Genomic DNA, 110,577 nt, shown 5'->3' with positions numbered 1-110,577 from the left:
GGCTCGGCGACCACCCGGCCACGCCGGGCCTGGTCAGCGCCGCCATGCATGGCCTGACCCGCGCCGACACCGCCACCGCCCTCGACACCTGGCGGCGCCTGGCGCCAGGGCTGACGCTGGGCGACGAGCGCCGCCAGGGCATCGAGCGCGACCTGGCCTTCTACTCCCTGGTCCGTGAGATCGCCGCCAACCGCGCCTGGGTGGACGCGGCCCTGCCGCGGCTGGCCACCGGCGACCTGCTCGAGTTGCGGGTGCGGGTGGCCCTGGGCGAGCGGGACTGGCACGGCGTGCGCGACTGGATCGCGCTGATGCCCGACGACACCCGTGGCGACAGCCGCTGGCAATACTGGCAGGGCCGCGCCCTGGCACGGCTGGGCGATCCCCTGGGGGCGCAGGCCGCCTACGAGCGCGCCGCCGAGGGACGCAGCTTCTTCGCCTTCGCCGCCGCCGATCGCCTCGATCGCCCCTATGCCCTGAGCGAGGAGCGCCACCACTATGGCGAGGCGCAGCGCCGCGAAGTGGCGCAATGGCCGGTGGTGCGCCGCACCGAGGCGCTGCGCCGCATCGATGAGCCGGGCCTGGCCAACAGCGAGTGGCTGGGCGCGGTGGCAAGCGCCGACGGCGAGACCGCACGGCGACTGGCCGACTATGCGGCGAGCCAGGGCTGGCACGCCGAGCTGGTCCAGACCACCATCGCCGGACGGATGTGGGACGCCCTGGCGTGGCGCTTCCCCGCCGCCTACCGGGACAGCTTCCGGCGCTGGGGCGCGGAAGCCGGCGTCGACCCTTATTTGCTGATGGCCATCGCCCGCCGCGAGAGCGCCTACAATCCCCGGGCCCTCTCCCCCGCCGGCGCCCGGGGGCTGATGCAACTGATGCCGGGCACCGCCACCCTGGTCAGCCGCCGGCTGGGCCTCGCCGATCCGGGCCCCTACGGCGTGCTGGAGCCGGAGCTCAATATCCGCCTGGGCAGCGCCTATCTCGGCGAGATGCTCGAGCGCTACCGCGGCAATCGCCTGGCGGCGGCCGCGGCCTATAACGCCGGCCCCGGCCGGGTCGACCGCTGGCTGCGCGACGCGCCGCAGGAGTTCGACCTCTTCGTGGAGAGCATCCCCTTCCGCGAGACCCGCGCCTATGTGCAGGCGATCATGACCTATCGGGTCATCTTCGAGAGCCTGGCCAATGGCGGCGAGAGCCGCGGTATTGCCCTGCTCAGCGCCAGCGAAGCCAACGGCCGCTACGATACCTCGTTGCTGGCCCGGCAGTAACAGCTGGAAGCTGGAAGCTGGAAGCTGGAAGCTGGAAGCTGGAAGCTGGAAGCTGGAAGCTGGAAAAGTACCGTGATGTGAATCGCCCCCATGGCAAGCCATGGGGGCGATTTTTCTTCCAGCTCCAGGCTTCCAGAAGCGACGCGCTCCCGCTCCGGATGAACAACCTACCGAGAGATCACAGCTAGCCCGGCTGGCGCTGTAGCGCCAGCTTGATGCCGAAGGCCACCATTACCGCCCCGGTCACCCCATCCAGGCCGCGGGCCACCCAGCGCCTGGCCAGCCAGCGGCCGGCACTCCCCACCATCAGGACGATGCCGATCTGCCAGAGATTGGCGATCACGAAGTGTACCCCGGCCAAAAACAGCGACTTGGTCAGGGCCGGGTCCCCGGGGGCGATAAACTGCGGCAGGAAGGCCATATAGAAGATCACCGTCTTGGGGTTGAGCACATTGGAGAGAAAGCCTTCCCGCAACGGCTGCCAGGCCGGCACCGCCTGGGCCCGGGTCGCGCCGATACCGGCCAGCGGCAGCGGGCGACCGCGCCGGGCGCTCCGCAGGCTCTGCACCCCGAGCCAGATCAGGTAGGCGGCGCCGGCCAGCTTGAGCAGCGAGAAGGCCCAGGCCGACTGCAACAGGATCAGCGAGATCCCCAGCGCCGAGACGGCGGCATGCACGAAGAGGCCGCTGCAGATCGCCAGGCTGGTCAAGACGCCATCGCGTACGCCGCCACGGCTGGCGTTACGGATCACCAGCAGGGTATCGACCCCGGGGCTCAGGGTCAGCAGGGTGATGGCCACCAGGAAGGGCCAGAACTGTTCGTCGATCCACATGGCTCAGAGTACCCCCAGTTCGCGCAGCCGCTCCTTGAGGTAGCTGTCGGCGGTATGTCGCTCGGAGAGCACCACCTCGGGGCGCGGGTGCAGGAACAGCGGCAGCGACAGCCGCGACTGTTCCCGGGCCGGCCCGCGAGGATTGACCACCCGATGAGTCGTGGAGGGGAAATAGCCACGGGAGGCCTCCTGGAGCATGTCCCCCACATTGATCACCAGTTGGCCCGGGTCGCAGGGTACCGCCAGCCATTCCCCCTCTCGGCTGCGTACCTCCAGCCCCGGTTCGTTGGCCGCCGGCAGCACCGTGATCAGATTGATGTCCTCGTGAGCCGCGGCGCGCACCGCCCCGGGCACCTCGTCGCCACGCAGCGGCGGGTAGTGCAGCACCCGCAGCAGGGTCTGCTGGCTGCCCTCGATCATCCGCGACAGGGGCTCCCGGTAGTGGACGGCGATCTCCGCCGGGGTCTCGGCCTCGATCCAGCCCAGCAGGGTCGTCGCCAGGGCCTCGGCGCGGCGGTAGTAGTCGAGGATCTCGTCGCGCAGCGCCGGGGGGATGCGTCCCCAGGGGTAGACGTGGTAGTACTCCTTGAGGTCCTTGACGCTCTGTCCCTTGGCGGTCTCGGAGACCTCGGGAGGGAAATAGCCATCCTGATGGCGGGGATCATAGCGCCAGGCCTCGGCCTCGCCACCGGCGAAGAAGGCCAGCCAGTGACGATAGATGGAGGTCAGCAGTGACGGCGGCAGCGGATGATGACGCAGCACCGCGAAGCCGGTCTCGCGCAGCGAGGCGACGAAACGTTGACGGGCGTCATCCTGGGTAAAATCGACGTTCTGGACGCGCATGGGTTTTCCATCTACAGTGATTTCGGGGCATTCGTGCGGGGTGCCGAGTCCCTATCTTGACGCAACCCCGCCACTGATGCACCATCGATTGCGTTGGTTTGCAAGATGAAAGTCGTCAGTTGTTGATCGATCCTTCGAGACTCCCAGTGCGCCTTCTTCTTCGCGTCAGCCACGCACTACGGGGTGGGGTTCCCCAGGAAGCCACCCCAGCAACATTATTTCGCTAGTAAGGAATTCGACGATGGCAACTGGCACTGTCAAGTGGTTCAACGACACCAAAGGCTACGGCTTCATCTCTCCTGATGACGGTGGCGATGACCTCTTTGCCCACTTCTCCGAAATTCAGGCCGATGGCTTCAAGACCCTGCAGGACGGTCAGAAGGTCTCCTTCGACGTCACCCAGGGCAAGAAGGGCCTCCAGGCCTCCAACATCCGCGTCGAAGGCTAAGCCGAGACCCGGACGCCAGTTGTCGTCCCCCGCGGTACGCAAATGGCACTAACAGAAAGGTCCGCCTCGGCGGACCTTTCTGCGTTTATGGCAAGCCTCAGGGGGCCGCCGGCTCGGACGATGACTCGGTGGATTCCAGCACATCTTCGAGCAGCTCCCGGGTATCGCTGCCCGGGGCCTGACGCTCGGCCTCCTGGAACTGTTCGTCGATCTGCCGCTGGGCCTCCTCGAAGCGCCGCTCGGTCTCCTCCAGGAACTCGTCGATCTCGGCATCGGTGGTCTCACCGGGCATGGCATCCTGGCCTTCCAGGCTCTCCGGTGTCTCGCTCAACGACGCCTGCGGGTCGGGCTCGGCGACCTCGCCCGCAGCGCCCTCCTCCTCGACGGCCGGCTCGGCTTCCGGGGTCGTCGGCATCGACTCCTCCTCGGTCGCGGTCGCCGCTTCGGTCATCGTCTCCTGCGGCGTCGTGGCTGTCGCCGGCGCCTCTTCCATCTCCGCCGGGGCCTCCGCTTCCTGGGTCGAGGTCTCGGCCTCCTCACCGTTGCCGCAGCCGACCAGCAACAGGGCCGCGGCCAGGGGAATCCAGGGTCTTGCGCTCATAAGGGTCTCCAGCTTATCGATGGCGATTCAGTCGCGAGTCACCTATTCCAGCAAAGGCCGATACACCAAGCAAGTCGGCCGGCGATAGCCCGGCAGCCGGATGGCCTATTCGGCCAGGGGGGCCAGGCGGAATTCCAGCAGGCCGGTCTCGTCGCGCAGCCGCTCCACCAGGCGTCCCAGGTTCTGGCGATCATGGGTCTGCAATGTCATATGGTATTCGAAGACGCTGCCCCGCTGGGTCAGGCGGTAGCTCAGTGCCTTGATGCGAAAGCCCTGGTCGCGAATCAACCGGCGCACCTCGACCTCTCCCGGCGTCGCCTCCACCGGGAAGGCCAGCATATGATCGGCGAAATGCTGTCCCGGCATGCGCGCCTCCACCCAGCGGAACAGCGACAGGGTCATCAGGGTGATCAGGGTCACGCTGACCGCGGGAAACAAAAAGCCGATGCCGTAGAGGATGCCGAGTGCGGCGGTCATCCAGATCGAGGCGGCGGTGGTCAGGCCACGCACCGTCAGCCCCTCCTTGAAGATCACTCCGGCGCCGAGGAAGCCGATGCCGGTCATGATGCCCTGGGCCATGCGCGTCGGATCGGTGGTAATGGTCGTGGCAGGCAACAGGCCATTGACCCAATTTCCCTGATGGGTGGTGACGATCATCAGCAGCGCCGAGGCCAGGCAGACCAGGGCATGGGTGCGAAAGCCGGCGGGGCGACCATGATAGCTGCGCTCCAGGCCGATCAGGCTGCCCGCCAGCCAGGCCGCCGCCAGATAGACCAGGATCATCACTTGCTCGTGGGTCATCGCTATCCCTCCCTTGGTCCCTGGCTTCTTCCATCATGACAAGGTGTCGCCGAACCTGCCTCAACGCTGGCAGGAACGCAATGCACGAGGGCCACCCCCTGGGGAGTGGCCCTCGTCGCAACGACCGGCGATCCGGATCAGGCCAGGGCCTTCTCCACCACCTCGTAGACATTGGGCGAGAGCGCCTCGCCACGAATGCGTTCGAGCTCCGCCTTCATCAGCGCCTGGCGGGTCTCGTCGAAGCGCGCCCAGCGGGTCAGCGGGGTGATGATCCGCGCGGCGATCTCCGGATTGAGCCGGTTGAGCTCGATCACCACGTCGGCCAGGAGCTTATAGCCCTCGCCGTCGAGGCGGTGGAAGTTGACCCGGTTCTGGCCGGCGAAGGCGCCGATCAGGGCACGCACCTTGTTGGGGTTCTTCAGCGAGAAGGCCGGGTGCTGCATCAGGAACTTGACCCGATCGAGCACGTCGTCCTGGGGACGCGTGACCTGGATGGTGAACCACTGATCCATCACCAGGGGATCGTGGGCCCACTGCTCGCCGAAGGCCTTGAGGGCCGGCTCGGCCAGGTCGCCGCGCGAGCTGTGGGTGAGCAGGGTCAGGGCGGCACGCACATCGGTCATGTTGTGACCGGCCTCGAACTGCTGCCGGGCTCGTTCGATGGCGCCCTCGTCCTCGATGCTCATCAGGTAGGAGAGCGCCACGTTCTTGAGGCTGCGGCGGGCGATCTGCTCCGGCTCCGGGGCATAGGGCGCATCGCTGAGGTTGGCCTCGTAGATCGCCAGGAACTCCTCGCGCAGCGCCAGCGCCAGGCCCTGCTTGACGAAGGTGCGGGCGGCATGGATGGCGTCCACATCGACCACCGGCTGCTGCTCGGCGATATAGGCCTCGGAGGGCAGGGTCAGCATCTCGGCGAGCACCGCCTTGTCGTCGCTCTCCTCGCTGAGCAGGGTGCGGAAGGCCTCGATCACCCGCGAGTCCATGACCTTCTCGACGCCGTTGCGGTGGGCGGCGATCAGGTCATCCAGGGCCAGCATGGCCAGGCGCTGGCCGGCATCCCAGCGGTTGAAGCCGTCGGAGTCGTTGGCCAGCAGGAAGGCCAGGTCCTCGCGGCCATAGGGGAAGCGCAGCTTCACCGGCGCCGAGAAGCCGCGCAGCAGCGACGGCACCGGCGCCTCGGCGACGTCGGTGAAGACGAAATGCTGCTCCTCCTCGCGCAGATGCAGCACGGCATCGGTGCCCAGCGCCTCGCCGTCCAGGGTCAGCGGCAGGTCGCGGCCGCTCTTGGTGCCCACCAGGCCCAGGCGCACCGGGATATGCAGCGGCTGCTTGTCCGGCTGGTCCGGGGTGGCCGGGGTGCGCTGGCGCAGGGTCAGGTGATACTCCCCCTTGGCGTAGTCGTAGTGGCCGTTGGCATCGATCTCCGGGGTGCCGGCCTGGGCGTACCAGCGCATGAACTGGGAGAGATCCTGGCCCGAGACCTCGGCCATGCAGCCGACGAAGTCCTCGATGGTCACCGCCTGGCCGTCGAAGCGCGAGAAGTAGAGGTCGGCTCCGCGGCGGAAGGCCTCCCAGCCGAGCAGGTTGCGCAGCATGCGCACCACCTCGGCGCCCTTCTCGTAGATGGTCAGGGTGTAGAAGTTGCCGATCTCGATATAGTGATCCGGGCGCACCGGGTGGGCGGTGGGGCCGGCATCCTCGGCGAACTGGGCGGTGCGGAAGAAGGAGACGTCCTCGATGCGCTTGACCGGTGCCGAGTTGGTATCGGCGCTGAAACACTGGTCGCGGAACACCGTGAAGCCCTCCTTCAGGGAGAGCTGGAACCAGTCGCGGCAGGTGACCCGGTTGCCGGACCAGTTATGGAAATACTCGTGGGCGACGATGCCCTCGACCCGCTGGAAGGCGGCGTCGGTGGCGGTCTGGGGATGGGTCAGCACCGCCGCCGAGTTGAAGATATTGAGCCCCTTGTTCTCCATGGCCCCCATATTGAAGTCGTTAACCGCCACGATCATGAAGAGGTCCAGGTCGTACTCGCGACCATAGGTCTCCTCGTCCCAGCGCATGGCACGCTTCAGCGAGGCCATGGCGTGGTCGGTCTTGCCCAGGTTCTCCTCCTCGACCCAGATCTGCAGGGTCACCTCCCGGCCGCTGGCGGTGGTGAAGCGATCCTCGACCTTCTCCAGGTCGCCGGCCACCAGGGCGAACAGGTAGCTGGGCTTGGGGTGGGGGTCTTCCCAGGTGACGAAGTGGCGGCCGTTCGGCAGGCTACCCCGCTCCACCGGGTTGCCATTGGCCAGCAGCACCGGCTCCCGCTCGGCGTCGCCGATCAGGGTGGTGGTAAAGGTGGCCATCACGTCGGGGCGATCCGGGTAGAAGGTGATGCGCCGGAAGCCCTCGGCCTCGCACTGGGTGCAGAACATGCTGCCGGAGCGATAGAGCCCCTCCAGGGCGGTATTGGCGGCGGGGTCGATCACCACCTCGGTCTCCAGGGCGAAGCGCTCCGGCACCCGATGCACGGTCAGGCCGGTGTCGCCCTGGGTGTACTCATCCGGATTGAGCGCCTGGCCGTCGATGGCGATGCGCTCCAGCCGCAGGCTCTCGCCGTCCAGCTCCAGGGGCAGCGCTTCCTCGCTCCGCGCCGGGTTGCGCTCCAGCTGCAGCCGGGCGCTGACCCTGGTCGCCGAGGGGGCCAGGTCGAACTTCAGCTCGGTATGGGTCACGCGGTAGGCGGGGGGCTGGTAGTCGTGCAGGTAGGTGGACTGGGGGTCTGACATCGAGTCTGGCTCCTGTTCGCGAATTGGCCCCATTGTACGGCCCCGGGGAGGAAAGACTCAAAGGCTGCCGGTAAGGTGCCGGAGCGATCACAGTTCGCGCGCTTCTCCTATTGAGGTTCAGGGCTATCCTGGGGACAGGCACTTCGCAAAGACGCTGTAAACCCCTCCCTGGGCGCTCGACTTTTTCGTCCCTGAAAAAGACGCTTTGCTCCGACCTGCCCCCAGCGCCCCTCAGAGAGTCCAGCTGCGATAACGTCGGACCAGGCGCTAATCAACGAACCGGACTAACGCTCCAGAGGCGAGCGCGAGGCCAGGCCGCGCAGCGGGCAGCGCCCGCCCGGCTCGGGCCGGGTATGGATCCACCCCCCCAGCAGCAGCAGGCCGCCGATAATCATCACCTTGAGCCACAGCAGGCCCAGGGTGAAGAGCAGCACCAAGATGGAGACCCCCAGCATCAGCACGGCGAGGCGCTTGGCCGGACGCGGGATGGCCCGCTCCCGCTCCCAGGCCACCACCGGCGGGCCGAAACGCGGATGCGCGCGGATCCAGCCGGCGAAGCGCGGCGAGCCCCGGGAGGCCGCCCATACCGCCAGCAGCAGGAAGCAGGTGGTGGGCATCAGCGGCACGAAGACGCCGATCACGCCCAGGGCGAAGCTGATCCAGGCCACGATCAGGTAACCGGGGCGCAGCCAGCCACTCACTTCCGGGTCATCTCGCATCGCCGCCCTCCTTCGGTCGCCCGCGTTACCTAGTTAAGCCTAGCCGGCCACGGCGTTGAAATGGGTTTTTTCCATCATGGGTCTAGGCTAAGCCAATGGCGGGACCCTGTCGCGGTCTCCGTCGTTTCCTCCCAGCCAGGAGCCGAGCATGCGTGCGACCCGATATCTCCACGTCCTGCTACTCGTCGGCCTGCTGCTGCCCTTCGCCGGCCAGGCCGATACACGCCTGCACCTGGTGGCCACCACCGGCATGATCGGTGATGTGGTGGCGATCATCGGCGGCGACCGGGTCGTGGTGGAGACCCTGATGGGCCCCGGGGTCGACCCCCACCTCTACCGCCAGACGCGCCGCGATATCGTCGCCCTGACCCGCGCCGATGCGGTCTTCTGGCATGGCCTGGCCCTGGAGCTGCAGCTCGAGGAGTTCCTCGACCGCCTGAGTGGACACACCCCGGTCTATGCCGTGGGCGAGGCGGTGCCGGTGGAGGCCCGCCTGCCGGCCGGCGACTTCGCCGGCCAGTTCGACCCCCATGTGTGGATGGACCCGGGCCGCTGGCGTTATGTGGTGGGGGCGATCCGCGATGCCCTGAGCGAGCTTCACCCCGCCGGACGGGACGCCTTCGCCGCACGCACCGACGCCTATCTGGCCGAGCTCGCGGCCCTGGACGCCTATGCCCGGGAGGTGCTGGGCAGCCTGCCCGAGGGGCGGCGCCTGCTGGTCACCGCTCATGACGCCTTCGGCTACCTGGGCGAGGCCTATGACCTGGAGGTGGTGGGCATCCAGGGCATCTCCACCGAAAGCGAGGCGGGACTGGCGCGCATCGAGTCGCTGGTCCACCTGCTGGTGGAACGCCGCGTCCCGGCGATCTTCGTCGAGTCCTCGGTGGCCGAGCGCAATGTTCGTGCCCTGGTGGAGGGGGCCGAAGCCCGGGGCCGGACGGTGATCATCGGCGGCACCCTCTTCTCCGATGCCATGGGAGCGCCGGGCCGCTACGAGGGCACCTATCTGGGCATGCTCGATCATAACCTGACCACCATCGCCCGGGCCCTGGGGGGCCAGGCTCCCCCGCGGGGACGCCTGGGTCGCCTGGCGGAGGCACGCCCATGAAGGAGCCGTTCGACCCGGCCGCCAGCCCGCTGGCCATCCAGGGGCTGACGGTCAGCTATGGCGAACGCCTGGCCCTGCTGGGCGTCGACTTCGTGACGCCGCCGGGTCGATTGAGCGCCATCGTCGGCCCCAACGGCGCCGGCAAGTCGACACTGCTCAAGGCGGCCCTGGGCATCCAGCCCCGGGTCGCCGGCGAGCTGCTGGCTTATGGGCGCCCCTTGCCGCGACCGCCCCGCCATATCGCCTATGTGCCCCAGCGCTCGAGCATCGACTGGGACTTCCCCGCCACCGCCCTGGACGTCGTGCTGATGGGCCTCTACGGGCGACTGCGCTGGTGGCAACCCACCCGGCGCCGCCATCGCCACTGGGCCCGGGAGTGCCTGGCCCGGGTCGGCATGGAGGCCTTCGCCGAGACCCAGATCGGCCGCCTCTCCGGCGGCCAGCAACAGCGCATCTTCCTGGCCCGCGCCCTGGCCCAGCAGGCCGAACTGCTGCTCCTCGACGAGCCCTTCGCCGGCGTCGATGCGGCCACCGAGCGCGCCATCATCGAGCTCTTTCGCAGCTTCCGAACCCAGGGCGGCAGCGTGCTCTGCGTCCATCACGACCTGGCCACGGTACGCGACTATTTCGATCATCTGCTGCTGCTCGACGTGGAGGTCGTCGCCGCCGGACCGGTGGCCGAGGCCTTTACCGCCGCCAACCTTCAGCAGGCCTATGGGGGCCGACTGACCGCGGCCCAGCTGGCGCGGCTGCTGCCGGTATCGGAGGCCTCCCGGCCATGATGGACGCCTGGTTCGCCGCCCTGACCCTTGGCGCGGGCTACAACGCCCGGCTGGTCACGCCCCCCGAGAGAGCCGCCCTGCTCTCGTCGCCCAAGGCCCTGGCCATCGTGGGCGCCTTGCACCACGGAGGAAGCGTATGGACGCCTGGTTCGACGCCCTGACCCTTAGCGCGGGCTATAACACCCGGCTGGTTACCCTCGGCGCCCTGCTCCTGGGGGCGGCGGCGGGCATGGTGGGCAGCCATGTGCTGCTGCGCCGGCGCGCCCTGATCAGCGATGCGGTCAGCCACGCCACCCTGCCGGGGCTGGCGGCGGCCTTTATCCTGATCGCCCTGGTGCAGGGCGACGGCCGCTGGTTGCCGGGACTCTTGCTGGGGGCGGCGGCCAGCGCCGCCCTGGGGCTGGCCGCCGTCCAGGCCATGAGTCGGCATACCCGGCTGGGCGAGGACAGCGCCATCGGTGCGGTGCTCTCGGTCTTCTTCGGGCTTGGGGTAGTGCTACTCACGGTGATCCAGGCCATGCCCGTCGCCGGCCAGGCCGGGCTCTCCGGCTACCTGGTGGGTGCCACCGCCGGCATGCTGGCCAGCGAGGCCTACCTGCTGGGGGCCATGGCCCTGGGCCTGCTGGTGGCCCTGGTGATCCTGCGCCGCCCCCTTCTGCTGCTCTGCTTCGATGCCGAGCATGCCTGGACCCAGGGGGTCGATCTCCGGCGCACCGACGCCTGGCTGCTGGGCCTGCTGCTGGCGGTCACCGTGGTGGGGCTGCGGGTCACCGGCCTGATCCTGGTCGTGGCCCTGACCATCATTCCGCCGGTCACCGCCCGCTTCTGGACCGACCGCCCCCATGCCCTGGTGATGATCGCCGCCGTCGCCGGCGCCCTGGCCGGCTACCTGGGGGTGACCCTCTCCAGCGTGCACCCGCGTCTGCCCAGCGGCGCCCTGGTGGTACTGGCCGCCTTCACCCTCTTCCTGGTCTCGCTGCTGATCGCGCCCCGGCGCGGCCTGCTGGCCCACCTGATCGAGCGCTACCGCTTCGTGCGCCGGGTGCACTGCCGCCAGGGCCTGCTGGCCCTGGCCCGCAATGAGGCGATCTTCGACCCCACCACCCTGCGGATCCTGCGCCGCCTCGGGCATATCCGCCGCGACGGCCTGGCCACCGCCCAGGGACGCGCCGCGGCCCGGGATGCCCACCAGGAGGAGCGCCTGTGGATGCACTATCGCCACGCCTACCCGGAGGAGGCGGCACAGCTCGGGGCACGCCGGCTCGAGCCCATCTCCCGGCTGCTGCCCCCGGACCTGATCGATGAGCTGGAGCGCCGGCTACCACCGGACACCGTCGATAAGTGAGTTTCTGGAGGCCATCGATGGGTGAGTTCCTGATGCTGAGCCTGATGCCCCTGCTGGTCGCCGGGCTGTGCAGCCTGAGCTGTGCCCTGCTGGGCAACTTCCTGGTGCTGCGCCGTCAGGCGCTGATCGGCGACGCCATCAGCCATGTCGCCCTGCCGGGCATCGTCGCCAGCTTCCTGCTTACCGGCACCCTGGCGGCTTCCGCCATGCTGGTGGGAGCCGGCGCCGCGGCCCTGATCACCCTGGCGCTGATCGAGCTGATCCGCCGTTTGGGCCGGGTGGAATCGAGTGCCGCCATGGGGGTGGCCTTTACCACCCTCTTCGCCCTGGGGGTACTGATGCTGGAGTGGAGCGGCGCCAGCGGCGTCCACCTGGACGTGGAGCACGCCCTCTACGGCAACCTGGAGAGCCTGGTGTGGTTCGAGGGTACCCGGCCGGCGGCGCTCTGGGACCCTCAGGCCCTGGCGGGGCTGCCGCCGCAACTGGCCCGGGTGGCCTGGGTGGCCCTGCTGGTGGGCCTCTTCATGCTGCTGGCCTGGCGGCCCTTGGTGCTGGGCAGCTTCGATGCCGCCTTCGCCGCCAGCCAGGGCGCCCGCCCCGGACCGACCCAGCTACTGCTGGTGGTGATGGTGGCGGTGGCCGCCATCGCCGCCTTCGAGGCGGTGGGCTCGATCCTGGTGATCGCCATGTTTATCTGCCCGCCGGCGGCGGCCCGGCTGATGACCGACCGCCTGAGCCACCAGTTGGCCTGGAGCCAGGCCTTCGCCCTGGTCAGCGCCGTGCTGGGGGTGGTGCTGGCCGGCCATGGCCCCGGCTGGCTGGGCATCGATGCGGGCCTCAGCGCCGCCGGCATGATCAGCGTGGTGGCCGGGCTGATCCTGCTGCTGGCCTGTCGCTTCGGCCCCCGTCGCCATCGCGCCGCGCCACCCCCGGCATGACGCCGGCGGGACTCTTGCCGGGCAGGAAAGAGTCCATTCAGCCCTGCCCCCTTGGCGACGGATGCCGGCGGCGTATGCTGGAGGCCTCTCAAGGAGGTTCCCCTATGCGTCCCGTACTCTATCTCTCCCATGGCTCCCCGGACCTGGTGCTGCGCCGGCACCCGGCGCGGGATTTCCTCACCGAGCTGGGGCGGCGTCTGCCGGCGCCGCGTGGCGCCCTGGTGGTCTCGGCCCATTATGAGAGCCCGGAGATTCGCCTGGGCTCGGCTCCGGCGCCGGAGACCCTCCACGACTTCCATGGTTTTCCCGAGGCCCTCTATCGTCTGCGCTACCCCACCCCGGGGCTGCCCGAGGCGGCCGGCCGCCTGGCCGAACGCCTCCATGCCCGGGGTCTCGCGGCCCGCCTGGAGCCGAACCGCCCCCTCGATCATGGCGTCTGGTCGCCGCTCTCCCTGGTCTGGCCCGAGGCCCGGGTGCCGCTGCTGCCGGTCAGCGTGCCCATGGCGGCCGGCCGCGACGAGCTGTGCCGCTTCGCCAGGACCCTGGGGGCGTTCGCCGAGGCCGAGGGACTCTGGTTGATCGGTTCCGGGGCCGCCACCCATAACCTGGGCGATCGCAAGCCCTTCGACGCCGCCCCGGATGCCTGGGCCCGGGCGTTCCATGACTGGGTGCGCGACCGTGCCGCCGAGGGCGACCTGGAGGCGCTACTGGCCTGGGCCGAGCGGGCCCCCGCCGGACGCCATGCTCACCCCACCCCGGAGCACCTGCTGCCGCTGCTGATCTGTGCCGCCGCCCTGGAGGGCCAGCCCATGAGCGCCCTCCACGAGAGCTTCACCTTCGGCAACCTGAGCATGCTGATGCTGGCAAGCCAGCCCCTCGCCGAGGCCTGGGAGGCGGGGCGCCCGGCCTGAACGCAACAGGCCCGCCGAATGGCGGGCCCGCTGGCATCACGTTGGGAGGGGGATCTGGCGTCGCCCCCTCCTGGCCCAGAACCGCCAGGGCGTCAATCGCGGAAGTTGTTGTACTGCAGGGCCAGCTCCGGTCCCTGCTCGCCCTTGAGCAGGGCGATGACACCCTGCAGGTCGTCGCGCTTCTTGCCGGTGACGCGAACCTTGTCGCCCTGGATCTGCGCCTGCACCTTGAGCTTGGACTCCTTGATCAGCTTGACGACCTGCTTGCACTCGGCCGCCTCCAGGCCCTGCTTGAGCTTGACCTCCTGACGCGCCTTGACGCCGCCCAACTGGGGCTCCTGGGGATCCATGCAGCGGGCATCGATGCCCCGGGCGATCAAGCGATTGCGCAAGACATCGAGCATCTGCTGCAATTGGAAATCCGCCTCGGCCTCGATATGCACCACCTCGCCCTCGAGGCGGAAGCTGGCATCGACGCCGCGGAAATCGAAGCGGGTCTGGATCTCGCGGTTGGCCTGATCCACCGCGTTGGTGGCCTCGTGGCCGTCGAATTCGGAAACGATATCGAAGGAAGGCATGGACGACTCCTGGCAATAAAAGCCGCGATTCTAGCCCAGCCGCGCGGGCCTTTCATCCGTCGCCGAGTCCTCGGCGGCCAGCGCCTTGCTCATCTGCCAGGCGGCACAGCCATCGACGTAGTAGTCGTCCAACCAGCGGGTCAGGCGAAAGCCCCGGCGCCGGTAGAGGGCCAGGGCCGCCCGATTGTCGGCGCGAACCTCCAGGCTCAGGTGCTCGCAGCCCCGCTCCCGGGCCTCTCTCTCCAGTCGCTCCAGCAGGCGTCCCCCCAGGCCACCACCGCGGGCCTCCGGGGCGACGCAGAAGGAGTAGAGGCGGGCACGCCGGCTATTGCGACGCAGCAGCAGGGTGCCGTAACCGAGCAGGCTCTCGCCGTCCACCAGCAGCCAGGTAACGGCATTGGCCGGCCCCAGCAGATGCGCGAGCTGGCGACGGCTGAAACGGTCGCCGACGAAGCAGCGCTCCTCGAGGGCATGGAGGGCGGCCAGGTCCTCGATACGACCGGGCCGCAACTGGGCTTGCATCACTAGGTCCTCGACCAGGGGGTGGGGATATTGTGCAATGCAGCCGAGGCGCTGTCATCGCCCATGATGATGAAATAAATCAATTATCACGCCCGCCTTCCAGGCGGCATGCTGCGCCCATGGCCGCCACCCCGGTGGCCCGGCACGAGGCCCTCCCATGCCCGCCCTGCGTATCGTCGTCGACCGACTCGGCGACTGGACCCCCTACTACCCCAGCGACGACCTGATCGATGCCGCCACCTACCTCGCCCAGTCCCCACAGGAGGAGGAGGCGGGCATCACTCGCGTCATCAACCTGTGTACCGACCTGGAGTACCTGGGTCGCGGCTACTACGTCTCCCTGCTGGCCCAGGCTCGCGGACATCGGGTGCTGCCGTCGGTGGAGACCCTCAACCAGCTGGCGCGCAAGTCACTGGTCGACCTGGAGCTGGAAGGACTGGAGCCGCTGCTGGAGAGCCTGGCCCGCCAGGGCGCCCTGGCCGGCGAGACCCTGACCCTCAGGGTGATGTTCGGTGAGTGCGAGGTCCCCGCCCTGGCGCGGCTGGCCCGGCGGCTCTTCGAGCGCCTGCCCTGCCCGCTGCTCGAGGCTCAGGTGAGCCATCGCCAGGGCCGCTGGCGACTGGCGCGGTTGCGCCCCCTGCGCCTGAGCGCCCTCGGTGGTGACGAGCAGGACCGCTTCGCCGCAGCCCTCAATCGTCACTCGCGGCGTATCTGGCGCACGCCCCGGGCGCGCCGCCGCTATCGCTTCGACCTGGCCATGCTGGTCGATCCCCGGGAGGCGATGCCGCCCAGCAACCGCGGCGCCCTGAAGCGCTTTATCCGCGCCGGGCGTCGCCTCGGCGTGGATGTCTCGCTGATCACCCACCGCGACAGGGGCCGCCTGGCGGAATTCGATGCCCTCTTTATTCGCGAGACCACCGCCCTGGATCACCCCAGCTACCGCCTGGCCCGCCGCGCCGAGCACGAAGGCTTGGTGGTGATCGACGACAGTCGCTCCATCCTGCGCTGCACCAACAAGGTCTATCTGCATGCCCTGCTCGAGGCCAAGGGCATTCCCGCCCCGCGCGGCCACCTGCTGCAACGCCATGAGCGCCAGCGGCTGATCGAGCTGGCGGCGACTCTCGACTATCCCCGGGTCCTCAAGGTGCCGGACGGCGCCTTCTCCCGGGGCATCGTCAAGATCGATGGTGCCGAGACGCTGCTGCGGGAAGCGACCCGACTCTTCGAGAGCTCGGCGCTATTACTGCTCCAGGAGTGGCTACCCACCGACTTCGACTGGCGCATCGGCATCCTCGACGGCCAGCCGCTGTTCGCCAGCCGCTACTATATGGCCCGGGGCCACTGGCAGATCTACGATCACTCCTCGACCAAGGTCCGCAGCGGCGGCTTCTCGACCCATGCCATCGAGGAGGTGCCCGAGGCGGTGGTACGCACGGCGCTGAAGGCCACGCGACTGATCGGTGACGGTCTCTATGGGGTCGACCTCAAGCAGGTCGGCGAGCGGGTGGTGGTGATCGAGATCAACGACAATCCCAATATCGATGCCGGCATCGAGGATCGCGTGCTGGGGGCGCGTCTCTACGAGCGGATCATGGCCGTCTTCGTGGCGCGCATGGAGCATCACCGTCGACAGCTGCGCTAAGCGAGCGCCTTGATATCAAAACGTCAGGATAAGATACGGGAGTCGGCGCGCTTGGCTCCCCGAGCAGGACTCGAACCTGCGACCCAATGATTAACAGTCATTTGCTCTACCAACTGAGCTATCGGGGAACATGCGCCTAGCAAGATCTCAGATCGGAGGCTTGGCTCCTCGAGCAGGACTCGAACCTGCGACCCAGTGATTAACAGTCACTTGCTCTACCAACTGAGCTATCGAGGATTGATCTGAGCTGTGTTCGTCGCGCTGCGGTTGGCTCCCCGAGCAGGACTCGAACCTGCGACCCAATGATTAACAGTCATTTGCTCTACCAACTGAGCTATCGGGGAACAGCGTCGAACACGGGGCGTAGTATAAGGATTATTGCTTCCGGGTCAAGGGGTAAGGTGCGCTTCTACCCCCTGGAACCAAAACCGCCGCCCGATGGGCGGCGGTTGTCCTGGCGGCGCGGCTCTCAGGCCATGGCCGGAGAGGCGTAGGAGATGGGCGCCTGGGCGCTCTCCTCCTCGAAGGTGACGATCTCGAAGGCCTCCGGGGTCTCCATCAGCACCCGGCACAGCTGATTGTTCAGGGCGTGCCCGGACTTCACGCCGCGGAACTCGCCGATCAGGCTGTAGCCCAGCTGGTAGAGGTCGCCGATGGCATCCAGCACCTTGTGCTTGACGAACTCGTCCTCGTAGCGCAGCCCATCCTCGTTCATGATGCGGTAGTCATCCACCACGATGGCATTGTCGAGGCTGCCGCCGAGGGCCAGGTTGTGGGAGCGCAGGTACTCCAGGTCACGCATGAAGCCGAAGGTCCGGGCCCGGGAGACTTCCTTGACGAAGGAGGTGGTGGAGAAGTCCACCACGGCGCGCTGATCGCGCAGCTCCATCACCGGGTGATCGAAGTCGATGGCGAAGGAGACCTTGAAGCCGTCATAGGGCAGGAAGGCGGCCTCCTTGTCGCCCTCGCGCACCACCAGCTCGCGCTTGATACGGATAAACTTCTTGGCGGCCTCCTGCTCCTCGATGCCCGCGGACTGGATCAGGAACACGAAGGGGCCGGCGCTGCCATCCATGATCGGCACCTCGGGGGCGCTGACCTCGACGATGGCATTGTCGATGCCCAGGCCGGCGAAGGCGGACATCAGGTGCTCGACGGTGGCCACCTTGACGCCATCCTGGGACAGGGCGGTGCACAGGGTGGTGTCGGTGACGTTGGCCGCACGAGCGGGGATCTCCACCACCGGATCGAGGTCGGTGCGCACGAAGACGATACCGCTATTGACCGGTGCCGGCCGCAGCGTCAGGTAGACCTTCTCGCCGGAGTGCAGGCCGACGCCGGTGGCGCGAATGGTGTTGCTGAGAGTGCGTTGTCGGATCATGGGTAACCGCCAGGCATAAAGCATGTTATCAAACGGTGTTCACTATAGCAGCGAACACCCGTTTTACCAAAAAATATCTCGCCCGGCCGCGCTATACCCGTTATAGCGGGAATCAATCGGCCTGACGCCGCAGGAAGGCCGGGATATCCAGGTAATCGTCCAGCTCCTGGGAGCGACGCTTCTCGCTGCGCGCCTTGGACGCCGCCTCCTGCTCCGCCTTGGCGGCCTGCTGACGAGCCACGGCGGGCTGCTGCTGCAGCTTGCGATAGTCCGGGGAGGGCTCGCTGCGACTCACGGCGGTATCGCGCTGGACCGGCTTCTGGACGCGACCGTCGAGGCCGGCGGCGACCACGGTGACGCGCAGCTCGTCGGACATCTCCATGTCGATGGAGGTCCCCACCACGATGGTGGCGTCCTGGGAGGCGAACTCCTGGACGGTGGCCCCCACGTCGTTGAACTCGCCGATGGAGAGGTCGGGACCGGCGGTGATATTGACCAGGATGCCGCGGGCGCCATGCAGGTCGATATCCTCCAGCAGCGGGCTGCGAATCGCCTTCTCGGCGGCTTCCCGGGCGCGGTTTTCGCCGGTGGCGCCGCCGGTGCCCATCATCGCCATGCCCATCTCGGACATCACGGTGCGCACGTCGGCGAAGTCGACGTTGATGATACCGGGGCTGGTGATCAGCTCGGCGATCCCCTGCACGGCCCCCAGCAGGACGTCATTGGCGGCGCTGAAGGCGGTCAGCAGGCTGGCATTCTTGCCCAGCACCGAGAGCAGCTTCTCGTTGGGGATGGTGATCAGGGAGTCGACGTGCTCGGAGAGCTCCTTCATGCCCTCCTCGGCGGCGCGCATGCGCTTGGGCCCCTCGAAGGGGAAGGGCCGGGTCACCACCGCCACGGTGAGGATGCCCAGCTCCTTGGCCACCTGGGCCACCACGGGGGCGCCACCGGTGCCGGTACCACCGCCCATGCCGGCGGTGATAAACACCATGTCGGCACCGCCGAGCAGCTCGGCGATGCGCTCGCGATCCTCCATGGCGGCCTGGCGCCCCACCTCCGGGTTGGCACCGGCCCCGAGGCCCTTGGTGATCTCGCCACCCAGTTGCAGGACGGTCTTGGCGGCGACCCGCTTCAGGGCCTGGGCATCGGTATTGGCGCAGATAAACTCCACGCCCTCGATGCTGCTCTCCACCATATGGTTGACGGCATTACCACCGCCGCCGCCCACGCCGATCACCTTGATGACCGCGCTGCTTGAGGGCGCGTTATCTACCAACTCGAACATAAGCCCCGTCTCCTGGACCGCTCGCGGCCCTGTCAGAAATTTCCTTTGAACCAGCTCTTCAGTTTATTGAAAGCCAGCATGCCATCCTTGAGCCCACCACCAGAGGCGACCTCGCGCCTCGGCTGAGCCGGAACGGTGCGTCCCTCCCCCTGACGGCCATGCCCCTGCCGGGCTTCACGCATTCCGTAATGTAGCAAACCCACTCCGGTGGAATAAATCGGGTTGCGCACCACATCGGCGAGCCCCCGCACCATCTGCGGACAGGCGATGCGCACCGGCATGTGGAAGATCTCCTCCGCCAGTTCCACCACCCCTTCCATCCGCGAGGTTCCGCCGGTCAGGACCACCCCGGCGGCGACCAGGTCCTCGAAGCCGCTGCGCCGCAACTCGTCGCGAACCAGGGTAAAGAGCTCCTCGTAGCGCGGCTCCACCACCTCCGCCAGGGCCTGGCGGGAGAGGTCCCGGGCCGGCCGGTCGCCGACGCTGGGCACCTTGATCATTTCGTCCCCGGAGGCCAGCTGGGTCAAGGCACAGGCATACTTGACCTTGATCTCCTCGGCATGCTGGGTCGGGGTGCGCAGGGCCATGGCGATATCATTGGTGACCTGGTCGCCGGCGATGGGAATCACCGCGGTATGGCGAATGGCGCCCTCGGTAAAGACGGCGATATCGGTGGTGCCGCCGCCGATATCCACCATGCAGACGCCCAGCTCCCGCTCGTCCTCGGTGAGCACCGCCAGGCTGGAGGCGAGCTGCTCGAGGATCACCGCATCCACCTCGAGGCCGCAACGGCGCACGCACTTCTCGATGTTCTGCACCGCATTGAGCGCCGCCGTGACCAGGTGCACCCGGGCCTCCAGACGCACCCCGGACATGCCCAGCGGCTCGCGAATGCCCTCCTGGGTGTCGATGGCGAACTCCTGGGGCAACACGTGCAGCACCCGCTGCCCCTCGGAGATGGCCCGCGCCCGGGCCGAATCGATCACCCGGTCGATATCCGAGAGGGTCACCTCGCGCTCCTTGATGGCGACCACCCCGTCGGAATTCATGGAGCTGATATGGCTGCCCGCCACGCCCACATAAACGGAATGGATGTCGCAGCCGGCCATCAGCTCGGCCTCCTCGACGGCGCGCTGAATCGACTGAACGGTGGACTCGATATTGATCACCACCCCTTTCTTCATGCCATGGGAGGGGTGGGAGCCGATACCGGCGATTTCAATGCCGCCATCGTCGGTGGGTTGCCCCACGATCGCCACGACCTTGGATGTTCCGATATCCAGCCCGACTACCATATTGGAGGCATTGGGTTGTCCTGCCATAGGTCGTGATCACTCCTAGATTCTCGTCGGGGCACGTTGCCGTTTAAAACGGCCAATAAAGACTTGGCACCAATTATAGGAACAAGTGCGCACCCCGCACCAGCCTAACCGGAAAGCACAGGCCAGAATACGGAGAATTATCGTGAAAAGAAACTCCTCTGGCCCGAGAAATACGCGTAGTTTTACTCAGCCATTCGCCGGGACTTTCAGGCCCTCGGTGTCGCTTTCGCCATGCCAGGCCACGGCGATGCCGTTGGGATAACGCAGGTCAACATAACGGATATAGTCGGCCAGAGGCGCCAGTTCCCGCTCCCAGGCGGCGGCGAAACGGGCCAGGCGCGCCGGGCGGTCATTGCGCCCCAGCATCACCCAGAGGCCAGGGTCGAGCTGCAACCGCCAGGCGCCGCGCGCCTCCAGGCGCAGCTGGGTGACCTCCACGCCGAGCTCCGCCAGTGGCGCCTGCAGGCGGCGGTAATAGGCCAGTACCTCCGGGCCGCTGCCGGGCGGGCCGGCCAGGTCCGGCAGGCCCTCGGGTAACCCTTCGCCCTCGAAGTCGAAGGGCTCGCCGTCCTCGTCGAGCAGGAAATCATCATGCCAGCGGGCCACCGGACGCTGCTCGTCGAGGGAGAAGACCAGGCCATCCGGCCACTGGCGGCCGAGCCGCACCTCCGCCAGCCACCCCAGCTCCCGGGCGCGGCGGCGCAGTTCGCCGAGATCCACCGACAGCCAGCTCTCCCCGGCCACCAACGGCGCCAGCCGATCGCGCAGGTAGGCGGGACTGACATGCTGCAGCTGCCCCTCGATCACCACCCGGGTAATGGGGCGATCCAGCCACAGCCACAGCGCCCGCCCGCCGGCCACCAGCAGCACCAGCAACAGCAACAGGCCTAACAGGGATCCTCGCCGCATGCGCATGGTCGCCTAGGACGCCTCGGCGGTCGCCAGGATCGCCAGCACCAGGGCATCGAAATCGATGCCGGCATGGGCCGCGGCCTGGGGCACCAGGCTGTGATCGGTCATCCCCGGCACCGTATTGACTTCCAGCAGCCAGAAGCGCCCGTCGCCATCGCGCATCACGTCGATACGCCCCCAGCCGCGGCAGCCGATGGCCTCGAAGGCGGCGCGACACAGCGCCCCGAGCTCGGTTTCTTCCGCCGGGCTCAGGCCGCAGGGCAGGTGATAGCGGGTGTCGTTGGAGACGTACTTGGCCTCGTAGTCATAGAAGCCGCTGGGCACCTCGACACGAATCGCCGGCAGCACCCGGTCGCCGAGCAGCGAGACGGTATACTCCTCGCCGCGAATAAAGCGCTCGGCCATCACCTGGGCATCGAAACGCGCCGCTTCGTGATAGGCGGCGGCCAGGGACTCGGCGTCCTCGACGATGGTGATGCCGAGGGTCGATCCCTCGTGAACCGGCTTGACGATCAACGGCAGGCCGAGGCGGGCGCAGACCGCCTCCCAGTCCGCCCCCGCGCGCAGCAGCAGGCTCTCCGGGGTGGGCAGGTCCAGGGCCTGCCACACCTGCTTGGTGCGCTGCTTGTCCATGCCGAGCGCCGAAGCCAGCACGCCGCTGCCGGTGTAGGGAATCTTCAGCAGCTCCAGTGCCCCCTGCAGGGTGCCGTCTTCGCCGCCACGGCCGTGCAGGGCGATAAAGACCCGATCCGGGGCCAGGTGCTCCAGCCCTACCAGCCCCCCGTCGGCGGGATCATAGCCCCGGGCATCCACGCCGCTGCGGCGCAGGGCCTCGAGGACCGCCTTGCCGCTGACCAGGGAGACCTCCCGCTCGGCGGAATCGCCGCCATAGAGCACCACCACGCGACCATAGTCGCCCTGCTGCGCCTGTGTCATAGGCTCACCTCATCCAGCTGCAATCGGGCCTCGGCCAGGCGCTGGGCGATCCCGCCCACGTCGCCGGCCCCCTGGGTGATCAGAATATCGCCGGGGCGCAGCACCCGCGCCAGCAGCGCCGGCAGCTCCGCCTTGTCGGCCACGAAGAGCGGATCGACCGCGCCGCGCTGGCGGATCGACCCGGCCAGGGTCTTGCCCTCGGCCCCGGGGATCGGCGCCTCACCGGCGCCGTAGACGTCCAGCAGCAGCAGGGTATCGACCCCGGAGAGGACCCGCACGAAGTCCTCGTAGAGGTCCCGGGTACGGGTATAGCGATGGGGCTGATAGAGCATCACCAGGCGCCGCTCGGGCCAGCCCGCGCGCACCGCCCGGATCACCATCTCCACCTCCCGGGGATGGTGGCCGTAGTCGTCCACCAGCATCACCTCGCCCGCCCCCTCGGGGGCGGCGAAGTCGCCCTGTACCTGGAAGCGCCGCCCGACCCCGGCGAAGCCGGCCAGGCCGCTTACGATGGCCTGGTCGTCGACCCCGGCGTCGCTGGCCACGGCGATGGCCGCCAGGGCATTGAGGGCATTGTGCTCGCCGGGCATCGCCAGACGCACCGCCAGCGGCGCCAGGCCGTCCGGGCGCAGGGCGGTGAAGCGGATCTCGCCGGCCTCCTGGACGAAGTCGACGATGCGGTAGTCGGCGTCCTCGCTGAAGCCATAGGTGACGAACTGGCGATGCAGCCGCTCGCGCAGCTCGCGCACATTGGCGTCATCGATGCACAGCACCGCCAGCCCGTAGAAGGGCAGGTTGTGGAGAAACTCCACGAAGGTGGTCTTCAGCCGCTCGAAGTCCCCGCCATAGGTGCTCATATGGTCGGCATCGATATTGGTGACGATGGAGACCATGGGCTGCAGATGCAGGAAGGAGGCATCGGACTCGTCCGCCTCCGCCACCAGGTAGTCGCCCTCCCCCAGCCGCGCATTGGTGCCGGCGCTGGTCAGCTTGCCGCCGATCACGAAGGTGGGGTCGAGCCCGCCCTCGCCGAGCAGGGTGGCGGTCAGGCTGGTGGTGGTGGTCTTGCCATGGGTACCGGCCACGGCGATGCCATGACGGAAGCGCATCAGCTCGGCGAGCATCTCGGCGCGGCGCACCACCGGCACCCGGTGCGCCTGGGCCCAGGCGATCTCCGGGTTGCTGGCATCGATGGCGGTGGAGACCACCACCACGTCGGCGCCGGCCACATGGGCCTCGGCGTGGCCGATGGCCACCGCAATGCCACAACCACGCAAGTGGGCGACCACCGTGGATTCGCGGATATCCGAGCCACTGACCCGGTAGCCCTGATTGGCCAGCACCTCGGCGATGCCACACATGCCGGCGCCGCCGATACCGACGAAATGGATGCGGCGAATCCGGCGCATGCCCAGGCCGAGGCCCGGGCGGGGGGTGTTATTGCTCAAAACCTATCTCCATGCAGCCAGCCACCAGGCGATCGACGGCGTCCAGTTGGGCCTGGGCCCGGGCGCGGCTCGCCATGCTGGCTAGGGTAAGGGGATCCAAGAGGGCCGTGAGACGCTCGGCGAGATGCTCCGCGGTCAACTGCGCCTGGGGCGCGAGTTCCGCCGCCCCGGCCTCGACCAGGGCCCGGGCATTGGCGGTCTGGTGGTCGTCCACGGCGTGGGGAAAAGGCACGAAGAGCGCCGGCTTGGCGGCGGCGGCCAGCTCGCTGACGGTCAGGGCGCCGGCCCGGCACACCACCAGGTCGGCCCAGTCGTAGGCCGCGGCCATGTCATCGATAAAGTCGCTCACCTCGGCCTCGACGCCGGCCGCGGCGTAGGCGGCCCGGGTGGCCTCCTGCTTGTCGCGACCGGCCTGGTGACGCACCTCGGGACGACTCGCCTCGGACAGCCGCGCCAGGGCCGGGGGCAGGGTCTGGTTGAGGGCCTGGGCGCCCAGGGAGCCGCCCACCACCAGCAGGCGCAGGCGCCGCCCGACCATCGCCTCGGCGGCGCGGGGGCGCTCCCCCAGGGTGGCGATCTCGCCACGCACCGGGTTGCCGACCCGCTCGGCGCGCCCCGCCGGGAAGGCCTCGGGGAAGGCCGCATAGACCCGCCGCGCCAGCCGCGCCAGGGCCTTGTTGGTCAGCCCGGCCACGGCGTTCTGCTCGTGAATCACCAGGGGACGACGCATCAGCCAGGCGGCCAGGCCGCCGGGGCCACTGGCGAAGCCGCCGAGGCCCACCACCAGCTGAGGGTCGACCTCGGCGATCACCCGCCGGGCCTGCCAGACGGCACGCAGCAGCCGGAGCGGGGCCAGCAGCCAGCCGGCCAGGCCGTTGCCGCGCAGGCCGGCGACCTGGATACGGTGCAGGGGGACCCCCGCCTCGGGCACCAGGCGGTTCTCGATCCCTCGGGGGCTGCCCAGCCAGGCCACCTCGATGCCCCGGGCCGCCAGGCCACGGGCCAGGGAAAGGGCGGGAATCACATGGCCGCCGGTGCCGCCGGCCATGATCAGCACGCGGCGCGGGTTATCACTCACTACAGACTCCTCTTGCACTGCTCGCCGAATCTCGGGGGTCGAAGGCGTCGGCCCGGGTCATCACGGGGAGACACTCCCGGTGCGTTTCGCCGCGGGCCGCGCCGGGCGCAGGCGCCGCTGGAAACGCCGCGTCTCGAAATCGGCGCGCCAGACTAGGGCCACCATGGCGCCACACACCAGCAGGCTCGAGCCGCCATAACTGAGCAGCGGCAGGGTCAGCCCCTTGGTGGGCAGCATGCCGCTGCTGACGGCGATATTGATAAAGGCCTGGGCGCCGATTACGAAGGCGATACCGTAACTCAGATAGGCGGCGAAGGGCAGCCGCGCCAGCTCCGCCCGACGCCCCACCAGCAGGGCTCGCACCGTCAACAGCAGGAAGAGGCCGATCACCGTCAGCGCCCCCAGCAAGCCGAGCTCCTCGGCGAGCACGGCGAAGACGAAGTCGGTATGCGCCTCGGGCAGGTAGAAGAGCTTCTGGACGCTATTGCCGAGCCCCAGCCCCAGCCAGTGGCCGCGGCCGAAGGCGATCAGCGACTGGGTGAGCTGGTAGCCGCTGGCGAACTGGTCCGCCCAGGGGTCGGCGAAACTGGTCAGGCGCGCCACCCGGTACGGCTCGGCCACCGCCAGGTAGGCCCCGGCCAGGCCCACCAGCACCAGCAGCAGGCCGAAGCGCCACAGCGGCGCGCCGGCCATCAGCAGCATACCCATCATGCAGCCGCCGATCACCACCACGGCGCCGTAGTCGGGCTCGAGGATCAGCAGCCCCGCCGCCGCCAGCATGATCACCAGGGGCCGCAGGAAGGCGCCCCACTCCCGGCGCACCTGGGGCAGGAAGCGCTCCAGGTAGCCCGCCAGGTAGATGATCAGGCACAGCTTGGCCACCTCGGAGGCCTGCAGGTTGAGGGGCAGCCCGGGCAGGGCGATCCAGCGTCGACTGCCGTTGACCTCGCGGCCGATCAGCAGCACCAGCACCAGCAGGCCCAGCCCCACCACCAGCAGCAAGGGGCCATTGGCGCGCCACCAGGCCAGGGGCACGCAGGCCACCCCGGCCGATACCCCCAGCGTCAGCAGCACGAAGGCGCCGTGACGCAGGCTGAAATAGTAAGGGTTGCCGGTCAGGCTGGAGGCCACCCCGGTGGAGGCGGAGGTGACCATCACCCAACCGATCAGCAGCAGCGCCAGCGCCGCCACCAGCAGCCAGGGATCGAAGACCCGCCCCCCGCCCGGGGTCGCCGGGGCCCGTCGCCGCGGACTCATGAGGCGCCCTCCCGGTGCGCCAGGACCCAGCGCCGGAAGGCCTCGCCCCGGACCTGATAGTTGGCGAATTGGTCGAGGCTGGCGCAGGCCGGCGAGAGCAGCACGCAGTCCCCCGGCGCGGCGATGGCCGCCGCCCGCGCCAGGGCCTCCTCCAGGCCCGTCACCCGGGTCACCGGCAGATGCGCGCAGAGCGCCGCCTCGAGGCGCGCGGCATCGGCGCCGAATAGGATCGCCTCGCGGCCATGCCGCGCCAGGGGGGCGGCCAGGGGAGCGAAGTCGGCGCCCTTGCCGACGCCGCCGGCCAGCAGGATCAGGCGGCCCTCGAGGGTCGGGCCGAGCCCGGCGATGGCGGCCAGGGTCGCCCCCACATTGGTGCCCTTGGAGTCGTTGATCCAGGCCACCCCGCCCCACTCCGCCACCAGCTCGCCGCGATGGGGCAGCCCGCGGAAGGCGCGCAGGGCGGTCAGCATGGCATCCATGGGCAGGCCCAGGCGGTGCCCCATGGCCAGGGCCGCCAGGGCATTGGCCTGATTATGGCGGCCGCGCAGGCCCAGCTCGGCGCAGGGCAGCAGGGGCTCGTCGCCATGCATCAGCCAGTCGCCCGCGCCGCGGCCATCATCGTGACGGGCGATACCCCAGTCGTCGCCCTCGGGGCTCCCGGTGGTAAAGCGCGACAGGGTCGGCGGCGGCGCCTCGGGCCAGGTGGCGGAATCCTCGGCGTTGATCACCGCATGGGCGGCGCCGCGGAAGATATGCTGCTTGGCGGCGCGGTAGCCGGCCAGGTCGCCGTGGCGATCCAGGTGATCCTCGCAGAGATTGAGGAAGGCCGCCGTCTCGGCGCCGAGCCTGGGGGTGGTCTCGAGCTGGAAGCTGGAGAGCTCCAGCACGAAGAGCTCGGCGTCGGGCCGGTCGTGGAGCAGGTCCAGGGCCGGGGTGCCCAGGTTGCCGCCCACCGCTACCCGGCGCCCGGCGATGCGGGCCATCTCCCCCAGCAGGGTGGTCACGGTGGACTTGGCATTGGAACCGGTGATGGCGGCGATGGGCGCCCGGGCCTCGGCCACGAAGAGGGCGATCTCCCCCACCAGGCAGGGCTCGCCGGTGACGGGGTCGCGGCGCTCGGCGAGCCCCTCCAGGCCCGGGGTGGCGGGATCGACCCCGGGACTCAGCACCACCCGGGCCACCCGGGAGAGGTCCAGGTCGGTGAGCGGCCCGCAATGCACCGGCACCCCCGGATGGGCGGCGCGAAAGTCGTCCAGCCCCGGCGGTGCGGCGCGGGTATCGGCCATCACGAACGGCCGCCCCAGGCGGCTGAGATGGCGGGCGATGGCGCGGCCGGAAATGCCCAGCCCCACCACCAGCGTGGTTCCCGGCGCCACTTCGATCATCCACGACTCCTCGGCATCTCGCGCTCTGCTGTTATCGAATCTTCAGGGTCGCCAGACCCAGCAGCACCAGCACCACGGTGATGATCCAGAAGCGCACGATGACCCGCGGCTCCGGCCAGCCCTTGAGCTCGAAGTGGTGATGCAGGGGCGCCATGCGGAAGATGCGCCGCCCGGTGAGCTTGTAGGAGCCCACCTGGAGGATCACCGAGACGGTCTCCATGACGAAGACGCCGCCCATGATAAAGAGCACGATCTCCTGGCGCACGATCACCGCCACCACGCCCAGGGCCGCGCCCAGGGCCAGGGCCCCGACGTCGCCCATGAAGACCTGGGCCGGGTAGGTGTTGAACCACAGGAAACCGAGGCCGGCGCCGGCGATGGTGGCGCAGAAGACCGCCAGTTCCCCGGAACCGGGAATCATCGGAATCTGCAGGTACTCGGCGAACACCGTGTTACCGCTGGCGTAGGCGAACACCGCCAGGCCCATGGCCACCATCACGGTGGGCATGATCGCCAGGCCGTCGAGGCCATCGGTGAGGTTGACCGCATTGGAGCTGCCGACGATCACCAGGTAGGTGAGGACGACATAGAAGAGCCCCAGGGACAGCACCACGTCCTTGAACAGCGGCACGATCAGGCTGGTCTCGACGGGGCTGGCGGCGGTGACATAGAGCACCACGGCGGCGGTCAGGCCGATCAGCGACTGCCAGAAATACTTCCAGCGCGCCGGCAGGCCGCGGGGGTTCTTCTCCACCACCTTGCGGTAGTCGTCGACCCAGCCGATGGCGCCGAAGCCCAGGGTCACCGCCAGCACGATCCACACATAGTGGTTGCCGAGATCGGCCCACAGCAGGGTGCTGATGGCGATGGCCATCAGGATCATGGCCCCGCCCATGGTGGGGGTACCGGCCTTGGAGAGGTGGGACTGGGGGCCGTCGTCGCGCACCGCCTGCCCGATCTGGCGCTCCACCAGGCGGCGGATCATCCAGGGTCCCAGCCACAGGCACAGCAGCAGTGCCGTCAGGGTCCCCAGGATCATCCGCAGGGTCAGATAGTTAAAGACATTGAAGGCGCTGAACAGCGGCGCCAGAAGATCAGCCAGATATAGCAGCATGTGTCCTATTCACCTTGATGCCTCGCCGCGAGCGCCGTGACCAGGCGCTCCATGCCGGCACTGCGCGATCCTTTCACCAGCACGCTGGCTCCCGGCGGCAGATGGGTTTGGGCATGGCGCGCCAGCGCCTGCCAGTCGTCGAAATGCTCGCCCCCGGCACCGAAGGCCTCGGCCGCCGGGCGCGCCGCCTCGCCCAGGGTCAGCAGGCGCTGGATGCCCAGGGCCCGGGCGTGGCGCCCGACCCGGGCATGCAGCGCGGCCGAGGCCTCGCCCAGCTCGCCCATGGCGCCCAGCAGGCACCAGTGGGGGCCGGGCAGCTCGGCGAGCAGTCCCAGGGCCGCCTCCACCGCCCCGGGATTGGCGTTGTAGCTGTCATCGAGCAGCCGGCTGCCGCGGATCCCCGCCAGCGGCGTCAGGCGCCCCGCCAGGGGCCGGGCCGCCGCCAGGCGCGCCAGCAGCGTCGCCTCGTCGAGGCCCAGGGCCAGGGCCGCCGCCGCCGCGGCCAGGGCATTGGCCACGTTATGGCGGCCCAGCAGGGCCAGTTGCACCCGCCCCAGTTCGCGGCCGTCGCGGACCAGCGTGAAAGCATAGCGTCCGAGGGCATCGCAGACCAGCGCCCGGGCCTGCAGGCGGGCCGGCGACTCGCCCTCCCCCACCACGGCGAAGTCGAGGACCTCCCGGGGCCGGGCCAGGGCCCGCCACACCGGAAAGAAGCGGTCGTCGCGGTTGAGCACCGCCACCCCGTCGGCGGGCAGGGCGGCGAGGATCTCGCCCTTGGCCTGGGCGATCTGGCCGAGGCCGCCGAACTCCCCCACGTGGGCGCCGGTGACGTTGGTGATCACCGCCACCCGGGGCGCGGCCAGGGCCGCGGTCCAGGCGATCTCGCCGAGGTGATTGGCGCCCAGCTCGACCACCGCCCGGCGGTGCGCCGGGGTCAGCTCGAGCAGGGTCAGGGGGGCACCGAAGTCATTGTTGAGGTTGCCCCGGGTGGCCAGGGTGTCGGGGCCCAGCAGGGTCGCCAGCAGCTCCTTGACGCTGGTCTTGCCGCTGTTACCGGTGACCGCCACCAGGGGCCCATCCCAGGCCCGGCGCCGGGCCTGGCCGAGCAGCCCCAGGGCCAGGCGGGTATCGGCCACCGCCAGCTGCGGCAAGGGATCGTCCACGTCCCGGGAGACCACCGCCGCCACGGCCCCGGCCTCGCGCACCTGGGCCAGGAAGTCGTGGGCGTCGAAGCGCTCGCCGACCAGGGCCACGAAGAGGTCCCCCGGGGCCAGGCGACGGCTGTCGGTGACGATGCGCGCCACCGGGGTGTCGGGGGCCGCCACGCCTTCGATGCCCAGCGCCTGCGCCACCTCGCCCAGGGTCGCCAGGCCGCAGCTCGGGAGCGCGTCGCTCATGGCCGCGCCTCCAGGGCCGCCTCGGCGACCTCCCGATCGCAGAAGGGATGCCTGACGCCGGCGATCTCCTGATAGGTCTCGTGGCCTTTGCCGGCCAGCAGGATCACGTCCTCGGGGGCGGCCTGGGCGATCACCCAGGCGATGGCCTCGCCGCGCCCGGCCAGCTCATGAACGCGCTCGGCGGGGAAGTCGTCGAGGCCCTCGCGAATCGCGGCGCGGATCGCCGCCGGCGCCTCGCCACGGGGGTTATCGTCGGTAATCACCAGCCGATCGGCCCGGGCCGCGGCGGCGGCGCCCATCAGGGCGCGCTTGCCGGGGTCGCGGTCGCCGCCGCAGCCGAACAGGCACCACAGGCGCCCCTGGTCGCCCAGGTGGTCGCCCAGGGCCTGCAGGGCATTGTCCAGGGCGTCCGGGGTATGGGCATAGTCCACCACCACCCCGGGGCGGCCCGGGCGGCGCAGCAGTTGCATGCGCCCGGGCACCGGCGCCAGTTGACCGGCCGCTTCGCTCAGGGCGCTCAGCGACTCGCCCAGGCCGTGGAGCAGCGCCATGGCCTGCAGGACGTTATCGAGATTGAAGCGCCCCATCAGCGGCAGCTCCAGGACGAACTCCCCCTCGGGGCCCGCCACCAGGGCGCGCTGTCCCCGGGGATGGGGCTGCCAGTCGAGCACCCGCAGGGTGGTGGCCTCGTCGCGCCCGGTGGCCAGCACCCTCACCCCGCCCTGCTTGGGCACCCCGGCCAGCATCAGCCGCGCCAGGGGGTCGTCGGCGTTGACCACCGCCAGGGCCAGCTCGGGGCGCCGGAACAGCCGCGCCTTGGCGGCGGCATAGGCGGCCATGCTGCCGTGGTAGTCGAGGTGATCGCGGCTCAGGTTGGTAAAGGCCGCGGCCGTCACCCGGGTATCCTGGAGGCGGTCCTGCGCCAGGGCATGGGAGGAGACCTCCATCGCCACCCGCTGCGCCCCCGCCGCGACCAGCTCGCCGAGCTGCGCCTGCAGGGCCAGGGGCCCGGGGGTGGTCTGGCCGGCGTCGTGCAGGGTCCCGGGGCGGCCGTAGCCGAGGGTACCGATCATCCCGCAGGGGGTGCCCAGCGCCTCGCTGAGCAGGGCCACATAGTGGGTCACCGAGCTCTTGCCGTTGGTGCCGGTGACGCCGATCAGGGGCAGCTCGGCGGGGACATGGAACAGCGCCCGCCCCAGCTCGCCCTGCCGCGCCTTGAGGCCCGGCAGCGACACCACCCGGGGATCCTCGGGGGGCGTCATATCGGCGCCGGCCTCGGGCTGATGGCAGAGCACCAGGGCGGCCCCGGCGGCCAGCGCCGCCGGGATATGCTCGCGGCCGTCGTGCTGCACCCCGGGCAGGGCGACGAAGACATCGCCCGCGGTCAGGGCCCGGCTATCCAGCACCAGGCGGCGGGGCCCGGGGGCCAGGCTCAGGAGGCGCTCGGGCCAGAGGCGCGCCAGGCACGCCGTGAGGTGCTGACTCTCCACCTGCATAGTCTCTCCTCGTCGTGGGGCGGGGCTCATGGCTCGGCGTCCGGGGGTACGTCCAGCAGCCGCAGGGCGTTGCCGGTCACCCGGGAGAAGACCGGCGCGGCCACCGCGCCGCCATAGAAGTCACCGGCGCTGGGCTGATCGATCATCACCACGGTGACGATGCGCGGATCGGAGATCGGCGCCACCCCGGCGAAGACGCTGCGGTAGGCGTCCTCCCGATAGCCGCCGGCGCCGGTCTTGCGCACCGTGCCGGTCTTGCCACCGACCCGATAGCCCTCCACCTGGGCGCGACGCCCGCCGGAATAGGCGCCCACCGACGACTCCAGCAGCTCCAGCAGGGTATCGGCGACCTCGGGGTCGATGGCCGGCTCGCCGGCGGGGGGCTCATCCAGGCGCAGCAGCGAGGGCGGCAGGCGCACGCCGTCGTTGGCGATGGCGGTATAGGCACTGGCCAGTTGCAGGGCGGAGGTCGAGAGGCCATAGCCATAGGCCAGCGCCGCCCGCTCGCTGCGCGACCAGCGCACCGGCGCCGGCAGGCGCCCGGTGGCCTCGCCGGGGAAACCGGTCTCGGGGCTCTGCCCGAGCCCCAGGCGGCGATACTGATCGGCGATGGCCTCGGGCTCGAGCTCCAGGGCCAGCCGCGACATGCCGATATTGGAGGATTTCTCGAGGATACCGGAGAGGTCCAGCTCGCCGTAGTTGCGGATATCGCGGATGGTGAAGCGGTCGATGCGCATCCAGCCGGGGGAGGTATCCACCACGGTATCCCGGGTCACCTCGCCGCTGGAGAGTATCGCCGCCATGGCCAGGGGCTTCATCACCGAGCCCGGCTCGAAGACATCGACGATGGCCTGGTTGCGCAGCCCCCGGGGGTCGAGGCCGGCGCGATTGTTGGGGTTGTAGGAGGGCTGATTGGCCATCGCCAGCACCTCGCCGGTGCGGGCGTCGAGCATCACCAGCACGCCCCCTTGCGCCTCGTGCTCGGCCACCGCCGCCTTGAGTTCGCGATAGGCCATGTACTGCAGGCGCTGATCGATGGACAGCGCCAGGGTGCCGCCGGGGCGCTGCTCGCGCAGCAGCGCCAGGTCGCGCACCAGGCGCCCGCGGCGATCCTTGAGCACGCGGCGCTGCCCCGGGGTGCCGGTGAGGTAGCCGTTGAAGGCCAGCTCCACCCCTTCCTGCCCGTGGTCATCGACGTCGGTGACGCCGACCAGTTGCGCGGCCACCTCGCCGGCCGGGTAGTAGCGCTTGTACTCGTCGCGGCCATAGACCCCGGGCACCTCCAGGTCGAGGATGCGCTGGGCCTCGGCCGGGGTCACCTGGCGGCGCAGGTACATGAACTCGCGACTGGCGTAGCGCTCGAGGCGCTCGTCCAGGGCATCGGGTTCCCAGCCCAGGGCGCGGGCCAGGCCGAGGCGCTGGATGGGGTCCTCGGGCAGTTCCTGGGGGTTGGCCCAGAGGCTGACCACCGGGGTCGAGATGGCCAGGGGCTCGCCATGCCGGTCGGTGATCATGCCGCGGTGGGCGGGAATCGGCTCCACCCGCAGGGTGCGGGCATCGCCCTGATTCTGCAGGAAGTGGCGGTCGAGGACCTGGAGGTAGACCACGCGACCGGCCAGCAGCGCCATGGCCAGCAACACCAGCCCCAGCACCAGCAGGAAGCGCCCCCCGGCCAGGGGCTGGGACTGGGCGCGACGGCGCCGGCTGGCGGCATCCTGGGCGGCACCACTCATGGTCGGATCACCTCCGCTTCATGAACATCCGGCAGGCGCATCTCCAGACGCTCCACCGCCAGGCGTTCGATCCGCGCCGGCGACGACCAGGCGCTCTCCTCCAGCAGCAGCTGGCCCCACTCGGTCTGCAGCTGGTTATGCTCGCGCTCCAGGCGCTGCAGGCGGGCGTACTGCTCGCGGGTCAGGTGACTGGAAGCGATCACCGCCACGGCGCTGATCAGGGTGATCGCCACCAGGGCGGCCACCAACAGCAGGCCGGCACCGAGCTTCAGGCGCCTCAAGCGAACCAGCGTGATTCGTCCCTGAAGCATGCCGCCCTACCTCAGCTTGCGCGCCACCCGCATCACCGCACTGCGGGCCCGGGGGTTCTCGGCCACCTCGGCGTCGCCGGGGCGCCGGGCCTTGCCCAGGGCCTCGAGGCGACGATTGAGCTGGTCCTCGCGCAGGGGGATGCCCCGCGGCAGGTGCGTATCGCCGCGGGCCTGGTCGCGGATAAAGCGCTTGACCCGGCGATCCTCCAGGGAGTGGAAGCTGATCACCACCAGGTGCCCGCCCGGGGCCAGGGCCTCCAGGGCCGCCTCGAGGGCGGCATCGAGCTGCTCCAGCTCGCCGTTGACCTGAATACGCAGGGCCTGGAAGGCTCGGGTGGCGGGATGCTTGCCCTTTTCCCAGGCGGGATGGGCGGTCTTGATCACCTCGGCCAGGTCCTGAGTGCGGGTGAAGGGGCGTTCGCCGCGACGGGCGACGATGGCCCGAGCCAGGCGGCGGGCGTAGCGCTCCTCGCCATGGCTCTTGAAGACGCGGGCGATCTCGTCCTCCTTGACCCGCGCCAGCCACTCGGCGGCGCTTTCGCCCTGGGTCGGGTCCATGCGCATGTCCAGGGGGCCGTCGCGAAGGAAGCTGAAGCCCCGCTCGGGATCATCCAGCTGCGGCGAAGAGACGCCGATATCGAGCAGGATGCCGGCGAGGCGACCGTGCAGGCCGTGGGCCTCGGCGAACTCGCCCAGGCGGGAGAACTCGCCCGGCTGCATGGTGAAACGAGGGTCCTCGATGCGTTTCGCTTCGGCGATCGCCTGGGGGTCTCGATCCACGCCCAGCAGGCGCCCCTCCGGGGCCAGGCGCGCGAGGATCGCTCGCGAATGCCCGCCACGCCCGAAGGTTCCGTCCAGATAGGCCCCCCGGGGGTCGTGGACCAGGGCCTCGACGGCGCCATCGAGCAGGACGCTGGCGTGCTGAAAGGAGGGCGCGTGGGTCTCGGGTGAGGACATGGAATTCCGCTATGGTGCCGAGCCACGGCGAACCGCGGCGGGGGAAGAAATGGGAGGGAGTCGGCCATTAAGCCGGGTTCTGTCGTGGACAGCCATTCATCTAGGGGACGCGTCGCCACGCCCCTCAAGCAACCTACCCGAACCCAACGCGGGCCACGCCAAGGGGTTCCTATTTGGTCTTGCTCCGGGTGGGGTTTACCGTGCCACGCACTGTTACCAGGCGCGCGGTGCGCTCTTACCGCACCCTTTCACCCTTACCGGCTTCCCGAGGGAAGCTTAGGCGGTCTACTCTCTGCTGCACTAGCCGTCGGCTCGCGCCGCCCAGGCGTTACCTGGCACCCTGCCCTATGGAGCCCGGACTTTCCTCCCCCGACCCAAGGCCGGCGGCGACTGTCTTGGCCGACTCCCAAGCGGGCAAGGATACCAGCGCGCCGCCGCCCCCACAACCGGCGCCGCCCCGTCCTCGACCGCGCCGGTGGCGCGGCGGCAGGTTATCACTTCGCCGCGGGATTTCGGCTACGCCTGGGCGTCCTTGAGCGCCTGGGCCTGGGCATACCACTGCTTCTTGGCGCCCCCCAGCACCCGGGCGGTCACCGCGGCGCTCTGCTTGACGCCCACCCCCTCGGCCAGCAGCGCCGCCAGCAGCGCCTCGCCCTCGAGCGTCACCGCCTCGGCCTCCCGGGGCGGTGCCCCGGCCACCATCACCACGAACTCGCCGCGGGCCTGGTCCGGGTCCGCCGCCAGGGTCTCGAGCAGCGTCGCGGCCGAGCCTTCGAGGAAGGTCTCGAAGGTCTTGGTCAGCTCCCGGGCCAGCACCAGGTGGCGCTCGCCGAAACAGCTGGCGATATCCGCCAGGGTATCGCGGATGCGGTGGGGCGACTCATAGAAGACCAGGGTCTCGTCGCGGGCCACCAGGGAGTCCAGGCGCGCCCGTCGGGCACCGCCCTTGGCCGGCAGGAAGCCGCGGAACAGGAAGCGGTCGGTGGGCAGCCCCGCCGCGGAGAGCGCCGCCACCAGGGCACAGGGACCCGGCACCGGCACCACCCGATGCCCCAGGCGCCGCAGTTCACGCACCAGCACGAAGCCGGGGTCGCAGATCAGGGGGGTACCGGCGTCGCTGATCAGGGCCACGTCCTCGCCGGCCGCCAGGTGGGCGGCGATACGCGTGACCCGGCTCGCCTCGTTATGCTCGTGCAGCGACAGCAGGGGCCGCTCGACACCCAGGTGGCGCAGCAGGCGCCCGCTGTGACGGGTATCCTCGGCGGCCACCAGGGCCGCCTCGGCGAGCACCCGGGCGGCCCGCGGCGAGAGGTCCTCGAGGTTACCAATCGGCGTGGCGACCACGTACAATGCGCCATAAGCTGAATCCATGGTTCGGCTTCCATTAGTTCAATGATCGGACAAGGAAAAGGGTTCTATGGACACGTCGCGACGCGGCTGGCTGATCGCCGCCCTCCTCGCTCTTCTGCTGGCCGGCTGCGCGGCACCGCCGGCGATGGTGGAGCGCTTCATCGAGCGGGAGCCCGGCGAGCTGCTCGCCCGAGCCGAACAGCAGGCCCCCGACGAGGCGGCCCGCTCTCGCCTCGAGGCGGCCGACATCCTAGCACGCCGCGGCGACGCGACCCAGGCACTGGACGTGGCCTCGCGCCTCGATGACCGGCGCCTGCCCCCCGAGGCACGGGTTCGCTGGGCCCTGCTGCTCTCCTCCCTGGGCATCCAGCTGGATGACCCCAACGGCGTCCTGCAGGCGGCCCAGGCCCTGGAGGCGAACCTGCCCTTCGACCGCGAGCAGCGCCTCACCCTGCGCCGGCGCCAGGGCCAGGCCCTGGCCGACCTCGGCGAGCACGCCGCCGCCGCCGAGGCGCTGCTCGAGGTGCAGGCCGAGACCGACGATGCCGGACTCAATGACACCCTCTGGTCGCTGCTGGTACGCCTCGACGAGCCCACCCTGGCGAGGCTCGGCGAGGACCCCTTGCGGCGGGGCTGGCGGGAGCTGGTGGCCGTGCAGCGCGGCAGTGGCGGCGACATCGAGCGCCTCTTCGAACGCCTGGATGCCTGGCGAGGCCGGCATAGCGGCCACCCGGCGGCACGCAGCCTGCCCGGCGACCTGATCGCCCTGCGCGACCTGCGCGGCCGCGAGGTGAGCCATCTCGCCGTGCTGCTGCCGGAATCCGGCCCCCTGGCCAACCTGGCCCGGGAGATCCGCCGCGGCCTGGAGGTTCGCCAGCGGGAGGCGGAACGGCAGGGCATTCGCGTGCCCCGCCTGAGCTTCCTCGACAGCAGCCGCGGCGACCTGGATGCCCTCTATGCCGCCGCCACCATGGCCGGCGCCCAGGCGGTGATCGGCCCCCTGGACAAGAATCGGGTGACCCGCCTGGAGGGGCGCGACAGCGTCCCGCTGCCCACCCTGGCCCTGAACTATGGCAATAATGCCGAGAACCGCGCCGCCAACCTCTTCCAGTACGGCCTCTCCGCCGAGGACGAGGCACGCCAGGTGGCCCGCCGCGCCCATGGCGATGGCCATCGCCGCGCCGCCATGCTGTTCCCCGGCAACGAGTGGGGCCAGCGGGTCGCCCGCGCCTTCGAACGGGAGTGGCAGGCCCTCGGCGGCGAGCTCGCCCAGCGCGTCGGCTACAACCCCAACGCCCCCGCCACCGACGCCGCGCGACGCGCCGCCGCCGGTCGCCCGGACATGCTGTTCCTGCTGGCGATCCCCGGCTATGCGCGACAGGTCCCCCCCAACCTGGAATTCATCGGCGTCGACGACCTGCCCATCTACGGCACCTCCCAGCTCTACGAGGGCCGCCCCCAGCCGCGCCTCGATCACGACCTCAATGGCGTGCTCTTCGTGGAGATTCCCTGGTTGATTCCCGATGCCGCCGTGGGCGGCGAGGCGGCCCTGCCCTTCCGCGACAGCTACCAGCGGCTGCGCGAGAGCGACGACCCGGGCCTGCTGAAGCTGGGCGCCATGGGCGTGGATGCCTTCGAGCTGGGGCGTCGCCTGCCGCAACTGCAGGTGCTCGGCAGCACCGAGATCCAGGGCGCCACCGGCACCCTGCGTCCGACGACCGACGGGCGCATCCAGCGCGAGCTGCCCTGGGCGCGCTTCGAGGACGGCGTGCCCCAACTGCCACTGCTCAACCGCTTCGACGATGGCCGGGCCCGCTGACGCCCGCGCCCGTGGCGCCGCCGTCGAGGCCGCCGCCGAGGCCTGGCTGGTCGAGCGCGGCCTGACCCGGGTGGCGCGCAATCAGCACGCCAAGGGCGGCGAGCTCGACCTGGTGATGCATGACGGCGCCACCCTGGTGTTCGTCGAGGTCAAGCATCGCCGCGACTGCCGCCACGGCCACCCCCTGGAAAGCGTCACCCCCACCAAGCAGCGTCGCCTGATTCGGGCGGCGCATTTTTATCTCCAACGCAACCGGCTATCATGTCCCTGCCGCTTCGATGTGGTGGCCGTCACCGGCCAGCCTCCGCACCTGGAGTTCCACTGGGTGCGCGCCGCCTTCGAAGCGTTCTGACCGCCAAAGGACCCGGAAGATGGATTTGCAGACGCGCATTCTCGGCCACTTCAACGCCAGCATCGACACCAAGACCTACGCCAGCGAGGTGCTGCCGCCCTTTATCGAGGTGGCCAGCCAGATGATGGTGCAGTGCCTGGTCAACGAGGGGAAAATCCTGGCCTGCGGCAATGGCGGCAGCGCCGGCGATAGCCAGCACTTCTCCTCGGAACTGCTCAACCGTTTCGAACGCGAGCGCCCCAGCCTGCCCGCCCTGGCCCTGACCACCGATACCTCGACCCTGACCTCGATCGCCAATGACTACAGCTACAACGAGGTCTTCTCCAAGCAGGTACGCGCCCTGGGCCAGCCCGGCGACATCCTGCTGGCGATCTCCACCAGCGGCAACTCCGCCAACGTCATCCAGGCCATCCAGGCCGCCCACGATCGCGACATGACGGTGGTCGCCCTGACCGGCCGCGACGGCGGCGACATGGCCTCCCTGCTGGGCCAGGACGATTGCGAGATTCGCGTGCCCGCCACCTCGACCGCGCGCATCCAGGAGGTGCACCTGCTGGTGATCCACTGCCTGTGCGACCTGATCGACGAACAACTCTTCGGCAGCAGCGAGGCCTGACCATGCGCCACCCTCTCGTGACATCCCTGCTGATCGTCGCCGCCCTCGGCCTGTCCGGCTGCGCCGTCAACTCCTCGGGCGAGAACTACAGTCAGCGCACCCTGGGCGCCCAGGTGGAAGACCAGAGTATCGAGCTCAAGGTCAAGGGCGACCTGGAGCGCGCCGACGCTCGCTTCCGCGATGCCCGGGTCATGATCGATAGCTACAACGGCATCGTGTTGCTCACCGGCCAGGTGCCCAGCCAGGAACTTCAGGCCCGTGCCACCGAGATCGCCAGCCGGGTGCGTCAGGTGCGTCAGGTGCACAACGAGCTGGCGGTGGCCGCCAACCTGCCGCTCTCCCAGCGCGCCACCGATACCTGGCTGACCACCCGGGTCCGCGCCCATCTGGTGGCCGACGCCAGCATCGATGCGGCGCGCCTGAAGGTGATCACCGAGAATGCCAGCGTCTACCTGATGGGCCTGGTCACCCGCGCCGAGGCCGAGCGCATCGTCGCCTCGGTGGCCGAAGTGCCCGGCATCCAGCGCATCGTCAAGGCCTTCGAGTATCTCGACTGATTGCTCCGCAGGCACAACGATACGACAACGGCGGCCCGCAGGCCGCCGTTGTCGTTTTATCCCCTCGTCGCGAGACGCCTGGCGCTACTTGACCACCCGCAGGCTGGGGCGCCCCTTCTTGGGAGCGGGCCGCTCCTCGCTCGCCGCCTCGTCCGAGGCGTCGGCGTCGCTCTCCACCCCGCTGAGGGCGGGCCCGGCGACATCGTCATCGGATTCCTCCAGCGCGGCGCCATCGTCGAAGCCGGGCATCACCGGCTCGTGGCCGAAGACCATGCCGACGCCATTCTCGCGAGCATAGAGGGCCACCAGGGCCTCGCCGGGCACCATCACCTGCATGGGCTGACCGCCGAAGCGCGCCCCGAAGGTGATGGCTTCGTTGCCCAGCTCCAGGTCACGCACCGCCGTGGGGGCGATATTCAGCACGATCTGGCCGTTCTGCACGAACTGGGTCGGCACCACCACGCCGGGGCGCTCGGCGTCCACCACGATATAGGGAGTCTGGTCGTTATCCAGCAGCCACTCGTACAGGGCCCTGGCCAGATAGGGACGGCTCGATAGCATCTCTGCCCTCCTCGTCGTCTCGATCGCGTCGGCGGGATCACCGCCGACGCGCAAAGTGAATGGCCGAGCGCCGCCTCAGGGGCGCATCTCCTTCTCGGCCTCGGTCAGCGAGGCCTGGAAGGCGTCACGCTCGAAGACCCGCTGCATATAGCCCAGCAGCGGCTTGACCTGCTTCTCCGGCAGCTCGATGCCCAGCGCCGGCAGGCGCCACAGCAGCGGAGCCAGGCAGCAGTCCACCAGCGAGAACTCCTCGCTCATGAAGTAAGGCATGTCCTCGAAGATCGGCGAGATCCCCACCAGGCTCTCGCGCAGCTCCTTGCGCGCCTTCTCGGCATCCTTCTTGGCACCATCGAGAATCTGCTCCACCAGCGGGCACCACTCCCGCTCGATACGGTGCATCCACAGGCGACTCTGGGCCCTGGCCACCGGATAGACCGGCAGCAACGGCGGATGCGGGAAGCGCTCGTCCAGGTATTCCATCATCACCTTGGATTCGTAGAGCACCAGATCGCGATCCAGCAGGGTCGGCACGCTGTTGTAGGGGTTGAGATCCGCCAGCTCCTCGGGATGCTTCTCCTCGGAGACCTCCAGGATATCGACGGCCACCCCCTTCTCCGCCAGCACGATACGAACCCGATGACTGAAGTGATCATCGCTACCGGAATAGAAGGTCATCGACGACCGCTTGGCCACTACACCCATGAAACAATCCTCGCATCAGTTCGAGCCAAGATGATAACACGCTCATCCTGGCGTGAGACGCACCCTCGGTGCATTCGACACGGCACCCCGGGCACTCGAAGCCCCGCCCTTGCATCGACGCTTGGCGATTCGACGCAAAGGGGGCGCATGACCCGGTCATGCGCCCCCGCACCGAACGGCCTGCCGATCAGTGAATGTCGCGCCAGTACTCGCGCTTGAGCAGGTAGGCGATGACGCCGAAGATAAAGATGAAGATCAATACCTTCGGGCCCAGCGCCTGGGCCTGGAGCTTGGAGGGCTCACCCACATAGGCGAGGAAGTTGGTCAGGTCATAGACCGCCTCCTCGAACTCCTCGGGCTCCATGGCCCCGGGGCGAGTCACCTGCAGCACCTCGCAGGACTGGTACTTGCCGGTCAGCGGATCGAGCTCGGCATGGCCGTGGGGACGATCGCTCTCGGCACACACCATCTCCTGCACCCCCTGCAGCGGCTCCAGCACATTGGGCATGGCCACCAGCTCGAAGACCGCATTGTTCACCCCGGTGGGGCGGCTCGGGTCCTTGTAGAAGCTGAGCAGGTAGGAGTAGATCCAGTCGGTACCGCGCAGGCGCGCCTCCAGGGTCAGGTCGGGCGCCGCGGCACCGAACCAGTTCTCGGCATCCTCGGCGGCCATGGCGTTATGCATCTGGTCATTGAAGGCCAGATCGGAGGAGAAGATCAGGTTCTCCTCGACCAGATCCTGGGGCATGCCCAGGTCCTCGGCGGCACGAGCGAAACGCTGATGCTCCAGGCTGTGGCAGCCCATGCAGTAGTTGGTGAACAGCTGCATGCCCCGCTGCAGGGAGGCCTGATCCTGAAGATCGGGAGTCATCGAGTAGGGCACGGCGGCGCCCCCCGCCGCCAGTGCCGTGAAAGGCACCAGCGCGAACAGCAGTGCGAAGAGTTGCTTTTTCATTAGCCAGTCACCCTCTCCGGAACGGGTTTGGTCTTCTCCAGCTTGGTGTAGATCGGCATCAGCAGGAAGAAGGCAAAGTAGATCGCGGTACACACCTGGGACACCAGGGTACGCACCGGGGTCGCCGGCAGCACGCCGAGCACGCCGAGGATCACGAAGCTGATGGCGAAGAGCGCCAGCATCACCTTGGAGATCCAGCCCTTGTAGCGCATCGAAAGCACCGGGCTACGGTCGAGCCAGGGCAGCACGAAGAGGATCGCGATCGCCCCGCCCATGACCACGACGCCGAGGAACTTGGCATCCAGGCCGAACAGCGAGAAGGTAATGGCCCGCAGCATGGCGTAGAAGGGCGTGAAGTACCAGACCGGTGCGATATGATCCGGGGTCTTCAGCGGGTTGGCCGGCTCGAAGTTGGGCCGCTCGATAAAGTAGCCACCGCCCTCGGGGAAGTAGAAGATCACCACGCAGAAGACGAACAGGAAGACCGCCACACCGACGATGTCCTTGACGGTGTAGTAGGGGTGGAAGGGAATCCCGTCCAGCGGCTTGCCGGTCTCGTCCTTCTTCTCCTTGATATTGATGCCGTCCGGGTTGTTGGAGCCGACCTCGTGCAGGGCGATGATATGCAGCACCACCAGCGCCAGGATCACGATGGGCAGGGCCACCACATGCAGGGCGAAGAAGCGGTTCAGGGTGATGCCGGAGATCAGGAAGTCACCGCGCACCCACTGGGCCAGGTCGGGACCGATCGCCGGAATCGCCGAGAACAGCGAGATGATCACCTGGGCACCCCAGTAGGACATCTGTCCCCAGGGCAGCAGATAACCCATGAAGGCTTCCGCCATCAGCAGCAGGTAGATGGTCATGCCGAAGATCCACACCAGCTCGCGGGGCGCCCGGTAGGAGCCGTAGAGCAGGCCACGGAACATATGCAGGTAGACCACCACGAAGAAGGCCGAGGCCCCGGTGGAGTGCATATAGCGAATCAACCACCCCCACTCCACGTCGCGCATGATGTACTCGACGGAGGCGAAGGCACCCTCGGCGGAGGGGTTGAAGCTCATGGTCAGCCAGACGCCGGTGAGGATCTGGTTGACCAGTACCAGCAGCGCCAGGGAACCGAAGAAATACCAGAAGTTGAAGTTCTTCGGGGCGTAGTACTTGGAGAGATGCTCCTGCCACATCTGGGTGGCCGGGAAGCGATCGTCGATCCAGCGCATGATGCCGCTGTCGGCCTTGGCGCGATTCGGGTTACCCATCAGGCGGCCTCCTCATCTTCACCGACCACGACGATCTCGTCGCTATCGAAACGGTAGGGGGGCACCTCGAGGTTGATGGGTGCCGGCACATTGGCGAAGACGCGACCCGCCAGGTCGAAGCGTGAACCGTGGCAGGGACAGAAGTAGCCACCCGGCCAGCTGTCACCCCCCAGGTCGGCGGCACCGGGCTCGGGCCGGAAGGTCGGCGAGCAGCCCAGGTGAGTACAGATGCCCACCAGCACGCCGATCTCGGGACGCAGCGAACGCAGCTGCCCGCTGACATAGGCCGGCTGCTGCGGCACCGTCGACTCCGGGTCGGAGAGGCGCGAGGGGTCGATGCTCTGGGTACGCTCGATCATCTCCGCGGTGCGGTGCACGATCCATACCGGCTTGCCCCGCCACTCGACGGTCATCTGCTGCCCCGGCTCGAGCTTGGAGATATCCGCACTGACCGGGGCACCCGCCGCCCTCGCCCTGGCACTGGGCTGCCAGGAAGCCACAAAGGGAACCGCAACCCCGACGGCGCCCACCGCACCCACTACGGTGGTAGCACCCACGAGGAAACGGCGCCGCCCTTTGTTTACGCCGTTATCTGCCATCTTCAGGTTTCTCCCATCAACTTACCCGTTGTCGTTTCGCGGAACCGCGATCCGCAGCCACGGATACAAATGCGCACTATGGTAAAAAAATGCCTGCCGGAACACAACAATAAGCAGGCCCTGACCTAAGTGGAAGGCTGATATAAGTCATTGTCATATCATAAAAAAACGCCCAGACCCGCGAGGGTCTGAGCGCTCTTGACAGTCTCGAAGCGGGATTAACGCTTGGAGAACTGCGGACGACGACGCGCCTTGCGCAGGCCGACCTTCTTACGCTCGACCTGACGCGCATCACGGGTCACGTAACCGGCGGCACGCAGCGGCTTGCGGAATTCTTCGTTGTACTCGATCAGGGCACGGGTGATGCCGTGACGAATCGCGCCCGCCTGGGCGGAACCGCCGCCACCCTGAACGGTGACATAGATGTCGAACTGACCGGTGGTCTCGGTCAGCTCCAGGGGCTGACGCACCACCATACGACCGGTGACGCGACCAAAATACTCGTCCAGATCACGGTTGTTGACGGTGATCTTGCCGGTGCCCGGCTTGACGAAGACGCGCGCGGTAGAGGTCTTGCGGCGCCCGGTACCATAATACTGCTGTGACATGGCGAATTATCCCTCAGATGTTCAGTTCTTGCGGCTGCTGAGCGGCATGCGGATGCTCGGCACCGGCATAGACCTTGAGCTTGGTGTACATGGCGCGACCCAGCGGCCCCTTGGGCAGCATGCCCTTGACGGCCTTCTCGATGATGCGCTCGGGAGCGTGATCGATCAGCTTCTCGAAGGTCATGGAACGCAGACCACCCGGGTAACCGGTATGACGATAGTAGGTCTTGTCCTGGGCCTTGTTGCCGGTCACCTTCACCTTCTCGGCGTTGATCACGACGATGTAGTCGCCGGTATCCACGTGGGGGGTGTACTCGGGCTTGTGCTTGCCACGCAGGCGGCGAGCGATTTCGGTAGCCAGACGACCGAGCGTCTTGTCCGCGGCGTCGACGACATACCAGTCGCGCTGCACGGACTGCGGCTTAGCAGTGAACGTCTTCATGGATGAATCACCAAAAGTCGAAATTTGGGTCTTGCGGGCCGGGCCCACGCGACCATCCCTATTTTTCTTGGTTGCCAGGGCCTGGGCCATGGCAACGTTCGAGCGAGGGCGCATTCTACACGACCCGCCCCCACCGGGGCAATCACCCGCCGACACGAGTCGGCTCAGGGCTTATGCGGCAGCGCCAGGTACTCGTGGGACTGCATCTCCTGGAGCCGCGACAGGGTACGGTCGAACTCGAAGGAGAGACTGCCCTCGGTGTACAGCCGCTCGGCCGCCACTTCCGCCGACATCAGCAGCTTGACGCCGCGATCGTAGAACTCGTCGACCATATTGATAAAGCGTCGCGCCTGATCGTCGCTGCCGCGCCCCATCTGCGGCACATTGGAGACCAGCACCGTGTGGTACTCCCGGGCCAGTTCGATATAGTCGTTCTGGCTGCGCGGCCCGTCACACAGCTCGCGGAACTCGAACCACACCACGTCGTCATGGTGGCGACGCGCCTTGAGCACGCGCCGATTGATCTCGATGGGCACCCCGACCTCCCCCGCCTGGCCGGCGATCTCGCGAAAACTTCGGGAAAGCTCCGCCTCGGCGGCGTCGTCCAGGGGCGCATGGAAGATCTCGGCCCGCTCCAGGGCCCGCAACCGGTAATCGATGCCGGAGTCCACGTTGACCACCTCGCAATGACGCTCCAGCAGGTCGATGGCCGGCAGGAAGCGCGCCCGCTGCAGGCCATCCTTGTAGAGCTCCGCGGGCACGATATTGGAGGTGGTCACCAGCACCACGCCGCGCTCGAAGAGCGCCTCGAGCAGGTTGGCCAGGATCATCGCATCGGTGATGTCCTTGACGAAGAACTCGTCGAAGCAGATCACCCGCGCCTCGGCGGCAAACTTGGTGGCGATCAGGGTCAGGGGGTTCTTCTCGCCCTTGTAGTGCTCCAGCTCGTTGTGCACCCGCTGCATGAAGCGGTGGAAATGGGTACGCATCTTCTCCGGGAAGGGCAGCGACTCGTAGAAGGTATCCACCAGGTAGGTCTTGCCGCGACCGACGCCCCCCCAGAAGTAGAGCCCCATGATCGCCGGTGGCCGGGGCGCCGCGTCACTCTTCTTCTTGCCGAACAGGCCGGCCACCCGCGACTTCAGGCCCTTGCCGGGCACGCCCGCCTTGGCCGGCGCCGGTCGCCGGACCAGGTCGTCGTAGAGTCGCTGCAGGTGGGCCACCGCCTGCTCCTGGGCGGCATCGTACTGGAAACCGTCGCGCTCCAGGTCGGCACGGTAGCGAGCCATGGGGCCCGCGGCGGGGGTGGCAGGGGAAGTCATTGTCGCGCACATCAGCGTCTTGGCTACCTCGGACTCGGGGCTTCGGGGCGCTATTATACGCAGGCGCCGACGGATTCCCATGCGTCGGCGGTCGCATTGACCCGGCCCTCGGAGTGCCTCGTATAATGACGTGGGCGTGATGCCAACCGCCAGGAGCCGCCTGGCTGATAAAGAATTTCAAGGGGAACACCGTGTACGAGAGCAATATCGACTGGATCCTGGCCATCGCCAGCGGCCTTGCCGGCATCGGCATCGGCGCCCTCGGCTACCATCTGCTCAACGCCAACGTGGCCCGCAATCAGAAGGTGCGCCAGCGCCTGGCCGAGAGCGAGCTGGAGCTGACCCAGGTCAAGGACTCGCTGAACGATCACTTCGCCCGGGCCTCCGACCTGCTGCAGGGCATCCAGCGCCAGAGCCAGGAACTGCAGCAGCAGCTCGCCCAGAGCGCCGAGCGCTTCTGCGATGATGACCAACTGAAGCGTCGCCTCAAGGGCAGCGACGAGAACGTCGAGACCGGCGACGACGCCGAGGGCACCGCCCCGCCCCGGGACTATGCCGACGGCACCCATGGCACCCTCTCGGAAGATTTCGGCCTGCGCCGCGCCCCCGAAGAGGCCGAGACGGCCTCCGCCACGGCCCAGCCGCCGCGCTACTGAATCCCACCCAGAGCAATCAAACAGCGGGGCCAGGCAACTGCCTGGCCCCGCTGTTTGTGTTTGCGAACCGCAGCCGCCATTTAAGCGGGATTATCGATATCCACGAAGCGATGCTCGACCCCGAAGCGCTGGGCCAGCCAGTCGCCCAGCGCCTGGACGCCATAGCGCTCGGTGGCGTGATGCCCCGCCGCCAGGTAGCCGATGCCCAGCTCCCGGGCCAGGTGGGTGGTGCGCTCGGAGATCTCGCCGGAGATAAAGGCCTGGGCACCGGCCTCATGGGCCAGGGTGATCATGTCCTGAGCACCGCCGGTGCACCAGGCGACCCGCTCGATGGGACCGTCATGGCCGGAGATCAACAGCGGCTCGCGCCCCAGGCGCTCACCGATCCGCGCGGCCAGCGCCGCCTCGTCGAGGGCCTCGTCCGGCTCGCCCAGCCACACCAGCCCCTCCCCCGGTTCGCCATCGGCGCAGCCGCTGGCACGCAGTCCCAGGCGCTCGCCGAGGCGAGCGTTATTGCCCAGGGTCAGGTGGGCGTCCAACGGCAGATGGTAAGCCAGCAGGCTGATATCGTGACCGAGCAGCGTCTTGAGGCGACGCTGCTTGATGCCGGTAATCGCCACCGGCTCGTTCTTCCAGAAGTAACCGTGATGCACCAGCAGCAGATCGGCGCCCCAGGCCACCGCCTCATCGAGCAGCGCCTGACAGGCGGTCACCCCGCTCATCACCCGGGTCACCCGCTCGCGCCCCGCCACCTGCAGGCCGTTGACGGTGTAGTCCTTGAAGCGCTCGGCATTCAGCTCCGCCTGGCAGGCCGCCACCAGCTCGTCGCGTCTGATCATTCCTGCTCCTCGATTGGGGCAATGGTACAATGCCGGCCATTGTAACCACTGTGGCGGAGGCCCCGCCACGCCAGACCGGGAGCCCTGCATGGGTCGCAAGCTGATCTCCTGGCTATGGCCGGCCCTGGCGGGTCTGGTCATCGCCGCCCTCCTGCTGCTGTTCTTTCCCCAGTTGGGCGGGCGCACGCCCCCCGTCGAGCAAGCCCCCCGACCCACCGTCGCCCAGCCCGTCGAGCGCGAGAGCCGCCCCGCACCGGAGATCGAACAGGCCGCGCCGCTGAGTCGCGACCAGGGACCGGTCAGCTACGCCGAGGCGGTGGAGCGTGCCGCCCCGGCGGTGGTCAATATCTACTCGTCGCGGATCGTCGAGCGCGACGAGCACCCGCTGATGTCCGACCCCTTCTTCGGCCAGTTCTTCGGCGACGACCTGCCCAGCCAGCAGCGCATGCTCTCCAGCCTGGGCTCCGGAGTGATCGTCAGCCGCGACGGCTATGTACTCACCAACCACCATGTGATCAACGGCGCCGACCAGATCCAGGTGGCCCTGCGGGATGGTCGCGAGACCCTCGCCGAGGTGATCGGCACCGACCCGGAGAGCGACCTGGCGGTGCTGCATATCGAGCTGGATGAGCTGCCGGTGATCGCCCTCTCCGACTCCAACCGCGTGGCGGTGGGTGACGTGGCCCTGGCCATCGGCAACCCCTTCGGGGTCGGCCAGACGGTGACCATGGGCATCATCAGCGCCACGGGGCGCAGCCACCTGGGCCTCAACGCCTATGAGGACTTTATCCAGACCGATGCCGCCATCAACCCGGGCAACTCCGGCGGCGCCCTGATCGATCCGGAAGGCGCCCTGGTGGGCATCAATACCGCCATCTTCTCCCGCTCCGGCGGCTCCCAGGGCATCGGCTTCGCGATCCCCGCCAACCTGGCCCGCAATATCCTCGAGGAGCTGGTCACCCAGGGGCGCGTGATTCGCGGCTGGCTGGGCATCGAGGCCCAGCAGATGACTCCGGAGCTGGCCCTCTCCTTCGGCCTGCAGACGCCCCAGGGGGTGGTGATCGCCGGCGTGATGGCGGACGGCCCCGCGGACCGGGCCGGCCTGCGCCCCGGTGACGTGCTGCTGGAGGTGGATGGCCGCCCGATTCTCGATGCCCGGGCGGCGATGAGCGATATCGCCGCCATCGCCCCCGGCGCCGAGCTGCCGCTGACGGTGATCCGCGGCGGCCAGCCGCGGGAAGTGATACTGGAAGTGGGCGAGCGCCCGACGCCGGCCACCAGCGGTCCTCAACGACGCTGAACGGCGGCCCGCAACGGGAGCCGACTCTCCAGCGGCGAGCGCCCGACGCCGGCCACCAGCGGTCCTCAACGACGGCGGCCCCGCCTAGGCGGGGCCGCGTCACAGGTGCCTCGGGCCGGCTCAGGACTTGATGCGATACTCCGCCGAACGGGCGTGGGCGGTCAGGGATTCACCGCGGGCCAGGATGGAGGCGGTGGGCCCCAGGCTCGAGGCGCCCGCCTCGGAGCAGTGGATGATCGAGGAGCGCTTCTGGAAGTCGTAGACCCCCAGCGGCGAGGAGAAGCGCGCGGTCCCGGAGGTCGGCAGCACATGATTGGGGCCGGCGCAGTAGTCACCGAGGGCCTCGGCGGTGTGGCGCCCCATGAAGATGGCGCCGGCATGGCGCACCCGGGGCAGCCAGGCCTCGGGATCGGCCACCGAGAGTTCCAGGTGCTCGGCGGCGATACGATTGATCAGCTCCACCGCCTCGGCCTCGTCCCGGCAGTGGATCAGCGCCCCCCGCTCGGCCAGGGACTGGCGGGCGATGGCTTCCCGCTCCAGCGTCGGCAGCAGCCGCGCCATGGCCTCGGCCACCGCGTCCAGGTGCTCCGCGTCCCAGCTGACGAAGATCGCCTGGGCGTCCTCGTCGTGTTCGGCCTGGGAGAAGAGGTCCATGGCCAGCCACTCCGGGTCGGTGCCGCCATCGGAGACCACCAGGATCTCCGAGGGGCCGGCGATCATGTCGATCCCCACCTGGCCGAAGACCGCCCGCTTGGCGGTGGCCACATAGATATTGCCGGGGCCGACGATCTTGTCGACCCGCGGCACCGTCTCGGTGCCATAGGCCAGGGCCGCCACCGCCTGGGCGCCCCCCAGGGTAAAGACCCGATCGACCCCGGCCAGGTGGGCGGCGGCGAGCACCAGCTCGTTGAGCACGCCATCCGGGGTCGGCACCACCATGATGATCTCCTTGACCCCGGCCACATGGGCGGGGATGGCATTCATCAGCACCGAGGAGGGATAGGCCGCCTTGCCGCCGGGCACATAGATGCCGGCGCGGTCCAGGGGGGTCACCTGCTGGCCCAGCACGCTGCCATCGGCCTCGGTGTACTGCCAGGACTCCGGCTTCTGGCGCTCGTGATAGACCCGTACCCGCTCGGCGGCCAGGCGCAGCGCCTCACGCTGCGCCTCCGGCAGGCCGTCGAAGGCCTGACGCAGTCGTTCGGGAGTCAGGGTCAGCTCGTCCATGCCGTTGACCGAGAGGCGGTCGAAGCGGTTGGAGAGCTCCACCAGGGCGGCGTCGCCCCGGGCGCGCACCTCGGCGATGATCGTCTCGACCCGATGCTGCACCTCGGCATCGGAAACGCCTTCCCAGGCCAGCAGGCCGTCGAGGCGTGCGGTGAAGTCGGAGTCACGGGTGGAGAGTCGAGCGATATCGAGTGCGGTCATGGTTCTCTCTTGTCAGGATCGGCACGGGGCCTTCAGCATGCCGCCATCGATGCCGGCGAGCAATCCTGAAGGCCCTAGATGGGCAGGTGGCGTCATCCACCATGATTCCTAGTGGAGCGGGGACTTGCCTGGGGCAGAGCTTCGCAAAGACGCTGTGAACCCTTCCCTGGGCGCTCGACTTTTTCGTCCTTGAAAAAGACGCTTTGCTCCGCCCTGCCCCGGCATCCCTTCGCCCTGAAACGACTCAGGCCTCGGCGGCCTGGCGGCGCGCCGCCACGGCGGCCTCGAGGCGCTCCAGCAGCGGCTTGAGGCGCTCGTGTTTCATGGTCATGGCGGCCTTGTTGACCACCAGCCGGGTGCTGATGGGTGCGATCAGCTCGCGGGGCTCCATGCCATTGGCGCGCAGGGTATTGCCGGTATCGACGATATCGACGATCTCGTCGGCCAGGTTCATCAGCGGCGCCAGCTCCATGGCGCCGTAGAGCTTGATCACCTCGGCCTGAATGCCCCGCTCGGCATAGTAGCGACGCGCCACATTGACGAACTTGGTGGCGACCCGACGCCGGGCCCGGCTGGGCTCGGCGCCGGCGACCCCCGCGGTCATCAGCTTGCACTTGGCGATCTCCAGGTCGAGGGGCTCGTAGAGTCCCTCGACGCCATGCTCCAGCAGCACGTCCTTGCCGGCCACGCCGAGATCGGCGGCGCCCAGTTGCACATAGGTGGGCACGTCGGTGGCACGAATCACCACCAGCTTGACATCGGGCAGGTTGGTATCGAAGAGCAGCTTGCGGCTCTTGCCCAGGTCCTCGGCGGGCTCGATACCCGCGTCCGCCAGCAGCGGCAGGGTCTCGTCGAGGATGCGGCCCTTGGAGAGGGCCAGGATCAGTTGTTTAGACATAGTCGCCTTCACAGGTCCAGGAAATCGGTGGCCAGGCGCGCCTAACCGGGCACGCGACGGATCTTGGCGCCGAGCAGCTGCAGCTTCTCCTCGATGCACTCATAGCCCCGATCGATATGATAGATGCGGTCCACCAGGGTCTCGCCCTCGGCCATGGTCGCCGCCACCACCAGGGAGGCGGAGGCGCGCAGGTCGGTGGCCATCACCGGGGCCCCCGAGAGGCGCTCGACGCCGGTGACCACGGCGGTATTGCCCTCCAGGGCAATGCTGGCGCCCATGCGATTGAGCTCCTGGACGTGCATGAAACGGTTCTCGAAGATGGTCTCCACCACCCGCCCGGTGCCCTCGGCCACCGCATTCATGGCCACGAACTGGGCCTGCATGTCGGTGGGAAAGGCCGGATAGGGGGCGGTGCGAATGTTCACCGCCCGGGGCCGGCGCCCCTCCATGTCCGCCTCGATCCAGTCGTCGCCGGTGGTCACTTTGGCCCCGGCCTCCTCCAGCTTGGCCAGCACCGCTTCCAGCACGTCGGCCCGGGTACGGCGCACCTTGACGCGGCCGCGAGTCACGGCGGCGGCCACCAGGAAGGTACCGGTCTCGATACGATCCGGCATCACGTCGTGATAGCAGCCATGCAACCGCTCCACCCCCTCGATGGTGATGGTATCGCTGCCGTGGCCGGTGATCTTCGCGCCCATGCCGATCAGGCACTCGGCCAGGTCCACCACCTCGGGCTCCCGGGCGGCGTTCTCCAGCACCGTGGTGCCCTCCGCCAGGGTGGCGGCCATCAGCAGGTTCTCGGTGCCGGTCACGGTGACGGTGTCGAAGAAGATGGTCGCGCCCTTGAGGCGACCCTCGACCCGGGCGCGGATATAGCCGCCCTCGACGCGGATCTCCGCGCCCATGGCCTCCAGGCCGCGGATATGCAGGTCCACCGGCCGCGAACCGATGGCGCAGCCGCCCGGCAGGGAGACGTCGGCGTGACCGAAGTGGGCCAGCAGCGGCCCCAGCACCAGGATGGAGGCGCGCATCTTCTTGACCAGCTCGTAGGGCGCATGGCAATCGCGCACCTGGGCACCGTCGAGCTGGATGGTCATCTTCTCGCCCATCACCGGCTCGACCCCCATGCGCCCGAGCAGCTCCAAGGTGGTGGTGATGTCCTGCAGGTGGGGCAGGTTACCGATGGTCACCGGCCCTTCGGAGAGCAGGGTGGCGCAGAGGATCGGCAGGGCCGAGTTCTTGGCGCCGCTGGCCCAGACGTCACCGTCGAGGGCACCGTTGCCGGTAATGATCAACTTGTCCATGTGGCGGCTCAGGCTCCGGTGTTTTCCGGGGCCCCTTGCCACTGGGCCGGGGTATAGGTCTTGATGCTCACGGCGTGCAGGGCGCCGCTGGCGATCTCCTCGGCGAGGGCGCCGTAGATCAGCTGCTGACGCTTCACCGGCGAGAGCCCCTCGAAGACCTCGCCCACGGCGATCACCTGGAAGTTGCAGCCTTCGCCCTGGATATGGAAGTCACAGCCCTCGATCTGGGCCTCGAGCCGCGCCTTGACATCACTGGGTTGCATGGGCGTAAGCCTCCTTGAGTGGGTAGCAGGCGCCCTCGGCGGGCGCAGCGGAAATCGTGGAGGCCCATGGTAATCAAAAGCGCCGCCGATGGCGATGGCGGCGCGCGGCGACAACACGGCCGAGGCGCTGTCGCCGGGGCGCGACAGGCGCCGTTCAGGAGCTCGCGCCCCTCGCCCCGGGCAGCAGGGCATCGAGGTCGGCCAGGCGGGTCAGCCGGGCCAGGGGCTCGGAGAGCGCCACCTCGTCCACCTCGACGCCGGCGCCGCGACTGTCGCGCAGCCATTGCAGCAGCACGCTCAGGGCCGCGCTGCTGACCCGGTCGACGCCGCCCAGGTCGATCACCACCCGGCGGCCCGATGTCAGGCTCGCCAGCCAGTCGCTACCGGCGGCGGCAAGGGGCGCGGCGACATCGAAGTCCACCTCCCCGTCCACGCGCAGGCGCTCCCCCTCGGCCGAGAGGCGCACCCCCCGGGCCTCGAGCAGCAGCGTCATGCACCACGCCCCTCTTCCAGGGCCTCGGCGCCCACCTCCGGCGCCCAGGTATCGATCACGGCGTCGTAGTCGCGCCCCTGGTCGCGCATCGCCTGATCGAACTGATTGCGGAAGGTCAGCCCCAGGTTGATGCCGTTGACGATCACATTGACCACCTTCCAGCGCCCATCGCTCAGGCGCAGGGAATAGCTGACCGGATAGACCTGACCGTCGCCGGCCACCACTTCCATCTCGACGCTGGCCTGATCCGGCTGACGCGAAGGACGCTGATTGTCCAGCACCCGCAGCTCGCGATAATCGAAGGTCACCAGCCCCTTGACGTAGGTGTCGATCAGGGTCTGGCGGAAGGTGGTGGCGAAGCGCGCCCGCTGCTGGGGGGTGGCATTCTGGAAGTAACGCCCCATCACGCTGGCGCCGATATAGCGGAAGTCGGCGACCTCCTCGAGGCTCTCGTCGACCAGGGCCTCCAGCTCATCGAGGTTGTCGGCGAAATAGTCGCGTCGCCCCTCGATCTGCCCCATCAGCTCATCGATGCTGTCGCGGATCAGTCGCTCGGGGGAGTCGCCGGACTGGGCCAGGGACGGCAGCGCCAGCATCAGGCACAGCAGCAGCAGCCAGGGACGCAGCAGGGTCGGGGAAAGGGTCTTCATGGGGCCATCCTTTTTTCTCGGGGGGTGACTCAGTCACGGACCATATTCGACACGAACTGCTGGATCAGCTCTTCCAGCACCAGGGCCGATTGGGTATCGCTAAGGGTATCGCCATCGCCCAGGGTCTCGGGGTCACCCCCCGGCGAGAGGCCGACATACTGTTCGCCGAGCAGGCCGGCGGTAAGGATCGCCGCGGTGGTATCCCGGGAGAGCTGCCCCTCCAGGGCGCCGTCCAGCTCCAGGGTGACCCGGGCATCGTACCAGTCGGTATCCAGCTCGATGGCACTCACCCGCCCCACATTGACCCCGGCCATGGTGACCCGGGCGCGAGGCTTGAGGCCGCCGATATTGGCGAAGTTGGCCTGCAGGGTGAAGGTGTCCGCCGGCACCGTCAGGCTCAGGCCGCTGACCCTCAGGCCGAGGAATACCAGGCCCAGGATGCCGGCCAGCATAAAGAGCCCGACCCCCAGCTCCATCGTCTTGCTACGTTTCATGCGCGCTCTCCGCCAACCATCACTGCCCGTTCACTTCCCTGCATTGCCCGTTGCTTGCCGCCTGGCATAGGCCGCCTCCATTGATTAACACGCCTTATGACAGGCCCCCGAACATCACCGCGGTCAGCACGAAATCGAGCCCCAGCACCGCCAGGGAGGAGTAGACCACGGTGCGGGTGGTGGCCCGGGAGATTCCCTCCGAGGTGGGGATCAGATCATAGCCCTGGAAGACCGCGATCCAGGTCACCACCAGGGCGAACACCAAGCTCTTGAGCATGCCGTTACCCACGTCGGCGATAAAGTCGACGCTGGCCTGCATATTGCTCCAGTAGGAGCCCTCGAAGAGTCCCAGCCACTCGACCCCCACCAGGAAGCCGCCATAGATTCCCACCACGCTGAAGCCCACGGTGAGCAGCGGCAACGACACGAAGCCGGCCCAGAGGCGCGGCGCCACCACCCGGCGCAGGGGATCGACACCGATCATCTCCATGCTGGTGAGCTGTTCGGTGGCCTTCATCAGGCCGATCTCGGCGGTCAGGGCCGAGCCGGCGCGCCCGGCGAACAGCAGCGCCGCCACCACCGGCGCCAGCTCCCGCAGCAGCGACAGGGCCACCATCTGGCCGAGGGCCTGCTCGGCCCCGAAATCGATGAGGATGGTGTAGCCCTGCAGCGCCAGCACCATGCCGATAAAGAGGCCCGAGACCAGCACGATGGCCAGCGACAGCACCCCGACGAAGTGCATCTGGCGAAGCCACAGATAGAGCCCTTCCCGGGAGGGCCAGCCCAGGGCCGACTGGGCCAGGAAGAGGCCGGAACGCCCCAGGGCCTCGAGCAGATCGCAGCCGTGGCGCCCGAGGGCGATAACGCGAGGAATCATCGCTGTCTCCCCGTATCGAGGATATCCCGGTAGAAGTCCACCGCCGGGTAGTGGAAGGGCACGGGGCCGTCCGGCTCGCCATGCACGAACTGGCTGACCCGCGGGTCCCGCTCCACGTCGAGGCTGGCCGGCGTGCCCTCGGCCATCACCTGGCCGTCGGCGATCACATAGACATAGTCGGCGATGGAGAGGGTCTCCTTGATGTCGTGGGAGACCACCACGGCGGTCAGGCCCAGGGCCTCATTGAGGCGCTTGACCAGTTGCACCAGCACCCCCATGGAGATGGGGTCCTGGCCCACGAAGGGCTCGTCATAGAGGATCAGTTCCGGGTCCAGGGCGATGGCCCGGGCCAGGGCCACGCGACGCGTCATGCCCCCGGAGAGCTCCGCCGGCGTCAGGTGACGCGCCCCGCGCAGCCCCACCGCCTGCAGCTTCATCAGCACCAGGTCGCGAATCATCGGCTCCGGCAGATCGGTATGCACCCGCAGCGGGAAGGCCACGTTCTCGAAGACATCCAGGTCGGAGAACAGGGCCCCGCTCTGGAACAGCATGCCCATGCGCCGACGCAGCCGGAACAGCGCCTTGCGGGAGAGCGCGTGGACGTCCTGTCCGTCGATGCGCACCCGCCCCGCGTCGGGCGCGAGCTGGGCGCCGATCAGCTTCAGCAGGGTGGTCTTGCCGGTGCCGCTGGGCCCCATGATGGCGGTGATCTTGCCACGGGGAATGCGCATCGAGACCCCGCGAAAGATCTCCTTGTCGCCGCGGGAGAAGTGGAGATCGTCCACTTCCACCAGAGGGGTATCCGTCATCGCTCCGGGTTTCCTTGGATAATTATCGAACATCGTATCCTAACCGGGCCCGTTCCGACTACCCTCGGCGGCGCCTCCCTTGATTCGGCGCTCGCTCACGCGTTTAATGGGCGCCCTCGTCCACCAAGGAACGCTTCGATGCCGATCGCCCTGCTCGCCGTGCTGCTCGGATTCGCCGGCCTGCTGTGGAGCGCCGACCGCTTCGTCGGGGCCGCCGCCGCCACCGCCTATCGGGCGGGCATGAGTCGGCTGCTGGTCGGCATGACCATCGTCGCCCTCGGCACCTCGGCCCCGGAAATGCTGGTGGCCCTGATGGCCGCCCTGGATGGCCTCCCCGACCTGGCCACCGGCAACGCCCTGGGCTCCAATATCGCCAATATCGCCCTGGTGCTGGGCGCCACCGCCCTGGTGGCACCGATCCCGGTGCGCTTCTCCCTGGTGCGTCGCGAGCTGCCTCTGCTGCTGGGTGCCACCGGCCTGGCCGGCTACGCCCTGGCCGACGGCCAGCTGGGCCACCTCGACGCCCTGCTGCTGGCGGCCCTGCTCGGCTTCAGCCTATGGTGGCTGTTTCGCGCCGACACCCCCGACGAAGCCTTCGACGACGAGATTCCCGCCCTGCGCCTGGGGCCGGCCCTGGGCTGGCTGGTGGTGACCCTGGTGCTGATGGTGGCCAGCTCGCGCCTGCTGGTATGGGGCGCCAGTCAGATCGCCGCCGGCTTCGGCGTCAGCGAACTGGTGATCGGCCTGACCCTGGTGGCCATCGGCACCAGCCTGCCGGAGCTCGCCGCCTGCGTCATGAGCGCCCTGCGCCGGCATCATGACCTGGCCATCGGCAATGTCATCGGCTCCAACCTCTTCAATATGCTGGCGGTACTGCCGATTCCCGGCCTGTTGGCCCCGGGGGCCGTGGACGCCGCCGCCGGCCAGCGTGACGTGCCGGTAATGCTGGTGCTGACCCTGGCCCTCGGTGCCTGGCTGCTGTGGCAGCGTCGCGGCCGCCTGGGCCGCCTGCCCGGCGCCCTGATGCTCCTCGCCTATCTGGGCTACCTCGGCCTGCTGGCCGTCGACATGACTTGAGCCCCGCCCCGCAACCGGCAACAATCTCCCCATGACACCGACACCCGACTTCGACTTCCGCGCCAGCGCCCGCCGCACCCTGCAGCTCGAACAGCAGGCCCTGGGCGCCCTGATTCCCCGCCTCAACGGCGACTTCGACCAGGCCTGCCGGCTGCTGCTGGCCTGCCGCGGCCGCGTGGTGGTCACCGGCATGGGCAAGTCCGGTCATATCGGCGGCAAGCTGGCCGCCACCCTGGCCAGTACCGGCACCCCGGCCTTCTTCGTGCACCCCGGCGAGGCCAGCCACGGCGACCTGGGCATGATCACCCGCGGCGACGTGGTGATCGCCCTCTCCAATTCCGGAGAGACCAGCGAGGTGACCGCCCTGCTGCCGCTGCTCAAGCGCCTCGGCACGCCGCTGATCAGCCTTACCGGGCGCCCGGCCTCGACCCTGGCCCGCCACGCCGATGCCCACCTGGACACCGGCGTCGAACGCGAGGCCTGCCCCCTGGACCTGGCCCCCACCGCCTCCACCACCGCCGCCCTGGCCATGGGCGACGCCCTGGCGGTGGCCCTGCTGGAGGCCCGCGGCTTCACCGCCGAGGAGTTTGCCCTGTCGCACCCCGGCGGCAGCCTGGGCCGCCGCCTGCTGCTCAAGGTCGGCGACCTGATGCATCAGGGCCAGCGCCTGCCGACGGTGCCCCTGGGCAGCCCGCTGCGCGACGCCCTGCTGGAGATCACCCGCCAGGGCCTGGGGTTCACCTGCGTGGTGGACGAGACGGGCCACCTCGCCGGGGTCTATACCGATGGCGACCTGCGGCGCACCCTGGACCAGCACACCGACCTCAGCCGGCTCAAGGTGGACGACGTCATGACCCGCCCCGGCAAGCGCATCGGTGCCGAGGTACTGGCCGCCGAGGCGGTGCGGGTCATGGAGGACAATCGCATCACCGCCCTGGCGGTGGTGGACGACGCCGGCCGCCCGGTCGGCGCCCTGCATATGCACGACCTGCTGGCCAGCGGCGTAATCTAAGGAATCTCTCATCATGACCTTCGACTCCCCCCTGCTCGATCCGACCCTGCTCGACCGCGCCCGGCGGGTACGACTGTTGGCCCTGGACGTGGACGGCGTCTTCACCGATGGGCGCCTCTACTTCCAGGCCGATGGCGTGGAGATCAAGGCCTTCCACACCCAGGATGGCCAGGGCATCAAGCTGCTGCGCCGCGCCGGGGTGGAAGTCGCCCTGATCACCGGCCGCGACTCCCCCATGGTCAGTCGCCGCGCCGCGGCCCTGGGCATTGCCCATGTCTACCAGGGCCGCGAGGACAAGCTCGCCGCCCTCGCCCAACTCGCCGAGCGCCTCGAGCTGGAGTGGGAGACCATCGCCTACGCCGGCGATGACCTGCCGGACCTGGCGGCGATTCGTCGGGCCGGGCTCGGCATCAGCGTGCCCAATGCCCCCGCCTATATCCGCAGCCAGGCCGACTGGGTCACCGAACGCAGCGGCGGCCATGGCGCCGTGCGCGAGATCTGCGACACCCTGCTGGAGGCGCAGGGTCACTGGGGCGCGGTAATCGACACCTACCTGCACGGCCAGGGCCATGACGACCGCTGAGCGCCTGGCCACGCCGCTGGTCCGCCGCCTGGCCCTGCTGCTCCTGCTGCTGGCCCTGGGCGGCGTGCTGGTGCTGCTCACCGACCGGCAGCCGACGCCGCCGGGCCCCGTGCCCCAGGACGAGGCCGGCGAACCCGACTACTACCTGGAGCAGGCGGAACTCGTACGCTACGACGCCGAGGGCCTGGCCTATCAGCGCCTGAACAGCCCGCGCCTGGTGCATACGCCCCACGACGACGTACTGCGCGCCGAGGCCCCCCGAGCCGAACTCCTCGACAACGCCGGACGACGCTGGACCGTGCGAGGCGAACAGGGCACCCTGGCGGATCAGCGCTTGACGCTGAGCGGCGACGCCAGGCTCAATGCGCCTGATGCCGGCTGGCGGCTCGATACCCAGGAGCTGCACCTGAACACCCGCACCGGCCATGCCTGGAGTGACGTGCCCGCGCGCTTCGACGCCCCGCCACAGCGCGTCGAGGCCGAGCGTTTCGAGGCCTGGCTCGAGGACGAGCGCCTGCACCTGGAAGGCCGGGTACGCGGCCACCATCCGCCGGCCCGGCAGTGAGCGATGCCCCTGCCGCTTCCATGAGGACCCCATCATGAGTTACCCCCCCCGCCAGCGCCTGATCGGCTGGCTCGCCGCCGGCCTGCTGGGCCTGACCCTGACCGCCCCCGTCCTGGCTCAGCAGAACGAGCCCATCGAAGTGGAGGCCGACCGCCTGGAACTGGACGACCGCGCCGGTACCGCCGTCTACAGCGGTGAGGTGGAGATTCGCCAGGGCAGCCTGCACCTGACCGGCGCCCGGGTCGAGATTCAGCGCAACGACGCCGGCGAGGTGTCGCGACTCACCGCCACCGGCGAGCGCGCCTACCTGGAGCAGACCCCCGCCGACGGCGAGCGGGTCCAGGGCTGGGGCCGCACCATCGTCTACCATGCCGCCGAGCGACGGGTGGAGCTGATCGACCGCGCCGAACTGCACCGCGGCGCCGACACCTTCAACGGCGCCTATGTGGAGTATCTGATCGACCGCCGCCTAGTGGAGGCCCGGGCCGACGCCGAGGGCACCGAGCGCCAGCGAGTCCGCATGACCCTCACCCCGGAACAGCAGTAAGGGCCGCCATGAAGACCCTGACCGCCAGTCACCTGGCCAAGAGCTACAAGCGCCGCCGCGTGGTTCACGATATCAGCCTCGCCATCGAGCAGGGCAGCGTGGTGGGCCTGCTCGGCCCCAATGGCGCCGGCAAGACCACCTCCTTCTACATGATCGTCGGCCTGGTGCGCGCCGACGCGGGCCGGGTGGCCATCGACGACCGGGACCTCTCCGCGGCGGCCATGCATGAACGCGCCCGGGCCGGCATCGGCTACCTGCCCCAGGAGGCGTCGATCTTCCGCAAGCTGTCGGTGGCCGACAATATCCTGGCCATCCTCGAGACCCGCCAGGACCTGGATCGCGCCGGTCGTCAGGCGCGCCTGGAGGCCCTGCTCAACGACTTTCATATCACCCATATCCGCGACAACCTGGGGATGAGCCTCTCCGGGGGCGAGCGGCGCCGGGTGGAGATCGCCCGGGCGCTGGCCACCGAGCCCACCTTTATCCTCCTCGATGAACCCTTCGCCGGCGTCGATCCCATCTCGGTGGGCGAGATCAAGGGCATCATCCGTGCCCTCAAGGCGCGGGATATCGGCGTGCTGATCACCGACCACAACGTGCGCGAGACCCTGGATATCTGCGACCGCGCCTATATCGTCGGCGACGGCCAGATCATCGCCGAGGGCGATGCCGAGGCGATCCTCGCCAACCGCCGGGTGCGTGAGGTCTATCTGGGCGAGGATTTCCGCCTCTAGGCTATGCCCGAAAACTGGCTGCGCTCGGCCATACGGCGTTAAAAATCGGCTCGTGCGCGAGTCCGATCAAAGTACTCATTTACACCGCGTAAACTCGTACGCGAGCCCGGTCCGTCTTTTCGCCGATTTTTGCCTTGTCTGACCTTCGCTCGCCGACTTTTCAGACAAAGCCTGCGAAACCACGGGGAATCGCCGCTGCCAATTCGCTGAAAGTCTTAGCCACGAGATCGATTTGGCATATTCATTGCGGCTGGCATATAACTTGCTACGAAGTCATGCCCAATGGGCTTGCACAGGCACCGGCGGCGGGCTACCGTGTCTCCCACCTTTGTCGCGGAACCCTAGCTCACCATGGCAATGAAACCCTCGTTGCAGCTCAGGGTCGGCACACAGCTGACCATGACCCCACAACTGCAGCAAGCCATCGCCCTGCTGCAGCTCTCCACCCTCGACCTGCGCCAGGAGATCCAGCAGGCCCTGGAGTCCAATCCCATGCTGGAACTGGACGAGGCCTACGGCGAACTGGCGGTGGAGGCGCCCAAGGAGGACGACTGGTCCGAGGCGATTCCCGAGCAACTGGCGGTGGACAGCGACTGGTCCGACACCTATCAGGACATGGCCCCCAGCGGTGGCGGCGAGGCGCCGGACTTCGAGCGCAATGCCGATGTTCCCAGCCTGCGCGATCACCTGACCTGGCAGCTGGCCATGACCGACCTGACCGCGCCCCGTGAGCGGGCCATCGCCGAGAGCCTGATCGATGCCGTGGATGCCAACGGCTACCTGACCCTGCCCCTGGAGGAGATCACCGAGGGGCTGCGCCAGCAGGACCTCGCCGGCCTCAAGGTCGGCGACGTGGAGGCGCTGCTGATGCGCCTGCAGCAGTTCGAGCCCACCGGGGTCTTCGCCCGCGACCTGCGCGAGTGCCTGCTGCTGCAACTCGGCGCCCTCCCCGACGACACCCCCCTGCTGCCCCAGGCCAAGCGCCTGGTGCGCCAGTTCCTCGAGGCCCTGGCGGGGGACGATCGCAAGCTGCTCAAGCGCCGCCTGCGCCTCGAGGACGACCAGCTGGATACGCTGATCCAGCTGGTCCGGAGCCTCGACCCGCGCCCCGGCCAGGCCTATGCCGAGGGCGGCAGCGACTATGTAATCCCCGACCTGATCGCCCGCCATGACCGCGATGGCTGGCGGATCGAGCTCAATCCCGAGGCGCTGCCGCGGATGCGCATCCAGCCCGACTATGCGGCGCTGATCCGCCGCGCCGACAAGAGCGACGACAACACCTTCATGAAGCAGCACCTGCAGGAGGCACGCTGGCTGCTCAAGAGCCTCTCCAGCCGCAATGACACCCTGCTGCGGGTGGGCCAGGAGATCATGACCCGCCAGCTCGACTTCCTCGAGCGAGGCGAAGAGGCCATGAAGCCCCTGGTGCTCGCGGATATCGCCCAGACGGTGGAGATGCATGAATCGACCATCTCCCGGGTCACCACCCAGAAGTACATCCACACCCCCCGCGGGGTCTTCGAGCTCAAGTACTTCTTCTCCAGCCAGGTGGGGGGCGGCGAGGGCGACGCCCACTCCAGCACCGCCATTCGCGCCCGGCTCAAGAAGCTGATTGGCGAGGAGCCGCCGCGCAAGCCACTCTCCGACAGCAAGCTGGTGAGCCTGCTCGCCGAGGATGGCATTCAGGTGGCGCGGCGCACCGTGGCCAAGTATCGCGAGGCCATGGGCATCCCCCCCTCCAGCGAGCGCAAGCGTCTCTCCTGACCGGCAACGCCTTCGTCGATTCTCGGAAAAACCATTTATCCCATTGATCTCAATGGGATAAAAATCCGATAAGGCTTGCGTTGGAAATCCCCGACGCCAAGGGGTTTGCAGGGGCGAAAAAAGGGTTACAATCGAGATGACACCCGCAGGAAGAGGAGCGTGCCATGCAAGTCAATATCACCGGCCATCACGTCGAATTGACCGATGCACTGCGTGACTATGTGAACGAGAAGCTCGCACGACTGGAGCGGCATTACGACAATATCACCACGGCACAGTTCACCCTGTCCGTCGAGAAAGAACGCCAGCAAGCCGCTTGCGTACTCCACGCTGCCGGTGCCGATCTGCACGCCGAAGCCCAGGATGGCGACATGTATGCCGCTATCGATGCGCTCGCCGACAAGCTCGACCGCCAACTGGTGAAACACAAGGAAAAGGCTCAGGCCCGCGCCCAGGGCGCCGGTGCCCGCTAACCCTCCATGACTCTGCAATCCATCCTTCCCCCCGAGCGGGCGCTGTTCGATGTCCCCGGGGGGAGCAAGAAACGGGTGCTGGAATTCTTCAGCACCTTTATCGCTCAGAACACCCCCAGCCTCGATAGCCAGGAAGTCTTCAGCCGACTGATCGGTCGCGAGCGCCTGGGCAGTACCGGCATCGGCCATGGCGTCGCGATCCCCCATGCCCGTAACGCCCACTGCAAGGCGCCCCTGGCCGGCTTCCTCAAGCTCGCCGAGCCGGTGGACTTCGATGCGGTGGACGGCGAGCCCGTCGACCTGGTGTTCGTGCTGCTGGTGCCGGAAGAGGCCGACGATACCCACCTGGCCCTGCTGGCTCAGGTGGCCGGCATCATGAACGATGCCGAGACCCGTCAACGGCTGCGCAAGAGCGACAGCCAACGCCAGCTTTACGATACCCTGATCGAGGCCATCGAGCGCCACGCCGAGGCCGGCCCCCCCGCCTCGCCCTGAGTGCTTGGCGCCACCCCTCAGGCAGCCAGGAGGCTCCCATGCAACTGGTGATCATCAGCGGCCGCTCCGGGTCGGGGAAATCGATCGCCCTTCAGGCCCTGGAAGACCTGGGCTTCTATGCCATCGATAACCTGCCGGCCATGCTGCTGGGCTCCCTGGTCGACGAGCTGCAGGCCGACGACGCCCACTACGACGCCATCGCGGTCAGCATCGACGCCCGCAACCTGCCCGGCGCCCTGCGGCGCTTCCCGCAGCTGCTCGATGAGGTCCGCCAGCGTGGCATCCAGGCCCAGATCGTCTACCTGACCGCCGATGCCCGAATCCTGCTGGAGCGCTACTCCCATACCCGGCGTCGCCACCCGCTGACCCGCAACAGCCAGATGACCCTGGCCGAGGCCATCGAGCGGGAGGAGCAGGCGCTGGGGGAGATCCGCGACCTGGCCGACCTGGTGGTGGACACCTCGCGGCTGTCGCTGCATGACCTGCGCTCGCGGATCACCGAACAGGTGGCGGGCCACCAGGCCGGCCAGTTGACCCTGACCCTGGAGTCCTTCGGCTTCAAGCGCGGGGTGCCCCTGGATGCCGATACCGTCTTCGACGCTCGCTGCCTGCCCAACCCCTACTGGGATCCGCGCCTGAGGGACGCCAACGGCCGCGACACCCCGGTGATCGACTTCCTGGAGAGCTACCCGGAGGTGGCGGCCATGGCCGCGGATATCCAGCAATGGCTGGAGCGCTGGCTGCCCGCCTACCAGGCCAGCCGGCGCAGCTATGTGACGGTGGCCATCGGCTGCACCGGCGGCCAGCACCGCTCGGTCTACCTGGCCGAGCGCCTGGCCCGCCACTTCGCCGCCGACTATCCGGGGTTGCGCCTTCGCCATCGGGAACTGGGCATTCACACCGACCTGGGAGAGCAAGATGCCAGCCCCCTGCAAGGAAGCTCGAGGCATGCCGAGCCGTGAGCTGACCCTGATCAACAAGCGCGGCCTCCACGCCCGCGCCGCCACCCGCCTGGTACAGTGCTGCCAGGGCCATGACGCCCGCGTCACCGTGTCCCACCAGGGGCGCGACGCCGACGCCGCCAATATCATGGCCCTGCTGATGCTGGCCGCCCCCTGCGGCAGCCGGCTCACCGTCAGCGCCGAGGGCAGTGACGCCGAGGCGGTCCTCGACGCCCTGACGGCGCTGGTCGAGGCTCGCTTCGACGAAGGGGAATAGCTCCCGGCTTCGCCGGAGCTGGAAGCTGGAAGCTGGAAGCTGGAAGCTGGAAGCTGGAAGGCAGCCTAATGTGAATCGCCCCCATGGCAAGCCATGGGGGCGATTTTCCTTTCGCGTCACGCGCCCGGCGTCAGCTTCCGGCGATGGTCATATCGTCGATCAGCCAGCTACCGGTATGGATGCTGCCGCGGGTATCGATGTCTTCGCCGACGCCGGCCAGGTTGGCGAACATCTGCCCCAGGTTGCCGGCGATGGTGAACTCCTCCACCGGGTACTGGATCTCGCCGTTCTCCACCCAGAAGCCCGCCGCGCCCCGCGAGTAGTCCCCGGTCACGCCATTGACCCCTTGGCCCATCAGCTCGGTGACCAGGACGCCGCGACCCATCTGCCGGAGCAGGGCCTCGCGGCTGGCCAGGGGCGCCTGGAGGCGCACGTTGCGGGCACCGCCGGCGTTGCCGGTGCTCTCCATGCCCAGCCGCCGGGCGCTGTAGGCGGAGAGCATATAGCTGGCCAGGCGGCCGCCGTCGATAAAGGTGTTGTCGCGGGTATAGACGCCGTCGTTGTCGAAGGGGGCGCTGGCCATGGCACCACGCTCCAGGGGCCGCTCCACCAGCGAGAACCACTCCGGGAAGAGCGGCTCGCCGAGGCGGTCGCAGAGGAAGGAGGCCTGGCGATAGAGTGCCCCACCGGCGATGGCGCCGAGGAAGTGCCCCACCAGGCCCGCGGCCTGGGTGGGGTCGAAGAGCACCGGGAAGCGCCCGGTGGCGGGACGCCGGGCGCCCAGCCGACGCAGGGTACGCTCGGCGGCGCTGGCCCCCACCGCCTCGGCGGAGCGCAACTGCCGCGGGTCGCGCACGCTGCTGTAGTCGTAGTCGCGCTGCATGCCCTGGGCATCCTCGGCGATCAGCATGCATGAGAGCGAGTGCCGGCTGCCCCGCTGGCTGCCCAGGAAGCCATGGCTATTGCCGTAGACCCGCACCCCCTCGCCGCTGGAGAGGCTGGCGCCGTCGGAGTTGCTGATGCCCTCGACGCCGCGCCCGGCGGCCTCGCAGGCCAGGGCCAGGCCGATGGCGGCATCGGTGGTCAGTGCCCAGGGATGATGCACCTCCAGGTCCGGAAGCTCGCGAGCCATCAGTTCCGCCGGCGCCAGGCCCGCGGCCGGGTCCTCGCCGGTATGGCGGGCGATGGCCAGGGCCTTCTCCACCGCCGCGCTCACCGAGGCCTCGCCGGTATCCGAGGAAGAAGCGCTGCCCTTGCGGCTTCCCACATAGACGGTGATCGCGAAGCCCTGATCCCGGGAGAGCTCGACGCTCTCCACCTCGCCCAGGCGCACGCTGACGCCGATCCCCTGGTCGACGCTGGCGCCTACCTCGCAGGCGTCGGCGCCCAGCCGCTCGGCCTGCGCCAGGGCGGCCGCTACCCGCGACTCCAGCAACGCCTGCTGGGCGGCGGCATCGAAAGCCTGTGTCATCTGATTCTCCCTCTGATCATTCTGTGTGGATGCTACGCGCACCGGCCAGGCTGGTATACTCTGCCCTACATTCCGATGCTGATGGTAATGGCATGTCCTTCGATTCCCCCGCCGACCAAGACGGTTGGCAGAGCAAGACCCAGCGCAAGCAGGAAATGCACGCCCTGCAGGCCCTGGGCGAAAAGATCATCGCCCTCTCCGAGGCGCAGCGCGCCAAGCTGCCGCTCTCCGACGACATGCTCGCCGCCGTGGAGGAGACCGGTCGCATCCGCGCCCGGGAGGCACGCCGCCGCCATATGCAGTACGTCGGCAAGCTGATGCGCAAGGAAGACACCGAGGCGATCCAGGCCGCCTTCGATGAATTCGAGCAGGAGAAGCTGCGCCGCGACCACGCCTTCCACCGCCTGGAGCGCTGGCGGGATCGCCTGATCGACGAGGGCGACGAGGCCTTGGAGGCCTTCGTCGCCGACTTCCCCGACGCCGATCGCCAGGCGCTGCGCCAGTTGATCCGCAATGCCCAGCGCGAGCGCGCCGCCGACAAGCCCCCGGCCAGTTCCCGCAAGCTGTTCAAGCTGATCCGCGATATCGCCGGGCTGTAACTCCCAAAGCGTGAAGCCGGAAGTTACCGAAACCCGCCACGTCATGGCGTGTTCTTCCAGCTTCCCGCCTTGACGCGGCGCGCTTCCAGCCTCAGGACTGCGTCCCGCCCACGGTCAGCTCGTCCAGCTTGAGGGTCGGCTGGCCGACCCCCACCGGCACCCCCTGCCCCTCCTTGCCACAGACGCCGACCCCGGTGTCGAGTTCCAGGTCGTGGCCGATCATCGACACCCGGCCCATGGCCTCGGGACCATTGCCGATCAGGGTCGCCCCCTTCACCGGGGCGGTGATGCGGCCGTCCTCGATCAGGTAGGCCTCGCTGGCGGAAAAGACGAACTTGCCGGAGGTGATATCCACCTGGCCGCCGCCGAAGCTCACCGCGTAGATGCCGCGCTTGACGCTGCCGAGGATATCGGCCGGATCGTCCTGACCCGCCAGCATATAGGTGTTGGTCATGCGCGGCATGGGCATATGGGCATAGGACTCGCGGCGCGCGTTGCCGGTGGGCGCCATACCCATCAGCCGGGCATTGAGCTTGTCCTGCATATAGCCGGTCAGGATGCCGTCCTCGATCAGCGGGGTGTACTGCCCCCGGGTGCCCTCGTCATCGATGGTCAGGGAACCGCGGCGATCGGCCAGGGTGGCGTCGTCCACCACCGTGACGCCGGGGGCGGCGACCCGCTCGCCGAGGCGCCCGGCGAAGGCGGAACTGCCCTTGCGATTGAAGTCGCCCTCGAGGCCATGGCCCACCGCCTCGTGGAGCAGGATGCCCGGCCAGCCCGGACCCAGCACCACCGGCAGCTGGCCGGCCGGGGCGTCCACCGCCTCCAGGTTGACCAGGGCCTGGCGCACCGCCTCCTTGGCGTAGCGCTCGGCCACCCCCTCGTCGCGCAGCCGCGCCATGGGATAGCGGCCGCCACCGCCGGCGCTGCCCCGTTCGCGGCGGCCGTTGCGGATGGCGATCACGCTGACATTGAAGCGCACCAGGGGGCGCAGGTCCGCCGCCAGGGTGCCGTCGCTGGCACGCACCAACACCACCTCGTAGAGGCCGGTGAGGGAGGCGCTGACCTGGCTCACCGAGGGATCCGCCGCCCGGGCGATGCGATCCGCCTCCTTGAGCAGGGCGATCTTCTCCTCGGCGGAGAGGCCGGCGAGGGGGTCCTCGGCGCCGTAGCGGGCGGGGTGGCCAGGCACCGCCACCGCCTGGGGCGACAATCGCTGGCCGCCACGGGCGATCCCCGAGGCGGTCTGGCCGGTCTCGGCCAGGGCCTCGGCGGTGATCTGGTTGGAGTAGGCGAAACCGGTCTTCTCGCCGGTCATGGCGCGCACCCCCACGCCGCCGTCGATGTTATAGCCGGCCTCCTTGACCTCGCCGTCCTCCAGCACCCAGCTCTCGTGCCAGCTGCGCTGCAGGTAGAGGTCGGCGAAGTCGATGCCCGCTCCCAGGGCATGGCCGAGGCCGGCATCCAGGTCGTCGAGGCCGAGGCCCGTCGGCGCCAACAGGGTGGCGACGGCGGTGTCCAGGACACGATCCGCCGCGGGAACGCTAGTCGGTTGATTCATTCGGCGTCTTCCAGTGTGATCCGTGGCGAGGTCCAGGGCCCCTCCACGCGATAGTGAATTCGTGTCACCCGGTCGATGACACCGCCGAACAGGCGGTGGGCGATAAAGAGGGCGCCACCCACGACGGGAGCACCGGCCACCACCGCCGCCAGCGGCAGGTTCTGACTCAAGGGTAACGTAACCGCCAGGTGGTGATCGAGCTCCCGCCGCGCCAGGTCCACCTGGCCATCGAGGCTGAAGGAAGTGGCCGGGCCGCGTACCTCCACCGGCCCCTGAGTCTCGAGGATACCATCATAGAGGGTGGCCACTCCCATCACGCTGTCGAAGGCGGTGCCGCGTTGGGTAACGTCGGAAAAATCGAGCCGCAGGCGGCGCAGCAGGTTATCGAAGTTGAGCAGGCCGATCAGCTTGGCGGAGGGCGAGTCGATATAGCGGAAATGGCCATCCGTCAGGTCCACCTCGAGGCTGCCCCGGGAGCGCGCCAGGTCGAACTGCCAGGGCGCGCCGGGCCAGGCCAGCCGGGCGTCGACGCGGGTCTCGGCATTGCGGATCGCCACCGGCTGGGCGAGGCGCTCCAGGGCCGTGCCCAGGTCGCCGCCGGCGAGGTCGAGGCGGCCGCGAGTCAGGCTGGCCTCCGCCCCGGCGGCCTCCCAGACCAACTCGCCGCTGGCCTCCAGCTCGCCCAGGGTCAGGCGCAGGGGCGCGAGGCGCAGCCCCGCCTCCGTGGCCTGCCACTCGGCGCTCAGGGGCCCGAAGCGCTGCCCCTGGCGCACCAGGCTCGCCACCTCGAGGCGCCCCGCCGGCAGCCGCCGCGCCCAGTCGGCCAGGGGTTCCGGCGGGGGGGGCACCGCCACCTCCTCGAACAGCGCCACGCCCTCGCTGGGGGCCGGCAGCAGCGCATCCAGGTCGAGACGCTCGAGCTCGATCGCCAAAGGCCGCGTGCTGGCGGGGCGGTAGCTGGCCTGCCCTTCCGCCAGGCTGCCGCCCAGATCGAGTCGCCAGTTCCCCGCCTCGGGCGTCGCCCGGGCGCGCAGCGACCCCAGGCAACGCGCATCCAGCAGCAGGCAATCGGTGGCCAGATCCAGGGTCAGCGCGGGCGACGCCCCCGACCCGCCCGCCTGCGCCAAGGGCGCCAGGGCCGCCGCCCAGGGGGCGGGGTCGAGCCGCGCCGGTCGCCAGCTGATCTCCAGGCCGGGGCGCACCGGCCAGGTGGGCGACTCCGGCCAGCCCTCCAGCCACAGCTGCCCCTGGGGTCCCTGGGCGCTCTGCTCCCGCCAGCGCAGCCGGGCCAGCCCCTGCAATTCGGCGTCGAGGCGCCCGCCGGCGGTATCCATCTCCAGCCACAGCGGGCGGCGCGCCTCGGCCGACTTGGCGAAGGGAGCCGGCAGCTCCAGCGCCAGCCCCTCGAGAGAGCTATCCAGGCGCAACCGGGCCCCGGCATCGGTCAGGGTCAGGCCGCCGCGATAGGCTAGCCGCCCGGTGATCGGCAGCCCCTCGCCGGGCAATCCTCCCCAGGCCAGCAGCCGCGACGCCTCGGCCTGCCCCTCGAAGTCGACCCGCTCCCCCGCCAGGGTCGCGGTCACGGCGCCGCCCAGCGCCTGCCCCTCGAGGCGCCCCTCCAGCCCTCCCTCGCCGGCCCGATAACGATAGGCCAGGGGCCCGGTAACCGTGGACAGGTCCAGGTCCAGGGGGCGATAGCGGGCCCGGGGCAGGTCCAGGGTCGTCTCGACATCCAGCGCCAGGGCCTCGGGATCGCTCAGCGGCAGGGCCAGGTCCAGCCGGCCCTCGAGGCGCCCGGCCTCGGGCCAGGCCCAATCATCCAGGGCCTCGAGCCCCTCCAGGGGGGTGGCGGTCAAATAGTCGACCAGCGCCTCCGGCCCCCCTTCGACGCCGCCATTCACGGCCAGCTCGCCGTCGGGGCTCAGGGTCACCCGTCCGTCGCGGATCGTCAGGCCCCGGCTCTCGGCGCGGTCGATCGCGGCCTCCAGGCTCAGGTCGGTGAGGGTCAGGCGCCCCTGCACGTCGTCCAGGGCCGGCCAGCCCGGCAGGTAAGGCAAGCGCCCCTCCTCGATGGCCAGCTCGAGGTCCAGGCGCATCTCCTCGGCCCCCGCCCCCTCGAAGAGCGGCTGGTGCAGCGCCAGATGGCCCCGGCTCACCCGCCCGGCGATCCCCCCGGACAGCCAGTCGCCCAGCTCGTCGCCGAAGGCGCCCATGGGCAGCCACTCGCTCAGGGCCGTGTCGCGGGCGTCCACGTCACGCAGGTCCAGCTCCAGGCCGAGCACCCCGGGCCCGCCGTTGCCGAGCACCAGGCCGAAGTCGCCGTTCACCTCGGCCCCGCGCCAGTCGGCGTGCAGGTCGCGGCCGCTGACCCGGGTCAGGCCATCGGCATAGGTCCAGCCCACCACCCCGGAGGCGGCGTCCAGGGCCATGGGGGCGGTGAACAACCGCGGAAAGTGCAGGGTGGTATCGGCGACGCCGATGAAGCGCACCTCCCCGGCCAGGTCCCTAGCCTCGACCCAGGCATCCAGGGGGCCGCCGCCGGGGGCATCCTCCCAGGGCGACACCGCCACCTCACGCAGGGCACCCCGGGCCAGCCAGTGCCCGTCGCGACGACCGAAGGCGAAGCCTTCCACCCAGCCCTGGGGATCCAGGGTGCCGAGCAGGCGCACCAGCCCCTGGGGCAGTGGCAGTCGTTCGCTCCAGTCGGCCAGGGCCGGCAGCTCGAAGCCGTCGGTGATCGCCCACCAGTCCGTGCCGTCGCCGCTCAGCCGCCAGCGGCTGGGCAACGCCGGCCCCTGGGCCAGGCCCTCGGCGTCGGCACTGGCCGCCAGGTTGAGCCAGGCGTTCCAGGCCTCGCCGTCGCGCAGCCACTGCCCCTCGGCACGAATATCCGCCAGCGCCAGGCTGGCCTGATCGTGCCCGATGGCCAGCGCCGGCACATCCAGGGCCAGGCGCACGTCCTCCAGGGCCCCCCGGTGCCAGCGCCCCCAGAGGATCGCCTCCCCTTCCGCCCGCTCCAGGCGCAGGGGCTCGTCGCCGCTCAACTGGCGGACCAGCTCGGCCAGGCTGGAGAGCTCCATGCGGGCCTGCAGGGCGGCATTGAAGTCGGCCAGGCCACGCTGGCCCGGCAGCACCTCGGCCACCACCTCCAGGGTGGTCTGCTCCTGGCCGGCCACATGGGCCCAGCCCTCCAGGTGCAGGCGTCGCTCGTCGCCGGTCAACAGCAGGCTGGGCGCCTGCAGCTCCACGCGGCGCTCGCGACCATGCAGCACCAGGCGCACCTGGCGGGCGTCCAGGCGCTGACGCAGCAGCAGGCCGATCCAGGCGTCCAGGCGGGAGAGATCGACATCATGGGACGCCTCGAAGGGCAGCTCGGCGGGGCGCGGCCAGTGCCAGTTGCGCCCCTCCCCCTGATAGAGGTGCAGGGTGAGCCCCTGCACCCGGGCCCGGGAGGTCACCGGCATGCCGGCACGCAGGGAGGCCAGGGTATCCAGGCGCAACTCGGCACGCCGCAATTCCAGCAGGGGACGCTCGTCCAGGCTCAGGCGCAGGTCATGGAGGGCCAGGGAAGGATCGATCCCGCGGGTCTCCGCCGTCAGGGCACCGATCCGGGTCTCGGCCCGGGTGCGCTCGACCAGCACCCGTTCCAGGGGCTCGCGCAGCGCATCCGCCTGGCCGGCGGCCAGGCGCCAGGCCGAGACGATCAGGGCCAGGCTCAACAGCCCCAGGGCCAGCAGGGTCAAGGCCCAGCGCCCGGCGATTCGCCACCCCGTCATGACTGCCCCTCGTTCATCGGCCTCGCCTCCTTCGCCGCCGGCCCCGGGCCGTCCTGGCCGGGGGATCGCTCACATCAGCACGATATCGTACTGCTCCTGGGAATAGTGCCCTTCCACCTGGAAACGAATGGTCTTGCCGATAAAGGCCTCCAGGTCCGCCACCGCCGCCGACTCCTCGTCGAGCAGGCGATCCACCACCGCCTGGGAGGCGAGTACCGAATAGGTCTCCGGGGCATAGGCGCGCTCCTCGCGGAGGATCTCGCGGAAGATCTCGTAGCAGACGGTCTCCGGGGTCTTGAGGGTGCCGCGCCCCGCGCAGGTGGGGCAGGCCTCGCAGAGGGTCTGCTCCAGGCTCTCCCGGGTGCGCTTGCGAGTCAGCTGCACCAGCCCCAGCTCGGTGACCCCGGTGCACTTGGTCTTGGCGTGATCCCGCTCCAGGGCCTTCTCCAGCACCCGCAGCACCTGGCGCTGATGCTCGGCATCTTCCATGTCGATGAAGTCGATGATGATGATGCCGCCCAGGTTGCGCAGCCGCAGCTGGCGGGCGATGGCGGTGGCCGCCTCCAGGTTGGTCTTGAAGATGGTCTCTTCGAGATTGCGGTGCCCCACATAGCCGCCGGTATTGACGTCGATGGTGGTCATCGCCTCGGTGGGGTCGATCACCAGGTAGCCGCCGGACTTGAGCTGCACCTTGCGGCCGAGCGCCTTGTGGATCTCGTCCTCGACGCTGTAGAGGTCGAAGATGGGTCGCTCGCCGGGATAATATTCGATGCGCTCCACCGCGTCGGGCATGAACTCCTCGGCGAACTCCTTGAGCTTGAGGTAATTCTCCCGGGAGTCGATGCGCACCTTCTCGATGTCATCGCGCATCTGGTCGCGCAGGGTGCGGATAAACAGCGGCAGGTCGTCGTAGATCACGCTGGGCACGCCGGCGGTCACCTTGCGCTCGCTGACCTTGCGCCATAGCCGCAGCAGGAAATGCATGTCGGCAAAGAGCTCGTCCTCGCTGACCCCCTCGGCGGCGGTGCGAATGATGAAGCCGCCGGCCACGTCCAGCTCCTGGCGCGCCTGACAGGTCTCCACCAGCTGACGCAGGCGCTCCCGCTCGCCCTCGTCCTCGATCCGCTGGGAGACGCCGTTATGGGGCGCCTCGGGCATATACACCAGGTAGCGGGAGGGCACCGAGAGGTGGGTGGTGAGCCGTGCTCCCTTGGTGCCGATGGGGTCCTTGGTGACCTGCACCACCAGCGACTGCCCCTCGTGGAGCAACTGACTGATGGTGGCCTGTTCCTCGGCGGGGGTATGGGCCGCCATCACCTCATGGGCATGAATAAAGGCGGCCCGCTCCAGGCCGATATCGACGAAGGCCGCCTGCATGCCCGGCAGCACCCTGACCACCTTGCCCTTGTAGATGTTGCCGACGATGCCGCGCCGCCGGGAGCGTTCGATAAAGGCTTCCTGGAGGACGCCGTTCTCGACCACCGCCACGCGGGTCTCCATGGGCGTCAGGTTGATCAGTACTTCACCACTCATGCGGGATTCCTTGTCATTGGCATGGGGGCATTATGCCATAGGCGGCAAGCCCCCCGACCACAGGGGGAGGCCCTGGCGGCGCAGCAGCTCGGCGGTCTCGAACAGCGGCAGCCCCACCACGGCAGAGTAACTGCCCGCCAGGCGACTGACGAAGATCGCCGCCAGCCCCTGGACGGCATAGCCGCCGGCCTTGTCGGCGGGCTCGCCGGAGGCCCAGTAGGCCTCGGCCTCGGCCGGGGAGATCTCGCGCATTCCGACCCGGGTGGTGACGGCGGCCTCCAGCAGGCCCGCGGGGCCGGTCACCGCCACCGCGGTAATCACCCGATGCTCGCCGCCGGACAGCGCCGCCAGCATGGCCAGGCCGTCCGCCCTGTCCCGGGGCTTGCCGAGGATCCGCTCGCCCAGCACCACCACGGTATCGGCGCCCAGCACCGCCTGATCCGGGGCGGCCGCCGCGGCGCCGGCCAGGGCCTTCTCCCGGGCCAGGCGAGTCACATAGGCCAGCGGCGCCTCGTCGGGGGCCGGGGTCTCGTCTATATGCACCGGGCGCACCAGCGGCGCGACGCCGATGGAGGCCAGGAGGTCGCGGCGCCGCGGCGAGGCCGAGGCGAGCATCAGGGAAACTGCCATAAGGGCTCCCGTTCAGCCGAGGGCGAAGCGCCGCCGCAGCGCCTGCAGCATGGTGAAGAGCCAGGGCCACAGCAGGGCGCCGATCAGCGACGACAGCAGAAACGCCAGGTGGATGGAGAAGGGGCCGAACAGGGTGGTGAGCCATTGCCGCACCAGCTGTGTCAGCCCCAACAGGACGAAGACCAGTACCGCCTGCTGCACCAGGGAGTAGGCGCGCATGCGCTGATAGACCAGGGCACAGAGGAAGGCCAGCAGCGAGAACACCAGGGCATTGTGCCCGAGCGGCGCCCCCTCGATCAGGTCCAGCAGCAGGCCCAGCACGAAACCGTGCAGCACCCCCACGCGATGCGGCGCGGCGACGCACCAGTAGGCCAGCATCAGGCCCAGCCAGTCGGGACGCCAGATCAGCCAGCCATCGGGCAGCGGCATCACCTGCAGGCACAGGGCCAGCAGCAGGCTGCTCCACACCAGCAAGAGACCACGGATTCCCAGGGCACCCATCAGCGTTGCAGCTCCTGTGGCGGTTCGACGACGGAAAAGGACTCATCCCAGAGCGCCTCCCCGGGCCGCGGCTCCGGCGGCGGAAACAGCAGCAGGAAGTGGCGGGAGCGCTGCAACTGCGCCGCCGGCTCGGCGGTGACCCGGGCGAAGGGCTCGCCGGGGTCGTGCTCCACCGAGACCACCCGGCCCACCGGATAGCCCTGCGGGAAGCGCCCCGCCAGCCCCGAGGTGAGCAACCGGTCACCGACGCGGATATCGGCGGTATCCGGCACATGCATGACATTGAGCCGCTCGTAGTGACCGCTGCCCTGGACCACGAAGCGCAGGCCATTGCGGGTCACCTGCACCGGCAGGGCATGGCTGGCGTCGTTGATCATCAGCACCCGGCTGGAGAAGGCGGAGACCGCGGTGACCTGCCCCACCAGCCCCGAGGCGTCCATCACCGGCTGACCCACGTAGGCGCCGTCGCGGCGACCGCGGTCGATCACCATCTGATGGGTGAAGGGGTCGGAATCCAGGGAGAGCAGTTCGGCGGTGATATAGGGCATCTCGTCCCGCCGCGCCGCCCGCAGCAGCTCGCGCAGGCGCACGTTTTCGGCGGTGAGATGGGCGGTCTGCTGGGCGCGCTGGGAGAGGGTCAGCAACTGCTCGCGCAGGCGGCGATTCTCCTCGACCAGGGCGCGCTGGTCGGAGAGCGCCAGCGCCCCCCAGGTCAGCACCTCGCTGGGCAGGCTGACCACCCACTGCACGGGCGCCACCAGGGTAGAGAGCTGGGCGCGCAGCTCGTCCATGCGCGTGAAGCGGTGTTCCGCGAACATCAGGCCGAAGGCGACTATCGCACACAGCAGCATGCGATAGCCGGGCACCGCGCCGTGTGAGAACAAGGGTTTGATAGGCGCTCTCCCCGAAGTCAGCCCGGCCCCAGTCTCAGTCGCTGGACAGCAGCTCGAAGGTGTGCTGGTCGATCATCTCCAGCGCCTTGCCGCCGCCCCGGGCCACGCAGGTCAGCGGGTCCTCGGCGACGATCACCGGCAGGCCGGTCTCTTCCGAAATCAGCTTGTCCAGATCGCGCAGCAGGGCGCCACCGCCGGTCAGCACCAGGCCACGCTCGGCGATATCCGAGGCCAGCTCCGGGGGCGACTGCTCCAGGGCGCTCTTCACCGCGGTGACGATGGAAGAGAGGGTCTCCTGCAGGGCCTCGAGGATCTCGTGGGAATTGAGGGTGAAGCTGCGCGGAATGCCCTCGGCCAGGTTGCGGCCGCGCACGTCGATCTCGCGCAGCTCGCCGCCGGGGTAGGCACAGCCGATCTCCTGCTTGATACGCTCGGCGGTGGCCTCGCCGATCAGGCTACCGTAGTGGCGACGCACATAGGCGATGATCGCCTCGTCGAAGCGGTCGCCACCGACGCGGATCGACTCGGAGTAGACCACGCCGTTGAGCGAGATGATGGCGATCTCGCTGGTGCCGCCGCCGATATCCACCACCATGGAGCCCTGGGCTTCTTCCACCGGCAGGCCGGCGCCGATGGCCGCCGCCATGGGTTCCTCGATCAGGAACACCTCGCGCGCCCCGGCGCCCTCGGCGGACTCCTTGATGGCGCGACGCTCGACCTGGGTCGACATGCAGGGCACGCAGACCAGCACCCGCGGGCTGGGGGTCAGGAAGGTGCTCTGATGCACCTTGCGGATAAAGTGCTGCAGCATCTGCTCGGTCACGGTGAAGTCGGCGATCACGCCATCCTTCATCGGCCGGATGGCGGTGATATTGCCCGGGGTGCGACCCAGCATGCGCTTGGCATCCGAGCCCACCGCAGCCACGCTGCGCATATTGCCGGCCTGGCGAATCGCCACCACCGACGGTTCATCCAGCACGATGCCCCGTCCACGGACATAGATCAGCGTATTGGCCGTTCCCAGGTCGATGGACAGATCGCTGGAGAACAACCCCCTTAAACGTTTAAACATGAAAGTCTTTCACCTAGTGCAGACCGGAACCGGAACCCTGTGCGGAGGCAAACGGTATCATCGCCACCCGGAAGCGGCAAGCGACAACGCCTGCCAGCACGGCCAAGATATGGTACCTTTTGGCGTTATTTTCCCCGCACCGATGGGCGCTCCCCCATGGCAGCCTGTCGGTCGATGTTCATCCTGTTAAGGAATTCCGATCATGGCGCTTGAACAGACCCATGTGCAGCGCGCGGCGCATCTGGCACGCCTGGCGCTGGATGACGCGGACGCCGACCGCTACCTGGACGACCTGAGCAATATCCTGGCGATGGTCGACCAGCTCCAGGGCATCGACACCACGGGGGTCGCCCCCCTGGCCCACCCCCTGGACGCCACCCAGCGCCTGCGCGCCGACGAGGTCACCGAAGCCGACCAGCGCGAGACCTTCCAGCGCTGCGCCCCGGCGGTGGAGAACGGCCTCTACCTGGTGCCCCGCGTGGTCGAGTGATCACGCCCGACGTTATCCCGTCCCGACCCGGAGACACTCACCCGATGCATGACAAGACCCTCCGCGAACTGGCCGCCTCCCTGGAGGCCGGCGAGTTCTCAAGCCGCGAGCTGACCCAGGCGCTGCTCGGGCGCATCGATCGCCTCGACGGCGAGCTCAACAGCTTTATCAGCGTCACCGCCGACCAGGCGCTGGCCGCCGCCGACGCCGCCGATGCCGCCCGCGGCCGCGGCGAGGCGGGCCCGCTCACCGGCCTGCCCCTGGCCCTCAAGGACATCTTCTGTACCCGGGGGGTCAAGACCTCCTGCGGCTCGAAGATGCTCGACAATTTCGAGGCGCCCTACGACGCCACCCTGGTGGAGAAGCTCCAGGCCGCCGGCACGGTGAGCCTCGGCAAGACCAATATGGACGAGTTCGCCATGGGCTCCTCCAACGAGAACAGCTTCTATGGCCCGGTGAAGAACCCCTGGGACCTCGGCGCCGTACCCGGCGGCTCCTCCGGCGGCAGCGCCGCCGCGGTGGCCGCGGGCCTGGTGCCGGCGGCGCTGGGCACCGATACCGGTGGCTCGATCCGCCAGCCGGCGGCCTTCTGCGGTATCACCGGTCTGAAACCCACCTATGGCCGGGTCTCCCGCTACGGCATGATCGCCTACGCCTCGAGCCTGGATCAGGCCGGTCCCATGGCTCGCACCGCCGAAGACTGCGCCCTGCTGCTAGGCGCCATCGCCGGTCACGACGTGCGCGACTCCACCAGCGTGGCCCGGGGCGTGCCGGATTACACCGCCACCCTCGACGACTCCCTGTCGGGGCTGAAGATCGGCCTGCCCAGGGAGTATTTCGGCGAGGGCCTCGACCCGGCGGTGGCCGAGGCGGTCCAGGCGGCCATCAAGGTCTACGAGTCCCTGGGCGCCACGGTCCGCGAGGTGAGCCTGCCGCATACCCACCTGGCGATCCCCGCCTACTATGTCATCGCCCCGGCGGAGGCCTCCTCCAACCTGTCGCGTTTCGACGGCGTGCGCTTCGGCCATCGTTGCGAGGATCCGACCGACCTGATCGACCTCTACAAGCGCTCCCGCGCCGAGGGCTTCGGCGAGGAGGTCAAGCGGCGCATCCTGATCGGCACCCACACCCTCTCCGAGGGCTTCTTCGACGCCTACTACACCAAGGCCCAGCAGGTGCGCCGGCTGATCCGCCAGGACTTCCTCGACGCCTTCGAGGAAGTCGACGTGCTGATGGGGCCGGCCTCCCCCACCCCGGCCTTCGACCTGGGCGCCAACAAGGACCCGGTCTCCATGTACCTGCAGGACATCTACACCATCGCCATCAACCTGGCGGGCATCCCCGGCATCAGCGTACCGGCGGGCTTCGTCGGCAAGCGTCCCATCGGCCTGCAGATCCTCGGCAGCCACTTCGCCGAGGCCCAGCTGCTCAACGTGGCCCACCAGTTCCAGCAGGCCAGCGACTGGCACCTGCGCCGCCCCGATTTCGCCAAGGAGACCGCATGATGGAATGGGAGACCGTGATCGGCCTGGAGGTCCACGTTCAGCTGGCCACCAAGTCGAAGATCTTCTCCGGCGCCTCCACCGCCTTCGGCGCCGAGCCCAACACCCAGGCCTGCGCCGTGGACCTGGGCCTGCCCGGGGTGCTGCCGGTACTGAACGAGCAGGCGGTGGCCATGGCGGTGCAGTTCGGCCTGGCGATCCATGCCGAGATCCCCGAGGTCTCGGTGTTCGACCGCAAGAACTACTTCTACCCGGACCTGCCCAAGGGCTACCAGACCAGCCAGATGTATCACCCCATCGTCGGCGCCGGCGAGGTGGAGATCGCCCTGGACAACGGCGGCACCAAGCGTATCCGCGTGCATCATGCCCACCTGGAGGAGGACGCCGGCAAGTCGCTCCACGAGGACTTCCACGGCATGACCGGCATCGACCTCAACCGGGCCGGCACGCCGCTGCTGGAGATCGTCTCCGAGCCGGACATGCGCTCGGCGAAGGAAGCGGCCGCCTACCTGAAGGCCATTCACTCCATCGTCACCTATCTCGGCATCAGTGACGGCAATATGGCCGAGGGCTCGATGCGCTGCGACGTCAACGTCTCGGTGCGCCCCAAGGGCCAGGCGGAGTTCGGCACCCGCGCCGAGATCAAGAACGTCAACTCCTTCCGCTTCGTGGAGCGGGCCATCGCCTATGAGGTGGAGCGCCAGATCGAGCTGATCGAGGACGGCGGCCGGGTGGTCCAGGAGACCCGCCTCTACGACCCGGAGCGGGACGAGACCCGCGGCATGCGCACCAAGGAGGAGGCCAACGACTACCGTTACTTCCCCTGCCCGGACCTGCTGCCGGTGGTGCTCGACCAGGCCTATGTCGACCACCTGCGCGACAACCTGCCGGAGCTGCCCGACGAGAAGCGCGCGCGCTTCCAGGGCGAGCTCGGCCTCTCCGCCTACGACGCCGGGGTGCTCTCGGCGAGTCGCGCCATGGCCGACTACTTCGAGGCGGTGAAGGACGCCTGCGGCGACGCCAAGCAGGCCGCCAACTGGGTGATGGGCGAGCTCGCCGGCGCCTTGAACCGCGAGGGCCTGGCCATCGAGGACAGCCCGGTCAGTGCCGCCCAACTGGGCCAGCTGATCGCCCGGGTGCTCGACGACACCATCAATGGCAAGGCCGCCAAGCAGGTCTTCCAGGCGCTATGGCATGGGGAAGGTGACAGTGCCGATGCGCTGATCGAGGCCAAGGGCCTCAAGCAGGTCACCGACAGCGGCGCCATCGAGGCGATGATCGACCAGGTCATCGCCGACAGTCCCGCCCAGGTGGCCCAGTATCGCGACGCCGAGCCGGACAAGCGCGGCAAGATGATCGGCTACTTCGTCGGCCAGGTGATGAAGGCTTCCCGGGGCACCGCCAACCCCCAGCAGGTCAACGCCCTGCTCAAGGAAAAGCTCGACGCCCTGTGCTGAGCAGCGGAGGCGGGCCGCCCGGCCCGCCCCTTCGATTTCAGAGGACGACCCATGGCAGATGATGTCGGCGCGCGACTGCGTGCCTTGCGCAACCTCAGGGGCATCTCCCAGCGCGAGCTGGCCAAGCGCTGTGGGGTCACCCACTCCAGCCTGTCGTTGATCGAACAGGGCAAGGTGAGCCCCTCGGTGAGCTCCCTGAAGAAGATCCTCGACGCCATTCCCATCGGCGTCGGCGACTTCTTCACCATGGACCTGGAGAGCCGCGACCAGGTCTTCTACTCCGCCGACGAGCTGGCCGACATGGGCAGCGGCGAGGTGATCTTCAAGCTGGTGGGGGCCAACCGCGAGGCCCGGGCGCTCTCCTTTATGATCGAGACCTACCCCCCGGGCACCGATACCGGGCGCGAGATGATCGCCCACCAGGGCGAGGAAGCCGGGGTGGTACTGGAGGGCGAGATCGAGATCACCATCGGCGCCGAGACCCGGATACTGGGCACCGGCGAGGCCTACTACTTCGATACCAATGTGCCCCACCGCTTCCGCAACGCCGGCAAGACGCCCTGCCGCCTGGTCAGCTGCTGCACCCCCGCCAAGGCATTCTAGCTCGGCGTCTCACCCACGACTCCCGCCGGCGCCCCGCGCCGGTTTTTTTAGGTTCTTCGCAGATCAGCGTGAAGCCACGATATAACAGATCTCAGACTGGCTACTGTGGGAGTCCGGATTCCGGACGATTGGCGCCGTCAGGCGCCCTGATGCTTGCCAGGATCGCCCTTCGGGCGATATCGCGCAGAATCTGCGCTCCCACCGTGATGTTCACGCCAGAGTGCGATGAACCGTTTTTTATGGCGCCTTCGCCATGCCTCACCTTTCTCCTTCCCCCGCCTTTGACAGCCATCGACGAAGCTGGAATCATATTTGTGAAAACTATTTCCACAAAAGGATTCCGAGCATGCCCATCGTCAATATCCAACTGATCGAAGGCCGCAGCGACGCCCAGAAGGAGGCGCTGATCGAGAAGGTCACCGAGGCCTGCGTGGCCTCCATCGACTGCACCCCGGAGAGCGTGCGCATCCTGCTCTCCGATGTCTCCACCCAGCACTTCGGCGTGGCCGGGGAGTCGGTAGCCAAGCGCCGCGCCGCCAAGGAGACCGCCTCCTGATCTAACGCCGCGCGACCAGCTCTGGGGGCGCCCCTTCGATGGAGGCCGGCTCGCCCCCGCCCCAACACCCTCCCCGACACCTTGCCCGACACCTTGCCCGGCAAGGCAGCCGCCCTGCCGGCGCCCCCCTCTCTCCGCTGAACCGCATCGCCCGTCGTGACGGGCTCCCGGCCACGCCAAACCAGCGACAGGAGCACGTTCCGACGGGGACTAAGCCCGGCGATCCTCCGGCGGCGTCGCCATGATATCGCCCGGGGCATCGAGCATGCGGCACAACGCATCGACGGCCTGCGAATCACTCTCCTTGCGCCAGGCCAGCATCAGCTGCGAGGTGATCGGCAGATCCTCCAGCTCGTAGGCCACCAGGTCGCTCTCCCCCCGCACCATGATGCTCGGCATGATGGCATACCCCATGCCCGTGGCCACCAGGCTGCGGATGGTGATGTCGTCATGACACTCCTGAACGGTATTGGGCACGATGCCCGCCCGCCGGAAGCATCGATCGACCCTGTCGTAGCTGCCCGGCGTCGAGTCGCGGCTGAAGCGAATGAAAGGCGCCTCGGCGAAGGCTCGCAGCGAAGTCGGTGACGCCTCCGTGAGGGGATGGCGGCGGCTGACGATGACCGCCATGCGGTAACTGGCGATCGGCAGGCGGGCCAACCGGGGATCCTCTTCCCGCTCGGTGAACAGGATGCCGGCATCGATGCCGCCGTCGAGAATCGCCTGCCTCTGCGGGCCAGACAGCATCGATTCCAGGGTCAGCCGAATGCTCGGATGCTGCGCCCGGAAACGGCTGATCAGGCTCGAGATGCTCGGAATATAGGGGTGAATGGTGGTGATGCCGATCGCCAGGCTATCGCTGTAGCCATCCGAGATGGCCCGGGTCTTCTTGGCCACGCTGTCCAGTTCGGCCACCAGTCGGCGTCCGTGGTCGTAGAGGAACCGGCCGGCGCGCGTCAGCGACACCCCCTTGCGATCGCGCTCGAAGAGCCGGGCCCCGACCCGCTCCTCGAGCAGGCGGATCTGTCGCGTCAGGGCGGGCTGGGCGACCGGAATCCGCCTGGCCGCCGCGGTGATGGAACCGGCCTCCACCACGGCGAGAAAGTACTTCAGTTTCTTGATATCCATGGACCTGCCTCGGCGCTCGGACCGGGCAGCATACCAAAAAAGCATGACCGCATAGGAAAGAAGTATTTTTTCTCTCCTCAGCGGCCTGAGCATACTGGAAATCGCTTATCCCAGGGCGGTGGATGGACGCTTCACAGGCGTCGGCGACACCACTTCCGCCTGACTCCCGACCAGAACAAGCACAGGACAATGCGATGCAAGCGCGTGATGCACAACGAATGATCGCCTTTCGACGGGAGCTGCACCGCTACCCCGAACTCTCCTGCGAGGAACACCAGACGGCAGGGCGCGTCGCCACCCTGCTGCGCGATATCGGCGTCGACGAAGTGCATGAGGGGATCGGCGGCCATGGTATCGTGGCCGTGATCCACGGACAGCAGCCCGGCCCGTCCGTCGGCCTGAGGGCCGACATCGACGCCCTGCCCCTGCAGGAAGCCACCGGGCTGGCACACTGCTCGACCCATGACAATGTCATGCATGCCTGCGGGCATGATGGCCATACCGCCATGCTGATGGGCGCGGCCCTGGACCTGATCCAGACGCGCCCGGCACGCGGGCGGGTCGTTCTGATCTTCCAGCCCGCCGAAGAGCTGGGCACCGGCGCCCCGGCGATGATCGAGGACGGACTCCTCGAGCGCTTCCCCATCCAGGCCGTCTTCGGCCTGCACAACTGGCCGGGGGTGGAAGCGGGTGCCTTCGTCATCCATGACACCCCGCACATGGCCTCCAGCGATGATTTCGAGCTGAGCTTCCACTCCGAGGGCGGACATGGGGCCATGCCGCATCTGACCACCGATCCGGTCGTCGCCGCCGGGCTCTTCGTCACCGCGGCGCAGCAGATCGTCAGCCGCAATGTCGACCCCGAGGACATCGCCGTGGTCAGCCTGGGCAGCCTGCAGGGCGGGCATGCCAGCAACATCATTCCCGCCACGGTGCGGCTCAAGGGCACGGCCCGCTGCTTCAAGCCGGACGTTCGCCGCCGGCTCGAAACGCGGATTCGCGAGGTCGCCGAGGGCATCGCCCGTGCCAGCGGCTGCGACGTGACACTGAACTATGTGCCCTCGACGCCCGCGGTGGTCAACGACGCCGCCTGCACCAGGCTGTGCCGGGAGGTGATCGAGGCGCGCTGGGGCCGAGATCGACTGGTCTCCCACCCCATCAGCATGGGTGCCGATGACATGGGCTTCCTCCTCGAGGCCGTGCCCGGCGCCTATGGCTGGATCGGCAACGGCAAGGGGTCCGCGCTGCATCAGCCGGACTACGACTTCAACGACGACATTCTGGAGGCGGGCAGCGATTTCCTCGCCGGCGTGGCTCGGCGCTTCCTCGATAACAACCACTAGACCCTGAGGCCTGGCATGAACGATTTCGACACAACAACGACACTCGAAACGCCATCACCGCGACCCCTGAAGTTCCCACATATCTTCGTGGTGTTGTTCACCTTTATCTGCATCGCCGCGCTCTCGACCTACCTGGTCGATGCGGGCAGCTATGAGCGCACCACCACCGAGCAGGGTCGGACCGTCGTCGTGCCGGGCAGCTACGCCCCGGTGGAGACCGACCCGGCCGGCTGGCTGACGCCCTTCATGGCCGTCTTCGAGGGCATGCGGGAAGGCAGCAGCATCATCTTTTTCATCTTTATCTCCGGCGGCGCCTTCGGCGTGCTCAAGGCCACGGGCGTGCTGCAGACCCTCGTGGCCAGCCTCAGTCAGGCCCTCTCCGGGCGCGACATCGCCCTGATCCCCCTGCTGATGCTGCTATTCGCCGCCGGCGGCGCCACCTTCGGCCTGGCCGAGGAGACCATTGCCTTCATCATTATCCTGGCGCCGATGCTGCGCCTGCTGGGCTATGACTCCATCACCGCCGCCGCCGTCCCCCTGGTCGGCGCCGGTGCCGGCTTCTCGGCGGCCTTTATGAACCCCTTCACCGTCGGCGTGGCCCAGGATATTGCCCAGCTGCCGCTCTTCTCCGGCATGACGCTGCGCGCCTGCTACTGGACGCTCTTCGTCGGCGTCAGCATCGCCTTCGTGACGCGCTATGCGGCCAGGGTCAAGGCACAGCCCGAGCGCAGCCTTACCTACCACAGCGACCGCCGACAATTCGGCAACCCCGCCCCCCTGCAGGGACAGCAGCGACTGAGCCTGTCGGACAAGCTGGTGCTGTCGGCCTTCGTCGGGGCCATCGCCGGCATCGCCTATGGCGTTATTCGCCATGGCTGGTACATCGGCGAGATGTCGGGCGTCTTCCTGCTGATGGGGATCCTGGTGGGCGCCCTGGCCCGCATGGGGCCCAACGAAATCGCCGAGCATTTCGTCAACGGCTTCAAGGAGATCGCCATGGGCGCCCTGGTGGTGGGGTTCGCCTATGGCATCCTGATCGTGCTCAAGGATGGCAGCATTCTCGATACCATCCTGTATCGGCTCGAAGGGCTACTGAGCGGCATGCCGGCGGTACTGACCGCCATCGGCATGTTCCTGGTGCAGCTGCTGCTGAACTTCCTGGTGCCCTCCGGCAGCGGACAGGCGGCCCTGACCATGCCCCTCATGGTGCCCTTGGCCGACCTGGTGGGCGTGACCCGCCAGACCGCGGTGCTCGCCTTCCAGTTCGGCGACGGCATCTCCAATATCATCACCCCCACCTCGGGCTACTTCATGGCCGGCCTGGCCGTGGCCGGGGTGTCCTGGAGCAAATGGATCAAGTGGATAGCGCCCCTGGCCCTCACCCAGTTGGTGCTGGCGGGCGGCATGATCACCCTGGCTCACCTGCTCTCCTGGACCTGAAAGGAATCCTCCCATGACGATCAAGCGCATTACCCTGCACGGCATCCGCCTGCCCCTCAAGCGACCCTTCAAGATCGCCTACGACAGCTACGAGGAAATCGAGAGCCTGGTGGTCAGCATCGAGTCGACCCGTGGCGATATCGGCTGGGGCGAGGCCGTGGTCGACCAGCATGTCTCCGGCGAGACCTGGCAAGCGGCACGCGACGTCATCGCCAGGGAACTGGCCCCCCTGCTGATCGGCAAGTCCGCCGACGATATCGGCGCCTTCCATCATGCCGCCGAGGCGCGCCTGCGGCACAACCCCTCCGCCAAGGCGGCCCTGGATATCGCCCTGCATGACCTGCTGGCCCGGCAGTGCCGGCGACCGCTCTACTCCCTGCTCGGCGGCCGCTGCCATGAACGCCTCGAACTCCCCAGCGTGATCAGCATGCTGTCGCCGGAGGAGATGGCACGCCAGGCCGACGAGGCGTGCCGACAAGGCTTCCGCTCGATCAAGATCAAGCTCGGCGATGCGCCGGACGCCGACGTCGAACGCATCGCCCGGGTGCGGGAGGCGCTGCCGCCCGGCATGGCCCTGAGAGTGGATGCCAACCAGGGCTGGAGCGCCAAGCAGGCACTGGAGGTGATCCGCCGGGCCGCCCCCTACCGGGTGGAGTGGTACGAACAACCGGTGTTCATCGAGAACCTCGAGGCCTTGGCCCGGGTGACCCGGGCCACGGAGGCGGTGATCATGGCCGACGAGCCGATCCACGGGCTCCGCGACATGCTCCGGGTCATCCGCCTCGAGGCGGCCGACATGGTCAACATCAAGCTGATGAAATCCGCCGGCCTGCATGCCGCCCGCGCCATGGCCGACCTGGGCATGGCGGCCGACATCCCCTGCCAGGTGGGCTCGATGGTGGAATCCTCCATCGCCACCCTGGCCGGCGCCCACCTGGCTATCGCCCATCCCAACATCATTGCCAACGACCTGGTCGGCCCCGAGATGCTCTCGAGCGACGTGGCCGAGATGCCGGGGGACGGCACCCATATCCCCCTGGACGACTCACCGGGGCTCGGCATCCGGGTCGACGGCGACCGGGTGCGCGAGCTCAGCGTCTTCGAGGAGCGCATCGACTGAGCCAGCAAACTCGAGGACAGGTTTCGGGCCCGGCCAATGCCGGGCCCGAGGCGTTTCTGGGTGACCGGTCCCGATCCCGCCCCACAAAAAAGCCGGCCCCGTAGAGGCCGGCAAACCGATAGAGGCAGACATCCGTCTATCAGTGCATCGCTCGTTGTGTGTGGACTTATCCCTCCAGGGACATCCACACCGTCTTCAGTTCGGTGTACTCCGCCAGGCTATGGTGGGACTTGTCGCGGCCGTTGCCGGACTGCTTGACGCCGCCGAAGGGCACCGTCTGGTCGCCACCGGCCCAGTTGTTGACGAACACCTGGCCGGAGTGGAGCTTGCGCGAGACGCGCATGACGCGGTCGATGTCCTGGCTCCACAGCCCCGCGGCCAGGCCGTAGTCGCTGTCGTTGGCCATGGCCACCGCCTCGTCCTCGCTGTCGAAGCCGAACACCGACAGCACCGGGCCGAAGATCTCCTCGCGACCGATGGTCATGGCCGGGGTCACGCCGTCGAAGACGGTGGGCGGGATAAAGTAGCCAGCCCCGTCGAGGGCCTGGCCGCCGGCGCGCAGTGTCGCGCCCTCCTCGGCGCCCTTGGCGATATAGTCGAGCACCCGGCGATACTGGGTCTCGTCGACCATGGCGCCCATAAAGCTCGCGGGATCCAGCGGGTCGCCGGGCTGCATGCCCTTGGCGGCCTCGACCACCTTGTCGACGAAGGCCTCACGGATCGAGTTCTCCACCAGCAGGCGCGAGCCGGCGATGCACACCTCGCCCTGGTTATGGAAGATCGCCGCGGCGGCGTGCTGGGCCACCTTATCCAGGTCCTTGCAGTCGGCGAAGACCAGGTTGGGGGACTTGCCGCCGCACTCCAGGTAGACCCGCTTGAGGTTGGACTGACCGGCGTACTGCATCAGCTGCTTGCCCACCTGGGTGGAGCCGGTGAAGGCCAGGCAGTCGACCTCCATGGACAGCGCCAGGGCCTTGCCCACGGTGTGGCCGTAACCGGGCAGCACCTGGAAGACGCCCCGCGGCAGGCCCGCCTCCTTGGCCAACTGGGCCAGGCGCAGCGCCGACAGCGGCGACTTCTCCGAGGGCTTCAGGATCACGCAGTTGCCGGCGGCCAGCGCCGGGGCGATCTTCCAGGCGGTCATCATCAGCGGGAAGTTCCAGGGCACGATGGAGGCCACCACGCCCAGGGGCTCGCGCAGCACCAGGCCCAGGCTGTCGTCGCCGGTGGGGGCCACCTCGCCGTAGACCTTGTCGATGGATTCCGCCTGATGGCGGACGGTGCCGATGGCACCGGCCATATCGCCCAGCGAGCTGGAGACCGGCTTGCCCATGTCCAGGGTATCGAGCAGCGCCAGCTCGTCCTTGTGGGCCTCCATCAGCTCGGCGAGGCGCAGCAGCGTCTGCTTGCGCTTGGCCGGCGCCAACCGCGCCCAGTCACCCCGGGCATGGGCGGCCCGGGCCGCGGCCACGGCCCGCTCGGCATCGGCGGCGTCGCAGCTGGCGACATGCGCCAGGGTCTCGCCGGTGGCCGGGTTGAGGGTCGCCAGGGTCGCGCCGTCGACGGCATCGACGAAGGCGTCGTCGATAAAGGCGCGGGTCTCCAGGCTCGGGATCAGGCGCTCGGCCAGGGCCTGCCAGTCGGCACGGCTCTGGGGGCGTTGGCTTGCGGTCATGCGGTCTCCTCCGGCTGTGGGGCCCGGGCCAGGCGCGCCGCGGTGGCGTCCAGGGCCGCTCGAGCCTTACTCACCAGTTCGTCGATTTCGGCGTGGCTGATCACCAGGGGCGGTGACATGACCATGGTATCACCCACCGAACGCATCACCAGGCCGCTATCGAAGCAGAAGTCGCGGCACAGGGGGCCGGCGCCCAGGGCCTTGTCGAAGCGCTCGCCGGTGGCCGGGTCGATCAGTTCCAGGGCCCCCATCAGCCCCAGGGAGCGGGCCTGGCCCACCAGCGGATGCTCGGCCAGCTCGCTCCAGCGCTTGGCCAGGTAGGGACCGAGGTCGTCGCGGACCCGTTCCACCACGCCCTCGGCCTCCATCAGCTCCAGGTTCTTCAGCGCCACGGCGGCACAGGTGGGGTGACCGGAGTAGGTGAAGCCGTGGAAGAACTCGCCGCCCTCCTCGATCAGGGTATTGGCCACCCGCTCTCCCACCAGCACCCCGCCGATGGGCAGGTAACCGGAGGAGAGGCCCTTGGCGATGGGCATCAGGTCGGGCTTGAGGTCATAGTGAACGCTGCCGAACCACTCGCCCAGGCGCCCGAAACCGCAGATCACCTCGTCGGCGACCAGCAGGATATCGTACTTGGCCAACACTTCCTTGACCGCCGGCCAGTAGCTCTCCGGCGGCATGATGGCGCCACCGGCGCCCTGCACCGGCTCGGCGATAAAGGCCCCCACGTTCTCCTCGCCGAGCTCGAGGATCTTCGCCTCCAGCGCCGCGGCGCACTCGCGGCCGAAGGCCTCGGGGCTCTGATCGCGACCCTCGCCGAACCAGTAGGGCTGGCGAATATGCGCGATGTTCGGCACGCAGGGACCGCCCTGACCATGCATGGCATCCATGCCGCCGAGGCTCATGCCGGCCAGGGTAGAGCCGTGGTAGCCGTTCTCGCGACCGATGATCCACTGCTTCTCCGGCTTCCCCTTGAGGGCCCAGTAGCGGCGCACCATGCGCAGCACGGTGTCGTTGGACTCGGAGCCGGAGCCGGTGAAGAAGACATGACTGATATGCTCCGGCGCCAGTTGCACCAGCTTCTCGGCCAGCTTCACCGCGGGCGGATGGGTGGTCTTGAAGAAGTTGTTGTAGTAGGGCAGCTGGGTCAGCTGAGCGCTGGCCGCCTCCACCAGTTCCTGGCGGCCATAGCCCAGGTTGACGCACCACAGGCCGGCCATGCCGTCGAGGATGCGGTTGCCCTCGCTGTCATAGATATAGACGCCTTCGGCGCGCTCGATGATCCGGCTACCCTCTTCCCCCAGCGCCTTGAAGTCGGTGAAGGGGTGCAGGTGATGGGCACGATCCAGGGCCTGATAGTCACGAGTCGTCATGGATAAGCTCTCCAGGAAGGGCCCTTAGGCCGGCTGAGTGGGGGAAGAGGTGGAAGCGACGCCCCGGTGGGCGGCGCAGGCGGCGGAGAAGCCACGGAACAGGGCATCGTGGAGGGCATGCTCGCGGGGCTGCCACTCCGGGTGCCACTGCACCGCCAGGGCGAAGCTGGCGGCATTCGCCACCGAGACCGCCTCGATCAGGCCGTCCGGGGCCCAGCCCTCGGCGACCAAGCCTTCGCCCAGGCGATCGACGCCCTGCTGATGCAGGGAGTTGACCCGCGAGCGGGTGTCGCCGAGCAGACGCGCCAGGGCGCCATCGGCGCGCAGCTCCAGGTCATGCACCGGGGCATACTGGGCGGCCTTGTCGGCACCGCTGGGCTCGCGGTGATCGAGCATCCCGGGCACCTCCTGCACCGCCTGATGCAGGCTACCGCCGAAGGCCACGTTGAGCTCCTGGAAGCCGCGGCAGATGCCCAGCAGCGGAAGCTCCAGGGCCAGGGCCTCATGAATCCAGGTCAGGGCGGCGGCATCGCGGTGGCGGTCGTCGCGGGTATTCTGAGGGGCGCGCTCGGCGCCGTAGCGATGGGGCTCTACGTTGGTGTAGCTGCCAGTGAGCAGCAGCCCATCGACCCGGGAGAGCAGCTCCCGGGCCAGGTCGCGATCATTTTCCTGATCGCTCCACACCGGCAGGATCACCGGATTGAGCCCATACTCTCGCAGGGCACTCAGGTACTTGTCGGTCACCATCTGGGCGGCGTGCCCCTCCACCTCACGGCGGCAGGCGATCACCCCCACCAGGGGTCGTGTCGTCATGGCTGGCTCCTCGCAGGATCGCTCGGGCGTTGTTATGGTTTACTCAACATACCGCCGTTGATTTATCTTTCCAAGCACCCTCGCCAAAAAAACCAGAAGCAAAAATCCAACTTATTGTTTTTAAAAGAGCAAACCCCGCTTCATCCAAAAGTCTAAGAACCGAAAAAACGTAAAGGATTTGACAACACCCACCCACCAAGAAAGGATAAAGGTCATCTACAACGACCATAAGCCCCATAGGTGAGCGCCATGTCTTCCACTCCCACCGATGACGTCCAGGCCTTTCTCGACCGCCACCCGGAGATCGACAGCTTCGACCTGCTGATCAGCGACCTCAATGGCGTCATCCGCGGCAAGCGCATCCCCCGGGAAAACCTGACCAAGGCCTATGACAGCGGCATCGCCCTGCCCGCCTCGGTCTTCGCCCTGGATATCAACGGCAACACCATCGAAGAGACCGGCCTGGGCCTGGCCATCGGTGACAGCGACCGTCTCTGTCGGCCGATTCCCGGCAGCCTGATGCCGGTGCCCTGGCTGCGCGATGGTCGCCAGGGTCAACTGTTGATGACCATGGTGGAGTCCGACGAGTCGCCCTTCTTCGCCGACCCCCGCCAGGTGCTTTCCCGGGTTCTGGGACGCTTGACCGCCCAGGGCCTGACCCCGGTGGTGGCCCTGGAGCTGGAGTTCTACCTGGTGGACCGCCAGCGGACCGAGGCGGGGCTGATCCAGCCGCCGCGCTCCCCGGGCAGCGGCGAGCGGGCCACCCAGAGCCAGCTCTACTCGATGCTGGAGCTGGACGAGTACGCCGACTTCCTGGAGGAGATCCAGGCCGCCGCCGAGACCCAGGGCCTGCCCCTGGACACTGCCCTCAAGGAGTGTGCCCCGGGGCAGTTCGAGATCAATCTGATCCACTGCGCCGATGCCATCCAGGCCTGCGACAGCGCCGTGCTGCTCAAGCGACTGATCAAGGGCGTGGCCCTCAAGCATGGCTTCGAGGCCACCTTCATGGCCAAGCCCTACGGCCAGGAGGCCGGCAACGGCACCCATGTGCATATCAGCCTGCTCGACGCCGAGGGCAACAACGTCTTCAGCGAGACCGGCGACGATGTCCTCGGCAGCCCCCGCCTCAACCAGGCGGTGGCCGGGTTGCTGGAGCACATGCCCAGCTCCATGGCGCTGTTCGCCCCCAACCTCAACTCCTTCCGCCGCCTGCAGCCGGGGCTCTATGTGCCCATGGCCCCCACCTGGGGCTTCGACAACCGCTCGGTGGCCCTGCGCGTGCCCTCCGGGCCTCGGGTGGCACGCCGCATCGAGCACCGGGTGGCCGGCGCGGACGTCAATCCCTACCTGCTGCTGGCCACCCTGCTGGCCTCCCTGCATGACGGCCTGACTCGCGAGCTGACCCCGCCGCCGGCGATCACCGGCAACGCCTACGACCAGGTGGAGGACAGCCTGACCAATAGCTGGCAGCAGGCCCTGGACCTGCTGGAGGCGGACGAAGTGCTGGGCGAGGCCCTGGGCCGCGACTTTATCCACGTCTTCGTGGCCAATCGCCGCGCCGAGCGGGCCCAGGCCATGCAGGCGGTGAGCCAGCTCGAATATGACTGGTATCTCCGCCACGTCTGATCGCCCAGCCTATGGCGGCAGGCTGACCTGGTGGCAGGCACTACGCAAAGACGCTGTGAACCCATCCCTGGGCGCTCGACTTTTTCATCCCTGAAAAAGACGCTTTGCTACGACCTGCCCCCAGTTCCGCCGCCCTGACGACAGCAACAACGACCGCCACAACGATAAACACGGAATCTCCGGCTCGCGACGCGAGCCGGCGGGCCGGATTTGCCCACCCCAACGACCGCCACAACAAAGAGGCAAGCTCCTATGGAAACCCCCAAACGACTCTGGCTGACCGGCCTGCTGCTCTTGCTGCTGATGGCCGCCGGCCCTCTGCTGGCCGATGAACGCCTGTCAACTCCCGGCCTGATTCTCCAGGGCGTGGGCTTCGAGATCGAGGTCGGTGCCGATGCCGGCCACCGCCTGACCCTGGATGGCCAGCCGCTGACGCTGGTCGAAGGCGAGGCGGGCCAGTGGCTCGCCGAGGCCAGCCTCGGCGAAGGGACCGGCGTCCTGGAGCTCTTCGACGCCCAGGGCCAGCTGCTCGAGCGCCAAACGCTCTCGGCCATTCCCGCCTGGCTCTCCCTGGTTCCGGCACTGACCGCCATCGGTATCGCGCTGATCTTCCGCCAGGTGATCGTGGCACTCTTCCTGGGGATCCTGCTGGGGGGCTGGATCTACCACGGCATGAGCGCCGCGGCGCTGTTCACCGCCTTCAACGAGACGGTCAGCGTGCACCTGCTGGAGGCCGCCAGCGACAGCGAACACATGGCGGTGGTGCTCTTCTGCTTGCTGATCGGCGGCATGGTGGGGATCATCTCCCGCAACGGCGGCACTCAAGGCATCGCCATGCGGATCACCCGTTATATCCGCAACCGCCGCCAGGCCCAGACCACCACCGGCCTGCTGGGGCTGGCGATCTTCTTCGACGACTACGCCAACGCCCTGATCGTCGGCAACACCATGCGCAATATCTGCGACAAGCTGCGCATCTCCCGGGCCAAGCTGGCCTATATCGTCGACTGCACCGCGGCGCCGGTCTCCGCGGTGATGCTGGTCACCACCTGGATCGGCTTCCAGGTCGGCCTGATCCAGCAGGCCATGAGCGAGATCGACGGCTGGAGCGAGTCCGCCTACACCGTCTTTATCAAGTCCCTGCCCTATAACTTCTACCCCTTCCTGGCGGTGGCCTTCGTCTTCCTGCTGGTATGGAGCCGCCGCGACTTCGGCCCCATGCTCGGCGCCGAGCGCCGCGCCCTGGGCGGAGACGCCAGCCGCTCGCCGGTGACGCCCCGGGAAGCGGTGGTGGAAGAGGCCGAGATCGAGACCAAGCCGGGCATCGCCCTGCGCGCCCTCAATGCGGTGATTCCCATGCTGGTGCTGGTGGCCTTTACCATCGGCGGCATCATCACCACCGGCGCCGAAGCCCTGGGCCCGGGCGATCACAGCATCTGGGACACCTTCGGCGAGGGCGACGCCTTCTCCGCCATGATGTGGGGCTCGCTGGCCGCCTGTATCACCGCCGTGGTGATGACCCTGGGCCAGCGCCTGATGAGCATGAGCGAGACCACCCACTACTGGTTCGAGGGGGTCAAGTCGATGCTGCTGCCCCTGACCATCCTGATGATGGCCTGGGCCCTGGCCAACGTGAACGATGCCCTGGGCACCAGCGACTTCCTGATCGCCACCCTCGGTCAGGCGCTCTCGCCGCAGTGGCTGCCGGCCGCCATCTTCACCCTGGCCGCCTTCACCGCCTTCGCCACCGGCTCCTCCTGGGGCGTGATGGGGATCATGATGCCGCTGACCATTCCCCTGGCCTGGGCGATCCTCGACCTGCACGGCCTGGCGGGCACCGCCGAAGGCATGCCGCTGCTCTACGCCTCGGTGGCCGGGGTCCTGGCCGGTGCGGTCTGGGGCGACCACTGCTCGCCGCTGGCCGAGTCCACCCTGCTGGCGGCCATGGCCAGCGGCTGCGACCTGATCGAGCATGTGCGCACCCAGCTGCCCTATGCGCTGCTGGTGGGCGTGGTGGCACTGCTGTTCGGTAGCGTAGGGGTAGGCCATGGCCTGAGCTGGTGGCTGGGCCTGGCGATCGGCCTGGGGGTGCTGGCCCTGGCCCTGCGCCTGCTCGGCAAGCGCGCCGAGGACGGCATCGTCGAGGCGAACCCTGCCCTCGCCAAGTAACGACATCCCAGCCGAAAACGCCAAGGGGGCCGCGATTGCGGCCCCCTTGGCGTTTTAGGACGGGAGACAGGCCCTCGGCCTGGCCAGCCGAGTCGCTTAGGCATCGCCCTCGGCGACCACCGCGGCCTGCCACTGTACCCGACCATCCACCACCGGCAGGCGCTCCGCCCGGGGCGGGTTATCCAGGCGCCGGGTGCGCACCTCGTCATCCAGGCGGTAGGTGACGTTATAGCCCAGATGCTCCTCATGGGTCTCGGTAACGGTATGACACTGCCGTTCGGTGACCGCCTGCACCTGATTGGCCTCGACACGCTCCTGCACCTCGCGACCGGCCAGGCCGCCGCCCACGGCGCCGGCCAGGGTGGCCAGCTTGCGACCGTTGCCGCCGCCTACCTGGTTGCCCAGCAGGCCGCCGACGATGGCCCCGGCGGCGGTACCCACGATGCGGTTGGGGTCCCGGGTCGGCGCCTGATGGTAGGTCACTACCTCTTCGCAGACCTCCCGCGGCACCTCGCTGCGGCGCACCGCGGGCTCCACCCCCAGCACCTCGGCATAGACCGGTTCGGGCACCTCCGCCGCCGGCTCACCGGCGAACTGCTGGCCCTGATAGGCCCCCAGGGCCAGGCCACCCAGGCCCAGGACCGCCAGACTGGTTCCGACGATAATGGCTTTACTCATGACGCCTCCTCGATTCACAACGGGTGGCGAGGCGCCGGCTCCATGGATCACTCGGCGCCGACGAGTCGGCATCCGGCCGCCCCATCGGCAATCACTACAAGACTCTCCCAGTATAAGGAAACCACCCCCTTCCCGGCGCCCGGTGAGCGATTTGTCATGACTTTGCATCGACTGTCGCCGCATGGCGACGTATCGCCGCCCTGCCCCAGAACGACCCCAGCCATCGCCCCGGCGACACTCACCGGCACGCTCGGACGGGGCCGATGCCGCGACTGCACTAGGCTGAGGTCACAAGGCTTACCCTCGAGGCAGGAGATTTATCATGGCGACCCTTCCGACACAGGCGGACGCGGTGATCATCGGCCAGGGCGGTATCGTCGGCGCCTCGGTGGCCCACCACCTGCTCGCCCTGGGCTGGACCCACCTGGTGGGCATCGATGCCGCGGCCATCCCCACCGATGCGGGCTCCACCGCCCACGCCTCCGACTTCTGCTACATGACCTCCCACGACCGCCTGAGCTGCTACACCACCACCTATAGCCAGCGCTTCTACGAGGCCCTGGGGCACTATCACAGGGTCGGCGGCCTGGAGATCGCCCGGGTCGGCGACGAGGCACGCTTCGATGAGCTCAAGCGCAAGGTGGCCTCCGGCAAGGCCTTCGGCACCCGCGCCGAGCTGATCGACGCCGACCAGACGGTGGCGCGCTTCCCGCTGCTCGATCGGGCGCATGTCCTGGGCGCCCTCTGGGACCCGGACGCCGGCCTGGTGGTACCCCGCTCCCAGCGGGTGGCGGGGCGGCTGATCGAGGAGGCGGTGGCCGGCGGCGGGCTGCGCACCTTCGCCGATACCCCGGCCCTGGATATCGACGTCCAGGCGGGCCGGGTGTGCGGCGTCGAGACTCCGAAGGGGCGCATCGCCACGCCCCTGGTGATCCTCGCCTGCGGCATCTGGGGCCCCCTGCCCGCCGCCCTGGCCGGGGCGGCCCTGCCGCTGATGCCGGTGGAGCACCCGCTGCTGTTCTTCGGCCCCTTCGACGACTTCGCCGGCAGCGGCCTGGAGATCGGCTATCCGCTGCTGCGCGACCAGGGCAACTCCGCCTACCTGCGCGATACCGGCGACCCGCGCTCCACCGAGGGCGGCCAACTGGAATGGGGCTACTACGAGACCCGCGAGCCACGGCTGGTGCCTCCCGGGGAGATCCTCTCCCGGGACCAGGCGCGACTCTCCCCTTCCATGCGCGACCTGAGCGCCGAGCAGATCGCCGCCCCCTTCGAACGGGCGCTGGAGCTCACCCCGCGGCTCGCCGAGCTGGGCTGGGACGACAAGCACTCCTTCAATGGCCTGCTCTCGGTCACCTCCGACGGCGGCTCCCTGGTGGGCGAGGCCCCGGAGGTGCGCGGCCTGTGGTGCTGCGAGGCGGTATGGGTCAAGGATGGCCCCGGCATGGGCAAGCTTCTCGCCGACTGGCTGACCCACGGCCGCCCCGAGCTCGATCCCTGCGGCATCGATATCGCGCGCTTCTACCCGGTGCAGAAGACCCCGGGCCATGTGCTGGGTCGCTGCCGGGAGATCGCCCGCAAGATCTATGATCCGCCGGTGCATCCCCGGGAGCCCTTCGAGAGCGGCCGCGACCTGCGCCGCGGCCCTTTCTGGCCCCGGGAGCGGGAACTCGGCGGCTACTTCATGGAGGCGGCGGGCTGGGAGCGGGCCCACGGCTATGCCGCCAACGAGACGCGCCTCGCCGCCCTGCTCGAGCGGGTACCGCAGCGGCCGGTGGAGTGGGATGGCCGCCACTTCTGGCGGGTCTCCAACGCCGAGCAGCTGGCCATGAGCGAGGGGGTGGGAATGATCAACCTCTCCCACTTCGCCATCTACGATATCTCGGGGCGCGACGCCGAGGCGCTGCTGGAGCGACTCTCGGTGGCCAAGGTGGGCGGCGACACGGCCATCGGCAAGGGGGTCTATACCCACTTCCTGGATGCCGCCGGCGGGGTGCATTCGGACCTGACCATCGTGCGCCTGGCCGAGCGGGCCTGGCGGGTAATCTGCGGCGGCGATACCGGCCATCGGGACCTGATGTGGCTCCGTCGCCAGGCGGAGGCCTTCGGCCTGAGCCGCTGGCAGCTGGAGGATCGCAGCGATGGCCTGGCCACCCTGGGGGTCTGGGGCCCCCGGGCCCGGGCGACCCTGCAGGCGCTATGCGATACCCCGGAGGTGCTGGACGCGGAGCGCTTCCCCTTCGCCGGCGCCCGGGAGATACGCCTCGCCGGCCTGCCGATCTGGGCCTTCCGCATCTCCTATGTGGGCGAGCAGGGCTGGGAGCTCCATGTGCCCTTCAGCTATGGCCTGACCCTCTGGGATCGGCTCTTCGAGGCGGGGGTGGTACCGGTGGGCATCGAGACCTACGCCAATAGCCGGCGCCTGGAGAAGAGCCTGCGCCTGCAGAACGTCGACCTGCTGACCGACTACAACCTCTATGAGGCGGGCCTGGCGCGGCCTAGGGTCAAGGCCGCCGACTTCCTCGGCAAGGCCGCCTACCTGGAACAGCGGGCGCGCCCCCACCAGCCGGCGACGCTCTGCACCCTGGTGATGGAGGCCGTGACCGACGGCGCCGGGCGGCCGCGCTTCCCGGTGGGCCAGTCGCCGCTGCTCGACCCGGAGAGCGGCGAGGTGCCCGTCGACGACCTGGGTCGGCGCAGCTACACCACCAGCATCGCCTACGGGCCCTCGCTGGGGCGCCATATCGCCCTGGCCTACCTGCCCCACGGTTACGCCGAGGAGGGACGCGAGCTGCTGCTGGAGTATTTCGGCGAGCACTACCCGATGCGGGTAGCGGCGGTGGGCTACCGGGCCCTCTATGACCCGGATAGCCAGCGCCCAAGAAGCTAGGTCGGATAAGCCGCAGGCGCATCCGACGCCGTCAGCGATCCTCACCTGGATCGTCGGATGCCCTCGCCGGAGGCTCGCTTATCCGACCTACCGCCTAGATCCCCAGCTTATCGCGGGTGGAATAGTACCAGGCGCCCAGCGCCGAGAAGGGCACCCGCAGCAGGCGCCCGCCCGGGAAGGGCAGGTGCGGCAGGCCGGCGAAGGCGTCGAAGCGTTCGCTCTCGCCACGCATCGTCTCGGCGATCAGCTTGCCGGCCAGGTGCGAGCAGGTGACGCCATGCCCGGAGTAGCCCTGGGCGAAGTAGACGTTGTCGTTGAGCCGGCCGAACTGGGGCAGGCGATTGAGGGTCAGCAGGAAGTTGCCGCTCCAGGCGTAATCCACCTTGATGTCGGCCAGCTGCGGGAAGGTCTTCAGCAGCTTGGGGCGAATCACCGCCTCGATGCTGGCCAGGTCCTGGCCACCATAGCTGGTTCCCCCCCCGTAGAGCAGGCGATTGTCGGCGGTCAGGCGGTAGTAATCGAGCAGGTAGTTGCAGTCCTCCACCGCCATGTCGTTGGGCAGCAGGGCCCGGGCGGTGGCCTCGTCCAGGGGCTCGGTGGTGATGATCTGGGTGCCGCAGGGCATCGACTTGCTCTCCAGTCGCGGCTCCACGCCCTGCATATAGGCGTTGCCCGCCAGCACCACCCGCTGGGCACGCACCTCGCCGCCGGGGGTGGTGAGCACCACCGGGGCGCCATGGGTCAGCTGGGTCACCGGGCTCTGCTCGTAAATCACCCCGCCCAGGGACTCGAAGGCGGCGGCCTGGCCCAGCACCAGGTTGAGCGGATGGATATGGCCCCCGGAGTGGTCGATCAGGGCCCCGGTGTAGCGCGAACTCCCCACCTCCCGCTTGACCGCCTCACCCTCCAAGAGCTCCAGCTGGTCATGGCCGTAACGCTGCCAGAGTGCCTGATGCTCGCGCAGTCCCTCGAGCTGCTTGGCATTGCAGGCGGCGAAGACGTTGCCCTCCTTGAGATCGCAGGCGATCCCGTACCGGGCGATGCGATCACGGATGATGCGATTTCCCTCGAAGGCCATGCTGCCCAGGGCCCGGGCGCTATCCTCGCCATACTTGGACTCGATGACGTCCATATCGCGGCTGTAGCTGTTGACCAGCTGGCCGCCGTTGCGGCCGGAGGCGCCGAAGCCGACCCGGGCCGCCTCCAGCACCACCACCGACTGGCCCTGTTCGGCCAGGTGCAGGGCGGCGGAGATGCCGGTGAAGCCGGCCCCCACCACGCAGATATCGCACTCCACGCGCCCGCTGACCGGGGGACGCTCGGGGGCGGGGTTGGCGGAGGCGGCATAGTAGGAGGCCACATGCTGGGTAGGCTGGTGGGCGGACATCGGCTCACTCCCTTTTATGTTGATTATTCTTTCCATGCTATCACAGGCCGGATAGACGAAAAGTGGAAACAGCAAAAAATGGCCCCTGAAATCGTCTCCAGGGGCCAACGACGGCTCAATACTCGTCAACTATCAAGTAACATACGCCATCACGCCTCCTGCATGGCCAGCTGCACCGCCTGGCGCCGCCTGGCCTCGCTGCGGCGCATGAAGTACCAGGCCAGGAAGGTGGCCAGCGATACCGCCAGGATGATCAGGGTGGCCAGGGCATTGATCTTCGGCGAGACGCCCAGGCGTACCGAGGAGAAGACCACCATGGGCAGGGTCGTGGCCCCGGGCCCGGAGACGAAGCTGGCGATCACCAGGTCATCCAGCGACAGGGTGAAGGCCAGCAGCCAGCCGGCGGCCAGCGCCGGGGCGATCACCGGCAGGGTGATCTGGAAGAAGGTCTTCACCGGCGGCGCCCCCAGGTCCATGGCCGCCTCCTCCAGGGAGAGATCCACCTCGCGCAGCCTCGACGAGACCACCACCGCCACATAGGCGCTGCAGAAGGTGGTGTGGGCGATCCAGATGGTCACCATGCCGCGATCCCCGGGCCAGCCGATCAGCTCCGCCATATGCACGAACAGCAGCAACAGCGACAGGCCGGTGATCACCTCCGGCATCACCAGGGGCGCGGTGATCATGCTGGCCAATGCCGTCTTGCCGGGAAAGCGCGCGAAACGCACCATCACGAAGGCGGCCAGGGTCCCCAGGCAGACCGCCATGCTGGCGGAGAAGAAGGCGATACGCAGGCTGGTCCAGACCGCATCGAGGATCTGCTGATCGCGGAACAGCTCGATATACCAATGCCCGGAGAAGCCCGCCCAGACCGTGACCAGGCGCGAGGCGTTGAAGGAGTAGAAGACCAGGATCAGCATCGGCAGGTAGAGGAACACCAGCCCGAGGATCAGCATCACCGTGGTAAAGGATGGCTTTCTCATGGTCACTCCTTGAGTTCACGGGACTGATAGCGATGGAAGAGCGCGATGGGAATCAGCAGCAGCCCCAGCATCACCATGGCCAGCGCCGAGGCCACCGGCCAGTCACGGTTGTTGAAGAACTCCTCCCACAGCACCTTGCCGATCATCAGCGTATCGGGGCCGCCCAGCAGCTCGGGGATCACGTACTCCCCCACCGCCGGGATAAACACCAGCATGGAGCCGGCGATGATTCCGCTCTTGGAGAGCGGCAGGGTGACCCTGAGGAAGGTATTGATGCTGCGCGAGCCCAGGTCCGAGGCGGCCTCCAGCAGAGAGTTGTCGAGCCGGGTCAGGTTGGCGTAGAGCGGCAGCACCATGAACGGCAGATAGGCGTAGACGATGCCCAGCATCACCGCGAAGTTGGTGTTCATCATACGGATCGGCGAATCGATCACCCCCAGCCACAGCAGGGTGTTGTTGATCAGGCCGTTGTTGCTGAGGATGCCCATCCAGGCATAGACCCGGATCAGGAAGGAGGTCCAGGAGGGCAACATCACCAGCAGCAGCAGCACCAGCTGCCAGTGGGCCGGGGCCCGGGCCATGGCATAGGCCATGGGGTAGCCGATCAGCAAACAGGCCAGGGTCGAGGCGAAGGCGATCTTCAGCGACCCCCAGTAGGCCGACACATAGAGGCTGTCGGACATCAGGAAGAGGTAGTTGCCGAAGGTCACCACCAGGCGCATTGTCTCGGCGCCAAAATCCACCATGGCGCTATAGGGCGGAATGGCGATGGCCGCCTCGGAAAGGCTGATCTTGAGGACGATGCCGAAGGGCATCAGGAAGAACAGGGTCAGCCACAGCAGGGGCACGGCGATGACCCAGCCGCGACGGGGCTTGAGCCACCGCCGCAGGCGTTGCGAAGTCAGGGCAGGCATAGGAGTCTCCGATGCTCGGGGGCGGAATCCGGGGAGCGAGGCCGCGTCTCGGGAGCGGGCGTCGGGCTAGTCGCGCAGGACCACGGCGCTGCGCTCCTCCCAGTGGATATAGACCGTGTCGCCCCAGCTGGGGCGCTCGCTGCGCCGGGTGGTATTGGCCAGGCTGACCTTGACCAGGTGCCCCTGCTCGGTGCGCACGTAGTAGACCGAGAGCCCGCCCAGGTAGGCGATATCCTCCACCGTGCCGGCGGCCCAGTTGAAGTCGCCCGGGGGGCGCTCGCGGCTCAGCAGGGTCTTCTCCGGGCGTACCGCCACCCAGACGCCACGCTCGTCGGCGGGGGTGCTGATGCCGTGATCGATGCAGATGCGCCGCCCCAGCTCCGGGCTGTCGATGATGCAGTGATCCGCCTCATCCACCACGATCTCGCCGGCGAACAGGTTCACGGTGCCGACGAACTCCGCCACCATGCGGTTGGCCGGGCTCTCGTAGACGTCCATGGGCGAGCCCACCTGGACGATCCAGCCATCGGACATGATCGCCACCCGGTCGGCCATGGTCATGGCCTCTTCCTGGTCGTGGGTGACCATGATGCAGGTCACCCCGACCCGCTCGAGGATCTCCACCACCTCGAGCTGCATCTCGGTGCGCAGCTTCTTGTCCAGGGCCCCCATGGGCTCGTCGAGCAGCAGCAGGCTGGGGCGCTTGGCCAGGGAGCGGGCCAGGGCCACCCGCTGGCGCTGACCACCGGAGAGCTGGTGCGGCTTGCGCTTGGCGTAGCCCTCCATATGCACCAGCTTGAGCATCTCGGCGACCCGCTCGCGGATCTCCGCCTTGGGCAGCTTGTCCTGCTTGAGGCCGAAGGCGATATTCTCGGCCACCGTCATATGCGGGAAGAGCGCATAGGACTGGAACATCATGTTGATGGGCCGCTCGTAAGGGGGCGTGCGGGAGATATCCTGCCCCTCCAGCAGGATCTGCCCCTCGCTGGGCTTCTCGAAACCGGCCAGCATGCGCAGCAGCGTCGACTTGCCGGAACCGGAGCCCCCCAGCAGGGCGAAGATCTCGCCGCGGCGAATGGTCAGGTTGACGTCATCCACCGCCAGCACCTCGTCGAAGCGCTTGCTGACGCGGCGGATCTCCATCAGCGTCTCTTTCTTGACGCGCGAGCCTCTGCCGGAGGTCGCCGCCGGCTCGCCGACCGAAGGCGCCGGGTAGCCGGCATCGCCTCGGGCAGCACTCAGGGTCATGGGCTGGGTCATCACATCACTCTCCAAGACATCCGCGGTGGGAAAGCGGCCGCCCCGGGCCGGGGCGGCGCGCCGATCAATTACCGGACTTGACCCGGTTCCAGGTGCGAGTCATGACCCGCTGGGCGGAGAGCGGCTTGGGCTTGGCCACGTACAGCTTCTCCATCACCTCCGCGGTGGGATAGATGGAGGTATCGCCCAGGATCTCCTCGGGCAGGTGCTCATTGGCCGCTCGATTGGGATTGGCGTAGAGCACGTACTCGGTGATGCCGGCGGCGATCTCCGGCTCGAGGATGAAATTGATAAAGGCGTGGGCGTTCTCGGGATTGGGCGCGTCGGCGGGGATCGCCATCAGGTCGAACCACAGCGCCGCCCCCTCCTTGGGAATGGTATAGGCGATCTCGATGCCGTTGCCGGCCTCCTCGGCCCGGTCGGCGGCCTGGAACATGTCCCCGGAGAAGCCGGCGGCCACGCAGATATCGCCGTTGGCCAGGTCGGAGATATAGCGGGAGGAGTGGAAGTAGGTGATATGCTCGCGCACCGCGGCGATGGTATCGCCTGCCTGGGCGATATCCTCGGCCTCGGTGCTGTGCGGGTCGAGCCCCAGGTAGGCCATCGCCGCCGGCAGCATCTCGTCGCCGGAGTCGAGCATGGAGATGCCGCAACCGCCCTCATGAAGGGCCGCGGTCACCTCGGGATCGAAGATCAGCGCCCAGGAGTCCACCGGCGCGTCCTCGCCGAGGATCTCCTCGACGCGCTCGACGTTATAGCCGATGCCGTTGGTGCCCCACATATAGGGGATGGAGTAGTGGTTGCCCGGATCGACGTTCTCCAACTGGGTGAGCAGGGTCGGATCCAGGTTGACGATATTGGGCAGGCGGTCATGATCGAGCTCGCCGTAGACCCCGGCGGCCATCTGGCGCACCAGGTAGTGGTTGGAGGGGATCACCACGTCATAGCCGGAACGCCCGGAGAGCAGCGCCGCCTCCAGCACCTCATTGCTGTCGTAGACGTCGTAGACCACTTCGATCCCCGTCTCGGCGGTAAAGCGCTCCAGGGTGTCCTCGCCGATATAGTCGGACCAGTTGTAGACCCGTACCTCGTTGGCCTGAACGGCCGCGGCGGCCAGGGTCAGGGAGGCCGCGGCAACGGCCAGGGACAGCTTGCGTTGATAGGTCATTTTGGCACCTCGATGTCGTTGTTGTTGGTTCGGGAAAACCGATCTCCCAGCCTAGCCGGAGCGCCCCGCGGCGGTCTCAACGGGACGCCCCCGGCGTGACCGGGCCTTACACGCTAAGCAGCAGGAACTCCCGCTCCCAGGAACTAATTACCCGCTTGAAGTTCTCGTTCTCCACCCGCTTCACCGCCACGTAGCCGCGCAGGAACTTGCCACCCAGGAACTCCTCCAGCTCGGCGCAGTTCTCCATGCGCTCCAGGGCATGTTCCAGGGTGAAGGGCAGGCGCAGGTTGCGTCGCTCGAAGGCACGTCCCTGCACCGGGGCGGTGGGGTTGATGCCGCGCATCATGCCGATATAGCCACACAGCAGGCTCGCCGCGATGGCCAGGTAGGCGTTGGCATCGGCGCCGGGCAGGCGATTCTCCACCCGGCGATTTTGCGGCGAGGAGTCCGGGACTCGCAGCCCGCAGGTACGATTCTCCTCGCCCCACTCCACGTTGACCGGCGCCGAGGTATCGGGCAGGAAACGGCGGAAGGAGTTGACGTTGGGGGCCATCAGCGGCAGTGCCTCGGGGATATAGCGCTGCAGACCACCGATATGATGCAGGAAGAGCTCGCTCATGGTGCCGTCGTCGTTGGAGAAGACGTTCTGCCCGGTGGTGGCATCCAGCACGCTCTGATGGATATGCATGGCGCTGCCCGGCTCGTTGGTCACCGGCTTGGCCATAAAGGTGGCCGCCACATCATGCTTGAGGGCCGCCTCGCGCATGGTGCGCTTGAACAGGAAGACCTGATCGGCCAGCGCCAGGGGATCGCCGTGACGGAAGTTGATCTCCATCTGGGCGGTGCCTTCCTCGTGAATCAGGGTGTCGATGTCCAGCCCCTGGGCCTCGCACCAGTCGTACATGTCCTCGAACAGCGGATCGAACTCGTTGGCGGCATCGATGGAGAAGGACTGACGGCCGGTCTCCTGGCGCCCGCTGCGGCCGATGGGCGGCTGCAACGGCAGGTCCGGGTCCTCGCAGCGCTTGGTCAGGTAGAACTCCATCTCCGGCGCCACCACCGGCTTCCAGCCTTGGGCGGCATAGAGCGCCAGCACCTTCTTGAGCTGGTTGCGGCTGGAGAGCTCGATGGGGTTGCCCTGCTTGTCGAAGCAGTCGTGGATCACCTGGGCGGTGGGTTCCAGCGCCCAGGGCACCGGGTAGGCGGCGGAGAGATCCGGCTTGCAGATCATGTCGATATCCGCCGGGTCGAGCAGCGAGTAGTAGATATCGTCTTCCACATAGTCGCCGGTGACGGTCTGCAGCAGCACGCTCTCGGGCAGGCGCATGCCCTTCTCGGCGACGAACTTGGAGACCGGGGCGATCTTGCCCCGGGCGATGCCGGTGATATCGCTGACCAGGCACTCCACCTCGGTGATCTGGCGTTCCTTGAGCCAACTCTCGAGATCTTTCATAACAACCTCGTGTCTCGGGCCGGCGGAGGATTCCACCGCCCTCAATTGGGTTATAGACGGTCGCGCAGCTTGTAGAAGGCGGTGGCCAGCACCAGCAGCGGGGTGCGCAGCCGCTCGCCGCCGGGAAAGCGTCGGTGGGGCATGGCGGCGAAGGCGTCGAAGCGGCCGCTCTGGCCATCGATGGCCTCGGCCATCAGCTTGCCGGCCAGCCCGGCCAGGGCCATGCCGTGACCGGAGTAGCCCTGGGCATAGTAGAGGTTGCTGCCTACCCGCCCGAAGTCCGGGGCGCGGTTGAAGGTGATGGCCACGTCGCCGCCCCAGCGGTAGTCGATGGGCACCCCCGCCAGCACCGGGAAGAGGCGGGCGATCTTGGCATCCATGCGTGCCTTAAGGCCCCTGGGCTCGCGGCCGTTATAGCTGACCTGACCGCCGTAGATCAGCCGCCGGTCGCCGCTGAGGCGATAGTAGTCGAGGACGAAGTTGGCATCCGCCAGGGCATCGTTGCGGGGCAGCACCCGGGCGGCCTGCTCCTCGCTCAGGGGGGCGGTGGCGATCATGTAGTTGGCGGCGCGCATGACGCGACCGTCCAGGCGGGGAATCAGCCCGCCGAGATAGGCATTGCCGGCCACCACCACGAAGTCGGCGGTGACGCTGCCGTGGGCGGTGCGCACCCGGGCCGGGGCGCCCTCCTCCACGTCCAGCACGGCGCTGTGCTCATGCAGACGCACGCCGGCCCGCTGGGCGGCCCGGGCCAGGCCCAGGGTGTAGTTCAGGGGGTGCAGGTGACCGGCCTCGCTCTCGTAGAGGACGCCGGGATAGGCGTCGCTGACCACATGCTGGCGCAGGGCATCGCCCTCCAGCCAGCTCAGGGCCTGGTAGTCGTAGTCCCGGGCGAGGCGATCGCGGAACTCGCAGAGCTCCTTGATATGGCGGCGCTTTACCGCGGCATGCAGATAGCCCCAGCTGAGGTCGCAGGGGATGGCATGGCGTTCCACCAGCTCGGCGGTGAGGCGTACCGCCTCGCGGCTCATCTCCCAGATCTCACGGGCGGCCGACAGCCCCAGGGCCTTTTCCACGGTGGCGATATCGGTGCCCAGCCCCGGCAGGATCTGGCCGCCGCTGCGCCCGGAGGCGCCGAAGCCGATCTCGTTGGCCTCCAGCAGCACCACCGAATGGCCGCGCTCGGCCAGGTGCAGGGCCGCCGAGCAGCCGGTGATGCCGCCGCCGATCACGCAGACATCGGCACGGGTATCGTGATCCAGGGGGGGGCAAGGGGCGAGTTCCACCGCCACGCTATCGCGATAATAGGAGCGGGGACCGGCATGGAGTGAGGCATCGGTGGTCATGCAGACCTTCCTTACGGAGGATGGCATCGCGGCCATCAGGGTTATTGTTGAAATAGTTGACCACATCGCCGGGATGGGTCGCGGCTTACCCTGCCGCTTTCTTGGTTCCTAGTCTGGCACCAGACCCGGGGAAGATGTCAAGTATTTAACAACGACTTTCTTGCCGCCCGCGTTGAAAGCCTGCCGATCGCCAACAAAAAACCAAGTATCACCAGATAATTAGAAAAAATATCGACAAAACACCGGGGATCGCTTAGCGGTAACGTCACCGTCAGGGCGTCAAGTGATTACGATCATTCGAAAAGCCGATGACGGGCCGAGGGCATGCCTCGTTCATGGTGAGTATCCAATACCTGATTAGCCTACTAAGCAACTAAAGGGGGAGCTATTGGCGGCTCGGCGGCGGGTAAGGGGTAACGGCATCAGCATAGCCCGCCCCCTGGCAAGGAGATAGCCAGGGGGCGGGCCATGGAAAGGCGGGTGGCGGAGGGAGTTAACGGTCGGCGCAGTGGGGACAGCCGGGGTCCCGGGGCACCCGGAAGCGGCGCCACTCGCCGCTCAGGCCATCGAAGGTGGAGAGCCCGCGATGGGGGGTGCCGGCGCCGCTGAGCCACTTCACCGCCTCCAGGGCCTGGAAGCTGCCGATCAGCCCCACCAGGGGCGCCACCACGCCGTTCTCGGCACAGCGCAGCGCCTCGTCGCTCTCGCCGTGCTCTCCCGGGGGATAGAGGCAGGCGTAGCAGGGGCTCTCGGGATCCCGGGGGTCGAAGAGCGCCAGCTGGCCGGAGAAGCGAATCGCCGCCCCGGAAATCAAGGGCGTGCCCGCCGCCAGGCAGGCACGGTTGATGGCGTAGCGGCTGGAGAAGCGATCGGTGCAGTCGAGCACCAGGTCCGCCGCGGCCACCGCCGCGGCCAGCGCCTCGCCGCTCAGGTGCTCGGTGAGTGTCTCGACACGGCAGTCGGGGTTGAGGGCCAGCGCCGCCTCCCGGGCCGATTCCGCCTTGTTGCGCCCCAGGTCCGCCATGCCGTGGGCGATCTGGCGCTGGAGGTTGGAGAGCTCCACCACGTCGGCATCCGCCAGGGTCAGGCGTCCCACCCCGGCGGCGGCGAGATAGAGGGCCACCGGCGAGCCCAGGCCACCGGCGCCGATCACCAGGACGTGACCGGCCAGCAGCCGTTCCTGGCCGTCGATCTCGATGGATTCCAGCATGATCTGGCGGCTGTAGCGCAGCAGCGCCTGGTCGTTCATCGCCACGGCAGGCTCCTCGTCAGCGGCATCCTCACTTGCCCTCCAGTTGCTCGATATCGGGCACGTGCAGGGAGAACTCCTCCTTGACCTCCTCCATCACCACATAGCTCTTCGACTCCTTGACCCCGGGCAGGGTCAGGACGACGTCGCCGAGCAGTTGGCGATAGGCGGACATCTCGGGAATGCGGCACTTGAGGATGTAATCGAACTGGCCGGAGACCAGGTGACACTCCTGAATCTGCGGCAGCTTGCTGACCGCCCGGCGAAACTCGTCGAAGACCGCCGGGGACTGGGTCTCCAGGCTGATCTCCACGAACACCAGCAGGTTGGCCTTGAGCGCCTTGGGATCCAGCACCGCCTTGTAGCCGCGGATGATGCCGGAGCGCTCCAGGCGCTTGACTCGCTCCAGGCAGGGGGTGGTGGAGAGCCCGACCTGGGCGGCCAGATCCACGTAGGAGATGCGGGCGTTTTCCTGCAGGCAACGCAGGATCTTGAGATCGATACGGTCCAGGGATCGCGTCTTGGCTTTCATTATAATGGGTGTCCGAGCACAAAAAGATGTCATGCCAGCCGACCGGCGTGGGGCACCTATTCATCTTAGCTGATTGAGTTATTGGTAGCGCTTTTTACCAGCAAGCCAGCTCCCACTGGCAAAAAACCCTGAGGTGTAACCTAGTATTACCATAGGATTGCGCCGGGGCTCCAGTCCGCCCCTCGCCGGGCCGGAGTCGCGTCAGAGCCGCGTCAGGGCCGCGTCAGGGGCTCGCCAGGCGTCCCAGGCTCAGGCGCTCATGGCCGGCCAGGTCGGCCAGGCTCGCCACCTCGGCATAGCCGGCCTCGCTCAGGGCCCGGCGCACCGCCGCCCCCTGCTCGAAACCGTGCTCCAGCAGCAGCCAGCCGCCGGGCTCCAGGTGGCATCGCGCCCCGGCCACCAGGTGGTGCAGGTCGGCCAGCCCCTGGTCATCGGCCACCAGGGCGCTGGCGGGCTCGAAGCGCACGTCGCCCTGCCCCAGGTGGGGATCGTCGGCGGCGATATAGGGGGGGTTGGCGACGATCAGCGCGAAGCGCTCGTCGGCGCCCTCCTCCGCCAAGGCCGCAAACCAGTCGCTCTCGCGGAACTCGGCGTTGGTGATGCCGAGCCGTGCGGCATTGTGTCGCGCCAGGCTCACCGCCTCGGGGGCGAGATCGAGGCCCAGCACCGCCCAGCCGGGGCGTTCGCTGGCGAAGGCCAGGGCGATGGCGCCGGTACCGGTACCCAGGTCGAGCAGTCGTCCCCGGGGCGCCGCGGCCCGGGCCAGGGCCGCCTCCACCAGGGTCTCGGTATCGGGGCGCGGGATCAGGGTCGCCTCGGAGGTGGCCAGGCGCAGCCCCCAGAACTCCCGCTCGCCGGTGAGGTAGGCCACCGGTCGCCCCTGGGCGCGGGCCGCCACCAGGGCCTCGAAGCGGGCCCGCTCGAGGGTCGGCGCCTGCCGGTCACCCCAGGTGTAGAGCCAGGTTCGCTCCACCCCCAGCACATGGCAGAGCAGCACCTCGGCGTCCAGGCGTGGACTCGGCGAGCCGCTCTCGGCCAGTCGCCGGGCGGCCCGCGCCAGCAGGGCATCGTGGGTCATCACGCCTCCTGCTGCAGGGCCGCCAGCTGCTCCGCCTGATGCTCCTGGAGCAGCGGCTCGACCACCTCGTCGAGCTCGCCGGCCATCACCTCCCCCAGCTTGTAGAGGGTCAGGTTGATGCGGTGATCGGTGACCCGCCCCTGGGGGAAGTTATAGGTGCGGATACGCTCGCTGCGATCGCCGCTGCCCACCAGGGAGCGGCGGGTATCGGCCTGCTGCTGACGCTGACTGTCCTGGGCGCTCTGCTTGAGCCTGGCGGCCAGCAGCGACATGGCCTTGGCCTTGTTCTTGTGCTGGCTGCGCTCCTCCTGGCACTCCACCACCACCCCGGAGGGCAGGTGGGTGATGCGCACCGCCGAGTCGGTGGTGTTGACGTGCTGACCGCCGGCGCCGCTGGAGCGGTAGGTATCGATGCGCAGGTCACCGCTGTTGATCTCCACGTCGCCGACGGCATCGGCCTCGGGCATCACCGCCACGGTACAGGCGGAGGTATGGATACGCCCCTGGGACTCGGTGGCGGGCACCCGCTGCACCCGGTGCGCGCCGGACTCGAACTTCAGCCGCGCATAGACGCCCTCGCCCTTGACCCGGGAGATCAGCTCCTTGTAGCCGCCCTGCTCGCCATGGCTGGCGCTGATCACCTCGACCTTCCAGCCGTGCTTCTCGGCGTAGCGGGAGTACATGCGGAAGAGGTCGCCGGCGAACAGCGCCGCCTCATCGCCGCCGGTGCCGGCGCGCACTTCCAGGTAGACGCTGCGCCCGTCGTCCGGGTCCCTGGGGATCAGCAGGCGCTTGAGCTCCGCCTCCAGGGTCTCCAGGCGCTCCTGCCCCTCGGCCCGCTCCAGCTCCGCCAGCTCGCGCATCTCGGCGTCGCTGTCGGTGAGCAGCCCCTCGGCGGCGGCGATATCCGCCTCGACCCCCAGGTAGTCGTTCCAGCAGGCCACCAGCGGCTCCAGCTCGGCATACTCCCGGGAGTAATCGCGGAAGCGCGCCTGATCGGCGATCACCTCCGGCTCGGCGAGCAGGGCCGCGAGCTCTTCGAAACGCTCGGTAAAGGAGTCCAGACGCTGGCGCAGTGTGGCTTTCATGAAGGGTCCTGTGGTTGCTTCAGGGATCCTGAGAGAGTAACAGGGTCTCGGCGGCGGCCAGCAGATCCTGGCGTCCCGCCCCGGAGGCCTCACGCAGCTTGAGCGTGGGGCCGTGCATCAACTTGTTGGTGAGCTGGCGGGCCAGGCGCGTGATCACCGCCTCGGGGTCCTCGCCCCGCGCCAGTTGCGCCAGGGCCTGGGCCTCGGCGGCCTCGCGCAGCGCCTCGCCCTGGCCACGATAGCGGCGAATCAGGTCACCGGCGCTGCGCACTCGGCGCTCGTGCAGCCAGGCCCCCACGCCGTGCTCGATCAGGTTCTCCGCGGCGTCGGCGGCCACCTGGCGATGGCGGCGATTCTCCGCGATCACCTCGTGGAGGTCGTCCACGGTATAGAGGAAGACATCGGCGAGCTCGCCCACCTGGGGCTCGATATCCCGCGGCACGGCGATATCCACCATAAACACCGGGCGATGGCGACGCTGCCTGAGGGCCCGCTCGACCATGCCCTTGCCGAGGATCGGCAGCGGCGCCGCCGTGGAGGAGATCACCATATCGGCGCGGATCAGCGCATCGGGGATCTCGTCGAGGCCGATCGCCTCGCCAGCGACGCCGTCGGCGACCCGCGCCGCCCGCTCACGGGTGCGGTTGGCCACCACCAGGCGCTTGATGCCGGCCTGGCGCAGGTGGCGGGCCACCAGCTCGATGGTCTCGCCGGCGCCGATCAGCAGGGCCTCGGCCTTGGCGAAATCATCGAAGATATGGCTGGCCAGGCTGACCGCGGCATAGGCCACCGACACCGGGTTCTCGCCGATGCCGGTCTCGGTGCGCACCTGCTTGGCGATGGCGAAGGTGTGCTGGAAGAGGCGCTCCAGCTCGCCGCCCAGGCCGCGATACTCCCGCGCCATCTGGTAGGCGTCCTTGAGCTGGCCGAGGATCTGCGGCTCCCCCAGCACCATGGAGTCGAGCCCCGCCGCCACCCGCATCAGATGGCGGGCGGCCTCGCCGTCCAGGTAGTGGTAGGCGCAGCGGCCGAGATCGGCCACCTCCAGGCCATGGAAGCGCCCCAGCCAGTCGAGGATCGCCTGCTCGCCACTGGCCTCGGTCACGCAGTAGAGCTCGGTGCGATTGCAGGTGGAGAGCACCGCCGCCTCGCGCACCTCGGGCAGGGTACGCAGCTCCGCCAGGGCCTGCTCCAGCTGGGCCGGCGTGAAGGCGACCTGCTCGCGCACCTCCACCGCGGCGGTCTTGTGATTGATTCCGAGTGCCAGAAGGGTCATGCGATCAGCGTCTTCGCTCAGGAGTCCGGGGGCGATGGTGTCGCACACCACGCGGTGCGCGTCGCCCGAAGATCATTATCGCCGGAGAAGGCCGGCAACCAAAACCGGCGCATTCTATCATAGCCGCGACGCAGCGGCGCCCCCGCTCCATCCTGCCCCAGCGCCGAATGCAATAGCCCTGCCCACCCCCACATTGCCC

Annotated in this window: 105 protein-coding genes, 3 tRNA genes and 1 other RNA gene (1 of these 109 only partly in view); 38 read left to right on the top strand and 71 right to left on the bottom strand. The window is 68.4% G+C overall.

Translation table 11 applies throughout. From position 1 onward, the window contains the following. On the top strand, positions 1 to 1,268 hold the 3' portion of the coding sequence (locus NFU04_RS03425; protein WP_251308102.1) for a transglycosylase SLT domain-containing protein. 703 nt of this gene lie to the left of the window's left edge; 1,268 of the gene's 1,971 nt are visible here — the last part of the coding sequence; its start codon lies beyond the left edge, outside the window; its stop codon occupies positions 1,266 to 1,268. Positions 1,269 to 1,452: 184 nt separating this feature from the next. Here the strand turns inward: NFU04_RS03425 and NFU04_RS03420 are convergent, their stop codons facing one another. Together NFU04_RS03420 and NFU04_RS03415 are read right to left on the bottom strand one after the other, a co-directional pair. Beyond that, positions 1,453 to 2,100, bottom strand: coding sequence for a LysE family translocator (locus NFU04_RS03420; protein WP_251308101.1), 648 nt, complete (start codon positions 2,098 to 2,100; stop codon positions 1,453 to 1,455). Between the two features lie 3 nt (positions 2,101 to 2,103). Continuing rightward, the gene (locus NFU04_RS03415) at positions 2,104 to 2,943 is read right to left on the bottom strand and encodes an isopenicillin N synthase family dioxygenase (protein ID WP_251308100.1); all 840 of its coding nucleotides are present in this window, start codon (positions 2,941 to 2,943) and stop codon (positions 2,104 to 2,106) included. Between the two features lie 241 nt (positions 2,944 to 3,184). On the opposite strand from NFU04_RS03415, the gene NFU04_RS03410 reads away from it, so the two are divergent. Beyond that, on the top strand, positions 3,185 to 3,391 hold the full coding sequence (locus NFU04_RS03410) for a cold-shock protein (RefSeq protein ID WP_146802270.1): 207 nt from the start codon (positions 3,185 to 3,187) through the stop codon (positions 3,389 to 3,391). A 97-nt stretch (positions 3,392 to 3,488) separates the two neighbouring features. Here NFU04_RS03410 and NFU04_RS03405 read toward each other — a convergent pair whose 3' ends face one another. The 4 genes from NFU04_RS03405 to NFU04_RS03390 form a co-directional block, all read right to left on the bottom strand. Further along, positions 3,489 to 3,992, bottom strand: a complete 504-nt coding sequence (locus NFU04_RS03405) for a hypothetical protein (protein WP_251308099.1) — start codon at positions 3,990 to 3,992, stop codon at positions 3,489 to 3,491. Positions 3,993 to 4,097: 105 nt separating this feature from the next. Continuing rightward, positions 4,098 to 4,793, bottom strand: a complete 696-nt coding sequence (locus NFU04_RS03400) for an MgtC/SapB family protein (protein ID WP_251308098.1) — start codon at positions 4,791 to 4,793, stop codon at positions 4,098 to 4,100. A 137-nt stretch (positions 4,794 to 4,930) separates the two neighbouring features. After that, positions 4,931 to 7,567, bottom strand: coding sequence for an aminopeptidase N (gene pepN / locus NFU04_RS03395; protein WP_251308097.1), 2,637 nt, complete (start codon positions 7,565 to 7,567; stop codon positions 4,931 to 4,933). A gap of 284 nt (positions 7,568 to 7,851) precedes the next feature. Then, entirely contained in the window at positions 7,852 to 8,286 is a 435-nt protein-coding gene (locus NFU04_RS03390; protein ID WP_251308096.1) for a YbaN family protein, read from the bottom strand. 148 nt (positions 8,287 to 8,434) lie between these two features. Here NFU04_RS03390 and NFU04_RS03385 point away from each other — a divergent pair, with 148 nt between their 5' ends. The 6 genes from NFU04_RS03385 (at position 8,435) to NFU04_RS03360 (ending at position 13,370) form a co-directional block, all read left to right on the top strand. Then, positions 8,435 to 9,394, top strand: coding sequence for a metal ABC transporter solute-binding protein, Zn/Mn family (locus tag NFU04_RS03385; protein ID WP_251308095.1), 960 nt, complete (start codon positions 8,435 to 8,437; stop codon positions 9,392 to 9,394). Continuing rightward, the gene (locus NFU04_RS03380) at positions 9,391 to 10,176 is read left to right on the top strand and encodes a metal ABC transporter ATP-binding protein (protein ID WP_251308094.1); all 786 of its coding nucleotides are present in this window, start codon (positions 9,391 to 9,393) and stop codon (positions 10,174 to 10,176) included. The genes NFU04_RS03385 and NFU04_RS03380 overlap by 4 nt, the downstream gene beginning before the upstream one ends. Continuing rightward, the gene (locus tag NFU04_RS03375; RefSeq protein WP_251308093.1) at positions 10,173 to 10,337 is read left to right on the top strand and encodes a hypothetical protein; all 165 of its coding nucleotides are present in this window, start codon (positions 10,173 to 10,175) and stop codon (positions 10,335 to 10,337) included. Before NFU04_RS03380 ends, NFU04_RS03375 begins: the two co-directional genes overlap by 4 nt. Continuing rightward, positions 10,313 to 11,521, top strand: a complete 1,209-nt coding sequence (locus tag NFU04_RS03370) for a metal ABC transporter permease (protein WP_251308092.1) — start codon at positions 10,313 to 10,315, stop codon at positions 11,519 to 11,521. Before NFU04_RS03375 ends, NFU04_RS03370 begins: the two co-directional genes overlap by 25 nt. Positions 11,522 to 11,538: 17 nt before the next feature. Beyond that, positions 11,539 to 12,459, top strand: coding sequence for a metal ABC transporter permease (locus tag NFU04_RS03365; protein WP_251308091.1), 921 nt, complete (start codon positions 11,539 to 11,541; stop codon positions 12,457 to 12,459). A gap of 104 nt (positions 12,460 to 12,563) precedes the next feature. Then, positions 12,564 to 13,370 (top strand): DODA-type extradiol aromatic ring-opening family dioxygenase, encoded by an 807-nt coding sequence (locus NFU04_RS03360; RefSeq protein ID WP_251308090.1) that lies wholly within the window; start codon positions 12,564 to 12,566, stop codon positions 13,368 to 13,370. Positions 13,371 to 13,462: 92 nt separating this feature from the next. On the opposite strand, the gene NFU04_RS03355 is transcribed toward NFU04_RS03360, so the two are convergent. Continuing rightward, entirely contained in the window at positions 13,463 to 13,948 is a 486-nt protein-coding gene (locus NFU04_RS03355; RefSeq protein ID WP_251308089.1) for a YajQ family cyclic di-GMP-binding protein, read from the bottom strand. A gap of 30 nt (positions 13,949 to 13,978) precedes the next feature. After that, positions 13,979 to 14,470, bottom strand: a complete 492-nt coding sequence (locus NFU04_RS03350; RefSeq protein ID WP_251308088.1) for a GNAT family N-acetyltransferase — start codon at positions 14,468 to 14,470, stop codon at positions 13,979 to 13,981. Positions 14,471 to 14,627: 157 nt separating this feature from the next. On the opposite strand from NFU04_RS03350, the gene NFU04_RS03345 reads away from it, so the two are divergent. After that, a complete protein-coding gene (locus NFU04_RS03345) occupies positions 14,628 to 16,112 on the top strand; it encodes a RimK family protein (protein WP_251308087.1) in 1,485 nt (494 codons plus the stop codon). A 52-nt stretch (positions 16,113 to 16,164) separates the two neighbouring features. Here the strand turns inward: NFU04_RS03345 and NFU04_RS03340 are convergent. The 20 genes from NFU04_RS03340 to rsmI form a co-directional block, all read right to left on the bottom strand. After that, positions 16,165 to 16,240: transfer RNA gene (locus NFU04_RS03340), tRNA-Asn, on the bottom strand. A gap of 33 nt (positions 16,241 to 16,273) precedes the next feature. Then, a tRNA-Asn gene (locus NFU04_RS03335) sits at positions 16,274 to 16,349 on the bottom strand. A gap of 31 nt (positions 16,350 to 16,380) precedes the next feature. Continuing rightward, positions 16,381 to 16,456: transfer RNA gene (locus tag NFU04_RS03330), tRNA-Asn, on the bottom strand. A 125-nt stretch (positions 16,457 to 16,581) separates the two neighbouring features. Beyond that, positions 16,582 to 17,493, bottom strand: a complete 912-nt coding sequence (gene lpxC, locus NFU04_RS03325) for a UDP-3-O-acyl-N-acetylglucosamine deacetylase (RefSeq protein ID WP_251308086.1) — start codon at positions 17,491 to 17,493, stop codon at positions 16,582 to 16,584. A 112-nt stretch (positions 17,494 to 17,605) separates the two neighbouring features. Continuing rightward, positions 17,606 to 18,778, bottom strand: coding sequence for a cell division protein FtsZ (gene ftsZ, locus NFU04_RS03320; RefSeq protein ID WP_251308085.1), 1,173 nt, complete (start codon positions 18,776 to 18,778; stop codon positions 17,606 to 17,608). A 32-nt stretch (positions 18,779 to 18,810) separates the two neighbouring features. Next, the gene (gene ftsA / locus NFU04_RS03315; protein ID WP_251308084.1) at positions 18,811 to 20,100 is read right to left on the bottom strand and encodes a cell division protein FtsA; all 1,290 of its coding nucleotides are present in this window, start codon (positions 20,098 to 20,100) and stop codon (positions 18,811 to 18,813) included. A 186-nt stretch (positions 20,101 to 20,286) separates the two neighbouring features. Continuing rightward, positions 20,287 to 21,009, bottom strand: coding sequence for a cell division protein FtsQ/DivIB (locus NFU04_RS03310; protein WP_251308083.1), 723 nt, complete (start codon positions 21,007 to 21,009; stop codon positions 20,287 to 20,289). A 12-nt stretch (positions 21,010 to 21,021) separates the two neighbouring features. Continuing rightward, positions 21,022 to 21,948, bottom strand: coding sequence for a D-alanine--D-alanine ligase (locus NFU04_RS03305; protein ID WP_251308082.1), 927 nt, complete (start codon positions 21,946 to 21,948; stop codon positions 21,022 to 21,024). Then, a complete protein-coding gene (gene murC / locus NFU04_RS03300) occupies positions 21,945 to 23,357 on the bottom strand; it encodes a UDP-N-acetylmuramate--L-alanine ligase (protein ID WP_251308173.1) in 1,413 nt (470 codons plus the stop codon). The genes NFU04_RS03305 and murC overlap by 4 nt, the downstream gene beginning before the upstream one ends. A gap of 28 nt (positions 23,358 to 23,385) precedes the next feature. Then, positions 23,386 to 24,444 carry an undecaprenyldiphospho-muramoylpentapeptide beta-N-acetylglucosaminyltransferase gene (gene murG / locus NFU04_RS03295; protein ID WP_251308172.1) on the bottom strand — a complete coding sequence of 353 codons (1,059 nt, stop codon included), beginning with the start codon at positions 24,442 to 24,444 and terminating at the stop codon, positions 23,386 to 23,388. Between the two features lie 90 nt (positions 24,445 to 24,534). Next, the gene (gene ftsW / locus NFU04_RS03290) at positions 24,535 to 25,731 is read right to left on the bottom strand and encodes a putative lipid II flippase FtsW (protein ID WP_251308081.1); all 1,197 of its coding nucleotides are present in this window, start codon (positions 25,729 to 25,731) and stop codon (positions 24,535 to 24,537) included. Continuing rightward, complete coding sequence (murD, locus tag NFU04_RS03285; protein ID WP_251308080.1) at positions 25,728 to 27,116, bottom strand: UDP-N-acetylmuramoyl-L-alanine--D-glutamate ligase; 1,389 nt, start codon at positions 27,114 to 27,116, stop codon at positions 25,728 to 25,730. Before murD ends, ftsW begins: the two co-directional genes overlap by 4 nt. A gap of 31 nt (positions 27,117 to 27,147) precedes the next feature. Then, positions 27,148 to 28,230 carry a phospho-N-acetylmuramoyl-pentapeptide-transferase gene (gene mraY / locus NFU04_RS03280; protein ID WP_146802292.1) on the bottom strand — a complete coding sequence of 361 codons (1,083 nt, stop codon included), beginning with the start codon at positions 28,228 to 28,230 and terminating at the stop codon, positions 27,148 to 27,150. Positions 28,231 to 28,235: 5 nt separating this feature from the next. Beyond that, positions 28,236 to 29,627: a UDP-N-acetylmuramoyl-tripeptide--D-alanyl-D-alanine ligase gene (locus NFU04_RS03275; protein ID WP_251308079.1), complete on the bottom strand. Its 1,392-nt coding sequence runs from the start codon at positions 29,625 to 29,627 to the stop codon at positions 28,236 to 28,238. Further along, positions 29,624 to 31,123 carry a UDP-N-acetylmuramoyl-L-alanyl-D-glutamate--2,6-diaminopimelate ligase gene (locus NFU04_RS03270; RefSeq protein WP_251308078.1) on the bottom strand — a complete coding sequence of 500 codons (1,500 nt, stop codon included), beginning with the start codon at positions 31,121 to 31,123 and terminating at the stop codon, positions 29,624 to 29,626. The genes NFU04_RS03275 and NFU04_RS03270 overlap by 4 nt, the downstream gene beginning before the upstream one ends. Positions 31,124 to 31,149: 26 nt before the next feature. Next, positions 31,150 to 32,856 (bottom strand): peptidoglycan D,D-transpeptidase FtsI family protein, encoded by a 1,707-nt coding sequence (locus tag NFU04_RS03265; RefSeq protein WP_251308077.1) that lies wholly within the window; start codon positions 32,854 to 32,856, stop codon positions 31,150 to 31,152. Beyond that, the gene (gene ftsL, locus NFU04_RS03260) at positions 32,853 to 33,167 is read right to left on the bottom strand and encodes a cell division protein FtsL (RefSeq protein WP_251308076.1); all 315 of its coding nucleotides are present in this window, start codon (positions 33,165 to 33,167) and stop codon (positions 32,853 to 32,855) included. Before ftsL ends, NFU04_RS03265 begins: the two co-directional genes overlap by 4 nt. A gap of 6 nt (positions 33,168 to 33,173) precedes the next feature. Then, positions 33,174 to 34,124: a 16S rRNA (cytosine(1402)-N(4))-methyltransferase RsmH gene (gene rsmH / locus NFU04_RS03255; RefSeq protein ID WP_251308075.1), complete on the bottom strand. Its 951-nt coding sequence runs from the start codon at positions 34,122 to 34,124 to the stop codon at positions 33,174 to 33,176. Between the two features lie 52 nt (positions 34,125 to 34,176). Next, positions 34,177 to 34,531: RNase P RNA component class A (gene rnpB, locus NFU04_RS03250), an RNA gene on the bottom strand. A 109-nt stretch (positions 34,532 to 34,640) separates the two neighbouring features. Then, positions 34,641 to 35,495: a 16S rRNA (cytidine(1402)-2'-O)-methyltransferase gene (gene rsmI / locus NFU04_RS03245; protein ID WP_251308074.1), complete on the bottom strand. Its 855-nt coding sequence runs from the start codon at positions 35,493 to 35,495 to the stop codon at positions 34,641 to 34,643. A 46-nt stretch (positions 35,496 to 35,541) separates the two neighbouring features. Here rsmI and NFU04_RS03240 point away from each other — a divergent pair, with 46 nt between their 5' ends. The 4 genes from NFU04_RS03240 to NFU04_RS03225 are packed head-to-tail and all read left to right on the top strand — an operon-like array spanning position 35,542 to position 38,818. After that, the gene (locus NFU04_RS03240) at positions 35,542 to 37,293 is read left to right on the top strand and encodes a penicillin-binding protein activator (RefSeq protein ID WP_251308073.1); all 1,752 of its coding nucleotides are present in this window, start codon (positions 35,542 to 35,544) and stop codon (positions 37,291 to 37,293) included. Next, positions 37,277 to 37,645, top strand: coding sequence for a YraN family protein (locus NFU04_RS03235; RefSeq protein ID WP_251308072.1), 369 nt, complete (start codon positions 37,277 to 37,279; stop codon positions 37,643 to 37,645). Before NFU04_RS03240 ends, NFU04_RS03235 begins: the two co-directional genes overlap by 17 nt. 19 nt (positions 37,646 to 37,664) lie before the next feature. Continuing rightward, positions 37,665 to 38,261 (top strand): phosphoheptose isomerase, encoded by a 597-nt coding sequence (locus NFU04_RS03230; RefSeq protein WP_146802301.1) that lies wholly within the window; start codon positions 37,665 to 37,667, stop codon positions 38,259 to 38,261. 2 nt (positions 38,262 to 38,263) lie between these two features. Further along, positions 38,264 to 38,818, top strand: coding sequence for a BON domain-containing protein (locus NFU04_RS03225; RefSeq protein WP_251308071.1), 555 nt, complete (start codon positions 38,264 to 38,266; stop codon positions 38,816 to 38,818). Between the two features lie 84 nt (positions 38,819 to 38,902). Here NFU04_RS03225 and NFU04_RS03220 read toward each other — a convergent pair whose 3' ends face one another. The 8 genes from NFU04_RS03220 to zapE all read right to left on the bottom strand — a co-directional run bounded on the left by NFU04_RS03220 (position 38,903) and on the right by zapE (position 45,278). Further along, the gene (locus NFU04_RS03220) at positions 38,903 to 39,379 is read right to left on the bottom strand and encodes a ClpXP protease specificity-enhancing factor (RefSeq protein ID WP_251308070.1); all 477 of its coding nucleotides are present in this window, start codon (positions 39,377 to 39,379) and stop codon (positions 38,903 to 38,905) included. Between the two features lie 75 nt (positions 39,380 to 39,454). Beyond that, on the bottom strand, positions 39,455 to 40,081 hold the full coding sequence (gene sspA / locus NFU04_RS03215; RefSeq protein WP_251308069.1) for a stringent starvation protein SspA: 627 nt from the start codon (positions 40,079 to 40,081) through the stop codon (positions 39,455 to 39,457). 187 nt (positions 40,082 to 40,268) lie between these two features. Then, positions 40,269 to 41,036, bottom strand: coding sequence for a cytochrome c1 (locus tag NFU04_RS03210; RefSeq protein WP_146802305.1), 768 nt, complete (start codon positions 41,034 to 41,036; stop codon positions 40,269 to 40,271). Further along, entirely contained in the window at positions 41,036 to 42,295 is a 1,260-nt protein-coding gene (locus NFU04_RS03205) for a cytochrome b (protein WP_251308068.1), read from the bottom strand. The genes NFU04_RS03210 and NFU04_RS03205 overlap by 1 nt, the downstream gene beginning before the upstream one ends. Further along, positions 42,295 to 42,894 (bottom strand): ubiquinol-cytochrome c reductase iron-sulfur subunit, encoded by a 600-nt coding sequence (gene petA, locus NFU04_RS03200; RefSeq protein WP_251308067.1) that lies wholly within the window; start codon positions 42,892 to 42,894, stop codon positions 42,295 to 42,297. The genes NFU04_RS03205 and petA overlap by 1 nt, the downstream gene beginning before the upstream one ends. A gap of 218 nt (positions 42,895 to 43,112) precedes the next feature. Next, entirely contained in the window at positions 43,113 to 43,502 is a 390-nt protein-coding gene (rpsI, locus tag NFU04_RS03195) for a 30S ribosomal protein S9 (protein WP_146802308.1), read from the bottom strand. Between the two features lie 13 nt (positions 43,503 to 43,515). Then, complete coding sequence (gene rplM / locus NFU04_RS03190; protein ID WP_146802309.1) at positions 43,516 to 43,944, bottom strand: 50S ribosomal protein L13; 429 nt, start codon at positions 43,942 to 43,944, stop codon at positions 43,516 to 43,518. Between the two features lie 164 nt (positions 43,945 to 44,108). Beyond that, positions 44,109 to 45,278: a cell division protein ZapE gene (gene zapE / locus NFU04_RS03185; RefSeq protein WP_251308066.1), complete on the bottom strand. Its 1,170-nt coding sequence runs from the start codon at positions 45,276 to 45,278 to the stop codon at positions 44,109 to 44,111. 179 nt (positions 45,279 to 45,457) lie between these two features. Between zapE and NFU04_RS03180 the strand changes: the two genes are divergently transcribed. Beyond that, on the top strand, positions 45,458 to 45,922 hold the full coding sequence (locus NFU04_RS03180) for a Z-ring associated ZapG family protein (RefSeq protein ID WP_251308065.1): 465 nt from the start codon (positions 45,458 to 45,460) through the stop codon (positions 45,920 to 45,922). An 80-nt stretch (positions 45,923 to 46,002) separates the two neighbouring features. Here NFU04_RS03180 and NFU04_RS03175 read toward each other — a convergent pair whose 3' ends face one another. Then, positions 46,003 to 46,761 carry a Nif3-like dinuclear metal center hexameric protein gene (locus NFU04_RS03175; protein WP_251308064.1) on the bottom strand — a complete coding sequence of 253 codons (759 nt, stop codon included), beginning with the start codon at positions 46,759 to 46,761 and terminating at the stop codon, positions 46,003 to 46,005. Positions 46,762 to 46,849: 88 nt separating this feature from the next. Between NFU04_RS03175 and NFU04_RS03170 the strand changes: the two genes are divergently transcribed. Then, a complete protein-coding gene (locus NFU04_RS03170; protein ID WP_251308063.1) occupies positions 46,850 to 48,061 on the top strand; it encodes a Do family serine endopeptidase in 1,212 nt (403 codons plus the stop codon). A gap of 120 nt (positions 48,062 to 48,181) precedes the next feature. Here NFU04_RS03170 and hisD read toward each other — a convergent pair whose 3' ends face one another. From hisD to NFU04_RS03125, 9 genes are all read right to left on the bottom strand, one after another. Then, entirely contained in the window at positions 48,182 to 49,489 is a 1,308-nt protein-coding gene (gene hisD / locus NFU04_RS03165; protein ID WP_251308062.1) for a histidinol dehydrogenase, read from the bottom strand. 244 nt (positions 49,490 to 49,733) lie between these two features. Next, a complete protein-coding gene (gene hisG, locus NFU04_RS03160; RefSeq protein ID WP_251308061.1) occupies positions 49,734 to 50,387 on the bottom strand; it encodes an ATP phosphoribosyltransferase in 654 nt (217 codons plus the stop codon). A gap of 41 nt (positions 50,388 to 50,428) precedes the next feature. After that, positions 50,429 to 51,691 carry a UDP-N-acetylglucosamine 1-carboxyvinyltransferase gene (gene murA, locus NFU04_RS03155; protein WP_251308060.1) on the bottom strand — a complete coding sequence of 421 codons (1,263 nt, stop codon included), beginning with the start codon at positions 51,689 to 51,691 and terminating at the stop codon, positions 50,429 to 50,431. Positions 51,692 to 51,699: 8 nt separating this feature from the next. After that, complete coding sequence (locus NFU04_RS03150; RefSeq protein WP_146802317.1) at positions 51,700 to 51,954, bottom strand: BolA family protein; 255 nt, start codon at positions 51,952 to 51,954, stop codon at positions 51,700 to 51,702. A 154-nt stretch (positions 51,955 to 52,108) separates the two neighbouring features. After that, positions 52,109 to 52,447: an STAS domain-containing protein gene (locus NFU04_RS03145; protein ID WP_251308059.1), complete on the bottom strand. Its 339-nt coding sequence runs from the start codon at positions 52,445 to 52,447 to the stop codon at positions 52,109 to 52,111. Beyond that, positions 52,444 to 53,097: an MlaC/ttg2D family ABC transporter substrate-binding protein gene (locus NFU04_RS03140; protein WP_251308058.1), complete on the bottom strand. Its 654-nt coding sequence runs from the start codon at positions 53,095 to 53,097 to the stop codon at positions 52,444 to 52,446. The genes NFU04_RS03145 and NFU04_RS03140 overlap by 4 nt, the downstream gene beginning before the upstream one ends. A gap of 29 nt (positions 53,098 to 53,126) precedes the next feature. Beyond that, positions 53,127 to 53,591: an outer membrane lipid asymmetry maintenance protein MlaD gene (gene mlaD, locus NFU04_RS03135; protein WP_251308057.1), complete on the bottom strand. Its 465-nt coding sequence runs from the start codon at positions 53,589 to 53,591 to the stop codon at positions 53,127 to 53,129. Positions 53,592 to 53,685: 94 nt separating this feature from the next. After that, a complete protein-coding gene (gene mlaE / locus NFU04_RS03130) occupies positions 53,686 to 54,468 on the bottom strand; it encodes a lipid asymmetry maintenance ABC transporter permease subunit MlaE (protein ID WP_146802321.1) in 783 nt (260 codons plus the stop codon). Continuing rightward, positions 54,465 to 55,277: an ABC transporter ATP-binding protein gene (locus tag NFU04_RS03125; protein WP_146802322.1), complete on the bottom strand. Its 813-nt coding sequence runs from the start codon at positions 55,275 to 55,277 to the stop codon at positions 54,465 to 54,467. Before NFU04_RS03125 ends, mlaE begins: the two co-directional genes overlap by 4 nt. 138 nt (positions 55,278 to 55,415) lie before the next feature. On the opposite strand from NFU04_RS03125, the gene NFU04_RS03120 reads away from it, so the two are divergent. From NFU04_RS03120 to NFU04_RS03070, 11 genes are all read left to right on the top strand, one after another. Beyond that, positions 55,416 to 56,354, top strand: a complete 939-nt coding sequence (locus tag NFU04_RS03120) for a calcium/sodium antiporter (protein ID WP_251308056.1) — start codon at positions 55,416 to 55,418, stop codon at positions 56,352 to 56,354. 31 nt (positions 56,355 to 56,385) lie between these two features. Continuing rightward, positions 56,386 to 57,366: a KpsF/GutQ family sugar-phosphate isomerase gene (locus NFU04_RS03115; RefSeq protein ID WP_251308055.1), complete on the top strand. Its 981-nt coding sequence runs from the start codon at positions 56,386 to 56,388 to the stop codon at positions 57,364 to 57,366. Positions 57,367 to 57,379: 13 nt separating this feature from the next. Further along, on the top strand, positions 57,380 to 57,949 hold the full coding sequence (locus NFU04_RS03110; RefSeq protein WP_146802325.1) for a KdsC family phosphatase: 570 nt from the start codon (positions 57,380 to 57,382) through the stop codon (positions 57,947 to 57,949). Further along, positions 57,936 to 58,514, top strand: coding sequence for an LPS export ABC transporter periplasmic protein LptC (gene lptC, locus NFU04_RS03105; protein WP_251308054.1), 579 nt, complete (start codon positions 57,936 to 57,938; stop codon positions 58,512 to 58,514). The genes NFU04_RS03110 and lptC overlap by 14 nt, the downstream gene beginning before the upstream one ends. 34 nt (positions 58,515 to 58,548) lie before the next feature. Continuing rightward, positions 58,549 to 59,061 (top strand): lipopolysaccharide transport periplasmic protein LptA, encoded by a 513-nt coding sequence (gene lptA / locus NFU04_RS03100; protein WP_251308053.1) that lies wholly within the window; start codon positions 58,549 to 58,551, stop codon positions 59,059 to 59,061. An 8-nt stretch (positions 59,062 to 59,069) separates the two neighbouring features. Next, positions 59,070 to 59,795, top strand: coding sequence for an LPS export ABC transporter ATP-binding protein (gene lptB, locus NFU04_RS03095; RefSeq protein WP_251308052.1), 726 nt, complete (start codon positions 59,070 to 59,072; stop codon positions 59,793 to 59,795). A gap of 351 nt (positions 59,796 to 60,146) precedes the next feature. Next, a complete protein-coding gene (locus NFU04_RS03090; RefSeq protein WP_251308051.1) occupies positions 60,147 to 61,559 on the top strand; it encodes an RNA polymerase factor sigma-54 in 1,413 nt (470 codons plus the stop codon). A 164-nt stretch (positions 61,560 to 61,723) separates the two neighbouring features. After that, complete coding sequence (hpf, locus tag NFU04_RS03085) at positions 61,724 to 62,032, top strand: ribosome hibernation-promoting factor, HPF/YfiA family (RefSeq protein ID WP_146802330.1); 309 nt, start codon at positions 61,724 to 61,726, stop codon at positions 62,030 to 62,032. A 6-nt stretch (positions 62,033 to 62,038) separates the two neighbouring features. Continuing rightward, the gene (gene ptsN, locus NFU04_RS03080) at positions 62,039 to 62,527 is read left to right on the top strand and encodes a PTS IIA-like nitrogen regulatory protein PtsN (RefSeq protein WP_146802331.1); all 489 of its coding nucleotides are present in this window, start codon (positions 62,039 to 62,041) and stop codon (positions 62,525 to 62,527) included. A gap of 38 nt (positions 62,528 to 62,565) precedes the next feature. After that, a complete protein-coding gene (gene rapZ / locus NFU04_RS03075; protein ID WP_146802332.1) occupies positions 62,566 to 63,489 on the top strand; it encodes an RNase adapter RapZ in 924 nt (307 codons plus the stop codon). Further along, the gene (locus tag NFU04_RS03070; protein WP_251308050.1) at positions 63,476 to 63,745 is read left to right on the top strand and encodes an HPr family phosphocarrier protein; all 270 of its coding nucleotides are present in this window, start codon (positions 63,476 to 63,478) and stop codon (positions 63,743 to 63,745) included. The genes rapZ and NFU04_RS03070 overlap by 14 nt, the downstream gene beginning before the upstream one ends. Before the next feature lie 130 nt (positions 63,746 to 63,875). Here the strand turns inward: NFU04_RS03070 and pmbA are convergent, their stop codons facing one another. Next, positions 63,876 to 65,216, bottom strand: coding sequence for a metalloprotease PmbA (gene pmbA, locus NFU04_RS03065; protein ID WP_251308049.1), 1,341 nt, complete (start codon positions 65,214 to 65,216; stop codon positions 63,876 to 63,878). 92 nt (positions 65,217 to 65,308) lie between these two features. On the opposite strand from pmbA, the gene yjgA reads away from it, so the two are divergent. Continuing rightward, complete coding sequence (gene yjgA, locus NFU04_RS03060) at positions 65,309 to 65,815, top strand: ribosome biogenesis factor YjgA (protein ID WP_251308048.1); 507 nt, start codon at positions 65,309 to 65,311, stop codon at positions 65,813 to 65,815. Between the two features lie 91 nt (positions 65,816 to 65,906). Here the strand turns inward: yjgA and tldD are convergent, their stop codons facing one another. The 7 genes from tldD to NFU04_RS03020 all read right to left on the bottom strand — a co-directional run bounded on the left by tldD (position 65,907) and on the right by NFU04_RS03020 (position 75,781). Then, the gene (gene tldD, locus NFU04_RS03055) at positions 65,907 to 67,376 is read right to left on the bottom strand and encodes a metalloprotease TldD (RefSeq protein ID WP_251308047.1); all 1,470 of its coding nucleotides are present in this window, start codon (positions 67,374 to 67,376) and stop codon (positions 65,907 to 65,909) included. Further along, positions 67,373 to 71,152, bottom strand: a complete 3,780-nt coding sequence (locus tag NFU04_RS16335) for a YhdP family phospholipid transporter (RefSeq protein ID WP_285835108.1) — start codon at positions 71,150 to 71,152, stop codon at positions 67,373 to 67,375. The genes tldD and NFU04_RS16335 overlap by 4 nt, the downstream gene beginning before the upstream one ends. Before the next feature lie 69 nt (positions 71,153 to 71,221). Continuing rightward, positions 71,222 to 72,685 (bottom strand): ribonuclease G, encoded by a 1,464-nt coding sequence (gene rng / locus NFU04_RS03040; RefSeq protein WP_251308046.1) that lies wholly within the window; start codon positions 72,683 to 72,685, stop codon positions 71,222 to 71,224. Positions 72,686 to 72,715: 30 nt separating this feature from the next. Continuing rightward, positions 72,716 to 73,315 (bottom strand): Maf family protein, encoded by a 600-nt coding sequence (locus NFU04_RS03035; protein WP_251308045.1) that lies wholly within the window; start codon positions 73,313 to 73,315, stop codon positions 72,716 to 72,718. 12 nt (positions 73,316 to 73,327) lie between these two features. Continuing rightward, a complete protein-coding gene (gene mreD / locus NFU04_RS03030) occupies positions 73,328 to 73,816 on the bottom strand; it encodes a rod shape-determining protein MreD (protein ID WP_251308044.1) in 489 nt (162 codons plus the stop codon). Then, positions 73,816 to 74,667 carry a rod shape-determining protein MreC gene (gene mreC, locus NFU04_RS03025; protein WP_251308170.1) on the bottom strand — a complete coding sequence of 284 codons (852 nt, stop codon included), beginning with the start codon at positions 74,665 to 74,667 and terminating at the stop codon, positions 73,816 to 73,818. The genes mreD and mreC overlap by 1 nt, the downstream gene beginning before the upstream one ends. Before the next feature lie 76 nt (positions 74,668 to 74,743). Further along, complete coding sequence (locus NFU04_RS03020; protein WP_146802341.1) at positions 74,744 to 75,781, bottom strand: rod shape-determining protein; 1,038 nt, start codon at positions 75,779 to 75,781, stop codon at positions 74,744 to 74,746. Positions 75,782 to 75,983: 202 nt separating this feature from the next. Here NFU04_RS03020 and gatC point away from each other — a divergent pair, with 202 nt between their 5' ends. The 5 genes from gatC to NFU04_RS02995 all read left to right on the top strand — a co-directional run bounded on the left by gatC (position 75,984) and on the right by NFU04_RS02995 (position 80,389). Further along, positions 75,984 to 76,271: an Asp-tRNA(Asn)/Glu-tRNA(Gln) amidotransferase subunit GatC gene (gene gatC, locus NFU04_RS03015; RefSeq protein WP_146802342.1), complete on the top strand. Its 288-nt coding sequence runs from the start codon at positions 75,984 to 75,986 to the stop codon at positions 76,269 to 76,271. A gap of 44 nt (positions 76,272 to 76,315) precedes the next feature. Then, on the top strand, positions 76,316 to 77,776 hold the full coding sequence (gene gatA / locus NFU04_RS03010) for an Asp-tRNA(Asn)/Glu-tRNA(Gln) amidotransferase subunit GatA (protein WP_251308043.1): 1,461 nt from the start codon (positions 76,316 to 76,318) through the stop codon (positions 77,774 to 77,776). Further along, on the top strand, positions 77,776 to 79,230 hold the full coding sequence (gatB, locus tag NFU04_RS03005) for an Asp-tRNA(Asn)/Glu-tRNA(Gln) amidotransferase subunit GatB (RefSeq protein WP_251308169.1): 1,455 nt from the start codon (positions 77,776 to 77,778) through the stop codon (positions 79,228 to 79,230). The genes gatA and gatB overlap by 1 nt, the downstream gene beginning before the upstream one ends. A 51-nt stretch (positions 79,231 to 79,281) precedes the next feature. Continuing rightward, on the top strand, positions 79,282 to 79,833 hold the full coding sequence (locus tag NFU04_RS03000) for a cupin domain-containing protein (RefSeq protein ID WP_251308042.1): 552 nt from the start codon (positions 79,282 to 79,284) through the stop codon (positions 79,831 to 79,833). A gap of 253 nt (positions 79,834 to 80,086) precedes the next feature. Continuing rightward, positions 80,087 to 80,389 carry a 2-hydroxymuconate tautomerase gene (locus NFU04_RS02995; RefSeq protein ID WP_285835107.1) on the top strand — a complete coding sequence of 101 codons (303 nt, stop codon included), beginning with the start codon at positions 80,087 to 80,089 and terminating at the stop codon, positions 80,387 to 80,389. Between the two features lie 210 nt (positions 80,390 to 80,599). On the opposite strand, the gene NFU04_RS02990 is transcribed toward NFU04_RS02995, so the two are convergent. Beyond that, positions 80,600 to 81,517 carry a LysR family transcriptional regulator gene (locus NFU04_RS02990; RefSeq protein ID WP_251308040.1) on the bottom strand — a complete coding sequence of 306 codons (918 nt, stop codon included), beginning with the start codon at positions 81,515 to 81,517 and terminating at the stop codon, positions 80,600 to 80,602. A gap of 194 nt (positions 81,518 to 81,711) precedes the next feature. Here NFU04_RS02990 and NFU04_RS02985 point away from each other — a divergent pair, with 194 nt between their 5' ends. The 3 genes from NFU04_RS02985 to NFU04_RS02975 are packed head-to-tail and all read left to right on the top strand — an operon-like array spanning position 81,712 to position 85,420. After that, positions 81,712 to 82,860, top strand: a complete 1,149-nt coding sequence (locus NFU04_RS02985; RefSeq protein WP_251308039.1) for a M20 metallopeptidase family protein — start codon at positions 81,712 to 81,714, stop codon at positions 82,858 to 82,860. 15 nt (positions 82,861 to 82,875) lie between these two features. Further along, the gene (locus NFU04_RS02980; RefSeq protein WP_251308038.1) at positions 82,876 to 84,300 is read left to right on the top strand and encodes a YfcC family protein; all 1,425 of its coding nucleotides are present in this window, start codon (positions 82,876 to 82,878) and stop codon (positions 84,298 to 84,300) included. A 13-nt stretch (positions 84,301 to 84,313) separates the two neighbouring features. Then, positions 84,314 to 85,420, top strand: coding sequence for a mandelate racemase/muconate lactonizing enzyme family protein (locus NFU04_RS02975; protein WP_251308037.1), 1,107 nt, complete (start codon positions 84,314 to 84,316; stop codon positions 85,418 to 85,420). Between the two features lie 166 nt (positions 85,421 to 85,586). Here NFU04_RS02975 and NFU04_RS02970 read toward each other — a convergent pair whose 3' ends face one another. The 3 genes from NFU04_RS02970 to NFU04_RS02960 are packed head-to-tail and all read right to left on the bottom strand — an operon-like array spanning position 85,587 to position 89,281. Further along, positions 85,587 to 87,095, bottom strand: a complete 1,509-nt coding sequence (locus NFU04_RS02970) for an aldehyde dehydrogenase (RefSeq protein ID WP_251308036.1) — start codon at positions 87,093 to 87,095, stop codon at positions 85,587 to 85,589. Next, entirely contained in the window at positions 87,092 to 88,468 is a 1,377-nt protein-coding gene (locus NFU04_RS02965) for an aspartate aminotransferase family protein (RefSeq protein ID WP_251308035.1), read from the bottom strand. The genes NFU04_RS02970 and NFU04_RS02965 overlap by 4 nt, the downstream gene beginning before the upstream one ends. A 24-nt stretch (positions 88,469 to 88,492) precedes the next feature. After that, the gene (locus NFU04_RS02960; protein WP_251308034.1) at positions 88,493 to 89,281 is read right to left on the bottom strand and encodes a gamma-glutamyl-gamma-aminobutyrate hydrolase family protein; all 789 of its coding nucleotides are present in this window, start codon (positions 89,279 to 89,281) and stop codon (positions 88,493 to 88,495) included. Positions 89,282 to 89,530: 249 nt separating this feature from the next. Here NFU04_RS02960 and NFU04_RS02955 point away from each other — a divergent pair, with 249 nt between their 5' ends. Together NFU04_RS02955 and NFU04_RS02950 are read left to right on the top strand one after the other, a co-directional pair. Beyond that, positions 89,531 to 90,907, top strand: a complete 1,377-nt coding sequence (locus NFU04_RS02955) for a glutamine synthetase family protein (RefSeq protein WP_251308033.1) — start codon at positions 89,531 to 89,533, stop codon at positions 90,905 to 90,907. Positions 90,908 to 91,159: 252 nt separating this feature from the next. Then, a complete protein-coding gene (locus tag NFU04_RS02950) occupies positions 91,160 to 93,076 on the top strand; it encodes a Na+/H+ antiporter NhaC family protein (RefSeq protein ID WP_251308032.1) in 1,917 nt (638 codons plus the stop codon). Between the two features lie 96 nt (positions 93,077 to 93,172). Here the strand turns inward: NFU04_RS02950 and NFU04_RS02945 are convergent, their stop codons facing one another. Further along, a complete protein-coding gene (locus NFU04_RS02945) occupies positions 93,173 to 93,754 on the bottom strand; it encodes a glycine zipper 2TM domain-containing protein (RefSeq protein ID WP_251308031.1) in 582 nt (193 codons plus the stop codon). A 322-nt stretch (positions 93,755 to 94,076) separates the two neighbouring features. On the opposite strand from NFU04_RS02945, the gene NFU04_RS02940 reads away from it, so the two are divergent. Beyond that, the gene (locus NFU04_RS02940) at positions 94,077 to 96,644 is read left to right on the top strand and encodes a GcvT family protein (protein ID WP_251308030.1); all 2,568 of its coding nucleotides are present in this window, start codon (positions 94,077 to 94,079) and stop codon (positions 96,642 to 96,644) included. A 94-nt stretch (positions 96,645 to 96,738) separates the two neighbouring features. Here the strand turns inward: NFU04_RS02940 and NFU04_RS02935 are convergent, their stop codons facing one another. The 12 genes from NFU04_RS02935 to hemA all read right to left on the bottom strand — a co-directional run bounded on the left by NFU04_RS02935 (position 96,739) and on the right by hemA (position 110,378). After that, on the bottom strand, positions 96,739 to 98,031 hold the full coding sequence (locus tag NFU04_RS02935; RefSeq protein ID WP_251308029.1) for an NAD(P)/FAD-dependent oxidoreductase: 1,293 nt from the start codon (positions 98,029 to 98,031) through the stop codon (positions 96,739 to 96,741). A gap of 149 nt (positions 98,032 to 98,180) precedes the next feature. Next, positions 98,181 to 99,014, bottom strand: a complete 834-nt coding sequence (locus NFU04_RS02930; protein ID WP_251308028.1) for an ABC transporter permease subunit — start codon at positions 99,012 to 99,014, stop codon at positions 98,181 to 98,183. 2 nt (positions 99,015 to 99,016) lie between these two features. After that, entirely contained in the window at positions 99,017 to 99,928 is a 912-nt protein-coding gene (locus tag NFU04_RS02925; protein WP_251308027.1) for an ABC transporter permease subunit, read from the bottom strand. A 66-nt stretch (positions 99,929 to 99,994) separates the two neighbouring features. After that, positions 99,995 to 101,071 (bottom strand): ABC transporter ATP-binding protein, encoded by a 1,077-nt coding sequence (locus NFU04_RS02920; RefSeq protein ID WP_251308168.1) that lies wholly within the window; start codon positions 101,069 to 101,071, stop codon positions 99,995 to 99,997. 181 nt (positions 101,072 to 101,252) lie between these two features. After that, a complete protein-coding gene (locus NFU04_RS02915) occupies positions 101,253 to 102,356 on the bottom strand; it encodes a polyamine ABC transporter substrate-binding protein (protein ID WP_251308026.1) in 1,104 nt (367 codons plus the stop codon). 106 nt (positions 102,357 to 102,462) lie between these two features. Further along, entirely contained in the window at positions 102,463 to 103,809 is a 1,347-nt protein-coding gene (locus NFU04_RS02910) for a glutamine synthetase family protein (RefSeq protein WP_251308025.1), read from the bottom strand. A 50-nt stretch (positions 103,810 to 103,859) separates the two neighbouring features. Further along, entirely contained in the window at positions 103,860 to 105,155 is a 1,296-nt protein-coding gene (locus NFU04_RS02905) for an NAD(P)/FAD-dependent oxidoreductase (RefSeq protein ID WP_251308024.1), read from the bottom strand. Between the two features lie 493 nt (positions 105,156 to 105,648). After that, a complete protein-coding gene (locus tag NFU04_RS02900) occupies positions 105,649 to 106,404 on the bottom strand; it encodes a HesA/MoeB/ThiF family protein (RefSeq protein ID WP_251308167.1) in 756 nt (251 codons plus the stop codon). Between the two features lie 31 nt (positions 106,405 to 106,435). Next, complete coding sequence (locus tag NFU04_RS02895) at positions 106,436 to 106,936, bottom strand: Lrp/AsnC ligand binding domain-containing protein (protein WP_251308023.1); 501 nt, start codon at positions 106,934 to 106,936, stop codon at positions 106,436 to 106,438. Between the two features lie 223 nt (positions 106,937 to 107,159). Next, entirely contained in the window at positions 107,160 to 108,014 is an 855-nt protein-coding gene (gene prmC / locus NFU04_RS02890; RefSeq protein ID WP_251308022.1) for a peptide chain release factor N(5)-glutamine methyltransferase, read from the bottom strand. Further along, entirely contained in the window at positions 108,014 to 109,102 is a 1,089-nt protein-coding gene (gene prfA / locus NFU04_RS02885; protein WP_251308021.1) for a peptide chain release factor 1, read from the bottom strand. Before prfA ends, prmC begins: the two co-directional genes overlap by 1 nt. A 19-nt stretch (positions 109,103 to 109,121) precedes the next feature. Beyond that, complete coding sequence (hemA, locus tag NFU04_RS02880; protein WP_251308020.1) at positions 109,122 to 110,378, bottom strand: glutamyl-tRNA reductase; 1,257 nt, start codon at positions 110,376 to 110,378, stop codon at positions 109,122 to 109,124. Between the last annotated feature and the right edge of the window lie 199 nt (positions 110,379 to 110,577).

The sequence above is a fragment of the Halomonas sp. NCCP-2165 genome (genome assembly GCF_023708045.1).
Classification (GTDB): Bacteria; Pseudomonadota; Gammaproteobacteria; order Pseudomonadales; family Halomonadaceae; genus Bisbaumannia; species Bisbaumannia pacifica.
This window is presented reverse-complemented; position numbering and strand designations above follow the sequence as displayed.

What these genes read in the sequence shown, in the direction of transcription:
- NFU04_RS02905 (WP_251308024.1), bottom strand. Translation starts at nt 105,155, where the DNA reads ATGACCACCGATGCCTCACTCCATGCCGGTCCCCGCTCCTATTATCGC.
- NFU04_RS02895 (WP_251308023.1), bottom strand. Translation starts at nt 106,936, where the DNA reads ATGAAAGCCAAGACGCGATCCCTGGACCGTATCGATCTCAAGATCCTG.
- mreD (WP_251308044.1), bottom strand. Translation starts at nt 73,816, where the DNA reads ATGGGTGCCCTGGGAATCCGTGGTCTCTTGCTGGTGTGGAGCAGCCTG.
- NFU04_RS16335 (WP_285835108.1), bottom strand. Translation starts at nt 71,152, where the DNA reads ATGACGGGGTGGCGAATCGCCGGGCGCTGGGCCTTGACCCTGCTGGCC.
- murD (WP_251308080.1), bottom strand. Translation starts at nt 27,116, where the DNA reads ATGATCGAAGTGGCGCCGGGAACCACGCTGGTGGTGGGGCTGGGCATT.
- ftsA (WP_251308084.1), bottom strand. Translation starts at nt 20,100, where the DNA reads ATGGCAGGACAACCCAATGCCTCCAATATGGTAGTCGGGCTGGATATC.
- gatA (WP_251308043.1), top strand. Translation starts at nt 76,316, where the DNA reads ATGCATGACAAGACCCTCCGCGAACTGGCCGCCTCCCTGGAGGCCGGC.
- NFU04_RS03020 (WP_146802341.1), bottom strand. Translation starts at nt 75,781, where the DNA reads ATGTTTAAACGTTTAAGGGGGTTGTTCTCCAGCGATCTGTCCATCGAC.
- NFU04_RS03145 (WP_251308059.1), bottom strand. Translation starts at nt 52,447, where the DNA reads ATGACGCTGCTGCTCGAGGCCCGGGGGGTGCGCCTCTCGGCCGAGGGG.
- NFU04_RS02990 (WP_251308040.1), bottom strand. Translation starts at nt 81,517, where the DNA reads ATGGATATCAAGAAACTGAAGTACTTTCTCGCCGTGGTGGAGGCCGGT.
- NFU04_RS03070 (WP_251308050.1), top strand. Translation starts at nt 63,476, where the DNA reads ATGCCGAGCCGTGAGCTGACCCTGATCAACAAGCGCGGCCTCCACGCC.
- ftsZ (WP_251308085.1), bottom strand. Translation starts at nt 18,778, where the DNA reads ATGTTCGAGTTGGTAGATAACGCGCCCTCAAGCAGCGCGGTCATCAAG.
- NFU04_RS03140 (WP_251308058.1), bottom strand. Translation starts at nt 53,097, where the DNA reads ATGAAGACCCTTTCCCCGACCCTGCTGCGTCCCTGGCTGCTGCTGCTG.
- NFU04_RS03230 (WP_146802301.1), top strand. Translation starts at nt 37,665, where the DNA reads ATGGATTTGCAGACGCGCATTCTCGGCCACTTCAACGCCAGCATCGAC.
- murA (WP_251308060.1), bottom strand. Translation starts at nt 51,691, where the DNA reads ATGGACAAGTTGATCATTACCGGCAACGGTGCCCTCGACGGTGACGTC.
- NFU04_RS03115 (WP_251308055.1), top strand. Translation starts at nt 56,386, where the DNA reads ATGACACCGACACCCGACTTCGACTTCCGCGCCAGCGCCCGCCGCACC.
- NFU04_RS03220 (WP_251308070.1), bottom strand. Translation starts at nt 39,379, where the DNA reads ATGCTATCGAGCCGTCCCTATCTGGCCAGGGCCCTGTACGAGTGGCTG.
- NFU04_RS03090 (WP_251308051.1), top strand. Translation starts at nt 60,147, where the DNA reads ATGGCAATGAAACCCTCGTTGCAGCTCAGGGTCGGCACACAGCTGACC.
- pmbA (WP_251308049.1), bottom strand. Translation starts at nt 65,216, where the DNA reads ATGACACAGGCTTTCGATGCCGCCGCCCAGCAGGCGTTGCTGGAGTCG.
- mlaD (WP_251308057.1), bottom strand. Translation starts at nt 53,591, where the DNA reads ATGAAACGTAGCAAGACGATGGAGCTGGGGGTCGGGCTCTTTATGCTG.
- NFU04_RS03405 (WP_251308099.1), bottom strand. Translation starts at nt 3,992, where the DNA reads ATGAGCGCAAGACCCTGGATTCCCCTGGCCGCGGCCCTGTTGCTGGTC.
- NFU04_RS03225 (WP_251308071.1), top strand. Translation starts at nt 38,264, where the DNA reads ATGCGCCACCCTCTCGTGACATCCCTGCTGATCGTCGCCGCCCTCGGC.
- NFU04_RS02940 (WP_251308030.1), top strand. Translation starts at nt 94,077, where the DNA reads ATGGCGACCCTTCCGACACAGGCGGACGCGGTGATCATCGGCCAGGGC.
- ftsW (WP_251308081.1), bottom strand. Translation starts at nt 25,731, where the DNA reads ATGAGTCCGCGGCGACGGGCCCCGGCGACCCCGGGCGGGGGGCGGGTC.
- NFU04_RS02970 (WP_251308036.1), bottom strand. Translation starts at nt 87,095, where the DNA reads ATGACCGCAAGCCAACGCCCCCAGAGCCGTGCCGACTGGCAGGCCCTG.
- petA (WP_251308067.1), bottom strand. Translation starts at nt 42,894, where the DNA reads ATGGCAGATAACGGCGTAAACAAAGGGCGGCGCCGTTTCCTCGTGGGT.
- NFU04_RS03000 (WP_251308042.1), top strand. Translation starts at nt 79,282, where the DNA reads ATGGCAGATGATGTCGGCGCGCGACTGCGTGCCTTGCGCAACCTCAGG.
- mraY (WP_146802292.1), bottom strand. Translation starts at nt 28,230, where the DNA reads ATGCTGCTATATCTGGCTGATCTTCTGGCGCCGCTGTTCAGCGCCTTC.
- NFU04_RS03235 (WP_251308072.1), top strand. Translation starts at nt 37,277, where the DNA reads ATGGCCGGGCCCGCTGACGCCCGCGCCCGTGGCGCCGCCGTCGAGGCC.
- zapE (WP_251308066.1), bottom strand. Translation starts at nt 45,278, where the DNA reads ATGTGCGCGACAATGACTTCCCCTGCCACCCCCGCCGCGGGCCCCATG.
- hisD (WP_251308062.1), bottom strand. Translation starts at nt 49,489, where the DNA reads ATGACCGCACTCGATATCGCTCGACTCTCCACCCGTGACTCCGACTTC.
- NFU04_RS03265 (WP_251308077.1), bottom strand. Translation starts at nt 32,856, where the DNA reads ATGAGTGGTGCCGCCCAGGATGCCGCCAGCCGGCGCCGTCGCGCCCAG.
- NFU04_RS02920 (WP_251308168.1), bottom strand. Translation starts at nt 101,071, where the DNA reads ATGGAGATCCGCCGCGTCAGCAAGCGCTTCGACGAGGTGCTGGCGGTG.
- NFU04_RS03035 (WP_251308045.1), bottom strand. Translation starts at nt 73,315, where the DNA reads ATGGCAGTTTCCCTGATGCTCGCCTCGGCCTCGCCGCGGCGCCGCGAC.
- murG (WP_251308172.1), bottom strand. Translation starts at nt 24,444, where the DNA reads ATGGCCGGCGGCACCGGCGGCCATGTGATTCCCGCCCTTTCCCTGGCC.
- NFU04_RS03365 (WP_251308091.1), top strand. Translation starts at nt 11,539, where the DNA reads ATGGGTGAGTTCCTGATGCTGAGCCTGATGCCCCTGCTGGTCGCCGGG.
- NFU04_RS02915 (WP_251308026.1), bottom strand. Translation starts at nt 102,356, where the DNA reads ATGACCTATCAACGCAAGCTGTCCCTGGCCGTTGCCGCGGCCTCCCTG.
- sspA (WP_251308069.1), bottom strand. Translation starts at nt 40,081, where the DNA reads ATGGGTGTAGTGGCCAAGCGGTCGTCGATGACCTTCTATTCCGGTAGC.
- NFU04_RS03400 (WP_251308098.1), bottom strand. Translation starts at nt 4,793, where the DNA reads ATGACCCACGAGCAAGTGATGATCCTGGTCTATCTGGCGGCGGCCTGG.
- prfA (WP_251308021.1), bottom strand. Translation starts at nt 109,102, where the DNA reads ATGAAAGCCACACTGCGCCAGCGTCTGGACTCCTTTACCGAGCGTTTC.
- hemA (WP_251308020.1), bottom strand. Translation starts at nt 110,378, where the DNA reads ATGACCCTTCTGGCACTCGGAATCAATCACAAGACCGCCGCGGTGGAG.
- NFU04_RS03415 (WP_251308100.1), bottom strand. Translation starts at nt 2,943, where the DNA reads ATGCGCGTCCAGAACGTCGATTTTACCCAGGATGACGCCCGTCAACGT.
- rpsI (WP_146802308.1), bottom strand. Translation starts at nt 43,502, where the DNA reads ATGTCACAGCAGTATTATGGTACCGGGCGCCGCAAGACCTCTACCGCG.
- NFU04_RS02910 (WP_251308025.1), bottom strand. Translation starts at nt 103,809, where the DNA reads ATGAAAGATCTCGAGAGTTGGCTCAAGGAACGCCAGATCACCGAGGTG.
- NFU04_RS03305 (WP_251308082.1), bottom strand. Translation starts at nt 21,948, where the DNA reads ATGACACAGGCGCAGCAGGGCGACTATGGTCGCGTGGTGGTGCTCTAT.
- tldD (WP_251308047.1), bottom strand. Translation starts at nt 67,376, where the DNA reads ATGAATCAACCGACTAGCGTTCCCGCGGCGGATCGTGTCCTGGACACC.
- NFU04_RS03390 (WP_251308096.1), bottom strand. Translation starts at nt 8,286, where the DNA reads ATGCGAGATGACCCGGAAGTGAGTGGCTGGCTGCGCCCCGGTTACCTG.
- lptB (WP_251308052.1), top strand. Translation starts at nt 59,070, where the DNA reads ATGAAGACCCTGACCGCCAGTCACCTGGCCAAGAGCTACAAGCGCCGC.
- NFU04_RS02975 (WP_251308037.1), top strand. Translation starts at nt 84,314, where the DNA reads ATGACGATCAAGCGCATTACCCTGCACGGCATCCGCCTGCCCCTCAAG.
- NFU04_RS03275 (WP_251308079.1), bottom strand. Translation starts at nt 29,627, where the DNA reads ATGAGCGACGCGCTCCCGAGCTGCGGCCTGGCGACCCTGGGCGAGGTG.
- NFU04_RS03375 (WP_251308093.1), top strand. Translation starts at nt 10,173, where the DNA reads ATGATGGACGCCTGGTTCGCCGCCCTGACCCTTGGCGCGGGCTACAAC.
- NFU04_RS03370 (WP_251308092.1), top strand. Translation starts at nt 10,313, where the DNA reads ATGGACGCCTGGTTCGACGCCCTGACCCTTAGCGCGGGCTATAACACC.
- mreC (WP_251308170.1), bottom strand. Translation starts at nt 74,667, where the DNA reads ATGCTGCTGTGTGCGATAGTCGCCTTCGGCCTGATGTTCGCGGAACAC.
- NFU04_RS02985 (WP_251308039.1), top strand. Translation starts at nt 81,712, where the DNA reads ATGCAAGCGCGTGATGCACAACGAATGATCGCCTTTCGACGGGAGCTG.
- hisG (WP_251308061.1), bottom strand. Translation starts at nt 50,387, where the DNA reads ATGTCTAAACAACTGATCCTGGCCCTCTCCAAGGGCCGCATCCTCGAC.
- NFU04_RS02980 (WP_251308038.1), top strand. Translation starts at nt 82,876, where the DNA reads ATGAACGATTTCGACACAACAACGACACTCGAAACGCCATCACCGCGA.
- NFU04_RS03210 (WP_146802305.1), bottom strand. Translation starts at nt 41,036, where the DNA reads ATGAAAAAGCAACTCTTCGCACTGCTGTTCGCGCTGGTGCCTTTCACG.
- yjgA (WP_251308048.1), top strand. Translation starts at nt 65,309, where the DNA reads ATGTCCTTCGATTCCCCCGCCGACCAAGACGGTTGGCAGAGCAAGACC.
- lptA (WP_251308053.1), top strand. Translation starts at nt 58,549, where the DNA reads ATGAGTTACCCCCCCCGCCAGCGCCTGATCGGCTGGCTCGCCGCCGGC.
- rplM (WP_146802309.1), bottom strand. Translation starts at nt 43,944, where the DNA reads ATGAAGACGTTCACTGCTAAGCCGCAGTCCGTGCAGCGCGACTGGTAT.
- NFU04_RS03345 (WP_251308087.1), top strand. Translation starts at nt 14,628, where the DNA reads ATGCCCGCCCTGCGTATCGTCGTCGACCGACTCGGCGACTGGACCCCC.
- NFU04_RS03360 (WP_251308090.1), top strand. Translation starts at nt 12,564, where the DNA reads ATGCGTCCCGTACTCTATCTCTCCCATGGCTCCCCGGACCTGGTGCTG.
- rsmI (WP_251308074.1), bottom strand. Translation starts at nt 35,495, where the DNA reads ATGGATTCAGCTTATGGCGCATTGTACGTGGTCGCCACGCCGATTGGT.
- NFU04_RS02950 (WP_251308032.1), top strand. Translation starts at nt 91,160, where the DNA reads ATGGAAACCCCCAAACGACTCTGGCTGACCGGCCTGCTGCTCTTGCTG.
- NFU04_RS02945 (WP_251308031.1), bottom strand. Translation starts at nt 93,754, where the DNA reads ATGAGTAAAGCCATTATCGTCGGAACCAGTCTGGCGGTCCTGGGCCTG.
- NFU04_RS02955 (WP_251308033.1), top strand. Translation starts at nt 89,531, where the DNA reads ATGTCTTCCACTCCCACCGATGACGTCCAGGCCTTTCTCGACCGCCAC.
- prmC (WP_251308022.1), bottom strand. Translation starts at nt 108,014, where the DNA reads ATGACCCACGATGCCCTGCTGGCGCGGGCCGCCCGGCGACTGGCCGAG.
- NFU04_RS03420 (WP_251308101.1), bottom strand. Translation starts at nt 2,100, where the DNA reads ATGTGGATCGACGAACAGTTCTGGCCCTTCCTGGTGGCCATCACCCTG.
- NFU04_RS03410 (WP_146802270.1), top strand. Translation starts at nt 3,185, where the DNA reads ATGGCAACTGGCACTGTCAAGTGGTTCAACGACACCAAAGGCTACGGC.
- ptsN (WP_146802331.1), top strand. Translation starts at nt 62,039, where the DNA reads ATGACTCTGCAATCCATCCTTCCCCCCGAGCGGGCGCTGTTCGATGTC.
- NFU04_RS03120 (WP_251308056.1), top strand. Translation starts at nt 55,416, where the DNA reads ATGCCGATCGCCCTGCTCGCCGTGCTGCTCGGATTCGCCGGCCTGCTG.
- NFU04_RS03110 (WP_146802325.1), top strand. Translation starts at nt 57,380, where the DNA reads ATGACCTTCGACTCCCCCCTGCTCGATCCGACCCTGCTCGACCGCGCC.
- hpf (WP_146802330.1), top strand. Translation starts at nt 61,724, where the DNA reads ATGCAAGTCAATATCACCGGCCATCACGTCGAATTGACCGATGCACTG.
- NFU04_RS03350 (WP_251308088.1), bottom strand. Translation starts at nt 14,470, where the DNA reads ATGCAAGCCCAGTTGCGGCCCGGTCGTATCGAGGACCTGGCCGCCCTC.
- NFU04_RS02965 (WP_251308035.1), bottom strand. Translation starts at nt 88,468, where the DNA reads ATGACGACTCGTGACTATCAGGCCCTGGATCGTGCCCATCACCTGCAC.
- NFU04_RS03175 (WP_251308064.1), bottom strand. Translation starts at nt 46,761, where the DNA reads ATGATCAGACGCGACGAGCTGGTGGCGGCCTGCCAGGCGGAGCTGAAT.
- NFU04_RS02960 (WP_251308034.1), bottom strand. Translation starts at nt 89,281, where the DNA reads ATGACGACACGACCCCTGGTGGGGGTGATCGCCTGCCGCCGTGAGGTG.
- gatC (WP_146802342.1), top strand. Translation starts at nt 75,984, where the DNA reads ATGGCGCTTGAACAGACCCATGTGCAGCGCGCGGCGCATCTGGCACGC.
- rsmH (WP_251308075.1), bottom strand. Translation starts at nt 34,124, where the DNA reads ATGTCCTCACCCGAGACCCACGCGCCCTCCTTTCAGCACGCCAGCGTC.
- NFU04_RS02995 (WP_285835107.1), top strand. Translation starts at nt 80,087, where the DNA reads ATGCCTCACCTTTCTCCTTCCCCCGCCTTTGACAGCCATCGACGAAGC.
- rng (WP_251308046.1), bottom strand. Translation starts at nt 72,685, where the DNA reads ATGAGTGGTGAAGTACTGATCAACCTGACGCCCATGGAGACCCGCGTG.
- NFU04_RS03380 (WP_251308094.1), top strand. Translation starts at nt 9,391, where the DNA reads ATGAAGGAGCCGTTCGACCCGGCCGCCAGCCCGCTGGCCATCCAGGGG.
- NFU04_RS03125 (WP_146802322.1), bottom strand. Translation starts at nt 55,277, where the DNA reads ATGACGGATACCCCTCTGGTGGAAGTGGACGATCTCCACTTCTCCCGC.
- gatB (WP_251308169.1), top strand. Translation starts at nt 77,776, where the DNA reads ATGGAATGGGAGACCGTGATCGGCCTGGAGGTCCACGTTCAGCTGGCC.
- mlaE (WP_146802321.1), bottom strand. Translation starts at nt 54,468, where the DNA reads ATGATTCCTCGCGTTATCGCCCTCGGGCGCCACGGCTGCGATCTGCTC.
- lptC (WP_251308054.1), top strand. Translation starts at nt 57,936, where the DNA reads ATGACGACCGCTGAGCGCCTGGCCACGCCGCTGGTCCGCCGCCTGGCC.
- NFU04_RS03150 (WP_146802317.1), bottom strand. Translation starts at nt 51,954, where the DNA reads ATGCAACCCAGTGATGTCAAGGCGCGGCTCGAGGCCCAGATCGAGGGC.
- NFU04_RS03310 (WP_251308083.1), bottom strand. Translation starts at nt 21,009, where the DNA reads ATGCGGCGAGGATCCCTGTTAGGCCTGTTGCTGTTGCTGGTGCTGCTG.
- rapZ (WP_146802332.1), top strand. Translation starts at nt 62,566, where the DNA reads ATGCAACTGGTGATCATCAGCGGCCGCTCCGGGTCGGGGAAATCGATC.
- NFU04_RS02930 (WP_251308028.1), bottom strand. Translation starts at nt 99,014, where the DNA reads ATGAGAAAGCCATCCTTTACCACGGTGATGCTGATCCTCGGGCTGGTG.
- NFU04_RS03170 (WP_251308063.1), top strand. Translation starts at nt 46,850, where the DNA reads ATGGGTCGCAAGCTGATCTCCTGGCTATGGCCGGCCCTGGCGGGTCTG.
- ftsL (WP_251308076.1), bottom strand. Translation starts at nt 33,167, where the DNA reads ATGCTTCAGGGACGAATCACGCTGGTTCGCTTGAGGCGCCTGAAGCTC.
- NFU04_RS02900 (WP_251308167.1), bottom strand. Translation starts at nt 106,404, where the DNA reads ATGAACGACCAGGCGCTGCTGCGCTACAGCCGCCAGATCATGCTGGAA.
- NFU04_RS03355 (WP_251308089.1), bottom strand. Translation starts at nt 13,948, where the DNA reads ATGCCTTCCTTCGATATCGTTTCCGAATTCGACGGCCACGAGGCCACC.
- lpxC (WP_251308086.1), bottom strand. Translation starts at nt 17,493, where the DNA reads ATGATCCGACAACGCACTCTCAGCAACACCATTCGCGCCACCGGCGTC.
- NFU04_RS03205 (WP_251308068.1), bottom strand. Translation starts at nt 42,295, where the DNA reads ATGGGTAACCCGAATCGCGCCAAGGCCGACAGCGGCATCATGCGCTGG.
- pepN (WP_251308097.1), bottom strand. Translation starts at nt 7,567, where the DNA reads ATGTCAGACCCCCAGTCCACCTACCTGCACGACTACCAGCCCCCCGCC.
- NFU04_RS02935 (WP_251308029.1), bottom strand. Translation starts at nt 98,031, where the DNA reads ATGTCCGCCCACCAGCCTACCCAGCATGTGGCCTCCTACTATGCCGCC.
- NFU04_RS03270 (WP_251308078.1), bottom strand. Translation starts at nt 31,123, where the DNA reads ATGCAGGTGGAGAGTCAGCACCTCACGGCGTGCCTGGCGCGCCTCTGG.
- NFU04_RS03240 (WP_251308073.1), top strand. Translation starts at nt 35,542, where the DNA reads ATGGACACGTCGCGACGCGGCTGGCTGATCGCCGCCCTCCTCGCTCTT.
- NFU04_RS03385 (WP_251308095.1), top strand. Translation starts at nt 8,435, where the DNA reads ATGCGTGCGACCCGATATCTCCACGTCCTGCTACTCGTCGGCCTGCTG.
- murC (WP_251308173.1), bottom strand. Translation starts at nt 23,357, where the DNA reads ATGCGCCGGATTCGCCGCATCCATTTCGTCGGTATCGGCGGCGCCGGC.
- NFU04_RS02925 (WP_251308027.1), bottom strand. Translation starts at nt 99,928, where the DNA reads ATGCCTGCCCTGACTTCGCAACGCCTGCGGCGGTGGCTCAAGCCCCGT.